Raw genomic sequence first — 96489 nt, 5'->3', positions numbered from 1 at the left:
CTCAAGATGAGATTTCCCAATTCGTAAGACCCCTGGTAGACGACCAGGTTGATAGGTTCGGGGTGGAAGTGCAGCAATGCATGCAGCTGACGAATACTAATCGGTCGAGGGCTTATCCTATTTGGTACAAACTAGCTAAAGGTATTAACTTTGCATAAACTTCGCATCCAGTTTTGAAGGTGTATACAATGATGAGGAAGTGCCTGAGAAGGGCACTTCTTTTGCTGTATTTAGAAAAATTTGCTCGTACATGCCAGAATCGTATATGATACAGAATGGACATGCTATTTTTGGAAGAGAAGGGAGAGGGCGATAATCGAATTGGACAAGCTGTATGCAAGAAGCTTAAAGACCATCGTTTGGGTTATCGTGTTTCTGCTTTCTCTTCATACATATGCACAGTTAATGTTCATTGCCAAGGTGGAAGTGCCAGAGAACTCGCCAAATGTCTCTGAGAAATATGATGTCATGATCAGTTATGCAGCGAAGCAGCGAGACGGGGCGTATTCGTTATTTCTTGGCTCGATCCTGTCTGATAAGTTTCATTCTATATACCATCTCTATTTGCTGATACTTTCGGCTGTGCTTCTATACCCTTGCATTGCCATTCGATTAAAGCATCTGCTGCTTGATCCCATCAAGTATACCTCTAACTTTGTGATTCCCTCCGTCCGTCATCAATCATAGAGATTTGAACGACAATGATATTAGACGATGAAGGAGAAGGATGCATGAATAAGAGAAGAATTACGGCATTTTTTGCAGCAATTATTTTATCATTTACGATTATTGCGATTACAACACCTTCTATACTAGACGGTATTAAGCTTGGCCTTGATCTCAAGGGCGGATTCGAGATTCTGTATGAAGCTGAGCCTGTAATCGAAGGCGGACAGATTACTAATGAAGCTCTGCGGGAAACGGCTAAAAGTTTGGAGAAGAGAGCGAACGCTTATGGTGTGGCAGAGCCTGAAGTAACACCTGAGGGTGACAATCGTATCCGGGCAAGAATTGCTGGTGTAACTGATCAAGAGAAGGTCAGGGACATCATGAAAAAGCCGGCGGAGCTTACGTTCCGGGGGCCGGATGGCACGATTGAGATGCACGGGAGCGACTTTGTTGAAGGGGCCGCGAAGGTTTCCTATGACCAGCTCAATAATCCGATGATTCTGATTGAGGTAAAAGAAAGAGCGAAGCTGGAGGCGGTTTCGAAAAAGCTATACCAACAGCCGCTATCCATCTACCTGGATGAAACCGTGCTGTCGTCACCGATTGTAGAAGCCATTCTGTCGGATGGCAAGGCGACGATTTCTGGCACCTATACGATTGAGCAAGCACAGGAGCTTGCAGATGTTATCAATCTTGGCGCACTTCCGCTGAAGCTCACGGAGAAGTACACGCAGTCAGTAGGAGCTACACTGGGGCAGCAATCACTGGAACAGACTTTGCTGGCTGGTGCGCTGGGATCAGTGTTCATTCTGCTGTTCATGCTGTTCGTATACCGGATTCCTGGGCTCATTGCTTGTATCACCTTAATTGTGTATTCGTGGGCGCTGCTGCTCATCTTCTATTGGATGAATGCCACGTTAACTTTGCCGGGTATTGCTGCGTTTGTTCTCGGGATCGGGATGGCGGTTGATGCCAACATTATAACTGCGGAGCGCATCAGAGAAGAGATGCGCAGCGGCAAGAGCTTGCTGTCCTCGCTCAAGGCAGGCTCCAAAAACTCGTTCCGTACTATAATGGACGCTAACGTTACAACAATTGTGGCTGCTGCGGTGCTTTATTTTATCGGAACAGGCGCGATTCAAGGGTTTGCGCTGACGCTTATTCTGAGCAATCTGCTCAGTATGCTGACTAACGTTGGTTTCTCCAGATTTTTAATGCATCTGCTGATTAGAAGCGGTATGGTCAACAAGCCGGAATATATGGGTGTGAAGGCCGCTGATATCGAATCTTTAGCGGACACGAATAAAGAGAAGAAATCCTATTATCGGATTTATGATTTTGTGAAGCATCGCAAGCTGTTCTTCTCCTTGTCCATCGTTATTACGGTGCTGGGCATTGTAACGATGCTGGTGTTCAACCTTAATTATGGCGTAGATTTCAAGGCGGGGACCAATCTTGACCTCTCCATCGGACAATCGATTACGAAGGAGCGTGCGGAGCAATTGTTTGCCGAAGCCGGCCTGATTCCAGCTTCAGTGACGATTGGCGGAGATAATAATTCGCGAATTTCAGCTCGCTTTGAGAAGGTGTTAAGCTCGGATGAGGGTGATGTCAACCGCATTCTGAAGATTTTCAAGGATCAATATGGCGAGAATGTATCCGAGGAAGAGAATACTGTCGATCCGGGAATTGCACAGGAGCTCGGTGTAAAGGCGATTATTTCGGTCGCTATTGCGAGCTTGGGCATTATTGTGCTCGTTATGCTGCGTTTCGAATGGCGTTTCGCGCTCGCGGCTATTATTGCGCTTTTCCACGATGCATTCATGGTCGTTAGTGTGTTCTCGATCTTCAGGCTGGAGGTCAATCTGCCGTTCGTGGCAGCTGTGCTGACCATCATCGGTTACTCGATTAACGATACGATCGTTATCTTCGACCGTATTCGTGAAAATTTACGTTTTGCCAGAATCAAAACGTTCGAGGAATTGGAGCACCTTGTGAATGTCAGTATCTCGCAAACGCTGTCCCGTTCCATTAATACAGGTCTTACCGTGCTGGTCGCTTCGTTGATCCTGCTGGTACTGGGAAGTGAATCGATCAAGCTGTTCTCGTTAGCGATGACGCTGGGTCTTGTATTCGGTATTTATTCCACGATCTTTATTGCGAGTCAATTGTGGCTGCTGCTGAAGAAGAACTCGATCATCAACAAGAAGGATGCAAAGGAAGAAGAGCAAGAGCAAGAGCAAGAAGACATGCTCATTCAATAAGAAGCAATAAAAGGGCTGTTCAGAAGTTCTTTGTGGAAATCTCAGCTCCCGCTTTAAGAAACTGTACGATGTGGAATGTCTGCTGCGATCATGGGACTGCCCACGTACTCCTCACCAGAGGACGATCCGTCATTCAAACGCCGCCGGGGAGCGAGCGGTATGGAAAAAAGACAAGCGAGATGCGAGCTAGGCGAAAGATGCGAAACGGCATTTATTTGCTCGTTTCTGGCCCGATGAAGGTGAAATGCCTGCCAGAGTGCAGGCATTCACCTTCATTTTCCTTTATCGGCCGATTTGTCCTCAAATTCATGCGCGATCGCAGGCATTCTGCCATTATGGCGTTATATGACCGAAATTCATGCACATTCGCAGGCTTCTTGCTCCGTCACGCTGTCTTCAAACCACACATGGAGAAGGAGGAGGTGAAGGGCAACGCCGGGGAGCCTTCCGGGAACGGTTATTGCCGAAGCAGTTATGGCGGTGAAGAGAATTACTCCTATCTGGAAGAGGATCAGCTGCACTGTTGCCCCACTAAGTCCCCAACAAAGATGCTTCCTGTCCTCAGATGATCAGCAGAATGCAAAGACGATTGTAAAGTCAGGAATAATGCACGGCGCAAGGGCGGGGAAGCAATATCCGATGACAAAACCGAACAGGTTCGTAACCGGCCACATGAGGAACACATCAGAGAACGTGAAGACGAGCGCCCATCGATTGTAGCAGAAGCCCGGCAATACCCGCTCATCATCTTCTCGTTGAGGCATAGTCCCGAACTGTGCGAATTGCACGGCTTGCTGAAGCGTCTGCGGACGCTGCTGGATGAACATTTGCAGCATGGAGGGATTGCTCTTGAGTAAATTGTAGACCATGATCATTTCACCTGGCGGTTGTCCAAAAGGTCGCTGATGCTGACTGAGAATATTCGTTAAGTTGCTTTGCGATAGCTGTGGCGGTATTGCCGTTCCGAACGGAGGAGGAGGAGATCCTCCGGGCTGAAGCGGAGGCATCGGCAAGGGGAAAGCCCCCTGACCTGGAGTCGATAATGGGAATGTGCCTGGTTGAAGAGGAGCCATGGGAATGGTTCCCGGCTGCAGAGGAGACAACGGCAAAGAAGGTATGCCAGGTACGATCTGCGGCAGCTGGAATGAGCGCCCTTGTGCCGGTACGGGATAGGTTCCTTGACAGTTGCAGGACATTCTAGGTTGCACCCTTTCCTGTATGGGATGATCTTTTGACATCATGGAATTATAGTATGCGGCATTCGCCTAAAAGTGCAGCTATGCGATTTCAATAATCATGGCTTTCGGAACGAGTAGAGCATGTTATAATAGATAGATCAACAGATAGAATCGGAGCAGGACAGACATGAAAAAATTCAAAAAATTCTATATAGAGATTACGAGCGTATGCAATCTGGCATGTACATTCTGTCCGCAAACGAAGCGGCAGGCGAAGTTTATCGGAGTGGAGGATTTTACAGCCATTCTGGATCAGGTCAAGCCTCATACCGAGTACATCTATTACCATGTGAAGGGCGAACCGCTGCTTCATCCCAAGATTGATCAGCTGCTGGATATTACGCACGAGAAAGGGTTCAAGGTCAATATAACGACGAATGGAACTCTTCTGGAGAAGAACAGGCATAAGCTGCTCCATAAGCCGGCGCTAAGACAAATGAATTTCTCCCTCCACAGCTTTGATGGACATGAGGGCTCTACAGATAAGGAAGGATACGTTAACAGTGTGCTTACCTTTGCCAAAGAGGCGGCGGCGACCAGCAATATGCTGATCTCCCTGAGGCTATGGAATCTTACGATGGATAATGCGACAAATGCGGAGCGGAGTCGCAATCGTGAGATACTGGCTGCGATCGAGAAGGAGTTCAATCTGGATTACAGAATTGAAGAGAAATTCGTAAGGGGCAGCGGGCTGAAGATTGCGGACGGCATATATTTGAATCAGGATCATGAATTCCAATGGCCGGATTTGAAGGAGAAGGAAGACGAGGGCAGGGGCTTCTGTCATGCGCTTCGCAATCAGGCGGCTATACTGGTAGACGGTACTGTCGTTCCTTGCTGTCTGGATGGCGAGGGTGTTATTAATCTGGGCAATATCAACGATAAACCATTCTCGGAAATTATTGAAGGAGAGCGCGCGAACAAGCTGTATGACGGATTCTCCCGCAGGGAAGTCGTCGAGGAGCTGTGCCGGAAATGCGGGTACAGGCAGCGGTTCAGTATGTAGCGCTAGTAATTAATCGTCAGTTTGATCTAATGGTTCAATAATGGGGGAGCATTCGTGCTCTCTCTTTTTGAGGTTGCGAGAATGGATTTCAGCCTGCAGAAAAAGTGCAAATCGAACAGGCTTGATAATGAAGATAAAAAATGAGAACAAACCGGATTTGAACGTCTTAATAATGAAATTACATTAGCGGGGGTTTTTAATGAACAAGTTGGGAATCATCATGATGGCTATATGTTTAGGTTTGGTATCCAGTTCCTGCGAAACTCAGAAAGCACAGGAGGATCACTCTCCCACTACTGCTGAGCATAATCTCAATACCTCGCAATCAGTGGAAAATGCTGAGGTCAAGACGCTGCCTGAAGCAACAGATGAACTAATGCTGCTGCAAGAGAACACCGATTGGAATAAAGATGGTGACTCCGAGACGCTCAAGGTATCCGTTGTAACGGACAACACTTTGAAAATTTTTGTTGAATAAACAGTTCGCCACATCATTATTATGGTTTACGCAAGCTGATCTCATAAACGATGGTGGAGGAGCGAAGATTAATCTTGTGAAATTGATCCCTGGTTATAGTCGGGGGCATGCTCTAGGTTATTTTCGCTACACCTATCATTGGAATGGCGCTGAATTTGTATTGCGGAAAGAAGGATTTTTTACAGCCAAGGGTGTTATGATGCTGGAGCCCCAATTGTTAAAGGAGGCAAATTTCTGAATCATTCTGCCGTCCCTGTGACTTTCATCATAGTGCGCCCCACTGAACTCCGTTATAGTTAGAGCAAGCCACATAAAGGCGATCTCCTCACCAGTACGAGAGCAATCAGCGAATGTAACGGAGGGATGCATGATGAAGGAAGCCAGGGTACAATATGATGTAAATATCGGTCAACCGCAGCAGGATTGGCTAGTGCCGGTTCAGCATTTGAAGGAAGAGCATGAAGCATTGCTCACTGAGCTGCAAACCTTATACTTGATGGCGAGACGGATTGGGAGCCGGCCAGTCATTGATGCCGTAACGCTGCGCAAGCTTAGAGGCAGGGCCGCTGCTTTTCAACAGGAGTTGGCGCAGCATGCGAAGTGGGAGGAGGAAACGCTGTTTCCTCAAATGACGGCTTATTATGGCGAGGAGTTGAACCAGTTTACGCTGATTGAGCAGGAGCATCTGCTCGCTGAGCAGTTCGTTCAGGCATTCGTGGATGCGGTGGAGCGCGCGCCTGTTCGCAGCTATGAAGCACATGAGATGGCCTCGTACTTGAATCAGGCGCTTGAGGTGCTGCAGGGGCATTTTGGCATGGAAGAGGCACTGGTGGCTGAGCTGGTAGACCGTTCGAATCATTATGGATATTAAGGAAGCAAAAAGCCGCGCAAGGAGGAACCGGGACACCATCCCAACTGCCTGCGCGGCTTTAATGTTCATTTCTACATGCGGCATATTTCTTTGGGGCAATTCTCGCAGTGGCAAATATCGCGCAAGTAATCCAGGTCTTTAATAATAATCGACCCTTCGTACATTTCGATAATATCCTCCTTGCGCATGTCGCTGAGCATCCGGTTCACGCTCTCCCGTGTCGTTCCCACCATGTCAGCCATCTCGGCGTTCGTAAGCCGCATATTGATATGAATCTGCCCGTCCTGCTGGACACCGTACGTATTGCTGAGCCGAATGAGCAGCGAGCATAATGCGCCCGGCTTGCCGTACATCATCAGATCGCGGAACTTGGTCTGTGTCATGCGGTGCATCAGGCCCATCCACTTCATAAACTCTACCGCTAAGTCTCCATGCTGCCACAGAAGCACCTCCAGATCCTTCTGTTGAATAACACCGATCTCGCTATCCTCGGTCACTTCTGCATTAAAGCCATGAACGGAATCACGGAACGGATCGACCTGCCCGAACAAATCTCCTTGCGGATGCAGATACAAGGTCAGAGAACGCCCGTTATCAGCCGATTTGGTAATGCGAACCCCGCCTTGCTTAACAAAATAGAGCTTATCTGCCGAATCGCCCTCCCAGAACAGGTGCGAGCCTGCTTTGGCTGATTTGGCATACATGATGCTCTTTAATCTTTCCATATTCTCCGGTGAAAATATGCCTGCTGTGCCTATATGTTGACGCGCCGCTTGGTCAAGTTCTGTCTGGATGTTCTGTTCAATCTTTGTCATCCTGGATCGCCACCTTCGCTCGAATCGTTCTATATCCATCATATCGAAAGACGGGGACCGCTGTAATCGGGGGAGCACCTGATCTTTGGCAGGGCAGTTCCCCGATCTTGCAGTGAGGAAAGTCACAGCCGGTCAGCAGATGCCCCCATGTTTCATCCATGATTCGTCGATGTGAACGCACCGCTCCCTTAACAGCAAATCAGGGTATTCCCTTACTTACAAACTGCGGGTTCGTCTATAGAATAGATGATGTAGACATACTATCGGGATAAAAGCCAGGGAAAGGAGATGGGGGCCATGGGGGCAGCAGATGAGAGCGGCCGTGATCGGCTCATGCCGATGCTGGAAGGGCTGCTCACGGGGACGGACAGTGATTTTGCCGCGTTGGCACTGCATAATCCTATGAACCGCCATATGAAATGGAGCACAATAGCGGGCAGTCGAAACGGTAAAATTCTGCAAATGAAAATCACCCCCGGTGTCGGACCGGCGGGTATGGCTCTTCGCTTGGGAATCGAATATCGCAGTCGATCAGCGAGGAACGATATAGAGGTATTGGCAGAGGGGGACTCGCATCAGCGAGAAGCTCTGCGGCATGGCTCACTGTCTGGCGGCGGAGTCGATCCGGACTGTCCGGTCATGCTGGCGGAGCGGTTAATAACCGCCGCTGCTTATCCGCTCCCAGGAGCGGGCACAGCTATAATGGGCGGGATCCTGCTGCTGGGCAGAAGATCGGATCGACCATTCAGCAGTGCCGAAAGTGCTGCAGTGAGAGCAGTTCTAAGCACAGCATGGAACGGAATGACTATAGATCACAGCAGCCCGATGATTGAGCCGGACAGAAGCATCGACGGGAAAAGTTTGCTATAATAGCGGAGACAGTATTATTGTGCTTGTAGCTGGAGGTTGCGAATGATCAAGATCATCATTGTAGATGACCACGCTATGGTGCGGTCAGGAATGCGGCTGCTTCTTAGCGGCAAGGCAGATATTGAAGTGATCGGGGAAGCGGCGGATGGTGATGAGGGCATCCGGCTGGTGCGGGAGCTGAATCCGGATGTTGTATTAATGGATTTAAGCATGCCCCATGGCAAGGACGGTCTCACTGCCGCTGCGGAGCTGAATAGCGAGTTTCCGAATACGGCTGTCCTTATTTTGACGATGCATGACGATGATGAATATCTGTTCCGCGCGATTCATGCCGGAGCCTCAGGCTACGTGCTTAAGAGTGCGCCGCATGAGGAGCTTCTATCCGCCATTCGTTCTGTATCGGAGGGCAATGCCTATCTCTACCCGACTGCGACTAAACGGCTCATGAACGAGTATATGGAGCGGATGCGGCGTGGAGAGAGCGGAGATATCTATGAATCTCTCTCGGAGCGGGAGAAGGAAGTGCTGTCCCTGACGGCCAAAGGCTACGCCAACAAGGAGATCGCGGAGCAGCTTATTATTAGCGTGAAGACGGTAGAGACGCATAAGAGCAATGTAATGGAGAAGCTGGGGCTGAAATCAAGGCCCGAATTGATCAAATATGCGGTGAAGAAGGGGCTGCTGCAGTTTGAATAATGAACGGCGTCGAAGTGAATCCGAAGTAATCGGCCAGTATGTCAATTCGCTGCTGCAGAGATTGGATGAGAAGATCGAGGATGAGCGCTTCCGCAGTGAGCTGAAGCAATCTCTCAAGCAGCTCTCCAATGTGAAATTCGCGCTGGATGAATCATCGATTGTCGCGGTTACCGACGGCAAGGGCAAGATTCAATATGTGAATGACAAGTTTTGTGAAATATCGCAGTACGAGCGCATCGAGTTAATCGGACATGATCATCGGATCATCAATTCCGGACTTCATGACAAGGAATTTATGCGTTCATTGTGGGAGACGATCAAATCTGGCGAGGTATGGTTCGGCGAGATTCGCAACCGTGCGAAGGACGGCTCCTATTATTGGGTCAACACGACAATTGTTCCGTTCATCGGCGATGACGGCGTGCCCTATCAGTTCCTTGCGATTCGCAATGAGGTTACCAAGCTCAAGCGGGTTGAGGAAGAGCTGCAGGAAATGATGACACAGGTGATGCAGATTCAAGAGAATGAACGGAGGAAATTTTCCCGCGAGCTGCATGATGGCATTGGGCAAAGCCTCTTCTCGCTGCTTATTGGCATCGACCGATTGATCGCGGGCAAGGAAGATGGCGAATCAGAGCTTGCGCCGCTGCGGCAAAATGTCGCGGATATCATCGAGGATGTCCGCGGGCTGGCCTGGGAGCTGCGCCCGTCTGTGCTGGATGATCTCGGCGTTGTTCCTGCCATACGCACTTATATTGATAATTATTCTTCGCATTACGGTATTAACGTGCAATTCGATTGCAGCCTGCGGGGACGGCTTGATGTGCTGAAGGAAACGGCTATATATCGTGTCATTCAAGAGGCATTGACGAATATAGCCAAGTATGCCGATGTGTCGGAGGCAGCAGTATCCATCCATCAGAACGAAACCGCTATTGCTGTCCGGATTATCGATCATGGTGCGGGCTTTGATCCGGCTGCCAGCTTCAAGGGTGTCGGCCGCTTCAGCATGGAGGAGCGGGCAAGAGCTGTTGGCGGCAAATTCCAGCTTCTATCCCAGCCCAGCCAAGGTACGGAAGTGCGGCTAACGATTCCGATATCGGCAAACAATCTGTAAGCTGGGGGTAGAGAATGACATGAACAGACAGGGCTGTCCCGAAAGTCCGCTTTGGAAATCTCAGCTCCCGCTTTAAGAAGCTGTACGCTGTGCAATGCCCTGCGATCGTCAGGCTTTGACGTACTCCTCGCCAAAGGAAGGATCCGTCATTCAAACGCCGAGACATGCGAGATGCGAGATGTGTGAGATGCGAACTAGGCGAAACATGCAAAATGGCATTTCTTTACTCGTTTCTGACCCCATGAAGGTGAAATGCCTGCCAGCGTGCAGGTATTTCACCTTCTTTTCCCCTTAACGGCCGATTTTTGCCCAAATTCATGCGCGATGGCAGGAATGTTACCATTATGGCGTCTTATAACCAAAAATTCATGCACATTCGCAGGCTTCTTACTCCGTCACGCTGCCTTCAAATCACTTGGAGAAGGAGTTGTCCAGAAAGTGGTTTGATGATTGCAGAGGCCCCACTAAGTCCCCCATATACAATAAAGAGATACAATAAAGAGATACAATAAAGAGATGCTTTCATTACCATTTTTTAGTGGTTTTTGGAGGCATCTTTTCACATCATTTGGGACTGACGCCTTGAATATGGGACTCTTGGACAGCCGCTTTCTTTTCTACGCTTATGCAGCTTACTTTCTGCCATTCGGATGAACGGAAACTTTGCTGACGAGTTGCTTCATCGGGTTGAATGCAGGCTCGATCCAGCCTTTGGCGTATCGCTCCACAAGAGGGTGGGATAAGCAGAGCGTTAACGCCAGCGCGGCTGACAGCAGCAGCGGAACATGCCACAGCTTGCCATCAAGAGAATCGAATAATCCGGCTGCAATGGCGGCCTTGATGATGAATCCATGCAGGAGGAACACGAAGAGTGTCCGTTTGCCCCATGCAGTCAGTATGGATGAGCGCCAGGGCACGCAGAGAAGGAAGCAGGTCAAAGCGGCTGCTTCAAGCGCGTATATGCCCAGCCGGTAAATGCCGGAATACCATGCATGATGGCCAAGCTGCGACAAGGTTTCACTACCATACAGCCAGCCCTGATTGAGTGATAGGCCAAGCCCTAAAGCGGTGATTATGACCGCACCGCATCCGATTGCAGCAGCCCGCCAGTGATTCGCTGCCGACTGCCAATTTCCCCACCTTCTCATTCGATAGCCGGCTATGAAGAACGGGAAGAACACAAAGGTGCGGGAGATGCTGAGCCAGCTCCCGTCCCATGGAATATAGCCGACCGCTATCCCGAGCAGGACGGATGCCGTCAGCGGATGCCGCAGCTTCATGAATAAGGGCAGCAGAAGCTTCCAGCAAAGATGGCTGCATAGAAACCACAGTAGCGAGTAAGGCATGAAGAAGGAGTGGACAATGCCGCTGGCGTGGAAGAAGAAGGCATCCGCTAACGTGTACAGGCTCTGGAAAAGTACATACTGATAGCCGATTACGGCTATCGCTCTGAAGCTGAAGCGGCTTCCGTCGGCAGGCTGAGATTCACGGGCCATATATCCCATAACAAGCACGAACGCCGGAATATGAAACAGATAGATCGCTTTGTACAAGGTGAATGCGGTATCACTGCGGCTGATTACAGGCTCCAGCATATTGGCTGAAACGACGAGCGCGATAAGAATAAATTTTACATTGGTGATGTACGTATGAAGGGCGCCTCTTCGATCATCTAAGATGTGCATGGCATTTCATCTCCTGAGCAGTTGATTATGTTCTTGCTCTATTCTAGTTCTGCCTGTCTCTGGGAATCTGTGATGGTTATCACTGGATGACAAGTGATTTTTCTCACTTCGCAACCTATTCATCTCATGTAAAGTTCTACATAAGCAGTGAAGATCTTGGGTGGAGGTGGCGGGATGTATAATCGGGAAGCCGGAATAGAACTTGAACCGTTTAATTCAGCGAGGCCAAGCGTGTTTATGATGCTCGCAATGAAGCTGAAGGAGGATCATGATCGCCTCAAGGATAAGGTTGCTGTATTATGCCGGATGAATCAAGGAACGAATGCGGCAGCAGGCAGCACACGCTCGATTCATCAGTTCGAAGGTTTGCTTGAGAAGGTAGCTCACTTGAAGCGCGATCTAAAGCGGCATGCCAAGTGGGAGGAGCAGGAGCTGTTCCCTGTTTTTGCGAGATATTTCCGTAAGAAGATTGAACCGACGATGCTGCCGTCCATGTGGGTGCTGGAGAAGGACTATGAGCTGGCATTGCAGTTTCTGGACTCTTTCGAGGAGCAGTGCAGTTCGGTGCTTGGCATGCTGTCGCTCGGCCTAAAGCAATACGATGTCATTACGATTCATGAATTGAAATTCGCTTCGGATCAGCTGACACAGGGCTGCCTTATTCTGAAGGGACATCTTCATATGGAGGAAGAGCTGATCTACCCGCTAGCGGAGGAGATTCTAACGGATATTGATTATTTGTTCTCATAGCTATCTAACAAAGGAAGGATGCGAGGATATGATAACTTGCAACGAATGCGGCAAGACGAACGGTCACAATGAGGTAGGCACAAGCTGGATATGTGGAGACTGCAAGGTAAGCGCTGCGAACGACGAGTCCAAGGAAGGACATGAAGAAGGCTGACGAAGGAAGGGGCGGGGAGCATGCTGACAGGGCTCATACTCGCAGGAGGTCCGCAACGAAGAATGAATGAGGAGTGCAAGCCGCTTCTGTTATTTGGCGGTGAATGTTTGCTGCAAAGGCAAATCCGCGAGATGCGCACCATTTGTTCAGAGGTCATCATAGCGGCTGAAGACCCCAGGCCATTCTTGCGCATTGTAGACAGGGATGTGCGTATTATTACGGATTATTATCCGGGCAAAGGTCCGCTGGGCGGCATGCACGCAGGTCTTAGTCTCGCCAGAAACAATTCCGTCTGGACTGTCGGCTGCGGGATGCCCTTCTTGTCATCCTCTGCCGCAGAACGGCTGCATCAGCTTCAACAGGGCGGCTATGATGCCGCCATTCCGGTTATAGGAGGCGAGCCCTCGCCGCTGCATGGTGTTTATGACAGGGGCTGTGCAGAGGAAGCGCTCGCCTTAATCGAACGCGGTGAGCGCCAGATGACGGGATTATTGAAGGAGCTGGCATGGATCGAAGCGAATGAGCGTGAATTCGGGCTCAGGGGCATAGACCCGCGGTTCGTCCGCAATATCCGCACATGGGAGCAGTATCAGGATTGCCTCAAGCTGGCAGGCATGGAGCTTATCCGCTAGCTGTGATTTTTATCATAGAGGCCAGCAAGGAGAAGTTCTATGATAGAGCCAGGCAACAGGAATGATATTCCAATCCAGGAGGAGAGAGACTATGGCTGTTAAAGAGATAAAAACGAATGATTCATCACCTGCCCAGGAAGAAGTTCATGCATTGGTGGCCAAGGCAATTGCAGCTCAGGAGGAATTTCTGAAGCTTAATCAGGAACAGGTTGACGGAATTGTGCAGGCGATGGCGCTTGCCGGACTTGATCGTCATATGGTTCTGGCTAAGATGGCGCATGAGGAAACAGGCAGAGGCGTGTATGAGGATAAGATTACGAAAAATATTTTCGCTACGGAATATATCTATCACAGCATCAAATATGACAAGACTGTCGGTGTCATCGAGGATAATCCGTATGAAAGCTTTCAGAAAGTAGCAGAGCCGGTCGGTGTTATTGCAGGCGTTACTCCGGTAACGAATCCGACCTCTACGACAATGTTCAAGGCGCTGATAGCGGCGAAGACACGCAACCCTATTATTTTTGCCTTCCATCCTTCCGCACAGAAGAGCAGCTCGGAGGCCGCGCGCACTTTGCTGGAGGCCGCCGTCAAGAACGGTGCTCCCAAGCACTGTATCCAGTGGGTGGAGACACCGTCCCTGGAAGCGACGCAGCTGCTTATGAACCACCCGGATGTGGCGCTGGTGCTCGCTACAGGCGGAGCTTCCATGGTGAAGGCGGCGTACAGCACAGGCAAGCCAGCGCTTGGAGTAGGGCCCGGCAACGTGCCATGCTTCATCGAGCAGAGCGCGGATATCAACCAGGCTGTAACGGATTTGATCTTGTCCAAGACCTTCGACAACGGCATGATATGCGCTTCAGAGCAGGCCGTTATTATTGAGGAGCCGGTCTATGACAGCGTGAAACGGCTGATGAAGGACAACGGCTGCCACTTCTTGACGAAGACCGAGACGGAAGCGGTGTCGAAGCTGGTCATCAATTCGGAGAAATGTGCCGTTAATGCCGTCATTGTAGGACAGCCGGCGACCAAGATCGCCGAGATGGCGGGGATCACAGTCGCAGCAGATACGAAGATTCTGGTCGCCGAGCTGCAAGGTGTAGGCGAAGCGTACCCGCTGTCGGCAGAGAAGCTCAGCCCTGTGCTCGCTTGCTACAAGGTGAAGAATGCCGAGCAAGGCATTGAGCGGGCAGCCGATGTAGTTGCCTTCGGCGGGCTGGGACATTCCTCGGTCATTCATTCCAGCAATGAGGCGGTTATTGCAGCCTTTGCAGCGAAGCTCAAGACGGGCCGCGTGATTGTCAATTCACCTTCCACGCACGGGGCGATTGGCGATTTGTACAATACGAACCTGCCTTCACTTACGCTGGGCTGCGGATCGTACGGACATAACTCGACGACCTCCAATGTGACGGCAGTCAATCTGCTCAACATTAAGCGTGTCGCTCACCGGACAGTGAATATGCAATGGTTCAAAATTCCGAACAAAATCTACTTCGAGAAGGGCTCGACGCAATATTTGGAGAAAATGCCGGATATCTCGCGTGTGCTGATCGTGACAGATGCGATGATGGTGAAGCTCGGCTATGTGGAGAAGCTGGAATATTATTTGCGCAAGCGCAACAAGCCGGTTCATCTGGAAGTGTTCTCGGATATTGAGCCTGACCCGTCGGTGGAAACCGTAGAACGCGGAACGAAGCTGATGGAGAGCTTCCAGCCGGACTGCATTATCGCCCTTGGCGGCGGATCGCCGATGGATGCCGCTAAAGCGATGTGGCTGTTCTATGAATATCCGGATACGAGCTTCCATTCATTGAAGCAGAAGTTTCTGGACATTCGCAAACGGGTGTACAAATATCCCCGTCTCGGCCGCAAGGCCAAATTCGTAGCGATTCCGACGACGTCGGGAACGGGCTCTGAGGTCACTTCGTTCGCTGTCATTACAGATAAGAGAGAAGGGAATACGAAGTATCCGTTGGCTGATTATGAGCTGACACCGGATGTGGCGATTGTTGATCCGGAGTTCGTCTATTCGCTGCCCAAGACAGCCGTAGCAGATACGGGGATGGATGTGCTCACCCATGCTATCGAAGCTTATGTATCGGTCATGGCGAGCGATTATACGGATGGTCTGGCACTGCAAGCGATCCGCCTTGTATTCAAGCATCTGGAGGATTCGTATCATAAGGCTGACCCGCTGGCGAGGGAGAAAATGCACAATGCCTCGACGATTGCGGGAATGGCATTCGCGAATGCTTTCCTCGGCATCAATCATAGCCTGGCTCACAAATGGGGCGGTGAATACCATACGGCACATGGCCGCACGAATGCGATTCTGATGCCGCATGTCATTCGCTATAATGCCGGGAAGCCATCGAAATTCGCTTCTTTCCCGAAATACGATCATTTTGTAGCCGATCAGCGGTATGCAGAGATAGCGAGAATGCTGGGCCTGTCTGCTCGTACGACAGAGGAGGGCGTCAACAGTCTCATTGCAGCGATTCGCAAGCTCAATGAATCACTTGGCATTCCGGAGAAATTCCAGGACCTGGGCTTTGAACCGGCACAATTCGAGGCACGAGTGGACTATCTGGCGGATCGTGCGTTCGAGGATCAATGTACAACCGCTAATCCGCGCATGCCGCTTGTAACGGAGCTGGCAGATGTGTACCGCAATGCATTCTATGGCAGATTCTAAGCATAATTCCAGGGCAGGAGGTGCCAGCGTCATGGCAGTATCGGAATCGGAGTTGAAGGACAGACAGGCGGGCAATGGCTGGAGAGGCTTTCAGAGCGGCAAGTGGCAGCGGCAGATCGATGTCAAGGATTTTATAGATGCCAATTTGACTCCCTATTATGGCGACGAGAGCTTCTTGGAGCCGCCAACGGAGGCGACGAAGGAGCTGTGGGGGCAGCTGCTGGAGTTGATGCGCCTGGAGCGGGGGAATGGCGGCGTGCTGGAGGTCGATGTCCATACGGTCTCCACTATAACGGCACATCCGCCCGGATATATTGACAAGGCTAAGGAACAAGTTGTCGGTCTGCAGACTGACGGTCCGTTGAAGCGGTCCATTCAGCCCTTCGGCGGGATCAAGATGGCGGTTGATGCCTGTGAAGCCTACGGCTTCAAGCTGCCGGAAGAGATGATCAGACTTTTCACCGACATTCGCAAAACGCATAATCAGGGTGTATTCGACGCCTATACGACCGATATGCGCAATGCACGGAGAGCCGGTATTATTACCGGCCTCCCTGATGCCTATGGGCGCGGAAGAATTATTGGCGATTACCGGAGGGTGGCGCTGTACGGCGTTGACCGGCTGATCGCAGAGAAGAAGTCAGATCAGCTGCAGCTTGAAGTGGACACGATGACCGAGAGTGTCATCCGGCTTCGCGAGGAGCTGAGCGAGCAGATCCGGGCGCTGCAAGAGCTGAAGAAGATGGCGGCATCCTATGGCTTCGATATTTCCACTCCAGCTGCCAATGCGAAGGAAGCGGTGCAGTGGCTGTACTTTGCTTATCTGGCCGCGATTAAAGAACAGAACGGAGCGGCGATGAGTCTGGGCCGGGTGTCGAGCTTCCTTGATATTTATATCGCGCGGGATCTTGCAGAAGGGGCCATCACGGAGTCGGCTGCGCAAGAGCTGATTGACCAGTTCGTCATGAAGCTGCGGATTGTCAAGTTTCTGCGGACGCCGGACTATAATGATCTGTTCAGCGGCGATCCGACATGGGTGACGGAATCTATTGGCGGCATGTCATTGTCAGGTGTGACAAGGGTAACGAAAAACTCCTTCCGTTTCTTGCATACGCTCTACAATCTTGGGCCTGCGCCGGAGCCCAATCTGACGGTGCTCTGGTCAGAGAAGCTGCCGGAGCTGTTCAAGCGCTACAGTGCGAAGGTCTCGATCCAGACAAGCTCGATCCAGTATGAGAACGATGACCTGATGCGCCCCCATTATGGTGACGATTACGGTATCGCCTGCTGTGTATCTGCGATGCGGATCGGCAAGCAAATGCAGTTCTTCGGCGCCCGTGCGAATCTGGCCAAAGCGCTGCTGTATGCCATTAATGGGGGAATAGATGAAAAACTGGGCGTTCAAATCGGCCCGGCGGCACAGCCGGTTGCCGGCGATGTGCTCCGTTATGAGGAAGTCATGCAGAAATTTGACCTCATGATGGAATGGCTTGCGGGACTGTACATGAATACGCTCAATGTCATCCACTATATGCATGATAAATACTGCTATGAACGGATTGAGATGGCGCTGCATGACAGAGAAATCGTGCGTACGATGGCATGCGGTATTGCAGGGCTGTCGGTTGTAGCGGATAGCCTTAGCGCAATTCGATATGCCCATGTTCGTCCAATACGCAATGAGCAGGGCTTGATTGTTGACTTTGTTATAGAAGGTGAATATCCGCAGTATGGCAATAATGACGACCGCGTGGACAGTATCGCTGTTGCGCTCACTGAATCTTTCATGAACAAGCTGCGCAAGCATTCGACTTATCGGGAAGCGATCCCGACGATGTCTGTTCTGACGATCACATCCAATGTCGTCTACGGCAAGAAGACAGGCAGTACGCCGGATGGCCGCAAGGCAGGCGAACCCTTCGCGCCAGGCGCGAATCCGATGCACGGACGTGACCGCAAGGGCGCGCTGGCATCGCTAGGCTCGGTTGCCAAAATTCCGTATGAGCATTGTCTCGATGGCATCTCCAACACGTTCTCTATTGTACCTAAGGCGCTCGGCAAGGAAAGAGAGACGCAGATAGGCAATTTGGTCGCCATGCTGGATGGCTATGCGGTCAGCGGCGGACATCATCTCAACGTAAATGTGTTTGAGCGGGAACAGCTGCTGGATGCGATGGAGCATCCCGAGAACTATCCGCAGCTCACAATCCGGGTCTCCGGCTACGCCGTTAATTTCATTAAGCTGACCCGTGAACAGCAGCTCGATGTCATCAATCGAACATTCCACGGTTCGGTATAACTTCAGGCAAGGAGCGTGGCCGTGATGAAGGGTCGTATTCATTCGATAGAAACGTTCGGCACGGTTGACGGTCCCGGCATTCGTTTCGTACTGTTCATGCAGGGCTGCGCCCTGCAATGCGCTTATTGCCATAACCCGGATTCATGGGACACGGGCGGGGGAAGGCTTGTAGAGGTCGAAGATATGATGCGTGAAATCGAGCCTTATCTCGCTTATTACCGCAAGTCGGGCGGGGGGATTACAGTGACCGGCGGCGAGCCGACGCTTCAAGCCCCCTTCGTGGCAAAGCTGTTCAAGGCATGCAAGGAGCGCTGGGGATTGCATACGACGCTTGATTCCTCAGGCTTCTGTGATCCTCAGCATGCGGAAGAGTTGATTAAGCATACGGATCTCGTGCTGCTGGATCTGAAGCATATGGATCGGAACAAGCATCAAGCGCTCACGAGCCAGCCGAATGATCGTATTCTTCGCTTCGCTGATTGGTTATCGGCCAAAGGCAAGTCGGTTTGGGTCCGTCATGTGATCGTGCCGGGAGTAACAGACGGTTACGGGGATCTGACCGCATTAGGGCAATATATTGGAACGCTTGGCAATGTAGAGAAGATCGAGCTGCTTCCGTATCATCGAATGGGAGTCTACAAGTGGCAGCAGCTCGGCAGAGAGTATCCTTTGGATGGTGTGGCGGAACCGACAGCGGAAGAGATGAACCGGGCGCGTGCTCTGGTAGAAATGGGCAGATCGGCTGCGATGGCATGGGAGTGTTGACCTGCTCCTCGCCAGAGGACGATCAGTCATACAAACGCCGAGACAAGCAAGATGCGAGCAGGTGAAACATGCAAGACCGCAGTTTTTTCCTCGTTTCTGACTCCATGAAGTAAAATGCCTGCCAGCGTGCAGGCATTTTGCTTTCACCTCCCCTTAACGGCCAATTTTTTCTCACTTTCATGCACCATCGCAGGAATTTAACCATTTTGGCGTCTTGCAACCGAAATTCATGCACATTCGCAGGCTTCCTACTCCGTCCCTCTGCCTTCAAACCACTTGGAGAAGGGGTTGGCCCCACTAAGACCCCCTAAAAGGAATAAAAAGATGCTTTCAGCCCTTCTTTTAGAGTGGTTTTGGAGGCATCTTTTCACATCTTGAGACTGACTCATTGGATAGTGGACTTGTTTCGGACAAATCCTTTTTGTTCGAGAGCGGAGCAAGGGGAATGATTCTGGAGAAGCGTCAGCGCTGCAACTCTAATTTTTTTCTTAAGATCTCCGAATACAGCAATCCGGGCATTGCGTGAAGGAGCTGTTTAGGTTTAAATTAGACCATATTATGTATGATGCGAAGGTGAGCCAATGGTTAAAGAGATCTCGATCCTGGTCGTGGAAGATGATAATGATATTAATCAGCTGCTCTGCAGCATTGTCAGGAAGAGTGGTTATCAGGCACAGCCGGCCTTCTCGGGAACAGAGGCGCTGCTCTATGTGGAGAAGCAGGAATGGCAAATGATCCTGCTCGATCTGATGCTTCCCGGCTTGACAGGAGAGGAGCTGCTTGCGCGCATAGGCGAGCAGAGGACATTTCCTATCCTCATTATTTCGGCCAAAGGGGAGCAGCAGACCAAGATCGATACGCTGCGGGCCGGAGCGGATGATTATATTACGAAGCCCTTCGACATTGAGGAAGTATCGGCACGCATCGATTCCCATCTGCGCAGATATCAGCGTACCGGGCCGATTGTTGAACAGAAGCTGCTGAGACATAAAGACATCGTCATTGATGTGGATGAACAGGCGGTGACAGTTGGCGGCTCAGATCTTGTATTAACTGCGCGGGAATACAGCATTCTGACGCTGATGATGGCTTCGCCCAGAAAGGTCTTTACGAAAGCGAATCTGTTCGAGAGCATATGGGGAGAAGAATTTATAAGTGATGACAATACGCTTAATGTTCACATCAGCAATTTGCGAAGCAAGCTGGCAAAGGCCAATCCGCAGGAAGAATATATTGAGACGATATGGGGAATGGGTTATCGGCTGAAAGCTTAATACATTATTAAGATTTGCTTTAGCTCATCTTACGATCTCCTTAGTATGCTGAAGCTAACAGATAAGGAGGCTCGATAAGAGATGAATGAACATGTGCTTCAAACCAATGGGCTTACGAAGAAATTCAAGCATAGCTTTGCGCTGGATAAGGTGGACATGTCGATCAGGAAGGGCTCGATTTATGGCTTTATTGGACAGAACGGAGCAGGCAAGTCAACTTTAATCCGCATCGTAACCGGACTTGCTTTTCCTAGTGGCGGCACGGTAGAGCTGTTCGGACAAAGCAGCCAGCGCGAGCTGGTGGCGACCCGTAAACGGATTGGCTCCATAATTGAAGGCCCTGCGCTGTTTCCCAATATGACAGCCGTTGATAACCTGGAGGCGCACCGTCTTATGAGGGGAATACCGGGTAAAGACTGTGTCGCAAGAACGCTTCGGTTTGTCGGCTTGCAGGATACGGGCAAGAAGACAGCGAAGAACTTCTCGCTCGGCATGAAGCAGAGGCTTGGCCTTGCGATTGCACTGCTTGGCGATCCTGAGTTTCTGATCCTCGATGAGCCGACTAACGGACTAGATCCTATGGGGGTTGTCGAGATGAGGGAGCTGCTCAAGAAGCTTAACCGGGAGAGAGGCATAACGATCTTAATCTCCAGCCATATCCTTAGCGAGCTGCATCTGCTTGCTACCCACTATGGCATCATTCATCATGGCCAGCTGCTGGAGCAGCTGACTACGAAGGAATTGAACGACAAATGCCAGCAGTATTTGCATATTAAGGTGAATGACCCCGGCAGAGCGGCTACCGTTATAGAGAACAAGCTTGGAACGACGGAATATGAGGTTGTGTCCAGCGGCATTATGAAGCTGTATAAACATCTTGATCAGCCGGGCAAAGTGTCTACGCTGCTTGCGTCCGAAGGTCTGGTAATCGAAGAGTTCATGCCGATGGGCGAGGACCTGGAGAGCTTCTTCACGAAGCGGATCGGAGGTGTTCGGCATGGATAATCTGATCCAATCCGAGCTGTTCAAGCTGCGCAAGAACAGATCCTTCTGGACCTTGATTTTCATTATTATGGGACTTGCTGCTGCGTTTGTTGTCCTGAGCTATATTGACAGCCGAATGGATCAGGAGGCCGAGGTCAAAGGCATCGATTATTTCATGAACACGATTATCGGCAACAACTATATGATTAAATTCAGTCTCCCTATTCTTGCTGGCTTCTTCATCGCAAGCGAGTATTCGACCGGAGTTATGAAGACGATTGCCTCCTCCGGCAATAGCAGGCTGCGCATCTACATGGCCAAATTATTCGTGCTCTCCTTTGGAGGAATCGTGATCTCGCTAGTACTTCCTTTTACACTGCTAACGATAGGCACCTTGTTGTCGGGCTTTGGTGAACTGCCTGATGGTTCTTCGCTTGCATATGTGCTGAGAGTGACAGGCTTGACTTTTCTGTATGCCATAGCTTTCGCATCGATTGTAGCGGTATTCAGCACGATTTTTGCAGAGAGCGGCAAGACGATCGGGATGGGGCTAGTATTCTTTATGTTTATTGATACCATTCTATTTTTACTTGGCAATTTCGCCCCTTTTGTTCGGACGATAGATGATAACATGGTATTCAAGCTGTCTCAAGAGATTGATGCATTAAACATGGATAATGGGATGCTGTTCAAGCTCATTGCAGTACCTGTTATCACTTATATTGTGCTTGGCAGCCTGGGCGCGTGGATCTACACGAAAAAAGAGATTAAATAAAAGCGAGATGGAGCGGGTGAGCATATGGTCTATATTGTCATGTTGTCTATGATCGCGGTAGTCATTCTGTTCGCCCGCCTTCTACAAATTCGGAGGGAAATGCGCAGAGTTGCAGCTCAGCTCAGAGCATACAATGAGCATCAGACTGAGAAGAAGATTGATCTTGCCTTTTTCGATAAGGGGCTGGAGGAGCTTGCGGTTGAGATCAACCGTCATTCCGAGCTAACCGTTCAGGCGAACGCACGCAGAAGGCGAACGGAGGATGAACTGAAACAAGCGGTTGCAAGTATGTCACATGACATACGCACACCGCTTACTTCTATATTCGGCTATATTCAATTGCTGGAATCAGATGACCTTAGCGCGGAGGACAAGCGTGAATATTTGTCCATCATTAACAATCGGGCGAAGAGGCTGCAGGTGCTGCTGAATGATTTCTTCGAGCTCTCGGTCATAGAGTCCATCGATTATCCGATGAAGCTGGAACGATTGAAGCTGAACCACACGGTTATGGACGTCCTGGTAAACTATTATGATTTGTTCAATGAGCGTAATGTGGAGCCCGTTATCGCCTTGCCGGAGGAGGATATTCTGCTGATTACGGATGACTCCGCTGTGAAGCGGGTGGTCGAGAATCTTATTGTTAATGCCATTAATCATTCGAACGGCAGTATTGCAATCACACTGGAGAAGACCGTATCAGGCAGCATGCTGACGGTCAGCAATGCAGCCGATCAATTGAAGCAGGAGCATGTGGAGCTGCTGTTCAACCGGTTCTACACAGCGGATCTGACGCGCTCGGGCAACAAAGGAACAGGCCTTGGACTGTCGATTGCCCAAAGCCTGATGCTGCGTATGAACGGGAAGCTGACGGCTTCACTTGAGGGCGGTATGCTGCATATGCGATGCCAATGGACGGATACGCAGCAATGAGTTCTTTTTATCCGATAATGATCTTGTCCTCCGGATATTTGATCAGTTCCTTCTCGGGCTTGGAAGTAAGCGCGTAGGCCAGCGTTAGCGGTCCAAGTCTTCCGAGGAACATCATGATTGAAATCATAACCTTGCCAAAGGTTGTCAGATCTTGTGTAAGTCCCATCGACATCCCCGTTGTGCCAAATGCTGACGTAACTTCGAACAAAATTACCAAAAACTGATGATCCTCCGTCGTTGAAAGCACCATGGATACGAAAATAATAAGCATAAGTGCAAGCAATGTCATCGTAATCGCCTTATTGACGCGATCCTTGGACAAGCTGCGGCGGAAGAAGACGATCGTTTCTTTTCCTCTTACCATCGCTACAACTGCTCCGATCAGGATAACGAAGGTTGTAATCTTGATGCCTCCTCCGGCAGAGCCGGGCGCAGCTCCGATGAACATGAGAATAACAATGAAGAACTGTGTGGCCTGCCGCATGTCCGCAACATCAAGGGTGCTTACTCCGCCCGAACGGGGAGAGATGGATTGGAACAGGCTTCCGAGACTTTTGTGGGCCAGATTGAGAGGCTCCAGTGTCAGCGGGTTGCTGTATTCGAATATGAAGATAATGATGGTGCTGATCACTATGAGTACTGCTGAAGCGGACAGGACCACCTTCGTATGTAAAGTAAATTTCTTCTTCTTGGGGTATTCCAGCAGGTCCGCAATAACGATAAAGCCAATGCCGCCGAGCACGATAAGCAGAATGACGATCAGGTTAACAGCCGGATCATGGACGTAGGCCGCCAGGCTGTTGAATGGGGTATGGATGCTCCCGAACAGATCAAATCCTGCATTATTGAACATCGAGATACTATGGAAGAAGCCAAAATAAAGGGCCTTGGCAAAAGGCATATCTACGGACCAGCGAATGGTAAGCAGTATAGCTCCCGTCAGCTCGATGAACAGCGCATAGATCAATACTTTACGAATAAGGCGGACGATGCCGTCCATTGAATTCTGCTTCATCGATTCCTGAAGAATCAATCTTTCTCTAAGCGAGATCCGCTTGCGCATTACGAGTGCGATCAGGGTCGCCATGGTCATAAAGCCAAGGCCGCCGATCTGTACAAGCGTAATCATGACCATCTGACCGAATGTGGAGAAATGGGTGCCCGTATCCATAATAACGAGACCGGTTACACAGGTCGCCGAGGTCGCAGTGAAGAAGGCATCGATGAAGGGCGTCGATTCCCCAGAGATCGTTGAGATCGGAAGCATGAGCAGCAGGGTGCCGATGAGAATGATAAGGACAAAGCCAAGCGTTAATGTCTTTGGCGGGGACATCCTTATTTTACTGGAAAGGGATTGCTTCTTAAGCACTGTCTGATTCTCCTTATGACCAACATGTGTGTGCAGCAGGCAAATGTATCATCTATTACCATAGCTTGTACAATGCGAATCAATTATACAATAGACCTGATGTGTAATCTACATTCTTTCTGATAAAGCTGCTCTTGCTCACGGCGACTCACCGGGAAGAAAATACGGCAGTGGATATGCAAGGGGTATGCGCTACCCCTTACACACGCAGTAGATAATCCAGCACCTTATTCAATTGCGGATACTTGCCTGAGCATTCCAGCCAGCGCTTATCATCCGCGAATTGATCGAATACCGGACTGGGATACTGGATGTCAGTGAAATGGAATAAACCTGTCACGGGAAGCTCGAAGCGTCTGAGATAGCCGACCGCCTCAAGCATTTGGCGCAGAACCGGTATCACTAGACGGGAACGCTGGGGCTCCCTGGCTTTCAGGTCATTAAGCTCTTTAAGCGCATGATTCATTTGATGGACGGCCAGTGGCTTGGGAAGGAAAGTAAGAAGTTGCATTAATTGCTGGATATCTCTGTATTTTTGCTGAAATTTGAAGAAGTTGATCTCCGCCTCCGCTTCGTTCAATTTCGACACCGGATGCTCCTGATGATACGTATACGGGTGGCGAATATGCGCAAACTGGTAGCCGTTCTTGAACAATCGGAACCCCATCTCCAGATCATCCCACCCATAACCCTCATACTCCTCAAATAAGCCGTGACGCATAAACGCTTCCTTCGCAAGTGATACATTGCCCGTGTGAAAGCTGAGCCAGGGCAGCTGGAAGCCTTCAAACCGGTCGCCGTGGCGCTGCAGAATTTCGTTCTCATAAGCCTGCTCGAATGGCTTCTTGAACATCATCCGCCGAAACATGCCAGCATGAATGTCTTCTCGGCTGAAGAGAAGAACGGATTCTCCATACTTGGCATACCTTTCTGTTCTCATAAGCAGCTCGGGATTGGCGATAAGCAGGGTAGCTAGCTCATGCTTCTGGGAATCCGAGAACCCGCTGCTGACCTCTGTATAGACACCTTTCATCGTCAGCACGCCTTCTGCCACAAGCTGATCATTCTGCTGATGCAAGGCGACATGGGACGCAATAAATCCGGGGTCAACGATAACCTCAGCATCCAGAAAAATAATCCATTTGCCCTGTGCATGCTGTATGCCGACGTTGCGGGCTGCGGGACGGCCCTTGTTCTCATCGATCGGCAAGTAACGGAATGCATAGGGGAAAGTGTGCGTCGCTGCAATTGTCGGGGTGGCGTCTGTCGATCCGTCGTCCACTAGAATGACCTCGTACTGATCCTTGGGATAAGTCTGGTTCTCCAAGGAATACAAGGTCATTAAATTTAATGGATATCTATTATAGGAGGGCAGAATAATCGAAACATCGATCCCCATTGCTTCACTCCTCTCATATAGTCAGTAGAAGCTGAGCGGCATCTACCATCGTCTCTTTTATTCTATGAAACATGCTTCAACAGGTGTGGTCGAATGCACGGCTAGCGAGAAATTAGGTGTACATTTGCCGTTGCGAACGCGAGCAGCTTTCATAGAATGGTGAAGAATGCAGTCGCTAGAATGAGCTTGATCGCTGATCGGTGATCGATCATCTTTCGCTGACTGATCGCCGGGAGAAATCGATAATCGAAGATGACAAGAGCCGGAGATGTGAGGGAGGAAGTATCATTGATACAAGAAACGTTTGACCACAGCTTGATCGGCCGTTTGAATGGCAATGTCGCTCACCGGGACAGTCTGCTTGATGTCGGCAGCGGCCCCTGTGTGCTGCTCCGTTATTTGGATTATAAGCTGATCGTTGCGCTTGATATTCACCGCCCCTATCTGATCAGCCGTCAATCCGTTATGGATCACATTATTCCCATTAACGCCGATGCCACTATGATCTCTCAGCTGTTCATTCCCCAATCCTTCTCGACTGTCTCATTTATCGATTCCTTGGAGCATTTTACGAAGGAGCAGGGATTGCAGCTGCTGCGGGATGCCGAGATGATTGCGAAGCATCATGTGGTCGTGTTCACGCCAAGAGGTTACTTCCCCCAACAGAATGTCGATCATTATGGCATGATGGGGGAGAAGTTCCAGGAGCATCATAGCGGCTGGGAGGCGGAGGAATTAGAGGAACTGGGCTATGCGGTGACGATTATGAAGGGGTTTCATGATCATGAGAATGCGGCGTTTGTGAGCGCCTATGGCGTACAGCATGAGCCCATCGACGCTTTATTCGCGATCAAGAGCAAGTCATTCTAGCCGCGGGCATGCAGTGCCTCCGGTTATTATGTTATTGTTGATAACATCGATCCCTGTTAAGGAGGCTCCACGTACATGTCCATCTTGAAGTTTGACCATTTGAGCAAAAGGCTTCAAGGCAGCAGCGAGAACCAGCCTCTGTTCAGCAATGTATCAGCCGTAATTGATGAACCGGAGCGCATTGCTCTTCTGGCGCCATCGGGGCAGGGCAAGAGTACGTTATTGCGAATATTATCGCTGCTTGACTGTGCCGATGAGGGAGATATTCTGCTGAACAATGTATCGTTCAGGGAATGGCAGCCGCTCCATTGGCGAATGAAGGCCATGTATGTTGCACAGCAGGCCGTCATGCTTCCAGGCAGTGTGGAGGACAATTTGCGCATCGCCAGCCGGCTGCACCGCACAGTATTCGACAATGACTATGCGCGGAAGCTAATGGCCGATGTTGGGCTCCATGAGCTTGATTGGTGCAAGCCATCCGCTGATCTGTCTGGCGGCGAGAAGCAGAGAGTAGCGCTCGTCAGATCGCTGCTGCTCTATCCTGATCTTCTGCTGCTTGATGAGATTACAGCATCGCTTGATCCACACAGCAAGGTAGCTGTAGAGGTCATGCTGGCGGAGCTTCATGAGAAGCAAGGGACGACGTACATATGGGTCACGCATGATCTGGAGCAGGCCCGCTCTGTCAGTAATCGCGTATGGTTTATGGGGGAAGGAACGCTGCTTGAGGATGCTCCGACAGGGGAGTTCTTCCGGAGCCCCCAATCAGAAGCCGCGCGACGATTTCTTTCCTTGGCAGATAGGGAGGAGGGAGAGAAATGTCAGGCTTAGCGCTTACCTTTACATTAATCTTCGTCTTTATTACTGTCCTTGTTTCTATGAGGCAGAAGCTTGGGCTTGAGAAGGATATTATGATCGGCACGATTCGGGCAGCGGTTCAATTACTGCTTGTCGGCTACGTGCTGCAGTTTGTTTTTCGGACGGAAAATTTGTTCTTGATCATATTTATTATTGTTATGATGATCGCGGTTGCCGCATGGAATGCCGGGCAGAGAGGGAGCGGGCTGCGCGGCATCCGCTGGAGAATAGCCTTGTCGATCGGGGCGACGGAAGCGCTTATTATGCTTCTGCTGCTGGGGCTTGGCATCATTGAGCCGGCCTCGCAATACATCATACCGATAAGCGGAATGTCAATCGGGAATGCTATGGTAGTAGCGGGTCTGTTCTTGAACGGGATGAAGCAGGATGTTCTGGCCTCCAAAGGCGAGATCGAAGCTCTGCTCGCACTGGGAGCGAATGCCAGGCAAGCTATCCAGCAATGCTTGAAGCGAGCGGTGAAGGCCAGTATGATCCCGACGATTGACGGGATGAAGACGGTAGGCATTGTTCAATTGCCCGGCATGATGACCGGAATGATCATTGCCGGCGCAGATCCGCTTGAAGCGGTGAGGTATCAAATTCTGATCGTGTTCGCTTTCACTTCATCTGCCGCTGTTACAAGTATTATTCTCGGTCTGCTCAGCTATCGGCTCTGGTTCACGAAGGAGCTGCAATTGCGATTGCAGGATAGTCGTTGACGCGAAACCATATGGTGTCATATAATAAGTGAAACCAAATGGTTTCATAATTTTGCGGAAGGGATGAATGCAATGGATCACAACACGAACAATCAACTGCCCGACATACGTCAGACGATACTGCTAAACGCACCGATTCAGAAAGTATGGGAATCAGTAGCAACTTCGGAGGGGATCGCGGCATGGTTCATGCCCAATGATTTTCAGCCTGAGCTGGATTTTGAATTCCATCTGGAAGCGGGGCCTTTCGGCAAATCTCCTTGCAAAGTAACGGTGCTCGACCCGCCGAACCGTCTCTCTTTCGAATGGGGCAAGGACTGGTCGCTTACCTTTGAATTAATCGAGAAGGATAACGGAACGGAATTTACACTTATTCATTCCGGCTGGATTGCTGACAAGGTGACGGAGTTTGGACAAGCCCATAATGAAGTCCGTGACAGAATGTCCGGCGGCTGGGTCGGTATCGTGGCGAAGCTCAAAGCGTATGTCGAGGGCTGATCAAGCTGCCTCATCGCAGAAGCATGATGTGTTCCAGGCCATCGCTGACCCAACTCGGCGCAGCCTGCTGCAATTGCTGGTTGATCAGGAAATTCCGGTCAAGGACATAGCCGGACACTATCCGATGAGCCGCACCGCCGTCTCCAAGCATCTGCGGATCTTATCAGAAGCCGGACTTGTTGTAGAACGGAAGGTCGGTCGTGAGACGCGTTACCGATTAGACCCTGAGCCGCTCCTCGAATTGAAGCGCTGGCTTGCTTATTACGAGCGTTACTGGGAGAACAGGCTGCAGGCTCTTAAACGGCTCGTTGAGGCGGATGAATCCGTTCATCCGCGCGGGGAGTAATGGGGTTGTTAAGGATTGATGGATGTAGCCGCTTACTGCGCTGCCCGGCAACGCGATGAGTGCATCTCCCGGCCACGTCGAGGTGCACTCGCTCATAGCATCAGAGCAGGAAATCCTGCATAAGCGCAGGGATTTTGGTCACAACAAGCCGTATGGGGTAAAATGCCTGCGAAGCTGCAGGAATTGGAGCCAGAATGGGCTCGGTAGAGGAGATTATGGCGAAAGGCCTGCTTTCTGGCAGGTATTTCATCTTCTACAGGCCGTAACGAGAGAAAGCTTGCGTTTACGCAGGCTTCTTTTACTGCCAACCGGATGTGTTGCAGTTAGGCCAGCCAATTGCACCCTTTAAAAGACTGGTTGACGGGAAACCCGCCGGACTATTCAAAAGCCTGCCAATAGGCAGGCTTTTCCGCATTTCAGCCTGCTGAAGACCGAATGCCTGCCAAAGCGCAGGCATTTCGTCGTGTTCGCCCGATAGCAGCCCGATCCGCCATATATTCCTGCATCGTCGCAGGCATTCTGCCCTCAACGGCCCCTTTTGGCCGAAAAGCCTGCAATTATGCAGGCTTCCCGCTCTTTACCAACCGAATAAGTTGAAGTCAGCCACTTGCGAACGTTTGGAAGCCTAGTTGGCAGGAACGCGCCAGACTTTGTTAAGCAGCCTGATTTAGGCATGCATAGGCATGTATGCCGATTCTAGAAGCTTCATCTGCACTGCGCGCTGCTCCTGGCGCAACGGTGTTTCGCTGCTTGACGGCGGTTCGGTCAGCCACAATCGCCCCTACCAACAAGAGGGATTTCATCACAACTTGACACCGCGCATTGCGCGGTTTTTTTTGGCTGCAGAGAAAACAGTGTCAATGAAGGAATATTTAAGACCAATCAGCTTCACATTAATAGGAATAACGATGCGGTTATGATCAGGAGGCTGTATGATCCAGTACGATTGTGCCATTGTGGGCGGGGGGCTTGCGGGGCTTCAGGCTGCGATTCAGCTTGGGCGGTACCGGCATAAGATCGTTGTAGCAGATGCCGGAGGTGGGAGATCGAATCTATGCCGTTGTTATCACAATATACTGGGATGGCCGGATGGAATTAGCGGCAAGCAGCTGCGTCAGCTGGGCAGAGAGCATGCGGAGCGGCTGGGGGTGGAATTTATGGATGCTGTAGTAAAGCATGCTGAACAGAAGGGGGAAGATTTTGTTCTTACCGCATCTGATGGGAGACGAATACGTGCGAGCAGGCTTTTGATCGCTGCGGGGGTTCAGGATCGCATCCCGATGCAGCAGAAGCTGGCGGAATGTCTGGGGCTGACTGTGTTCGTATGTCCGGATTGCGATGGCTATGAGGTGAGGGACAAGCGGGTGCTCGTTCTCGGTTCAGGCAATCCGGGAGCAGCGATGTCGCTGACACTGCGCTACTGGACATCTGACATTATCTATATCAACCATGACGGTGTCAGCATTCATGAGGAGCATGCGCACCAGTTGGAGAAAGCGGGAATTATTACTGTCGCAGACAGCATCGACGAGGTCATTCATTCAGAGGGCAGGCTGCAAGGTGTAACGCTGGGACAGGGCACATATATTGAGGGCGGCTATGGGTTCACTGCTTTCGGCGGCAATCATGTCCATTCGGAGCTGGCGGATCAGCTGGGTGTCGCTTTAACAGACAATAGACATATCGAAGTAGATCCCCGTACGAAAATGACAAATGTAGCCCATGTTTGGGCAGCAGGCGATGTGACCTCTCATTCCGAGCAAGCCGTTATAGCGATAGGCGATGGCTCTCAAGCCGCCATTTGGATCCACAAAAGTCTGCTCGTTCACTCATAAATATGGACGTTCATTAACAATCACGCTATAGTGGTTGACGTTGTCGAATTCACTGCTATAATCAAACTGGAAATGTCGGCATGCACGTACTGTGCTTTGGTTAAGTAGAGGAGGGGAACAAGCATGCAGGTACCAATGGGGGTATGGGTTGCTGCAATTATTATTGTGATCTTGCTTACCTGGATGACCATCTGGGTAACGAATAAAGCGTACTCGAAAAAATGGGAAGATCATGATAATGAGAAGGATGGAGAATTCAGATAAATATGCTTTGCTCATCTGGTTCTTGCTAATCACATCCTTATAGCGGAAGAAATAACGGCTCATCAGGCTAATCCCGTATCGGGACTGGACTGATGGGCTTATTTATGTTGCTTTTAGCGGCTGTTGCATGCCTGTTCCGGGCTGGTGTGGGAGGAGTAGTCAGATTGCATTAGATAGTAATTGACATATTATAGGAAGCGACATTACAATGTCTGGAATAGATGATAGAGAAATAGAGGAGGCACATGGAAAGATGATGAAGAAGGCGCTGCTATTCGCTGTATTCTGCTTTATGTTAGCGGGCTGTAATGCCGAGGCCAACAGGTATAAAGGGGAAGAGCCGGACGATCCCAGGCTGAGAGCAGCGATCATCGCTCATTTTGAACAATTCAACGATGCTGAAAAATGGGGCCAAGTAACTGATGATTTTGTAAGACAGGTGTATGCACTCTGCTCAAGCGATTATTCGGGGGAAAAATCGGTAGCTGAAATGAAAAAAATTTTTAAGGAAATCAATAAGAACAGTCTGAATCTTGTCGATTTCTATGTTGACAGGATCGCCGTCCAGAATAAAAAGGTAGTTCACATTGAGGTTACCCGCAAGTGGGAGGATAGCTCGGAGGATGAGATGGCGTATGAACTGATACTGGTGAACGACGAGTGGAGAATCAATCAACGTCTGTGGTAGCTCAGGGCAACAGTTATGGGGCTCGTGCAGAACGGAATCCACGAGTGCGGCTTAATAGAGGCAGTAATCAAGGGAAAGGGTCTTCGTCTTCGTCCGGGATCAATAACAGTATGAGAGAGAGCAGGTGAGAACAATGTTGGGAATTGAGCATTACACCTTATTCGTGCTGTCGGGCATTATTCTAAACATTACGCCGGGCAGCGATACACTGTTCATTCTGGGCAGAACGCTGTCGCAAGGAAGAAGCGCGGGTATTGTATCCGTGCTTGGAATTATAAATGGGGCCATCATCCACACGCTGCTGGCAGCAATCGGATTGTCGGTAATCCTGGTGAAGTCGGCGGTTGCCTTTACAATTGTAAAATGGGCGGGAGCGACTTATCTCATTTATTTGGGCGTGAGGGCCATTCTATCGAGAGACGGGTGATCATTCCTTTTCAGTGGATGGGACTCGGGCAATGCTGGATAAAATCTATTGGCAGGGACTGCTGACCAACCTGCTGAATCCTAAAGTGGCCATCTTTTACTTAGCTTACTTGCCCCAGTTCATTAAGCCTGAACATGCTTTCGGGCCGCTGCCTTTTCTGGTTCTGGGCTTTACTTTTATCGCTACCGGGACGATATGGTGTATGATGCTGGTAGTCGGCTCAGAGTTGGCAACCAGAGCATTAAGGACGAGCAGATGGGCAGGCTGGCTGGGCAAAATGATGGGGGCCCTCTTTATCTTTCTAGGGTTGAAGCTGCTGGGAGAATCAAGGGCGTAGAAAGCACGGATTGGCAATCAATGAAAGTGAGGCGTGACAGATGGGAATCTACGCTGCGCTGCTGCGCGGGATCAATGTTAGCGGTCAGAAAATCATAAAGATGGATCACCTGCGTGCGATCTTCGAATCGCTGCAGTTTCGGCAGGTTCGGACCTATATTCAGAGCGGCAATGTTATTTTTGAAGCGGTAGAGGATGACAAGGGGCTGCTGCGCACTCTGATCGAGAGCAAGCTGAAGGAAGTGTTCGGCTTTGATGTGACGGTTGTCATTCGGACGCATGACGAGCTTGAAGAAAGTGTGCGGAATAACCCGTACAGCAGCCTGGAGCTGCAGAAGGATGAGAGGGTCTATGTATCTTATTTGGCTGCAGAGCCGAAGGCAGAAGCGGCAGAGGAGCTGCTGAAGTTCAGGAACGATATTGATGATTATGAAGTCATCGGGCGGGAAGTCTATATTTTAAGTCGAAAAGGATACGGCAAATCATTGTTCTCGAACAATTTTCTGGAGAAAAAGCTGGGAGTCGCTGCTACTACGCGCAACTGGGAAACGGTTAACAAGATTGCCGCTCTGTGCAGCGAGCTCAAGAGTAATTAACAGCGTTGCCACGAGATAGGATGCATAGTGAGGACAAACAACTGGAGCATTTGCTGCAATTGTTTCTAATTGGAAGATATTGATTTATATAGTAAACGGTATAGATATCTGTGTCTTTGTAAAGGGTATGGAGGATAACGATTAACGGAGGTTTGTGAAATGAAACATCTAGTCGTCTATGCTCATCCCAGCCCTGAAAGCCTCAACCACGCTATATTAGAAACTACAGTAGAGGCTTTAAAGAACAATGGCCATGAAGTTACTGTGCGTGATTTATATGCGCTTCAATTTCAACCAGTGTTGAAACCGGAAGATACGGAAGCGATGAAAGCGGGACACACACCGATCGATATAAAGACGGAGCAAAATTTTATCTCGGAGGCGGATGCGATTACTTTCATTTATCCGATATGGTGGACGGGACTGCCTGCGATTCTGAAAGGATATATTGACAGAGTTTTTTCCTACGGCTTTGCTTACAGTGTTGGACCGGAAGGCATCATTAAGCTGCTCAAGGGCAAGCAGGGCTTCATTATTAATACGCACGGAACACCAAGCGAGGTTTACGATGAGATCGGCATGACGGCGGGATTGAAGGTGACGTCTGATACGGGCATCCTGGATTTTGTCGGTATCGAGCCTGTAGGACATCTGCTGTTCGGAAGTATTGGTTACGTCGATGATGCAGCCTATAAAGGGATGTTGCAGGAAGTCCGGACCACGATTAGCTCCGTATTTGCGTGACATTCATGGCGGTTGGTCACAGGCTGGCTGCCTCGGGCTGCCTAAGAAAGTCCAGATTGTGTGTGAAGCCGTCGTAAGTGCAGGAATTCCGATAAAAAGTTACTCTAGGTGGTACAATACTTGCGGTATTCAGGCTGTTGAGAACAGTCCAGCGGTCTCACGTCAACTAGGCTCCAAACGTGTGCCGGTGGGTGGCTTCAAGAGATAAAGAGAGAGAAGCCTGCGAAAGTGCAGGCATTTCGGTCAAAAGGAGCCGTTGAGGGCAGAATGCCTGCGAAAGTGCAGGAAAATATGGCGGATCGGGCAGCTATCGGGCGAACACGACGAAATGCCTGCGTTCTGGCAGGCATTCGGCGTTCAGCAGGCTGAAATGGGGAAAAGCCTGCCTATTGGCAGGTTATTGAACAGTCCGGCGGGTTTCCTTTTAACCACTAGGCTGGTCTGGCACAATACAACCTGCTGTAAGAGAGAGAAGCCTGCGAATGTGCAGGCATTTCGGTCAAAAGGAGCCGTTGAGGGCAGAATGCCTGCGAAAGTGCAGGAAAATATGGCGGATCGGGCTGCTATCGGGCGAACACGATGAAATGCCTGCGCCTTGGCAGGTATTTCAGCTTCGGACAGGCCGGAACGAGAGAAAAGCTGCTGTTTCGCAGGCATACTCCGCGTTAATAGAATCGATCCCCACTGCAATAGAGGGGATTTCAACAATCTAAGGCTGCCCCGCAAAGGGCAGCCTGTTTGTGCTGCATACAGCCGGGGCGCTCACAGAAAAATCCATTTGTACGATATTGGAAAAAGTGATATCATAAATATATCACATGAATATCATAATAAGGGGTGCTGATATGAAAGAATTCAAGGCTTGGCATATTAACGGTTTTGTTGCCCTGCTGTTATCTGCGATCTTTGCAATTGCCGGCGGGTTTGCGATTTATTATGGGATTAAGGACGGTGACACCAACATTGCATCGCTCACTGCGGGTATTATCTTATTGATTCTGGCGGCGGTAGCGGCATCATCGCTGACTATTATTCAGCCGAACGAGGCGAGAATAATTACATTTTTCGGCAAATATATCGGTACCGTATCGAAGGACGGCATGTGGATGGTGGTTCCTTTTACCGACAAGAAGAATGTTTCGCTCAAGGTGCGCAATTTCAATAGCCAGACTCTGAAGGTCAATGACGCGGAGGGCAATCCGATTGAGATTGGCGCGGTCGTTGTATTCCGCGTAGTGGACACGGCTAAAGCGACCTTCGATGTTGACAATTATGAGCGGTTTGTAGCGATTCAAAGTGAGACAGCAGTTCGCCATATTGCAGCTCAGCATGCATATGATAATTTCAATGACGAGCAGGGTATATCGCTTCGGGGGAATTCGGATGAGGTAGCGATGGAACTGATGGGAGAACTGCAGGTCCGTCTCGACGTCGCCGGTGTCCAGGTGCTGGAAACGCGTCTTACCCATCTTGCGTATTCACCGGAAATCGCCAGCGCCATGCTGCAGCGCCAGCAGGCGTCCGCGATCGTATCGGCGAGGCAGAAGATCGTCGAAGGTGCAGTCGGCATGGTAGATGCTGCATTGCGCCAGCTGGATGACAACGGAATTGAGCTTGATGCAGAACGGCGTGCAGCCATGGTTAACAATTTAATGGTCGCTATCGTATCAGATCGGTCAGCGACGCCGGTTATTAATACGGGATCGTTGTACTAACAGGAGCCACTCACAATGGCCAAAGAAAAGAAGGCATTCCCGCTTCGTCTCGATCCCGAGCTGCACCGGGCGCTTGAGAATTGGGCCGCTGACGAGTTCCGCAGTGTAAACGGGCATATCGAATTCCTGCTTCGCGAAGCGCTGCGCAAGGCCGGAAGATTAACTTCAAAGAAAGAGGATTAAAGGGTATAATAAGCGGAATGGAAGTATAATATTTCCATTCCCTTACCCAGGAGGTGGAATCGTCATCATGTATAATGAACCACAGAAACAGATCGACGCGAAAGCGTTGAAGGCTTGGCAGTTGAGCGGATGTGTCTCCGCCGCTGTCAATCTTATTATCGTCGTTACACTGCTCGTGCTGTCGCTAAGATTTCACTGGCCGATCTGGATATTCCTCACTGTGCTCTTGCTGGCCGTCTGCGAATCAATCGTCGAAATCGTGATCTGGCCCCGGCTGAAGTATCGTCAGTGGCGGTATGACATTAATGAAGATGGCATTGAATTGAAGCATGGCATCATCTTTCGCAAGCGCACCTCGATTCCCATGGTGCGTATTCAGCATGTAGACAAGAAGCAAGGCCCTATTCTCCGCCGCTATGATCTGGCAACGGTCACTTTCTCAACTGCGGCAGGGAGCCACGAAATACCGGCATTAACCGATGAGGCTGCCGACGATGCAAGAAGACAGATTGCCAGATTGGCGAGGATATCGAATGAAGAGGTCTAATTCGGGGGAGCCGCAGGGCAAGGGGAGCAGACTGCATCCCATTTCACTGGTCTTTTTTATTGCTAAAGCGATTAAGGACTTATTGTACCCGCTTCTTGTCTTCCTGATCTCGACCATCGTTCGCAAGGAAGTGAACTTGCTATGGATCGGCGGAGGAAGTGTGCTGTTTCTGCTGTTATTGATCAGCATCAGTTATTTGACATGGTACCGGTTTACATACTACCTGGAGAATAACGCGCTGCATGTGGAGCAGGGTGTGTTTGTCCGCAAGAAGACGTGGATCACGAGAGATCGGGTTCAATCTGTCGATACGACTGCAGGTGTTGTGCATCGTGTTCTCGGGCTTGTTAAGGTGAGTGTGGAGACAGCTGGCGGCAAAAAGCCGGAAGTCGCGCTGAATGCAATTACCGGAGGGGAAGCGGAAAAGATTCGGACGGCACTGCTGCTGGGCAGCACTCCTGCCAGCAACAGTGCTGCGGCAGAGCCTTCATCGGCTGCTGTTAATGGCCATGACCTGTCAGGGGAGGATGGAATAGCAGCGCCAGTCGCAGAAGAGAGGGCTGCTGTTCCAATCGAGACGATACCTGCAGGGGCGCCGGAGCCGCATGATACCCGTGTTCTCTCCGCGAAGGATCTGCTGCTGTTCAGCGCGACATCAGGAAGGGTAGGCGTCATTATCGCTTTGTTCGGGGCAGCCTATTCCCAATTGGATGATGTGCTTGATAGGTTTATTGATTTCAAAGGGATCATCTCCTCCTGGTTCAGTACGCATGCTTTGAATATTGGATTGATTGCGCTCTTTGCATTTGCTGGTCTTCTAGTCGCATGGCTGTTGGCTATCCTTATTACATTCGTGAAGGAATACGGCTTTACCCTGACGCGGAACGGAGATAAGCTTGTCATTACCCGCGGGCTGCTGGAGAAGAAGCAAATTACAGTTCCGCTGCAGAGTATTCAGGCGATTCACCTGACGCAAAACCTTCTCCGCAGGCCGTTCGGCTGGTTCAGCGTACATGTGGTCGCAACGGGCTATGACGAGAAGAACGGCACGTCCGCCTTAATGTTCCCGCTGCTGCGGAAGACAGAGCTGGCAAGCTTCCTGCAGCGGTTCGCGCCGCAATATGAAATGCCTGACCAATGGCAGAGGCTGGAGAAACGGTCGCTTGCCAGCTTCTTGACGGTTCCGCTTCTATTGTCAATTGCAGTCATCATTCCGGCTATTATCTGGATTCCAGGCTCGTATGGATGGTTGGCCGTCCTGCTGCCAGGTCTGGTTGGGGTCAGCGCATGGTTGAATTACAAGCAAACGGCATGGCATGCGTGGGATGGAAGGCTTTTCATTCAATATGGCGGTTTTACAAAGCATCAAGCGCTTATTCATAGAAGGCGTGTGCAGTGGAACAGAATGTCGGAGACACCGTTTCAGCTGCGGAAGAATCTGGCGACGATCTCTGTCGCACTTGCTTCTGGCCGCAACCGGGCGATGTTCTCCATTCGGCATATGTCCGCTGTGTCAGCCCGGGAGCTGAAGGGCTGGTTCGCTGGCCATAAGAAGCCGTCCCATTAGCAAGCATTACTGAGGGCAAGTGAAGAGGCCTGCAGGTTTCCGGTTACGGGAGACTTGCTGGTCTGTTTTCATTCTATAGGCAAGGAAGGAGGAGCAGCGATGTCAAAGGCGGATCATATGCTGTCTATTTTATGGCTGTTGAAGACCCGCAAGCAAATGTCGGCCAAGGAGTTGGCGGAAGAGTTGGAGATTCATATTCGAACCGTGTATAGATGCATAGATGCCCTATGCATAACAGGGGTTCCGATTATTGCCGAATCCGGCCGCAATGGCGGCTACAGGCTGCACCATCATTTTCAGGACGCGCCGCTGCTGTTTGATCCTGATGAACAGAAGGCGCTTGTTCAGGCGGCTGTATTCGCACATGAAGCAGGCTATCCGCATGGGGACGCATTGAATCGCGCAATTATGAAGCTCAAGCGATATACGAACCCGCAGCAGCTTCAAGCTATTGAGAAGCATGAGGGAGGACTGGAGGTCATTCATCCTCCGCTAGATTCGGCACTTGTTGCAAATTTGCAGCTGCTGGAAACCTCGATTGCAGAAGGAACAACGATAGGGATGAAATACAAGTCAGGGTATGAAGGCGCAGTCCGCTTCCGACAAGTTGATCCATACGGACTCGTACACTGGAAGAGCAAATGGTACGTTATCGGCCATTGTCATTTCAGACAGGAGATCCGGAGCTTTCGTCTGGAGCGCATTCTGGAGCTGGCAGAAACGGCTGGCACATTCATCCGGCCGGACAATTTCTCTGCCCGTCAATACCTGCTTCAGCATCTGCTTCCGGACAAAGAGCGCGGGGGAGAAGAGGTCGATCTTGTTCTGGCAGGTAATCCGCAGGCGATCGATGATATCTGTCAGCATTGGCTGATGGGCCATGCATTAGCGGAGCGAACGGCTGGCGAAGCGCGATTCAAGCTCGATGAGCTTACTTTATATACACAGGTTCCCTATTATCTTCTGTCATTCGGCGGCAAGATCCGTGTTCTGGAACCGGACGGGGTGAAACAATGCTTGTCTGAGATTGCAGCGGAATTGTTGGCTTATTACAACTAGCGGGAATGTGAATCTACTTGATTCCGCTAGGGTATTGCCACGCGCCGTTCTCTCTACCATTTCATAACATATGGAATGGAAGGGTAGAGGAGGCGGACAGAATTATGCCGGTATTGGATACAGGCCTGCAGATGAACCGGGACACTTCACGAACGGTCAGACTCTCAATAACCGCTATGAATACAGGAAGGCAGAAGGCGCTAGCCGGCATACAGATCTATACGCTGACAGGGAAGAGCGAAGGATTCGGCAATACATGTACCACGGCCGCCAAGCTGATCCATCTGCAGCCAGCAGGACAGCAGGGATCCATCTATACGGAAGGATATGATATTGATGGGCTGGATGTCTTTGGCGTGCGGGTCGTGACGAACGGCTTGGGGGCCGGAGATGTTATTGCGACTGTGGCAGAATTTAGCGATGCGGAGGAAGTTGTCAGACAGTATCTCCTTCCCGTCATGCCGGCCAGATTGGAAGAGCTGCTGCTAGCTTATGTGGTCAATCATACCCAGCATACAATCACCGTTATTCAGACCTCGACGAATACGAAGGTCGCTACGGTCAAGCTGCCGTCCGGCAGCAGTCCCCGTCTTCTGGATGCTGCGCCTGACGGCTCCAACATCTATGTTACCTGCCACGGCGATCACACGATTAGAGTGATCGATACGATTGCACATGGGATTGCAGCGGAGATCACTCTTCCGGCTAACCGGATCCCTTTTGCAATCAAGTGCATTCCGTTAATTGATAAGGTCTATGTTACAACCTTGGTAGAGGATACGGTTACTGTTATCGATACGATCAGCAATACCATCATTCGTTCGATCCCTCTGCCTGATAATAGCGATCCCTCTGTGCTGGCGGTATCGCCATGCGGCCAGAAGGTCTATTGCAGCTGTATGAACACAGGGACTATTGTTGTACTGGATACAGTCTCGGATGAGATAACGGCTTCCATTCGTCTGCCCAAAGGGAGCAAGCCTTCTTGCCTGGCGGCAGCCCCCGACGGACAATTCCTCTACGCAGGTGATGTGCAATCCGATTGCGTTCATATTATTGCGGCCAAAACCTGCAAGATCTGCGGGACGATTAAGCTGGATCGCGGCAGCGATCCGCAAAATATCGTCATCACGCCAGATGGGGCGCTCGCTTATATGGCGAACAGAGGCAGCGATGAGATTATGGTGCTGAATCTGGCGCGCAATGAGATTCTGACGACGATCGATCTGCCGGAGGGGAGCAATGCAGCTGGTCTGGCCGTCACCACGGACGGAACGAAGGTGTATGTCACGATGCTGACGTTCGGCTATGTGGCTGTAATTGATGTGCAGAGCCAGCTGCCGATCGCCATTTTGCCCACAGGCAGCTTTCCATCCGGCATTGCAATTACCCCTATTCTGCTTCATTAACTACTGGAAAATGAGGGTAGCTATAATGCCCCATTTTATACAGAGATAAGGAGATTTCAGGTGTATTGAACGGATGTGTTGGGACCTCCTTCAGCTGTACTTGGTGACTGTAAACAGGGTGCAAATCAGTCATCATAAATATAATACTGAGAAAAAGCGAAGTTATTGTCGATGATCGACTGTAATTTAGCTTTTTTTGCATGAAAATTTGTAAAAATGACCACCTGGAAGGAGGGTTTTGTGAAATTCTGTTGAAGAATACTTGGTGGCCCATGTAAGGTCACAACAGTTGTATAAGGGGATTAATGGAGCAGTCAAAACGGGCGGATTCCTAATCTGGGACAATATAACAACTGTCTAAAGAGAGATGTACAGGGGAAGGTCCAGCATTGTCCGGCTGCAGTCAAATATAGAAATCACATATGTGAAATAGAGGAGACTGACCATACAGCAGGCATGCGGGCTTCCACGTAAAACCGATGCAGGTTCACGCTGCACTTCGAGTTAAAATACGAGGGAGGAAAAATAATGAACAGGGATGCAATAGCTCCCGCAGGCTGGGAACAATCAACAACCGAGGAGTTTCGTCAAGCCGAATTATACTGGCTCGATAAATTAAGAGATTTGCCCACAGCACCTTCATTCCAAGGTGACTCTGTGAAGCATGCCGATAAATCTGAGGGCATTCACCGCTGCTCTATGCCCCCGGCGCTATCAGAAGCGCTGTTGCAGCGCTGCAAAGGAAATGACGGGCTGATCAGTGTGTTTCTGGTATCCGTCCTGCAAACGCTGGTCTGCAAGGTCACGGCTCAGAGGGATATCATCATCGGCTCGCCTATTCATACTGCATACGCACAGGACGAGGACGACAATTCGTTTGTCCTGCTAAGGTCGCTTATGAGCGGCGAGATGACCTGCAAGGAAGTTCTTCAATCGGTCAAGCTGAATGTCGCTGACGCTTACAATTATCAGTACTATCCCATCGGAAAATTGCTCGATAAGCTGGGTTTGGCGAATGAGCCGGTATTCAGGATCGTGTTCGCTTATGATGCTATTCATGGACAAGCGCTGAAGCCCAGAGAGCTCCCCCATAATGATCTCGTATTCCGGTTCAGCCGGAATGATGCTGCGACGCAGATATTGGAATTTGAAATTCAATACGATGCGCTGCGCTTTAAGCAGACGACGATAGAAACGATTGCATCCGCATTGTGCCGGCTGCTGGATCAGTTCCTTCATCATCCGGATTTGAGCGTGAATCAGCTTGAGCTGGTTGCAGAAGAAGAGAAGCATCAGATTACGAATCAATTCAATCAGACGGACACCCCTTATGCATCTCACCTGTCTGCTTCCCGGCTGTTCGAGCGGATCGCAAGCGAGCATCCCGGCAGGACGGCGGTGGTTAGCGGGGAGTTCCGTCTGACGTATGCGGAATTGAACGAAAGAGCGAACCGTCTTGCCCATGTGCTTGCTGACAAGGGGGTCGGCCCAGACGTCATCGTCGCCCTCATCGCCGACCGGACTGCAGAGCGGATTATTGCTATGCTGGCCATATTGAAGGCTGGCGGCGCATTCCTGCCCGTCGATCCGTCCTATCCTGCAGAGCGCATCGCCTATATGCTGCAGGACAGCGGTGCGGGACTTGCAATTGCAGATATGAAGTACACATCTCTGCTGCCTGAGGAGCTGCATGTGCTGGACCTGCAGGATGCAGCTGATGAGGAGAAGGGATCATCCGAGAATTTGCAAGCAGATCCGTCACCGGAGCATTTGGCTTATATGATCTATACATCCGGTTCGACCGGCTTGCCGAAAGGAGTTATGCTCCAGCATAGAGGCTTGGCTGCTCTCAAGGAGACATTCAGCCAAGAGCTGGCCATTACTCCCGAGGATGCCATTGTGCAGTTCGCTAGCCCTTCCTTTGACGCATCGGTCTGGGAGATGTTCATGGCGCTTCATACGGGAGCGGAGCTGCATATGGTGCCGGAGGATACGGTCAACAGCTTTGAAGCATTCGCAAGCTACCTGCATGCTAACGGGATTACAGTCGTAACACTGCCTCCGAATTACTTGGCCTATCTGAACCCCGAAGATACAGGCAGTCTGCGGATGGTTATAACAGCCGGTTCTGCGGTCTCCTCCGAGCTGGTGCGCAAGTGGAGTGCAGAGATCGAATTTATTAATGCTTACGGACCAACGGAAGCGACTATATGTGCGACAATGTGGAGCAGCAAAGGAACGAGAAGCCGCTTTGAGAACGGGAGGGAATTCGAGAATGGCACGGTCCCGATCGGGACACCAATCCTCAACAATCGCATCTACATTCTGAATCATGAGCATCAGCATATGCCCCTCGGATTAGCTGGCGAGTTATATATATCCAGTCCCGGCATTGCGCGGGGCTACCGGAATCGTGAAGAGCTGAGCAGGGAGAAGTTCGTAGCTGATCCTTATCGTACGGGGAGCAGAATGTATGGAACCGGCGATATGGCGCGCTGGCTTCCCGACGGCAATATTGAATATTTGGGCCGGCTGGATGATCAGTTGAAGATCAGAGGCTTTAGAATCGAGCTGGGCGAGATTGAGAACCGCTTGTCCGCTTATTCCGGATTGACGCAGGGTGTAGTCATTGCCAGACAGGAAGAGGGCGGAGCCGTACTGTACGCCTACTACGTGTCGGAGGATGCAATCTCCACCCCGGAACTGCGGGCCTTCATGAGCGAACAGCTGCCGGATTACATGATTCCGTCCTTCTTCTACAGAATGGACCAGCTGCCCCTGACTCCCAATGGCAAAGTCGATCGCAAGGCTCTGCCGGATCCGGAGCAATTCACTGCAAACAGCTCTGCTGCTGAAGGGGACGATGCTCCTTCAACGCGGTTTGAGGAGGAGCTTCTTCAAATATGGAAAAAAACATTAAGGCGTGACGGGATCGGCGTTCGGGAGAATTTCTTCGAGATCGGCGGCCATTCCTTGAAGGCCATGACGATGATATCGGATATATACGCTGCCTTTGGACGGCAAGTAACGATTAGCCAGTTTATGGAGGCGCCGACGATTGAAGCGCTTGCCCGGATCATTGAAAGCGGGGAGGAAGTAGAGCGGATTGTTATCGAGCCTGCGCCGCCAAGCGACCGTTACCCGCTGTCTCCAGCCCAGACACGAATGTTCATCCTTAGCGGGCATGAAGGGACTGGAGTTGCATACAACATACCGATCTTCATGGAGATCCGCGGCACAATCGATCCGGGTCGGCTTGAGAATGCGGCCCGCCAGTTGATTCAGAGACATGAATCGCTGCGGACATCGTTTCATTGGCAGGATGGCGAGCCTGTACAAATCATCCACGAACAGCCGACGTTCAAGCTATCGGTTGTGCAAGCGTCAGAATCTGAGGTGGAGGACAGAACGAAAGCATTCCTGCAGCCATTTGACCTCGGACATGCTCCGCTGCTGCGCATGGAGCTGCTGCTGATTCAATCTGATAGAGCTATTCTGCTTGTCGATATGCATCATATTATTTCCGACGGTGTCTCTGTGGCGAATCTGCTGCGAGATTATATGGCTTTGTATGAAGGCAAGGAATTGGCGCCGCTCGCTATTCAATATAAGGATTATGCCGTCTGGCAGCAAAAGCAGGTGGAAATCGGTTCAGTGGCTGTGCATGAGAGCTATTGGAAGTCCGTGTTTGCCGAGGCTGCGCCCCCGGTTCTGCTGCCGCTTGATTATGAGCGGCCTGAATTGTCGTCTTATGCCGGAGAACGGCTGCGGGCACGGCTGGATGCCAGCCAGAGGGAGCAGTTGAATCAATTAACGAGCCTTACAGGTACTACGGTGTATATGGCGCTGCTGGCGATCTACAGCATTACGCTGTCCAAGCTGGCACTTCAAAACGATATTGTAGTAGGGACGCCAGTAGCCGGACGTCCTGTGGCAGAGGTTAATGATATTGTCGGCATGTTCGTCAACATGCTGCCGATGCGCAGCGCACCTCTCTCCTCGAAGCCATTCCTGGCCTATTTGGCTGAAGTGAAGGAGACGGTCCTCAGTGCGTTCCAGCATCAGCAATATCCATTCGATGAGATGGTGCATGCTTTGAAGATCAGAAGAGAGCCGGGAATCAATCCGCTCTTCAACGTTTCCTTTGCACTGCAGAATATGGACATGCCCCGCTTCGATCTGGAAGATATATCGGTTCGTACCTATGGCGATACGGTATCGGCAGCCAAATTTGACTTGACGCTGTGGGCCACAGAGGATGAGGACGGGATCGGGTTTGAACTGGAATATGCCAGCAGTCTGTTCAAAAGAGAGAGTGCAGAATTGTTCATGGAGGCATTGCTGCAGGTAGCCGGCAAAGTCATGGAGCAGCCAGAGTCTCTGCTGGGTCAAATCGACATCGTAGATGAGGGATTGAAAAGTCAATTGCTCGGTTCAATAGCGCAAACAGAGGATGCGCTTGACATAGATTTTGATTTGTAATCTACTCTAAAGGAGGAATTGAGGGTCATGGAAAAAGGGTTGTTAAGCCTGGAAACGTTCGAAACTGCAAGAAATTACTGGTTGGAACGATTGCAAGGCGAATGGGAGGAGAATCGTTTCTTCCCCCGTTACGGAACAGCTCCCAGCTATCTGGAGAAGAGCGAACGGATCGCATTGTCTGCTCCATTAACTGAACGGTTGATCGCGATGGGCAAAGGAAAGGATTTGTCCTTGTATGTTCTGCTTTTGACAGGCTTTAATTTGTTTCTCTCCAAGCTGCTGAACAAGGAGGAGGTTACTGTTGCCTCGCCGGTGTTTATCGCTGGAGGCGGAACAGAAGCACCGCTCACCGGCAATGCTTTCGTGCTGTTCCGCAATGCGATGGAGGACGGGACAAGCTACAAGCAGCTTCTCGCGCTTGTACAGCAGACTGTCGTAGAAGGCTATAAGAACCAGCATTATCCTTTCAGCAAATTGGCGGGGGATTTGCAGGTGGAGCCCGATAAGCTGTTCGGACATTTTCTATTCGCGATGGATGCCATACACAGCGCTGAGGTCTACCGGTCACTCAAGCAGGAGTACAGCCCGGATTGCTCTTTCCTGATCGAGCGGACGGGCGACATCCTGGGCATCAGATGCGACTATAACAGCAACCGGCTGCAAGCCCATGTTGTTCGTCAATTGCTGGCCTGCTTCGTAACGGTAATGGAGCAAGCAGTGGAGGATGTAACGGTCAGCAGAGCGGGCCTGCGGCTGTTCCGCGAGCAGGCGGCGCTGGCATGGATGAACGAACTGAATGAAACGCAGCAGCCTTACGCAAGGCATGAGCTGATCCATCAGAGCTTCGAAGAGCAGGCACGGCTTCAGCCGGACGGAATCGCGGTTGTGGGCGGAGCTGCATCCTTAACATATCGGCAGCTCAATGAAGAGGCGAACCGGCTCGCGGCGCTTCTCCAGAAGCGCGGGATACAGCAGGGGCTTGATGTTGCGGTAATTATGGACCGGACACCGGATATGATTGTGGCTGTTCTGGCTGTTCTGAAGGCAGGAGGCGCCTATGTGCCGCTGGAGCCTAACACGCCTAAAGCGAGAATAGAGACGATTCTGAACGGACTGGATGTTCGTGTCCTGTTAACGAAGCATACAATCGCGGTGCCCTTCCAGGAGCTGTTGTGGAAGGTGCCGTCCCTGCAGGATATCGTCTATATGGATGTCAACGAGAAGGTACCCGGACCGGAATGGATCAATCATTCCGAGGTCGAGGCGCTGTGGGATCATGTGGCGGAATCTGCTACGGATGAAGTGACAGTGGGCGGATTCAGAAGCAGCTATACAGGAGAGTCCTTCTCCGAGAAGGATGTCAATCAATATGTTCAGTACGTGACAGACCTCGTGAAGCCGCATGTGAACGAGAGCTCCAAAGTGCTTGAGATCGGCTGCGGTCCGGGACATATTCTGTCAGAGCTTGCGCCGCTTATTCATAAGGGAGTCGGGATGGATCCATCCTCAGGAATGATCGGACATAACATCAGGAGAAGTGCGGAGCTGGGAGTGTCTAACCTGGAATGGGTGAAGGGGTATGCCCATGAAGTATCCGACCTGCTTACAGAAACCTATGATGCCATCATCATGGCAAGTACGGTGCAGTTTTTCCCGGGTTACTTCTATCTGGAGGATGTTATCCGCAGCGCAATGAGCCTGTTGAAGCCGGGCGGGGCATTCATTGTTGCGGATATTATGGATATCGGCCGCAAGGATGCTTTTATCGCATCCATTGAGCAGTTCAAGCAAGCTCATCCCGAGTCTGCGCGAAGCAAGAGCAATTTTGACGGGGAACTGTACTGCGATGCCCGGTTGTTCCAGCAGCTTAACAATCGGTTGGAGGCAATCGGAAGTGTCGAGATTATCCGGCGTGACGGCCTATTCGACAACGAGCTTCAATACCGCTTCGATGTCGTTATTCGCAAGACGGATTCATCGAACGCAGGGATGAATGCGGCTGCCGGGGAAGGGGCGGGTTCGCTCCAATATTGGACGCGTCATCATATCTCCTCCTATAGCGGAGATAATGTCGCCGCAAGGACGGATGCCGGCACGAAGGCGTATACGATATTCACATCCGGCTCCACTGGTGTTCCTAAGGGGGTCGTTGTCACCCATCGTCCGGTGATCAATCTGATGCAGTGGGTGAATGGCACATTCGGGGTGTGTTCAACGGATCGCTTGCTGTTCCTGACCTCCCTATGCTTCGATCTCTCTGTATATGATATATTCGGCACGCTGTCTGCGGGCGGCTCCATTCGAATCGCATCGGAGGAGGAGGTTCGCAATCCGGAGCGGCTGCTGGCTATTGTGGCGAACGAAGGCATTACGTTCTGGGATTCGGCTCCTGCGGCATTGCAGCAGCTGGCCATTCTTATGGAGCAAGGGAATGTGGACTGCTCCACAAGCGCGCTGCGCCTCGTCTTCCTGAGCGGGGACTGGATACCGCTCACGCTGCCGGACACGTTGAAGCGGAATTTCCCCGGGGTGCAGGTCATTGGCTTGGGCGGCGCGACAGAAGCTGCGGTGTGGTCCAACTTCTTCCCGATCGGGCAAGTTGATCCGGATTGGGCAAGTATACCGTATGGACGGCCAATCGCTAATGCGCGTTACTATATTTTGAATGAGTCGCTGGAGCCGTGCCCTTACCATGTGAATGGGGACTTGTATATCGGGGGCGAATGCTTGGCCAGCGGCTATACCGATCCTGTTATTACGAAGGAGCGTTTCATTCCTGATCCGTTCGGGCTGGAGCCGGGAGCGGTGATGTACAAGACGGGAGATCTGGCAAGATGGATGGCGGACGGCAACATGGAATTTATGGGCAGGTCTGATCATCAGGTGAAGATTCGCGGCTACCGCGTAGAGCTTGGAGAAATTCAGGCGCAGCTGATCAAGCATCCGCTTGTCAAGGAAGCTATTGTCATTGATCGTGCGAGAGAGGATGGCGAGAAGACGCTGTGCGCATACATTGTAGCCGAATCCCAGTGTGCTGTCAGTGTATGGCGTGATTATTTGGCTCAGACGCTTCCGGCTTATATGATACCAGGGCATTTCGTTCATTTGGACCGGATGCCCGTTACATCCAACGGCAAGCTGGATCGCAAGGCACTGCCTGCTCCGGGCGATTCTGTTATAACGGATACCGAGTATGAGGCTCCACGGAATGAGATTGAAGCAATTGTATGCGACGTATGGACGAAGATCCTGAATATTGAGCGGGTAGGCATTAAGGATCATTTCTTCGATCTGGGCGGAAGCTCCATGCAGATCATCCAGGTCAATACCGCCTTGTCACAGCGGGGCTTGAAAGTTTCGGTGCAGGATTTGTTCGTCTATTTGACCATCGACAGCTTGTCGCCGCATTTATCCTTCAGCAACCGCTCGGAGGAGGATGTAGAGGATGAGACGGGAGAGATACCGATTCACCCGAACATTGCCTATAGCTTGTCGTTCCCTAACAATCCGGATTTGAATCTGTGGGGGGACAAGCTGCTCTTCCAATTCCCGATTCAGTTGAATCCGGAATGGGTCCACAATGCAGTCAAGCTGATGATAGAGCGTCATGACGCGCTGCGGGGCCGGTTTATCAAGACGGAGCAGGGATGGATTGAACGGATTGTACCGTTTGACGGTGAGGTTCCTTTTAAGAGAATTGATATGACGGTAATCCCGGAAGAGGAGCAATTCGATTACAAGCTTAAGAGATTCAGGGAATTGGAAGAAGAGACCAATCTGGAGCATGGTCCGTTGTTTGGTCTGCGGCTGTTTGATTATGGCGCAGGCAAGCCAAGCGAGCTGTGTTACTTCATCCATCATTATTGCATGGATAAATATTCATTGGACATTCTAAGGTCAGAGATGATCATCAGCCTGCAGGCACAGATGGAGGGCAAAGAAATCGTGCTGCCGCCGCGAACCTCCTCCTACGCCAAATTTGCCAGGGCAATGATGCATTATGCAGAGAGCGAGGCATGCGAGAAGCAGCTGGATTACTGGCTTGAGATCACAAAGTATGATCATAATATACCAGTCGATAATCCGGATGGGGAATGTATAAGCTGGTCCTTCAAGCCGCTGAAAATGAAGTATCCCATCAAAGGAACGCTGGGCATATTGAAGAAAGCCTTGAAGCAGGATGGTATCCAGCTTAACGATATTATGGTCGCCGCGTATCTATCCAGTTACAGCCGATGGTCGGGCAAGGATCATTTGCTCATGAATATTTTTGATACGGGCCGTTACCCGTATTCGTCCGAGTTGGAGCTGGCCAATACAATGGGCTGGATGAACAGCATGTTTCCGGTGCAATACCGTTATCAGTCCGATGCCAACACCTTTGATTTCCTTATGGACATCCGGAGGCAGAATCGTCTCATTCCCAAGGATAACAGCTATGGCCTGCTCAAATATTGCCACCCTTCGCAGGAAATTCGCGAGAAGATGATGCAGATTCCTGATCCGCAAGTCAATTTCAATTTCAAGGGCATTCAAAGTATCGATGAGGAGACCGTCCAGCTGGATGGCATTACCACAGTCGATTTTCCGCTCCGCGACGCAAGTGGCGATATGGTGCGCTCCAATTGGATTCTGATCAGCTGCGGTGTTGAGAATGAGGATATTGTTATCGATTGGGAGTATAGTACAGAGCTTCATCACCCGTCTACAATTGAGAGCTGGAATAAGAACTTTCTTCTGGAGATTGAGCTTATAACACTTATGCTTCAGCAGCGGTATGAAGGGATAGAGGGATAGAGGGATAGGATCGTTCTGCTCTTTGTCACAGATTGTTGGCATTTGGTGTGATTATAATCACACGCGCTCGCTGTCGTCTTGTTTATACTTAGCTCATACAAAACCAATAATAAGGCGAGGCGAGCCAAATGCTTAATGAAGCAACGATACAGACAATCAAATCCACCGTGCCTGTACTGGAAGTCCACGGTACGGCCATAACGACGAGATTCTATCAGCTGCTGTTCACGAACCATCCCGAACTATTAAACATCTTCAATCATGCGAATCAAAAGCAGGGCCGTCAGCAGACCGCGCTGGCTAATGTGGTCTACGCGGCCGCCCTGCATATTGACAAATTGGAGAGCATTCTCCCTGTTGTGAAAGGGATTGCCCATAAGCACCGCAGTCTGGGTGTGCGGGCGGAGCACTATCCTATTGTGGGGGAGAATTTATTAGCCGCTATTAAGGATGTGCTTGGAGATGCTGCCACGGACGAGATTATGGGAGCATGGGCTGAGGCTTACGGAGTCATCGCAGATGTATTTATTAATGTCGAGGCGGAGATGTACCGCGAGTCGGAGGAGCAGGCAGGGGGCTGGGCTGACTATAGAGCGTTCCGTGTGGTGAGAAAAGTACGGGAGAGCGATGTCATTACGTCGTTCTATCTGGTTCCCCAGGATGGAAGGGCGCTGGCCCTCTATCAACCGGGGCAGTATGTCAGCATCAAGGTCAATATACCAGGGGATTCCTATACGCATATTCGTCAATACAGCTTATCTGATGCTCCCGGTCAAAGCTATTACCGGATCTCTGTCAAACGCGAGGATGCGATTGGGGATCATCCGGCTGGCAAGGTATCTGTCTTCCTGCACGAGCATATCGAAGAAGGCGGGGAGCTGCTGCTGACTGCTCCTGCTGGAGACTTTGTATTGGATACTGATGATGCCCGGCCGCTTGTACTTATGAGCGGGGGGGTTGGTTTAACCCCAATGATCAGTATGCTGAATACGGTGACAGCTTCAAATCCGCAGCGGCAGGTGACGTTCATTCATGCTGCACGCAATGGGCAGGTTCACGCGCTGCGCGATCATGTAGAGGAGCTTGCCCGGCTGCATCCGCAGCTGAAAGTCTATTGGTGCTATGAGCAGCCGTCCCAGGCTGATGAGGCAGCAGCTGCGCATCACCATACCGGCTTTATTGACCGCCACTGGCTGAGCGAGGTGCTGCCAGGTGTAGATGCAGGCTTCTACTATTGCGGGCCGACTCCGTTCATGAAGGCGATTCATGGTGCGCTGCTCGATTGCGGCGTGCAGGAGAAAGATATCCATTTTGAGTTTTTTGGACCTAGTCAAAGTCTGGCTTAGCTTGCACAGCAATGACACAGCCGTTTGTCCGCTGCGCGGTTTACTTAACTGGCGCAGCAGGTGCGGACTGGGCCCGCAGCAGTCGGTTGACGGTCTCCCGGCGCAGGCCGATGAATTGTCCGATCTCATCTTGCGTCAAAATATCGGTCAGCATATCCGGGGCGATGTAGGACTGGAACCAGAGCTGTAGCTTGCGCAGCTTCTCGGCTGGCGTTACTTGGGTAAGCTGATCAATCCGCTGCTGCATCATCCGCAATTTATCCTGAAGCTGCAGGGCTACATGATGGGATTTCTCAGGATTAGCCTTCAATTCCTGATACCAATCATTCGCAGCCAGCACTTGAATTTCACAAGTCGTAAGCGCGATTGCCGTTCCGTAGTAAGGCTTGGGGCTTATTAAAGAATGATGCGGGATGGTTTCGTTCGGAACGATAATATTGACCAGGACGGAATGCCCGTCTTCATGATGGCGTACAATTTTCAACAATCCGCTGGCCAGATGGTAAAGCGGCCCGGACTCTCCTTGACGAAATAATGTTTCACCCTTGTGCAGAATCAATTGCATCACCTCATATTGAATAGCGATAGCCGATTCTCTGGGCTTATCGCTATTTTTTCTTTTCATCATCATTCGGTTCGGTTGATTTCATGTAATCACATTATAGCCGGAATAGCAACATCCGGTGGCCCGAAGAGAGTGGGAAGGTGTATGATAATGGATAGGCTGCGGCGTCTGGACGTCAGGAGTAATATTGCTAAAGGCGTGAGCGTGTGGTTGCAGGAATGAACTAAAGGGGTGAGAATGCTGTCTGGCGTCATATCGAAAGCGATTCAGATTCTGGATGTCCTTCTTCCGCAAGGCAGCGAGAAGGAAATGAGCGTGACAGAGATTAGCAGGGAGCTGGATATGCCGGTGCAGAGCGTGCATCGGATTATTGGATCACTGGTCAGCCACGGGTTCGTAGCCCAGAATGCGGGGACAAAGAAGTATAAGCTGGGGCTGTCCATTATGAAGTACGGCTTCCTCATGTGGGATAGTCTGATGCTCCGTTCCGTAGCGAGACCGTTCATGGAGGAATTATGCCAGCGAACGAAGGAGACGGTATATCTGGCTACCCGTGAAAATGCCGAAGGTGTCTATATCGACAGCATCGATTCCCCCCAGCTGCTAAAAATATCGGAGCCGATCGGATTGCGCTTGCCGCTGTTTATTGGCGCATCCAACCGGGTCATTCTGGCCTATTTGCCTAAGCGAACAAGAGATCAATTGCTGTCAGACGTCGATTGGTCTGCAGTTCCTTCACTAAAGCCGCTCACTAGAGCTTATATTGAGAGCGAGCTTGACTTGATCAGAAGTCAAGGCTTTGCAATTACGACTGGTGAAGCAACTGCGGATACGACCGGGATCGGGGCGCCGATCTTCTCGTATGACCAGACGGTCATCGGGTCGCTCAATTGCGCCGGACCGTCTGTTCGATTCACTGGGCAGCATCTCGAGAAGTTCAGTGCGGCCACCAAGAAGTATGCGGATCTGATATCCGCCGAGCTCGGATTCCGCAATCGGGCACGCCAGCAGCGACAGGAATAACCGTCGGGCATATAGGATGGGGTGTGGGCAGCGATCTTACGCATATCGAGGGTACGCCGATACCCGATACCCCATACCAAATACCAAATACCAAATACCAAATACCAAATACCAAATACCAAATACCAAATACCCGATGGTAGCCGAGCCGTTGCATACCTGTTGAAGATCCGTCGATGTCCATCGAATGCTCATCGCAAATCCATCATAGGCGTGTCCAAATACCCGTCGAATAGCTAACTACTATGTCACTCTCATGCTTAAAGACAAAGCCTGCTATAGTGCATCAATTTACCGCAGAATGAGCCGAAATAGCGAAAAGCCTGCGATTGAGCATGAATTCCAGCGATTATCGCATCAATTTGAGCTTCAGTCGATAAAAGGATGCGCTGTCGCAGGAATTGTTGAATTTCGAAGTAAATAGGTCGCTAAAGGATGCACAATAGCAGGAATGTTAGTAGTAGAACGCCTGCAGCTCCCAGTGCGCGGTGCTTGGCGTCACATGCAGGTGGTCAACCTATCGAGCAGAGCAGCATTAGAGTCCGTAAAGTTTGTTGAAATGGAGTAGACCGCTGCTGATCAGTTGGGTGGAGAAAATGAGCATAATGATGAGAGGACACATTGCGATATATGCTGCTCTCTCATATGGTGGCGTCCCCTGCAAAATAAACATGCAAATGTGCATCAATTATCCGCAGATTACGCTGGAATAGCGAAAAGCCTGCGATAGGGCATGAATTCCAGTGATTATCGCTTCAAATTGAGCTTCAGTCGATAAAAGGATGCGCTGTCGCAGGAATTGTTGAATTTCGGAGTAAATAGGCCACCAAAGGATGCACAATAGCAGGAATGCTGGAGGAATCGAGTGCTGCAGTTAGAGTAAGGGTCAGGAATGCTGGAGGAATCGAGTATATCAGTTCGGACAGAGCGACAGAGGTTTGCTAGAGATACCGGGAACATTAGCAGGAATGCTGGAGGAATCGTTTATAGCAGTCCGACAGAGCGACAGAGGTTTGCTAGAGATACCGAGTACAATTGCAGGAATGTCAGACATTGCGTACACAGCAGCCATCAGCAGCGGAGCCGTCAAGGCTGCTTTTTTTTATTCCATCATCCCACATAGTGGGATAATCATCTACCGGGATCACAATTAATCCACTACTATGGTGACAGGAAATATAACATAACCATGATTTTGACGAGGAAGGTGATCCGTTTGAACATACTTGCTTTGAAACATTTTGCTTTTGATGATATTCACGCGCTGTCGATGTGGTCCAACAGGCACGGACATGTGCTGAATGTTCATGATCCTTCGCTGGGCTTGAGAATGGAATGGCTTAACAGTATCGATTTATTGATCATTCTGGGCGGGCCGATGAGTGTCTATCAGGAAAGTCTGTATCCTTGGTTAGCGGAGGAGAAGCGGTTCGTCGAGCAGGCGATTCTGCGCGGGAAGAAAGTGCTCGGCATCTGTCTGGGAGCGCAGATGCTGGCTGAGCTGCTGGGAGGCCGGGTATATCGGCATACCTGCAAAGAAATTGGCTGGCACCGCATCCTTCGTACCGGTGAGGAGCATCCTTGGTTCAAGGAAATTCCGGCCAACTTTCACAGTTTTCAGTGGCACGGGGATACGTTTGATCTGCCTCAAGGAGCCAGACGGCTGGCTTGGTCGGATGGCTGCGCCAATCAAGCTTTCGCATATGATGCGCGTATAGTGGGCCTGCAGTTTCACCTGGAGACTACGCCCGCTTGCATAGAGGAGATGCTGGCTCAATGGGCTGGAGAGCTGGGTGCCGGTCCCTATATCCAAACTGCGGACGAGATCAGACGGGGAATGGGAAGGAGCAGCGAGTCATTCCGATTGCTGCACAGCATAATGGAACAAACGTTGTGAATGCACAACACGGGAAAGCAGGGGCTGCAGAGTTAGCAGGGATCGCTGATTGCGGGCAGGTTCTGCAACCAGCGCATAAATTACTGCAGGATGGTAAAAAATAGCTCCATCATCTTACAAGGAGCGACAAGCAAATGAGATTACTAATGAGACTGCTCCACAAGTGGTCCCAAGCTAATCAGAAAAATAATAGTCGCCCTGAGAATGACAAGCCTTCACAAGAAAAGCTCACGGAAAGTTATACAGCGAACATAAGAATGATCCAGGCTGTTTATAAGCAATGCTCGGATGTAGTCTTCCGTCCGTTCCAGATAAGCGGTCATATTAATGCGACCATTATCTATATTAGTGGACTTACAGACCATGAAGGGATCGGCCAGTATGTGCTCATTCCGCTCATGCAGGGCAGCACAGCATTGGATGAAGGAATCGGCAATCTTGTAGAAAAGTCGCTGCCAGTTTCGGAAGTGAAGCCGGTCAATACAATCCAGGACTGTGTGAACCATCTGTCCATCGGACATGCTGTCCTGATTATTGATGGCCACCGGCAAGGCATCGCAATTGCGATTACGAAGACGGAGAAGAGGTCCGTAGAGGAGCCCCAGGCCGAGTCGGTCATTAGAGGGCCGCGCGAAGGCTTCACGGAAACATTAACGGTCAACTTGTCGCTCGTTCGCCGGAAAATCCGTACACCACTCTTGAAGACAGAGAGCATGACGATCGGCAGATATACAGGGACCGAGGTTGTGCTCACTTATATTGAGGGACTTGTGCTGGATGAGCTGCTCAAAGAGGTTAGAACCCGCGTCAAGAGCATTGATATCGACGGCATCCTTGAGACCTCCTACATCGAGGAGATGATTGAGGATAAGTCGTTGACACCCTTCCCGCGATCGCTCGTGACCGAGCGTCCGGATGTCGTAGCCGCCAATCTGCTGGAAGGCAGAATTGCGATATTCGTCAATGGAACCCCGTTCGTGCTCATCGTTCCGATCTCTTTCTTTTCCCTGCTGCAATCGCCTGAAGATTATTACGATCGCTATATTTTCAGTACGGCAACACGCTGGCTGCGGTATGTATTCCTGGCCATGTCCATGCTGCTGCCTTCCCTATATGTTGCGATTCTTAGCTATCACCAGGAGATGCTGCCGGCTTCTCTGTACTTCAGCATCGCTTCATCAAGAGAGACGGTTCCTTTCCCCGCCATCGTAGAGGCACTGATTATGGAGATTGCATTTGAGGCGCTGCGGGAAGCCGGGGTCAGGCTTCCCAAGCAGGTCGGCTCGGCGGTCAGTATCGTGGGGGCGCTAGTTATCGGTCAAGCTGCAGTAGCCGCCGGGATCGTATCGGCACCCATGGTCATGGTCGTGGCGATTACCGGAATTTCTTCCTTTATGGTGCCTCACTACGCTATCGGCTTTACGCTGCGCATCATAAGATTTCCGATTATGCTGCTGGCGGGAATGCTGGGATTGCTTGGCGTTATTATGGGGATTCTCGCCGTTCTCATTCACGTATGCACATTGCGCTCATTCGGAGTTCCTTATATGTCGCCCTTGGCCACAGTGGAGCAGAAGGATCTCAAGGACATCCTGATCCGAGCGCCATGGTGGAAGATGAATACTCGTCCCTCACTTACAATCGACAGGAACATTCACAGACAGCCTGCTGCCAGGAGAGATAAACGCATCCAAGACGAACAATGAAATCGAAGGTGAATCGGTATGATGGAACAAGGAAAAATCGGCGGCGTCCAGTTGTGCATGGTCATGTATCCTACTATTATTGCCACTGCCATTCTTTCGCTTCCGTCCATGGCTGCCGAATACGCAGGGCGCGATATGTGGATCACGCCGATCTGGGCTTTTATCGCTGGCGCCGCCAGTTTATTAATAGCGATTCAATTGAATAAAATGTATCCTAAAGCGACCGTGATTGAATACTGTGAGAGCATTCTCGGGAAAGTCATGGGCAAGGCGCTCGGGTTCCTCTATTTGTTCTTCTATATCCACGTTTCAAGCCTGATCCTGAAGGAGTACGGCAACTTTATTATCGGCAATTTCTTCATCAAAACGCCGATGATCGTCATTGTCGCCAGCTTTGCGCTGCTGTGTGCATATACCGCGCGCGGGGGCATTGAAGTCGTTGCCAGAACGGCCTCGCTAGTTACACCTTTTGCCTTCATCCTGCTTATGTCGGTGCTTATCCTCGTTACTCCTGAGCTTACACCGACCAACATGCTGCCTATGTTCGAGCATGGATTGATGCCGTCTATTAGAGGATCCCTCTCCATTCATAGCTGGTACAGCGAGTTTTTTATCATCGCTTTTCTTCTCCCTTATATGCATAATCGCGATGAAGGCATGAAAGCGGGCTTCTTCACACTTCTCGCCGTCATGATCACGCTGATTCTTGTTAATTTGGGCGCACTGCTGCTCATGGGGGAGGAAACGGCTCATTATATCTACCCGCTAATAGGCGTCGCAAGAACGATTAGTGTCGCGGGCTTTTTCCAGCACCTTGAATCCTTAATTATGGTGCTTTGGGTGGCAGGCACCTTTGTCAAGCTATCGATGTTTCTATATGCCTGCACACTTGGGGCCTCACAGTGGTGCGGACTGCCCCGTTACCGGATTATGGCGCTTCCGGTCGGGCTGCTTGTGGTGATTCTAAGCCAGTGGGGGCAGCCGCGCCTGCAGGAGCTTGATCATTTTTTTAATACCGCTGTCCCTTATTATTTATTGACTATGCAGGTGGTAGTCCCGTTCCTGCTGCTTCTGGCGGCATTGATGAGGAGGGCGGCAAAATGAGGGTACGGCCAATGCTGTTGAAGGCTGGAGGAGTATTCGTACTGCTCGTCCTGGCCTCCTGTACGCTGAGCGGCTGCTGGGACCGTATAGAGGTCAATGATCTGGCGACAATTACAGCGGTAGGGATTGATCAGTACTCCGATAACCTGATTGAGCTTTCCTTGCAAATTTATACTCCGCCTCAAGGCAGCAGCATTTCAATGCAAGGCGGCGGATCCAAGGGCAGTTCCAGTCAGAATCAATCAACGGTTATATCGGCTACTGGCATCAATTTCGCCGACGCAGTGTCGAAAGTGCAGGAAAAGGTGCCGCGCCTGCTGTTCTGGGGGCAGAATGAGGTCTTTGTCTTCAGTCATAGTGCAGCAAAGCAGGATATAGCCGGACATATGGATTATATTCTGCGTGTCCCGCAAATCCGCGGCAGCGCACTGGTCTTTGTCAGCCGGACGAAGGCAAAGGATGTTCTGGCTTTGACACCACAGCTGAGAAGCAGCTCCGCAGATGTGCTTGAGGAAGTCAGTAATCTGAAGATCGGGCTTGCCATGTCCGCCGGAAATTTCAATATTATGCTGAGCAGCAGCAAAGGAACAGCGATTATGCCCAGTATCGAAATTATGCCAGCGCCTGAAGGACAGCCGCAGAAGCGCTACCCTGCCATTACAGGCTGTGCGGTGTTCAAGGATTCGAAGCTTGCCGGATATATTGATGACAATATTACCCGTGGGGTGATGTGGTTCCGTAATGAAATCGATATGGCCACAGCGACTATTGTAACAGAGGATCAGGGAGGAATCATCTCCGCAAGGCTTAACCGTGGGAGAACCAGACTTAAACCGCGAATCAGCAATGGGATATGGGAGATGACAGTCGGAATTGATACGAGAGAGATTCTGGTTCAGAATACGTCCAACACTGATGTTGCGGAGTTAAAAGGAACCCGGATAGTGGAAGAGGGGCTCAAGCAGGAAATTGAGAAGCGAATGAATCGAACGCTGCAAATTGTGCAAAAAAAATTTGAAGCGGATGTATTCGGTTTTGCAGAAGCTTTTCATCGGAAGTATCCAAAAATTTGGAATAAGGAAAAGGGCAATTGGGAGGAAATCTTTCCCCATGTTCAGGTGAAGTACGATATTAAGACCGTCATTGTGAACCCAGGAAAACGTACAGTGCCTACGAACAGGATGGAAGGGGAGAAGGGATGAATGGATGAAGGCCAGCTATTTTCTTTGTATCACGTTGATTGTTGCGTTTATCTATCTGCTGGAATGGAGAGGCATTCCCCAGAACAGTCTAAAGGAAAGAGCAGCTTTCCTGATGCTGACTAGCATAGGGTGGCTGCTCGCTGTCTTGCTTCTGTTCTTCCCCGCGATAAGCGGTCCATCCCGCTGGATAGATGCGCTGTTCTCTCCGATTGTGCATATGTTCAGCTAACGCTCCAAACAGGGGCGTTAACAAGCGAGATCAATTATTGCGCTCTTTCTCTGATTGTTCGCCAATCGGCAAGGTGGTTCTCAAGTTGTTCAATCAGCTTGTCCATATCGGCAAGCAAGCTCGACCGCTCTTCTCCGAGGACAGATTCCAATGAGGAGATTGCCTCCGTTGTCAGAGGAGTATGAGTTGGCAGGGAGGTAATGAGCCGCTGCAGCTTTTCCTTCACCAGCGGTTCCTTTACCCGTTCGACACGTTCTTTCTTGGCTGTCGCTGCGCCTTGTTCAGAGTCTGCTTCAGCAGCGCGCTTCGCCCGCTCCTTCCGGTTATGCTCATAGACGGACCAGGTTTCCAGCAGATCGCGCCCTGACTTGTACAGCAGCTTGTCCTTCGTTCCGGTCGAGATGTCCGCGTCCATGAATAACCGGGCGATTTTTTTGACATCGGATACGGGCAGTTCGTCTCTGGCAATAATGAGCGCTAACGGATCACGATGCTCAAGCTGCAAATTTTTGAGCGGCAGCAGCTGATCCTCCGTCAGCTTGTCCTTCCGGATCTCTGTACCGCTTACTATCAGCTTCTTAACCGCTTTGCCGAACTTCAGCAATTCGCATTTGTTCTTAATATAGGACTCGGGTTTGCCGAGCTTGCTGGAGAGAAATTTGGTGGAGCTGCTGAACCTGGTATCCGTCAACAGCTTGTTGAACGCCTCCGCCTCCTCAATGGGCGAGAAGCCCTCCCTCGTTAAATTTTCCGCGATTTGCTCCAAATAAATTTCCAGATCATCCGTTACATCGGATACGATGCAGGGAATCGTCTTGCGGTCCAGCGTCTGGCAAGCTTTGTAGCGGCGGTTGCCATATATAATTTTGTACCTGCCGTTGTCTGTTGTTCTTACTTTGATGGGTGACAGCAAACCGAGCTCCTCGATGCTTCTCATCAATTCCTGCAGCGCTTCTTCATCGAACTGATATCTCGGTTGATCACTGTCCTCGTCTATGAGATGTGTAGCAATTTCAACAATATCCATCTGTTTTCTCCTATCGTTTCAGCGGGCGCGGGTGCAATGAGCTGCCCTGATATATTTGTATTATATATGAGTGTTCCTGTTGTGAAAATGTTTTTGCGGTGCAACTGTTCATAATCTTCCAGGGTGGTGTTATATTAATAGTGAAGGTGTTTGGCGTCGGCATGAAGGGAGATGGAGACGATGAGATTGTTGGTTGAAGGAGCGGCTGCAGATTGGTACAAGAGAGAGATGCTCTTGCAAGAAGGGGATCATGTGCGGATTTTCGTGCGATTGGGAGGCTGCGGCAGTGTACAGCCAGGCTTCTCATTGGGCGTCATGAAGGACGTCCCGCGCAATGCGGCGCTTCATCATATTGCGGCAGGCATCGATTTCTATATGGAAGAGGATAATCTCTGGTACTTGGACAATAAGAAGCTGATTATTACACTGGATGAGCAAGAGAACGAGATTGTGATGGAAGTCAAGGAGTAAATTTTCACATGTCAATATATGCTGTTTGCTTTGACTTTTGAAACGATTATATTCTACAATGGATATACGCTTAATTCTCGGCAAGCCTTTTGCCGGGAAGCGGGGGAACCAGTCAATTGGGGCGAATCATTGCACATGTAGGGTACCATCTACCCGAGCCCGTCAGCTAACCTCGTCAGCAGTAGATGGGTCTTGAAATCTATTGTATGTTAACGAGACCCTATTCCCATAGGGTCTTTTTGTGCTTTTTTCGAGACCCGGCCGGCTCAAAGACAACACCGCCCGGATGAATCCGGGACTGTTGGAAGAAGGTCGTTACGGCTACAGCCATTATACGAAGAAGGTGAGGTACGCTTATGATTGACGAAATTATGGCCTTCAATGAGAAATTCGTTCAGGAAAAGCAATACGAGTCGTATGTAACGGACAAATATCCGGATAAGAGAATTGCAATTCTCACCTGCATGGACACTCGGCTTGTCGAGCTGCTGCCCAAGGCGCTGAATCTTAAGAATGGCGATGCCAAAATTATTAAGAACGCGGGAGCCATCCTCACTCAGCCATTCGGAAGCGCGATGCGCAGCATTCTGATCGCAATCTACGAGATGGATGTCCAGGAGATTCTCGTAATCGGCCATCATGGCTGTGGAATGACGAACCATAGTCCTGACAATCTGGTGCAGAAATTTATGCAGAAGGGGATCTCCGAGGAAGTGCTGATGACGCTGGAAAACTCAGGAATTCGGATGAACCGGTTTCTGAAGGGCTTCGAAACAGCTGAAGAAGGGGTTATGCACAGTGTGAGCATGATCCGCAGACATCCGCTCATGCCAACCGATATCCCTGTTCATGGCTTCGTCATGGATCCAACGACGGGCCGATTGGAATTAATCCATCAAGGCTATAATGAGAATGACATGCGCCATGAACGGATCAAGCATTATAAATCGATTCCGTTTGATTGAACAGAGTTTACTTCAAGATTTGTTTTAAAAAAAAGCGCGAGTGACAGGGGCATCTCACCTGTCACTCGCGCTTCTTATGTTCATAGCGTCCTTCGTACAGTCGTGACGGAGTAAGAAGCCTGCGAATGTGCATGAATTTCGGTTACACGACACCTAAATGGTCAAATTCCTGCGATCATGCATGAATTATAGGATAAATTGACCGATAAGGGCAAACTAAGGTGAAATACCTGCACGCTGGCAGGCATTTCACCTTCAAGGGGTCAGAACCAGGGACAAAACTGCCGTTTCGCATGTTTTGCTTGGCTCGCATCTCGCAATCGTGAGGTGAAATTTCCAAAAAACTTGCGGGGCAGCCCCTTTACTTCGTGTAATGCCTAGCGAAGCGGAGCTGTTACGGCACGGCCAATATCGCGAATGAGAATTCCGATATCTTCAGTAAAGTTGCGGACTGGATGACCGTCCAGTGGAACCATTTGGCGCTGCATCCCTCTAATGCGGGAATGCATATTTTTGTCTGCTGTGACATGCACGTTGTACTTGGGCTCAAGCTTCTTGGCTTCAGCCTTGACTTTACGGGCAACATCAGCGGTATTGGCGCCTGCTTTCACATCAATCCCAATGATGGCATCTCGATTATTGATAACAACAGTAGCCTTGTCTACTCCATTAATCGCGGAAACATGCTTCAACAATCGTCCGGATGCATTTTCATACGGATTATTCGCGTTTCTTGCAGGACGAGTTCCGACACCATTCATGGTGTTATCGCGATTCATGCCATTCATGGTGTTGTCGCGGTTAATTCCATCCATCGCTGTGCCGCGATCAAGGGAACGTAACCCATTTCCATCCGTTAAAGCGCGGTTGTCGAGCGAACGATTCATATACCTGTTATTCGTGGTGCGATGATCGATGGATCGGGCCTTGTACTGGTTTGTCTTCAGTCCGTCATCGCGCATACACCCCGTCGCTGTCACGACAAGAGCAATGGACAACAGTAGTACACCTGCAGATTTTTTCACCTTGTAGTGTCACCTCCATCATATAGAATGCTTCAACAGCGAGATGTTCATGCTGGTAATCAATTCAACGGCATCTAGTTCGTGGCGCCATGGGTCTCGGCAATGGATGATTTGACCAGTTCGGATACAGTGACAAGTCGAAATCCGCGCGCAAGCAGCTGGGGCAAAATTTGCTTCAATGCTTCAATGGTTTGCGATTTGCCCTGAACATGATCGTGGAACAGCACGATATCTCCGTTCCTGGCGTTATCCAGCACTTTATTTCTTATAAAATAAACGCCGGGCCTTCGCCAGTCCTGAGTATCCTGATGCCAGGACCACATAACCGGAACCAGCCCCATGGCATTGGATACTTGTACAATGGTTTCGTCGAACATGCCGCCGGGGGGCCGGAACAGGGCGGATTTACGTCCAATGGCTTTGAAAATTTCGGCTTCCGTTCGTTCGATTTCTTTTCTTACGTCATATTCTGAAGCCGGCATTTTGAAGTACGAATGGCTGTAGGTATGGTTCGCAACTTCATGCTCCTCTGCTGCTATCCGCCTCACAATATCGGGATATTGCGCCACACGTTTGCCTACAACAAAAAAGGTTGCCTTCGCATTGTAAAGCTTGAGCAAATCAAGAATTTCATTCGTCTGGACGGCATCCGGGCCATCATCGAATGTTAACGCAATCAGCTTCTGCCGGGTCTGTACCTCCCAGATCATTGCACCTTTCCGCTCGTAATAGAACCGGTCCTTCTTCAGTGGCCTTGCATCGGCTTCAGTTGCTGTCAACAGTGCCAGAATGCATAAGGCGCCTAACAGACATTTGCGTGCGAGCATATATCCCCATCCTTTGCTGATAGCTAATGCTTCATGTGGACTGACAGATCATCATGGATTAGCGTTTCTTATTAACTGATTTCGCATACCAGCCATTTCATTTGATTCGTGCTGCTTGTGATATAGGTTACGGGGGTATGCTAAAAAAATGCTTGACTTAATATAGGGAGGGGGGGTATATTAGGAGTAACAAAACATTAGCAACGAATTCCAGTACCCGATGGAAAGCCGTTGAAGGAGTGAAGACAGAATGAGCACAATCGTTTCGAGCGATAATGATAACAATAATAAGCAGTCCACGATTCAAATTACAGGGATGACGTGCGCAGCTTGCGCGAGCAGAATTGAGAAGGGTCTGAGCAAGCTGGAGGGCGTATCTTCGGCCAATGTGAATTTTGCACTGGAACGGGCAAGCGTCATCTATAATCCGTCACAAGTGAACATGGAACAATTAGAAACACGCATCAAGAAATTGGGTTATGACACAGCTAAGGAATCCGTTGATCTGCAATTGGAGGGCATGACGTGCGCGGCTTGTGCGAACCGGATTGAGAAAGGCTTGAACAAGCTGCCGGGCGTCTCGAAAGCCACAGTCAATTTTGCGCTGGAGACCGCTCATGTCGAGTTTGCTCCAGGTGAAGTTTCACTAGCTGACATGGAGAAGAAGGTTGCTAAGCTGGGGTATAAAGCCTATCCGAAGCAAAGCGGCGGCGAGAAAGAGAACCACCGGGAGAGAGAAATCCGCAATCATAAGCGCAAGCTGCTGTTCTCGGCGATATTATCGTCGCCGCTCTTGTGGGCAATGGCAGGGCATTTCTCCTTCACCTCCTGGCTCTATACGCCGGAGCTGTTCATGAACCCGTGGTTTCAGTTCATACTGGCAGCACCGGTCCAATTTATTGTCGGCTGGCAATTCTACACAGGCGCCTATAAGGCGCTGCGCAATGGCAGTGCGAATATGGATGTCCTTGTTTCTCTAGGAACTTCAGCCGCGTTTTTCTACAGCTTGTACCAGACGATTGACTGGTCGCTCGGTACAAGTGGTCATCATGGCCCGGCGTTATATTATGAGACGAGTGCGGTGTTAATTACGCTCGTTATTATGGGCAAGCTGTTCGAGGCATTGGCGAAAGGGCGTACCTCCGAGGCGATCAAGTCGCTGATGGGACTGCAAGCCAAGACTGCCCTCATCGTCAGGGACGGACAGGAGCTTACAGTTCCGGTAGAGGAGGTGTTGACAGGGGATATCGTACTTGTAAGACCTGGCGACAAGGTGCCTGTTGACGGCGAGGTTATCGAGGGCAGCTCTGCTGTTGATGAGTCGATGCTTACAGGCGAGAGCATTCCGGTTGAGAAGAAGGCTGGCGATGCTGTCATCGGAGCGACGATCAACAAGAACGGCATGCTCAAGGTGAGAGCAACGAAGGTTGGCAGAGATACTGCGCTTGCTCAAATTATTAAAGTGGTAGAGGAAGCACAAGGCTCCAAGGCGCCTATTCAACGTGTTGCCGATGTGATCTCAGGCATATTTGTTCCGATCGTTGTAGGTATTGCTGTTGCAGCCGCGCTAGTCTGGTACTTCTTCGTTAGTCCAGGGGACTTTGCCAAGGCGCTTGAGATTGCGATTACAATACTCGTCATTGCCTGCCCATGCGCACTCGGCTTGGCTACACCGACTTCCATTATGGCGGGCTCGGGCCGTGCCGCAGAGCTGGGGATCCTTTTCAAGGGCGGCGAGCATCTGGAACAGACACATAAGATAGATGCGATCATATTGGACAAGACTGGCACAGTAACGAAAGGAAAGCCTGAGCTGACAGATGTCTATACGTATGGGGAACAATGGAAGGAAGAAAGCTTTCTGAGGCTCGTCGGGGCAGCAGAGCGCAGCTCCGAGCATCCGCTTGCGGAAGCAATCGTTCAGGGTATTATGGAGCGCGGTATTGAGCTGCCTGAGGCGGCTGGATTTGAGGCCATTCCAGGGTATGGCATCTCGGCAATTGTAGAAGGCAAGGAATTGCTTATCGGAACCCGCCGCTTGCTGGAGCAGCATGGCATCGATGCCACTCATGTCTATGAAGCGATGTCCTCTCTTGAAGAAGCAGGGAAAACAGCCATGCTCGTTGCAATTGACCGCTCTTATGCGGGCATGGTTGCCGTTGCCGACACAATCAAAGATTCCTCTAAGGCTGCGGTGGCAAGACTGAAGGATATGGGAATTCAAGTCATCATGATTACCGGTGACAATGAGCGTACTGCGAAGGCTATTGCCGCGCAGGTGGGAATTGATCATGTGCTTGCAGAAGTTCTTCCGGAAGGCAAGGCCGCCGAGGTGAGAAAGCTGCAGGAGCAGGGGAAGAAGGTCGCCATGGTCGGCGACGGCATTAATGATGCGCCAGCACTTGCGACCGCGGATATCGGCATGGCAATCGGCACCGGAACAGATGTCGCTATGGAAGCGGCGGATGTGACGCTTATGCGCGGCGAGCTTACCAGCATACCGGATGCGATCTACATGAGCCGCAGAACGATGAGCAATATTAAACAAAATTTGTTCTGGGCGCTTGGCTATAACACGCTCGGTATTCCGATTGCGGCCATTGGTCTGCTTGCTCCATGGGTTGCTGGTGCCGCAATGGCATTAAGCTCCGTATCCGTTGTCTTGAATGCGCTGCGTCTGCAGCGTATCCGTATCCGAAATTAACATTAAACAAAGAAAGCGTGGAATGTACAAATGATAGTGAAGAAGAACAAATGGATGCTGGCAGCTGCTGCTTTACTCCTGATCACCGTTATGGCAAGCGCATGCAGCAAGGATACAAGCCATAACAATCATGCGGCGAGCGGCCATACGGACAACAGCACAGACGACAAGCCTGCGAATGCTTCTGCGGAAGAGGGAGAGGAGAGCGGCGGCCATGGCAATCATGGGGGAGCGCATAATACGGGTGCCGCTGTTGATGAAATGGAAGGTATGAAGGCAGAATTCTCTTTTGCAGGCGGGAAGCCTGAAGCGAATGAAGAGAGTGAATTGACCATTATGATCTCGAATGAAGACGGAACGCCTGTCAAGTCATTTACAGAGAACCATGAGAAGCTTCTTCATTTGATTGTGGTAGACCATAGCCTCGGTTACTTCAACCATATTCATCCGGCCTACCAAGGGGAGGGCAAGTTCACGATTAAGACTGCTTTTCCTGAAGGGGGAGAATACAAAGTGTTTGCCGACTTCATTCCAGCGGGAGGCTCCAATATTACGAAGAGCGAATGGATTGAAGTAAGCGGCAAGGAAAGCGGCCACACGGAGATCAAGCCTGATTCTTCGCTGGTCAAGGAGGATGCCGGCAAGGAGGTGGAGCTGAATCTTAGCAGCAGCAAGGCTGGCGAAGAGGCCGTCCTTTCCTTCCACATACGTGATGCCAGCTCGAAGGATGACATTACGAATCTTGAGCAATACTTGGGTGCAGTCGGCCATGTTGTCATTCTTTCCGAGGATGCCGAGCAATACATCCATGTCCATCCCATCGACGAGAAGACTTCCGGACCGGAAGCAAGGTTCGCCACGACATTCCCCAAGGGCGGCACGTATAAAATCTGGGGGCAGTTCCAGCATGGCGGAGAAGTTTTCACCGTTCCGTATGTGGTGAATATTACGGATTAAGCGCTGCTTGATTTCGGCTTGGCCGGTAATCCATAGATACGTTAATCGTTAAGAATCGGTCCGAATAGCTCCATATCCAATGAGTCAGTCCCAAATGAAAGATGCCTCCAAACCGCTAAAAAGTGGAACTGGAAGCATCTTTTTAGTATACAGAGCTCAGCTATGAATTATGAGAAATTCCTAAGTTGATTTATCAATAAAGTCATGCTAAATTTAGGGCATGAAACCGGTTTCATGCCATCATTTTCATTTAAATTCGTATTTCCTATGAATTGGGTGTGAATTAATGTTAATAATACCGGTTTTTGTAAGCGCTTTATAATAGAGGGGGGACAATTTTTGCATTGCCGATTGTGTTGGAATTGCAGGGTGGGGCTGCAATGAAGCTCATCGGAGGTATTGCAGCAATGCTGCGAAAACGTTTGCATGTCATTAAAATGAAGAAGGTGCTTAATGAAAAAACTATCGTTATTTAGAAGAGTAATGCTTGCAACCGTGCTAATTAGCTCGCTAATTGCGCCTAGCTTCGCATTCGCCGAAATTGCGGCATCTCACGTGTACCACAATCATATGCCGAACTTCTGGCCTTATTATGATCTCTCCAAGTATTCAGCTACGCCTGTTGGCGGAGAAATTCGCTACATGTATGACGGACAAGTTATTGATCTTAAGAAAAGCCCTCCGGCGGGTTATCCTTACTACCTGCCTAATGGCACTCCAATGCCGCATGATGATCTCGTCAGCTACTATTCCCATCATGCGAAAGTAGGCGCTTACTTATACTGGCCTTGGAGTGTAGCCCAGACGCTGAGGACCAATCATCCGTCTGCGCAAATGCAGGTCACAATGTCAGGATCTGCTGTTAACAATGTAAACAGCTTTATGTACACCAACAACATTGGTGCATACAACAATGTCAATTGGGGCGCTCCTTGGAAGAATGCGTACAATACGCTGAAAACGCCAAGCGGCAAAAGAACGATGGATCTTGTTCACTTTACAGGCCATCACTCCATGGGACCACTGACTGGTAATGAGTATATGCTCAAAGACCTCATCTACCAGAACGTAACGCTTGCACAGCCATCCTTCCTGGGTGCTGACTTCAAGTCCTCCCAAGGGTTTTTCCCGACGGAGCTTGGATTCTCCGAGCGGATCATTCCTGTATTGGAGAAGCTTGGCATCAAGTGGTCGGTAATCGGCAATAACCACTTCTCCAGAACGTTGAAGGATTACCCGCTGCTGAATGATCCGGGCAAGGATACAATGGTATCCCCGCCTAACCGCGCTGATCTCCAGAACGAGAGCAATGTCGGCTCATGGATTTCTCAGCCAATGTTCAATGAACAGCAAGTCACGCACAACAAATTCCCATTTGCTTCAACACCGCACTGGGTTAAATATGTGAATCCGACTACGGGTCAAGAATCCAAGATCGTCGGTGTTCCTGTTGCACAGGCCGAATCTTGGGAAGAGGGCTACCAAGGCTCTGTAACGGCTAAAGCTTTGAAGCCGTTCGAAGGCTTGGTTCCGCAGAAGCAGTTCTTCGTCATCGCGCATGACGGCGATAACTCACAAGGACGCGCAGGAGACGAAGGCACATGGCGGAATGCCGGCAATGTGACATACAGCGACGCTGGCGTCAAAGGTATCGGTATTGATGAGTACCTGGTCAATAATACGCCTGCTGCAAGCGATGTTGTTCACGTGCAGGACGGTTCGTGGATCGATACGCGCGACTCCTCTTCTGATCCGCAATGGCATCACTGGAAGCTTCCTTTCGGTATCTGGAAAGGACAATTTGCAGATTTCAACCGTGTTAATGGAACAGATTATGAGCCTAAGAAGAATCTGTCCGGACAACAAGACGGCATGACCGTTTCCTTCGAGTACGGATATCACTATCTGGAGCGGAATTTTGCATTGCTGCAGGCTGCGCTTAACTATGCGAAGACAGCAGAGCAAATCTGGCTGGATGATAATCCGAACTACTGGTCACCTAAGACTGAGCTTGACCGTCAAGTGACTTACCAAGGCAACCAATTGAACCCGTGGATGATGTCGTATCCGGTTAAGGGAGATCCTGCAAACAATTACGCAGGCGGAGCGAATCCGGCTGAATTGTCATGGTACTTCCTGATCCCGGCGCTTGATTCGGGCTTCGGTTACTACGATGAGAATGTCGATGATGGTGTTAAACCGACGCTGTCATTCAATCAATCCTTGCACTTCTCTAAACCTTATGTTGCGAGCAACGCAAGCAAAGACAAGACGGGTCCATCTGTCTGGTGGCCGCAGAGATGGCCGTACAATCCAGGCAGCGCAAATGTGGATAAATCCGAAGGATGGACTCTGCATTACTTCGACAATACGTTCGGTATCTATACGTACGCGTATGATATGAACGGCATCACAGACATTAAGCTGAAGGTCCGTACGCATCGCGATAAATCCGCAAATGCATCGGATAACACTTTCCGCGTTTACGATCCAGCGGCTCTGAAAGCTCAGAATGTTCCGGGAATCGATCCAGCCAAGGTTGGAGCTTGGGTTGAATATCCAATGAACAAGCGCGATCTGAAACCGGATATTAACGGTGTTGAGTGGCAAGCAAGCTCGACGCAAATGTTCAAGAAAGTGCCAGCTCAAGAGATTGGCGATCTGTATTTCACGTACCTGAACCAATATCGTGATCAACTGCTCGATTACTACATTGAAGCGGTTGACTCCAAGGGCAATGTGACGAAGAGCGATATTCAACAGGTATACGTCGGCACAGGCAAATACAAGCGTGAGGGCGGCAAGATTGTAGAAGACATCAATGGCGATATCGAAGGTACGTATCCGTTCATTACGGATAAAGCGCCAGTTGATGACGTAACAGCTCCATCTGTTCCAACAGCGATCACCTCTTCTGCAAGCTCCAAAACGACGATCAGCTTGTCGTGGACGCCTTCAACGGATGATGTGAAAGTTACTGGCTATGAGATTTATCGCAACGGCACGAAGGTGGGAACTTCCGCATCTGCAAGTTACACGGATAGCGGCCTGACCCAGCTAACGAGCTACACATACACAATTAAGGCTTATGACAAAAAAGGCAACATCTCTGCTCTGAGCGCTCCATTCTCCGTATCTACAACAGATAAGGGCAATAGTGCGACGATCTACTACAAGCAGGGCTACACCGCGCCTTACATTCATTACCGTCCTAATGGCGGTGCATGGACAGTTGCGCCGGGAGTCAAGATGCCTGTTGCAGAAGTGAGCGGCTACAACAAGATTACGATTGACCTTGCTGATGCTTCAGGCGTTGAGGCTGTATTCAACAACGGCAGCGGCACATGGGACAATAACGGCGGACAGAACTACAAGTTCAATGCCGGAACTTCAACATTTGCTGCAGGAACGATTACGATTGGCGCACCGCAAGGTGTAGATACCGAAGCGCCAACCGTTCCTACAGCATTGAAAGCAAACAGCAAGACAACAAACAGTGTAACGCTGGGCTGGACAGCATCTTCGGACAACGTGAGTGTGACTGGCTACGAGATCTGGCGCGGCAATACGAAGGTAGGAACGACAGCAACGACTTCCTACACGGACACCGGCCTTACCGCAAATACAGCTTACAGCTATACGGTCAAAGCATATGATGCGGCTAACAATGTATCCGGGGCGAGCAGCAGCATCTCCGTCACCACGGAAGCGGTAGTCTCGCAGCCGCCTTCAGCGCCTGGGAACCCGACAGTAACCGGCAAGACCCAAACGAGTGTAACGCTGGGCTGGACTGCCTCTACAGGTACTGTCACTGGTTACGAGATCTGGCGCGGAGCTACGAAAGTAGGAACAAGCGCGACAACGTCTTACACAGACACAGGACTGACAGCAGGTACAGCTTACAGCTACACAATCAAAGCTTATAACGCGAACCAAGTATCGGAAGCGAGCATCAGCGTTTCTGTTACGACTGATACTGGAACGGATACACAGCCGCCTACAGCGCCAACCAATCTGGTGGAAAGCGCAAAAACGGCAAACAGTGCAACACTGGGCTGGACAGCATCCACAGATAACATTGGTGTAACAGGCTACAACATCTATAATGGCAGCACGCTTGCTGGAAGCGTAGCAGGAACTGTTACCAGCTATACGGTTACAGGTCTGACGCCTAATACGGCGTACAGCTTCACAGTGAAAGCGAAGGATGCGGCAGGCAATGAATCCAATGCAAGTCAAGCGCTTAGCGTGACGACATCTAACGTTGGAAGCAGCAGCAACCTTATCGTCAACCCAGGCTTCGAAACCTACACGGGTACGACCGGTGTAGCAAACAACTGGACCAAATCCGTAACATCAGGTGTAACCTCCACCTTCGAATTGGTAACAACACCAGTCGCAGCTGGAAGCAAAGCACAGCAAGTTACGGGTTCCAACCTGGCAAATGGAAACGCAGTCATGATTTATCAATATGTACCAGTAACAGAAAACACGCCTTATAACGCGAGCGGTCAATTCAAAGTCAACAGTCTGACCAACGCAAGAGTTCAGCTGTACATTGACTTCTACAATGCAAGCAACAGCTTGCTCGGCTACAAGAAGCTGGATTACACGCAAGTGTCCAGCAGCTTCATCCCGCTGCAACTAAGCGGCACAGTGCCAGCAGGTGCTACAAGAGCTAAAGTTTACGCGATTCTTCGCGGCTCGGCAGCTGGCGGTGCAGGCAGCTTCATCGTGGATGATATGAAATTCCTTGCTGAAGAAGAGACACCAGTAGATACACAAGCGCCAAGCGCACCTGCCAGCCTTGCGGCTACTGGCAAAACCGACACAACGGCAAGCCTGTCCTGGACAGCTTCAACCGATAATGTCGGCGTTGCAGGCTACGAGATTTTCCGCAACGGCGCGAAAATCGGCACTGCCGCAGCAGCAAACTTCACAGATACAGGCTTGACGGCAGAAACTTCGTACAAGTACACCGTTAAAGCTTACGACGCTGCAGGCAATCTGTCGGCAGCGAGCAATGAAGTAACAGTAGTTACATCGGCTGGCCCGGATACGCAAGCGCCAAGCGTGCCGGCAGGTCTTGCATCGAACGGCAAAACCGAAACATCGGTCAGCCTGATCTGGACAGCATCAACAGATAATAAAGGTATTGCCGGTTATGAGATTTGGCGCGACAATGCGAAGATCGGCACATCAACGGCGACATCCTTCACGGATTCGGGACTTACCGCTAGCACAGCTTACAACTACAAAGTGAGCGCATTCGACGTAGCGGGCAATTTGTCAGCGCTAAGCGCAGGCATTACGGTCACGACCAATGATGCTCCTTCTACTGGAAAAGTAACGATTTACTACAAGAAAGGCTATGCGAACCCGTACATCCATTATCGTCCGATTGGCGGAGCATGGACGACAGCTCCGGGAGTTGCGATACAGCCATCCGAGATTTCTGGCTACAACAAGATTACCGTAGATGTTGGAACAGCTACCGGCCTGGAAGCGGTATTCAACAACGGCAGCGGCACATGGGATAACAACGGCGGCAAGAATTATATCTTCCCGCTTGGCGTATCGAACTTCGGTGGCGGTACTATACAGCCTGGCGTTCCGGTACCATCTGCTGAGAATACGGTAACGATCTATTACAAGCAAGGCTATGCTGCTCCTTATATTCACTGGCGTCCAGAAGGCGGTACATGGACATCGGCTCCAGGACAGCTTATGCAGAGCTCGGAAATTGCCGGCTACAGCAAAGTAACACTGTCGATCGGCACCGCAACCAGAGCTGAAGTATGCTTCAACAACGGCTCCGGTACATGGGACAGCAACGGCGGTAAAAACTACTTCTTTAACGCCGGAACGTCCACATTCAATAGCGGCAATATTGTCAACGGCAGTCCGCAATAATAGAGAGAGATGAATAAATGTTGGATCTGGCCCGCAGCGCTCATGCTGCGGGCTTTTTTTTTCTTCCCGCATATCGTAGCAACTGAAGGAAGAAGTTGGTACACTTCTCATAGCAGAGCATTTTGAGGGGCCGTGCTGCGCCCTCCGAAGGAGTTGTGTGTAAGAGATGGGCGAACACATTCATCAGGCTGCAGCTGTCAGATTGGCGGTCTATTCCGACAGAAGCGAATTGGCATTCGTTCATGCGGAATCGTACCGCAGCGCATATAGGGGCATTATGCCGCAACACTTTCTGGATCAAATTACAGCAGACAAGCAGGAGATTTATTATGAACAGGCTTTACGCGCAGGGAAAGAGCAAATTGGACTGCTGCTGCTGTCTGGGCGTATCATCGGTTATATCACTGTAGACGGTGGCAAGGAAGAGGATATGGATGCCAGCGGCTATGGCGAGATCCGGGGACTGTATTTGCTGGAAGACAGCCGGGGGAAGGGCTTGGGCAAGCTGCTGCTGGACTGGGGCATTAACAGGCTGAGAGAATCGGGCTATTCCGATGCCTTCCTCTGGGTGCTGGCGAAGAATACGAGCGCCAGAAGCTTCTACGAGCGTGCGGGATTCCAGTTCGACGGGAAGGAAAGGGCAATCATAAGAGGCAAGGAGCTGACCCAGCTAAGATGCCGGAAAGCAATCCTGTAGACAACCAGTGTCAAACCGTGATCCGGCAGGCAAATACGGGGCAGGTTTATAGATGTGAACCTAGATAATGGATAGCAACGTATGTTATCATGGTTTATGACAAGCTAACGATACGTGAGTAGCTATGCTGCTTTTTTGGAGGGAATTCTCATTACGAACGTCATCCTGAATGATGCTATGACCATGTTAGAGAAAACGAGCCGGACTTTCTATATTCCGATTAGTCGGTTGGATGCGGGGCTGCGGGAAGCGGTGACCTCTGCCTATCTATGTATGCGTGCGATTGATGAAATCGAGGATCATGAAGAGATCAACGATGAATTGAAGAAGAATCTGCTGTACGGAATCCGGGATGCGATCAAGTCACCCAATGCGATTGAAGCGACACAGGATCAGCTGTCTCCCCACAAGGAGATTCTGCCTGAGGTATCGATGCGGTTGAATGAATGGATGCTTCTCTGTCCGGCTTCAATAGCCCAGACTGTATTTCATTACATCGCGATGATGTCAGAACAGATGGCTGATTGGGTACAGACGCAGTGGAGGATATCGACAGAAGAGGATCTGGATCGCTACACCTACAGTGTTGCTGGCATGGTAGGCGAGATGCTCTCTGAGCTGTGGCAATGGAATGATGGAACCAAGTCTGACATGACGAAGGCGGTTGCTTTCGGAAGAGGGCTTCAGGCTGTTAATATTTTGCGCAATCGGGATGAGGATCTCAAGCGCGGAGTGGACTTCTTCCCGGACGGCTGGGAGTTCAAGGATATGCTGAAGTATACACGCCGCAATCTGAAGCTTGCGGATGATTATATCGCTGAGCTGAGGAAGGGACCTGCTGTACAGTTCTGCAAAATTCCGTTGGCGCTTGCCCATGCAACCGTCAATCTTCTTGCTGCGGGCGGGAATAAACTAACGAGAGCTGCGGTTCTCAAGATTGTAAACAAAATCAACGTTTAGTGGACGATACTGTCTGCCAAGTGAACGGAAGTACGCGCCAGGCTCGCGCTTGGCGTTATGGATATGAACATAGCCCTCCGGCTCCTGAACGGGAAGCTGGAGGGCTATTCATGTTGACCGTCTAGGGCGGACTGGCGGCAGCTCGGGCTTGCTATTCGTCGTCGAGCATGCTCGCTTCTTTAAAGTAAGCATACACCTGATCCAACAGATGAACCAGCGTATCGGTCTGTTCCTTGCCGAGCGACTCCTTGAGGCCCGTGAAGACTGTCCGATAGCGCGCCATCGCTTTCCCGGTAATTTCCTCGCCCCGCGCCGTCAGCTTGATCGTTGTCATTCGTTTATCCCGGGCGTCAGTAGAACGCTCGATTAGACCGTGAGCAGTCAAGCTCTTCATAATTTGCGTAATGGTAGGAGAGGTCACGTGCAGCTTCTTGCTGATGTCGGATACGTTGGCTCCATGCTCATTATAGCGGCATATATCTTGTATAGCCAGCAGTGCTCGTATTTCACTGGCTTTAATACCCCACCTGGTTTCTCTGCGCCAATCCGCTTTGGCGAAACGCTGGAAGGTCTCCATTAATTTTTTGACGTCGGCATATTGCTCTTCATTCATCGGATTCACCTTTTTCATGATATGGGGGGATGCTCAGTTAATATAAGTCTACCTTATATGTGAACATGCAGCAATCTTAATGTAACCCAATCAAACCTATTCCATTGGCATAAAATATAAGGCAGGTTGAGAGATGCTCAAGGGGTGAGGGTAGTCATGAAGATTTTGTTCAGTTATTTCGTACCAAGCGGCGGAGTGGAAACGATGAATCGGCTCAGATGCCATGCGCTTAGACGAGCTGGAATTGAATGCCATCTTCTCTACTCAAGAGATGGGGCTGGCCGGCAAAATATCAAGGATATCCCGCTATTCATTACGGACCGGGACGATGAGCTGAGTACCATTATTCATGCCAATCAATATGACATAATTGTCACGATATGTGACCATTTGATGCTTCGCAGACTGCGCGGGCTCGGCTATCAGGGGAAGCTGATCTATGAAGCGCAAGGCCTCGGCAGCATGGAGCAGGCCGGAATTACACTGTCGAATGCGGTGCCGTACATCAGACAATATGCGAGCGGTGCGATAACGCATGAAACACCGCATTTGATGGGGTTGTTCAATTCTTATCTCTCTGATTTTCCGCGATTCTATGTGCAGAATATCGTCGATACAGAGCTGTTTCGCTATCGGCCAACGGGCATGGCGCAATTCATAGAGCAGCCGATTGTTGCCTGGATCGGCAGAATTGAACGGAATAAGAACTGGCGGCTGTTTCTGCAGATTGGCAGTGTGCTGCTGTACCGGTACCCCAAGCTGCAGCTTTGGATGTTCGAGGACGCCAATATTTACGAGGAAGAGGAGAGAGGGCAGTTCGAGGGTGTGGTACGCAGGCTTGCTCTTGTCAATCACCTCATTGTCCGTTCGAACGTTCCCCATGCGGAGATGCCGCATTATTTATCATCGATTAGCGATTCCGGCGGAATGCTGATCTCGACATCTAATGTCGAAAGCTTCGGATATGCGGCTGCAGAGGCGATCAGCTGCCGATGCCCGGTCTTATCCACCGATTCAGAAGGGATCAGAAGCTCGATTATCCATAATGTGACGGGCAAGTTCTTTCACGCCGGAACACCGAATGACGCCGCTTATGAAGCGATAGAATTGATTGAGAACAAGACATTGAGAGAAAGGATTCAGGCGCAAGGCGAGCAGTATATCCGTACAACTTATTCTGCGGATAGATATATTGCTGATTTTCATAACATTATGCGGACGCTCTGTGCAATCTAGCAATTTATGCTAGAATACCCAATCGGTCATGCCTGTCCTCTCATAAACTATCATAGTACTGATAGGGAGGTGAGAAGATGAGCATACAATTTGTTGATATGCGGATATCGCAGCAAGCGAATTCAGACGCCTCTCCAACTGCAATTCCCGTTGCTGCAACGCCATTGGTGTTTGGAGATATCGGCTTGCAAACCGCAGGTGTTTCCGTTGCCAATCAGGGTCTTGTTCGTGTGCAATTGAATGGTTTTGCCAAAATCGTTGTTGGACCACAGTTCGGCACGGTCACCATTCATGTTTACCGTAACGCCGTTTTGATTTTTGAAACGGTTTATGGTGCTGCTGACTCGTTGGATAATCAGGCTTTTGGCTTCAGCACGGTTGATTTTCCTCCTGCGGCGGTAGTTGCGACAGGACAGATTCAGTACACAGCAGAGATCTTTACTGCTGCTGCCAATCCTGGCACGACGATTGGCGCAAGAAACTTTAGCGGAACCGCGGTTGCAGGCAACTTTACAGGCTAATCGGGTCAACAGACAAGCAGGTCGCATAAGGTGATCTGCTTGTTTGGCTTCAACCGCACGGTTATATTGGTCCAGGCTGTGGAATAGGATGGTGTATAAGTCTTACACTTGTCCGAGGAGATGATAGCGGCAATGGAACACGCTGATCCTACAGTTGCAATTCTGGGAATAGGCACTGCGGTGCCCGATTGCCGGATCGATCAAGAGGATGCATCACAACGATTATGTGAAGCGCTGGAAGGGGATCCGCACTCCATACGCTGGGCGAAGCGGATATTCAGGCAGAGCGGGGTCAATACCCGCTATACTTGCGAGCCTGATCTGCTTGCAGCGATTACCGGCTGCCGCTATTTACCACAGGAAACGATGGAGCATATTCCTGCCACCAGTGAGCGAATGAGTATCTATAAGCGGGAATCTGTTCCACTGGCTTTCAAGGCAGCGAGCAGCGCGCTGTATAACAGCAACATCACGGCGAGCGATATCACGCATCTGATCACGGTGAGCTGTACGGGACAATTTCTGCCGGGACTGGATGCCGTATTGGTTCATCAACTGGGACTTGCCCCTCACGTGAATCGGATTCCGCTCAACTTTCTTGGTTGTGCTGCAGGGCTGAAGGCCATCTGTCTGGGCAAGGGAATTGTATCCAGGCAGCATGAAGCCAATGTGCTTATCGTATGCGTCGAATTATGCACACTGCACATCCAGCCCTCTATAGAGAAGGAGGCATTATTAGCGGCTTCCTTCTTCGGAGACGGCGCTTCTGCTTGTGTTATCGGAACCGCTGATGACTGCCATAGCGGGCTTCTCCAGCTGGGAGACGAGCATTCGGTACTTCTTCCGGACAGCGCGGAGGAGATGGTCTGGGAGGTGGGCGATTACGGCTTCCATCTTTACCTCTCTCCGAAAATTCCCAAGCTGCTAGGCGAGCTGATTCCGAAAGAGGTCAGCCGATTGCTGCATGACGGAGAGAAGCCCGACCTATGGGCCATTCATCCCGGGGGACGCGGAATCATTGACACAATGCAAGGCATTTTCGGGCTGACCGATGAACAAGCGCGCTACAGCCGTCATGTGCTGCTGCATTATGGCAATCTGTCGTCGGCTACGCTGCTGTTCGTTCTGAATGAGATGCTGCAGGAACTTAGCCAGACAGCTTCCGGAGGGAGCAGTGGAATTGCGATCGCATTCGGTCCCGGTCTAACAGCCGAGATGATCCGATTCCATTATGTTCCTTCAACCAGGCAGCAGGAGCAGTACTCCGACAGAGCTTATGTTTAGAGCACTGAAGGAACGGGCCGTGCAGCCGGAGCTGATGGATGACTTCAGCTCCGGAGGGAATGAGCTGCATGAAGCGCTTCGCCATTTGCGGGTGCTCAATCATATTTTCGGTGCCGCCTCGCCGACAAGATACGGCATACATAGGTTATGGATATTGGCTGGCAGGCCCCGTTCTCTCACCATTATGGACATCGGTGCAGGCTCAGGGGATGTGAACGCTGCTCTCTTGAGATGGGCTGCTGCCAATGGGATCGATCTTACAATTACACTTGTCGATATTACGGAGGAGGCTTGCAGGGAAGCAAGCCGCTTCTATCGCAATGAGCCGCGAGTCCGGGTGACAAGAGGAGATTTATTTGCCCTCCCGCCTGACCGTGCGGATATCGTTACGGGGACGCAGTTTGTACACCATTTTACAGATGCGGAGCTGCCGAATGTCATCAGATGCATGCTGAACGTGTCGCGGCTGGGCGTCGTCATTAACGATATTCATCGGCATTGGCTGCCATGGGCTGTCGTACGCTTGACCACGCGAATCATTTCGAACAATCGTTATATCCTACATGACGGACCGTTATCAGTAGCGAAAGGGTTCCGCAAGAAGGATTGGAGCCGCATCAGGGACGCGCTGCAGGGGGCAGCGGATATGGCTTATTCATGGCGGCCCTTGTTCCGCTATGCGGTCATTCTGCAGAAGACGGTGAGAAGGCGAATTCAGTGATGGAGTTGAACGTGATGGATACCAGCTATGATGTAGCCGTGCTCGGTGCCGGCATCGCAGGCGGCAGCATGGCCAAAGCTTTGGCCGATAAGGGGTGGAGAACCATTCTGATCGATCGGCAGCGGTTCCCGCGGCATAAGGTGTGCGGTGAATTTCTCTCGCCGGAATCACTGCGCAGCTTGCGCTCGCTAGGCCTGCTGGATGCCGTAACATCGCTTGGGCCCTGCGGGATCCAGCGGGCGCGCTTGATCCTAAGCCACGGGGCAGTGCTGGATATTCCTCTACCCGGCACAACGTTTGGCGTAAGCCGGTATGCGCTGGATTCCGCGCTTCATGATGCTGCGCGGGGGGCGGGTGCGGATATTAGGACAGCCGCCTCGGTTAGCTCCCTGTATCCCCGTGAGGGGGGATATTCGATAGAGACGAAGCAGGAGAGCGGGGATGTGACCTATTATGCCAGAGCAGTCATTGCAGCTTGGGGCGCTCAGCGACGGGCTGGCATCGTGCATCCGGCGGCAGGAACAGGGGGCCCTGTGAAGAAGAAGGCATATGTAGGGATCAAATCGCATTACACAGGAATCGAAATGGAGCCGGTTGTGGAGCTCTATTTTTTTTCGGGCGGGTATTTGGGCATATGCCCTGTGGAAGGAGAGCGGATCAATGTTGCCGCACTGCTGACAAGAGAAGCGATTCGGCATGCAGACAAATCCGTAGCCGGAATCATTGACTATGCCGCAAGTCGAAACCGCAGGCTGTACGAGAGGTTGAAGCACGCATTCCCGGTGCCGGGAACGCAATGCTCGGTTGCTCCGGTAGATACCGGACGCAAGCTGATGACGTGGGATTCCATCCCGGTGGCGGGCGATGCTTCGGTTATGATTCCGCCGCTATGCGGTGATGGCATGTCTATGGCGCTGCGTTCAGCGCAGCTGTGCGCCAATCTGGGTCACTGCTATCTGCGCGGCGAGCTGACGATGGACGGCTGGAAGGAGGAGTATTCGGCGGTGATGGAGCGGGAATTTACCGGACCGATTGGCTGGGGACGTGTGCTGCAAGGGCTGCTTGGCGTCCCGCTGCTGCCTCGTCTGTTCGCTGGTGTCCATTTCGCTGCACCTGGGCTGGCACGCAAACTCGTTCAATTAACGAGGTTAAATATCTGATCGCGAGGCACGGAGCATGCCTGATACCCGGCGAGTAGCGGAGAAGGAGCGAACATATGGGCATACAATTTCTTGCAGTTGTCGCACAGCGATTCCCCAGAATTGTTATTATGCTGTGGGCCGTGCTTCTGCTCCTGATCGGAATGCATGCATCCAAGCTGCCTGCAGTGCTGGAGGATCACGGATTGCTTGCCGATGGCGATTATAGTGAGGTTCAGCGGATATTAGCTGTTGATTATCAAATTCCGGATGATCCCGTAATTCTGTTATTCGAACGGGAAGCGCAGCTATCCACAGCGGAATTCCATGGGTTCATTGCGCTAACACTGCAGAGGCTGGAGGGAGTAAGGGGCATTGAGGCGATCCGGTCTCCTCTGGAGCATCCAGGCATGTTCAAAGGCAATTACGCCTACGCACTGCTCGCATCCTCCTATAAAAGCTATGAAATAACACCTTTGCTTAATGAAGCAGCTGCGAGATTGCCTGCCCATGAATTCGCATCGGTAACGATGACAGGCAAATCAGTCATTCAGCGCGATGTAAATGAGACCAGTGAAAGGGATCTGCGACAAGCCGAAATGATCGGCCTTCCGATTGCTTTCCTCATTCTGCTGTTCGCATTCCGTGGAATTGTACCCGCGATCCTGCCGGTCGTCATCGGCATGGTCGCTGTGTCCATTACGATGGGACTCATGTATGGACTGGGTACAATTGTGTCCCTATCGAATTTTGTCCTCAATGTGATCCCGATGGTGGGCTTGGCGCTCAGTATAGATTTTGCTCTGCTTATTGTAGGACGGTATCGCGAGGAACTGGCATGTTCGGCGGCAGAGCAAGCGCTGGCAACGGCAATGGGAACTGCAGGGAGAGCGGTGCTGCTCTCGGCAGCCTGTGCCGGGTTCGGCCTTGCCGGGATATGTTTGATCCCGCTGCCGCTCTTCAGATCAGTCGCCCTGGGCGCGGCTGCTGTTCTAGCCGTATCGGTGCTGCTGGCATTGACGCTGCTGCCCGCCCTGCTGACGCTCCTGACGCCTTGCCTTAGATCGGCATCAAATCCGCGCTCCCAATTGCAAACTTCCAATCTATGGCCTCTATGGGCTGCCTTTGTCATGCGCAGGCCAGTTGTTCTGAGCATTCTGGCTTCATTGCTGCTCATTATTTTATTTATGCCATTAACTAAATTGAAGATTGCCATACCTGATGCCTCTTCCTTGCCACAGCAATATGCCTCTCGCAGCGCTTACCAGACCTTCGAATTTCATTTCGGATTACCAGGAGCCTCTCAAATTTATATGCTGGCTAATGTAAGCGGAGCGGAATGGTCTGGCCTTGGCGAAAAGGAGAGAGAAGTCCACTCTGTGATGCAAAGGTTAACAGGCGATCCCTTCGTAGCGGAGGTTAATGCCGTCCCTTCCCCCGTCGTACCAAGATTGCGCGAACAGCAGGGAAGTTCCACTCGTCCGCAGGATATAGGGGAGCAGCGGATGCTTCTGCACGCTATTCTTAAAGACAGCGCGTCCTCAGAGGCGGCCAGGAGCTGGGTCAGGGAGTTGGCGCGGGAGGTGCAAGCAGGCAAGGTGCAATGGCTGATTGGTGGAGAGCCTAAGTATCAGCAGGAAGTGTTTGATGCCATATTTAACAACATTAAATATGCCGGGATGTTTATATTTGCCGCCAATTTTATGCTGCTCGCAATCGCTTTTCACTCTATCGTTATACCGATTAAGACAATCGTGATGAATATGCTCAGTCTAGGCGCATCCTTTGGCATTCTGGCGTGGATATTCGAAGAGGGGATAGGAGGATTCGAGAGGAGTCCTGTCGCCATTATGATCCCTGTTTTTATATTCGGGCTTGTGTTTGGCATCAGTATGGATTACGGGGTGTTTCTGCTGTCGCGAATCTATGAGGCGCATCGGAAGACGGGCGATAATGAATATGCGGTAATGGCCGGATTATCGTCAACAAGCCGGATTATCACGTCTGCTGCAGCGATCCTGATTGCAGTTACGGCGCCATTCGCGCTTGGCGAGGTGGCAGGAGTCAAGCAGCTAGGGATCGGGATCGCTGCAGCGATCTTGATTGATGCGACGATTATTAGACTCGTGCTGGTACCGTCGTTCATGAAATGGCTCGGCCGTTGGAACTGGTGGGTGCCATGGGAGAGAACGAAATAATTGCGGCATAAGGAGATCAGATTGTCCTAATGACTGACAACAGTTCTTCGCATCATTTCTCTTCTCTCAAAGCCGAATTGCTCATATAAGCCGTGCGCATCCCGGGTACCCAGAAGCATATTGGTATGGCGAACATCGGGATGCTCCAGCAGGTACTGCATGAGCCACTTGCCGAGCCCTTTGCCCCGGTGGTCCGGATGAATAATGACATCACATATCCATGAGATTGTCGCGCGGTCTGTAACGACCCGCATAAATCCAATTTGCCCCGATTCGTCAAAAATGCCGTAGCATAGCGAGCCCGCTATGCTCTCTTTGGTGCGCTCTATACTTCTCTCTGAAGCCCAGTAGCTGCTTTGCAGCAGCGTGTGAATCATGTTCAAATCCAGCAGCTGTTTGTCATCGCTGATCCGGTAAGGCAAGCTGTCATGCTTCCATTCCATCTGTATCCCTCCTGATATAGACTGTTCATTATGATTGCAAGTATAATAGTTACAGATACTTGAGGTAAATGTGAATTTAACTCTTCTGTACCTGTACAGAAGAGGGGGAGGGGGCGGCTAAAATGAACAAATACGAGCATGTGAAGCGTTATATTAAAGACCAGCTGCAGTCGAATGCCATTAAGCCCGGAGCGAAGCTGATGTCGATACGGGAGATATCTAGCCAGTTTGCTTGCAGCAAAAATACTGTCATTCGGGCTTATGATGATTTGGAGAAGGAGCATCTCATTTATTCGGTTCCCAAGAGCGGCTACTATGCGGTGCAGGGTGCTGCCTCCGATGTGCAAGCCACTGCCGGACTCATTGATTTCTCGTCCGCTGCCCCGGATCCAGAGGTGATGCCTTACGAGGATTTCCAGCATTGTCTTAACCGTGCCATTGCACTCTATCAAGATCAATTATTCTCTTATACAGATCCGCAAGGCTTCTTGACTCTCCGGCAATCGCTGGCAAAGCATCTGGCCGACTCGCAAATATTCGCCCGTCCGGAGCATATCTGCGTCGTTTCAGGCTCGCAGCAAGCGCTGCATCTGGCGAATGTGATGCCATTCCCTAATGGCAAATCTACTGTTCTTGTCGAACAGCCGGCTTATTCCGGCATGCTTCGATCTCTGGAGCTGCTGCATATTAAAGCAGTCGGAATTGCCCGCACGAAGGATGGCGTTGACCTGGAAGAGCTGGAGAGACATTTTCGCAACAATAACATCAAGTTTTTCTATACTGTATCGCGCTATCATAATCCAACAGGATGGAGCTATACCCAGGAGCAGAAGAAGCAAATCGCCAGACTGGCAAGCAAATATGATGTTTATATTGTGGAAGATGACTACCTGGGAGATTTGGAAATCGACCGGAAGGCCGATCCCATCTATAGTTATGACACAACAGGCCATGTGATCTATACGAGAAGCTTCTCTAAAGTGATGCTGCCCGGCCTGCGGCTTGCACTGGCTGTCCTGCCCAAGCGGCTGATCGAGACATTTACGTTGTTCAAATCATCCAATGACCTCAGCACAGCGGCATTATCACAAGCGGCACTGGAAATCTATTTGAACAGCGGCATGTTTGACCGGCATGTCACTCATATGCGCAGCCGGTATCGGGAACGGATGAAAGTGCTGCAGGACGCAAGCCTGCGTTACCTTGCTCCGCGTATTCAAGTTGATGCTCCGCAAGGTGGCATATTCTGCTCCATCACGCTTCCTGACGGAATTGACGCATGGGAGATAGCGGCAGCTCTAAGGCAGCAGGAGGTGCTCGTTACACCCTCGGACAGATTCTACTTGCCAGCCTTCCCTAGCGAAAATGCGTTAAGAGTCAGTGTCATCCGAACAGATGATCAGCAGATCCACAACGGTATCCGCCGGATTGCCGAAGCAGCAGACCGGTTAGCGGAAGTGGCGGCTTCCGGCCAAATGCGTTCTGCAAGGGAATGGCACTCAAGCAGAAATGCGATGATGTAAGAGGTGTTGCAATTTGTATAAAACTATCTTTTCAAGTAATATATTCATAATTGAGCTGCGAGTTCTGCATGCGCGGCTAGCGAAGCGATGGAGCACGGTTTTATTACCGCGTTGCCGCAAGCTGGCAGTGACATAGGAGGAGAGGTGAGAGATGGACAGATGGGCTTACAAGACTGTGAAGTATAAGACAGGCGGGTTTCTCGGCGGTAAGATTAAAGAGGATGAATTCGAAGAGTTGCTAAATAGCTACGGTTTTGAAGGCTGGGAATTGATCTCTTGTTTCGACACAAGCGTTTATCAAGGCCAATCCAGGGATATCGTAGCGGTTTTCAAACGTAAAGTTTAATCATGAAGATGGGGGACACTGCAATGGAGATTACATACCGTGAAACAACGGCTATACTGCCTGAGGATCTTGCGCGAGTATTTGCAAAGTCCGGCATCAGCAGACCGTATGAGGATCTGGAAAGACTGAAGCGGATGATTGCGAATGCGGATATTATTATATCGGCCTGGGATGGGGACAAGCTGGTTGGTATTGCCCGGGCATTGACGGATTACTCGTACTGCTGCTACTTATCCGACCTGGCTGTCGACGGGGATTACCAGAGGTCAGGAATCGGCAATGAGCTCGTCAAGCGTGTCCAGGCACGAATCGGGGAGGAATGCTCGCTTATTCTATTGTCAGCGCCCCAGGCATTGGATTATTACCCGAAGATTGGATTCACCAGAACGGATGCAGGCTTTGTCATTCGTAGAAGCCGGTAATCTGCATCTATAAGCCAGCGATTGAGCGAATGGCATTACTTCTTGGAAGGCCGGAAGAAAGCCTGCGAAAGGGCAGGGATTTCGGGCAATAGTGGCAGTAAGAGACGAAGTGCCTGCGAAAGTGCAGGAATATATGGCGGAATTAGCCGACAGGGGCCAATACGGTGAAAATACCTGCGCATTAGCAGGCATTTCGTTCCCAGCAGTCTCAGAACGAGAGAAAACCTGCGCGTTGGCAGGCATTCGGCTTTTTGACGGCTTCGATAGCAGTGGTCAGGCAGGGACGAGTGAATGCCTGCGAAAGGGCAGAGATTTCGGGCAATAGTGGCAGTAAGAGACGAAGTGCCTGCGAAAGTGCAGGAATATATGGCGGAATTGGCCGACAGGGGCCAATACGGCGAAAATGCCTGCGCGTTGGCAGGCATTTCGTTCCCAGCAGTCTCAGAACGAGAGAAAGCCTGCGCGTTGGCAGGCTTTCGGCTTTTTGACGGCTTCGATAGCAGTGATCAGGCAGGGACGAGTGAATGCTTGCGAAAGGGCAGGGATTTCGGGCAATAGTGGCAGTAGGAGACGAAGTGCCTGCGAAAGTGCAGGATTATATGGCGGAATTGGCCGACAGGGGCCAATTCGGCGAAAATGCCTGCGCGTTGGCAGGCATTTCGTTCCCAGCAGTCTCAGAACGAGAGAAAGCCTGCGCATTGGCAGGCATTCGGCTTTTGGACGGCTCCGAAAACAGTGGTCAGGCAGGGACGAGTGAATGCCTGCGAAAGGGCAGGGATTTCGGGCAATAGTGGCAGTAAGAGACGAAGTACCTGCGAAAGTGCAGGAATATATGGCGGAATTGGCCGACAGGGGCAATACGGCGAAAATGCCTGCGCGTTGGCAGGCATTTTGTTCCCAGCAGTCTCAGAACGAGAGAAAGCCTGCGCATTGGCAGGCTTTCGGCTTTCGACGGCTTCGATAGCAGTGATCAGGCTGGGGAACGAGAGAAAACCTGCGGCGTAGGTGCATTGGCAGGAATTCGGTCATCGACAGCTCAAGCCTGCATTGTCGCAGGCAGGCATTCGGTCATCGACGGCTCAGCCTGCATCTTTGCATTTGCGCATTGTCGCATTGTTGCATTGTCGCATCTTCGCAACAATGCTCATCTGCTCGTCGGCTCGTTTCTTCAAGAGCTTTGGCTGCTGCTCTTGTTGCTGGGCCCTCTGATCCACATGATGATCATAAGAATCGTCGGTATAAAGAGAATATAGATCGGATTAAGCATGTATTTCTTCGCAATCGTTTCGCCGATCTCAACATGTGTCTGCCAGTTGGGCGGGATGAACGTCAAAGAGTAGATGATCGCTCCAACGGGAAGGGCAAACTTCCGGTATTCGGTTTGGAACAGCTGGGAGAGTCCGAGAACTGCGGCCAGAAACCACAAGGTGGACTTGATGAATATGCCCGCATAGAAGAGCAGTATGACGAACGCATCGAACCGCTCCAGAATGTTGGCGATCTGGATCAGCTGCACAGATTGGAGCAGGGGGATCGAGGAGATGTCCGGCAATGCCGGGCCAAGCACCATCAGATTGATCATATTCGTAATAAGGATGACGATTCCGGATACAACAAAGGACAGAACCGTCGTCTTGACGAGCAGCGTCTTCTCGCTCAGATAGTTCCAGAACATGAGGAATATGATCATTTGACCGTAGGGGAACCAGACATAACCCGACAGGCTCTCCTTAATGACGGGCTGAATGCCATTCTCAAGAACAGGCAGAATATGGTCAAATACGATAATGCCTGAAATCAAATACATAGCGAACAGGACAAAATAAAAGAACAATACGCCCCAAACAATAAATTCAGCAACACGGAAGAAGACCTCCATTCCTTTGTAGATCGAATAGATGGTCAGGGAAAGAATGATGATCATAATCAGGGAGATCGGCGTCCGGGGGAGTATCGTCATTATGGTAAGATCTCCGAAGTCACGCAAATTCCGCATCGACTCATAAGCAAATACAGAGACATAGAACAGCAGCAGAAAACGCCCGATCCACGGACCGAAATAATGCATGAACAGTCCGCTAAGATTCATCTCCGGTTCTCTTCGCTGGATGTACAGGAACATGGTCAGCAGAATCGATCCCAGCAGCATGCTGACTACGACGACCAGCCAGGCGTCCTGCTTGGCCTTGCTCCCGATCTCGAATAGCGGAGTGCTTCCAATCTGGAATAAAATGATCATCGCGCCCAATTGAAATTTGCTGATCCGCTCCATTTTACAGCCTCCTTCGTCATTTTTCCGTTAGCATATTGAAGGTGTCGTTAATCATTCCGGCTCGACGGATTTTGACTGCGACGGTTACATCCATCGTGATATTTGCAAACTCCTGATCCCAGTTCCTCGAGAGCTTCTTCCACTCCTTGGGATAGGCCTTGTGAAAGGCATCCCCGAACCCCAGCGCATCTGCCTTCAACTCCTTCAGTTTGAGGAAGGTATGCACCACATCCTCTTTGATCGCATTCTCAATCGGCTTCTTCAGAAGATTAAGAGCTTTCGATTTTTTCAGCTCCAGCTTGCATGCGGTTTCTTTCAAATTGCCCTTCACTTTAATGTGGATGGACATGAACAAACGGCCATCCTTAATCCGCGGCTTCAATTGGGAATGCGTCTTCTCGACATAGAAGCCGGACAGTTGATCCTTGCGTGCTTCACCATTGCAGTAAAAGGGGATGTCAGTGCTTCGGAGCACATTCGTAATCCAGGGTATGCCCAAGCTGTCTGCCCGGCTTATCCAGCCCTTGAACTTGTCTCCCTTGAATACAGCGACCCTGTCCAATTTCAGTTTGCCTTCGACCTTGGTTGTTTTCAGAGCGTCCAATGATTGCTGCTTTGAACTATCCCCGATAATTTTGAGCTCGCGCATAGTCGCGCTTGCAGTAGGGTTCGCTAGCGTAAGCATGACTTGATACATCTTGGACAACGCCATTTTGGGCTGATCATCCAGCCGGTCGTTAATCAAATTCGAAATCGCATTTCCGGGAATGGTCTCAAGCGGCACAAGCACCTGCAGGTAAGGCTTGGCTTCCCCGTCCGTAATGAGAATATTGACATTCTCCCTCGCTTGATTGTTGCGCAAGTAATAGTCCATGAGCAGATTGATGCCATGCTGGGCTACCCGCTTGCTAATAATCAACACACGATTGTGGGAGTAGAACAGATGCCTGGGCGTTTCCAGATCGCACTTCTGGAGTGCCTCCAGAATCGTGCTGCCCTTCATGGAGACGACGGTCACAGGGGAATGCGAGCCGTTCTTGCCGGCACCGCCCTGACTTGAATTTGCAATAATAATTTGAAAGGACACGACCCATTGATTATCCTCGGACAGGTCCAGGGAAGATGCGCTGATAATGCCCAGCCTGTTAAGCTCCACCCGGCTCCAGCAGCCAGTTTGCAAGCATACAAGAAGGATGATGGAGGCCAGAGTCAGCGATCGCCTCATATCATCATCTCCTTTTTTGACGTCTGTAATTATTTTTGGCGAATAGACGAGGACGCGTATTCATCAGCTTCCAGGGCACCCTTACAATCGTATCTTTAATGTTGCTGGGTATGAATGGAGATATTGGCGTCAGATAAGGAATACCGAAGGAGCGAATAGATGACAGATGGATCAGGAGGAAGAAAATTCCTGACATGATCCCGAATAAGCCCAGCGTTGCAGCAAGCATCATGAGCATGAAGCGGATTAAGCGTGCGGCAACCGCAACATTAGATGCCGGTATGACAAAGCTGGATATAGCGGTGAAGGATACGACGATTACCATAGCCGCAGATACAAGACCAGCATCTACTGCAGCTTGTCCCAATACGAGCGCTCCTACAATCGATATAGCAGAGCCGATAGCACGCGGCATGCGGACCCCGGCTTCCCGCAATATTTCGAAAGTGACCTCCATCAGCAGCGCTTCATAGAATGCCGGCAGAGGAACGCCCTCACGCTGTGCCGCCAGGCCGATAAGAAGAGTTGTGGGCACCATCTCCTGATGAAAGGTCGTAATCGCCAAATAAAGCGATGGCAGAAGCATGGATACCGCAAATGAGCCTAAGCGCAGAATGCGGAGAAAGGTCGATATATCAAACCGTTGATAATAGTCCTCGCTTGCACTAAAGAACTTGAAGAAGGTAACGGGGAGGATGAGAGCAAATGGTGTGCCGTCTACAAGAAGAGCCACCTGGCCTTCAAGGATCGAGGCCGCGACACTATCAGGGCGTTCTGTATTGATAATGGTCGGAAACGGCGTGAAGGTCTTGTCCTGAATGAACTCTTCCAAATAGCAGCTGTCCAGTATGCTATCTGTCTTGATGCGGTCAAGTCTCTCAAGCACTTCGGTTACAACATCGTCATTGGCTGTCCCTTTCAGATACATGATACAGACATCCGTTTGTGTTTCCGTTCCGATTCGCCGGTCGATTTTCCACAAATTTTTGCTTTTGATCTTGCGGCGCAGCAGGGCAACATTGATGCCGATATTCTCGGTAAAGCCTTCCTTGGGTCCCCGAATAACAGTTTGTGAGGAGGGCTCTTCGACACTTCTTTGCTCCCATTTGGCCGTGCTTGCAGAAATCCCCTGATTCCAGCCATCTCCGAGAATAACAGTGTTGCCGTTATGAATAGTCAGTATGAAAGCATCCCATCGCAGTATTTCGCTGGCTGCGCATATGGAAACAACCTGATCCCTGACCGTGCGGAAATGATCGACGCTTGCCTTGGCTGTATTCTCGTTCGTGCGTCCGGACAACATAATCGGCTTCATAATATTATCGTTAATCATCGCTGAGTCAGTCAGCCCATTAATATAGATAACCGCCATGGGCAAACCGCCCGCGCCTTGAAAGGTGCGGATAATGATATCGGAGCTGTTTCCCGTTAATGATTTGAGCGTCTCGATATTATGCTGAAGACTTCGCGAGAGCAGTTCGGATTGGCTCATTCGTCTCATCCACCCTGAATGTATGATCTATTACGCTTCATGTTCCCCCGCGAAGAGCCGTATTATGCACATTGTTCCTTTTATTGCCGTGCATACTTCTATAGGCATGGAACACAATGAAGGCAATACATATAAAAAGGTGTGAGTACAAATGGCGGCTCCCGGACGAATTGGATGTGCTGTATGGCTGTTGGCCCTTTTACTTCTATCGGGATGTAGTGGCGGCAATAAGGAAGAGAAGGAAAGGGATCTCCTTCATATTCAGTCCGAGGAAGGAACTCATGCGAAGAAGGTCATTCTGATTCTCGTGGATTCCCTCATGTATGAGGCGATAGACAGGGGCATAGCGCAGCAGAAGCTGCCTACATTAAAGTATCTCATTGACAATGGCCAGTACTACAAGGATATCGTCAGCTCATTTCCAACAATGTCCGTTACGATCGACAGCTCCTTAATGACCGGAACCTATCCGGACCAGCATCACATTCCCGGACTGGCCTGGTATAATGCCGACACGGAGAAAGACATTAATTACGGCACAGGTCCGATGGAAATTATGAGAAAGGGAGTGAAGGATGTAGTATGGGACGGGCTGCTTCATTTGAACAGCCGGGATCTAAGTCCCGCCGTCTCTACGATCTATGAGGAGCTGAGCAGGAAGGGGCTCAAGAGTGGTTCTATTAATGGACTAATTTATCGCGGGCCGGTGGAGCATACGATAGAGATCCCGGCATGGCTCGGCAAAACGGTATCATTGCCGGAATCGCTCACCGTCAAGGGGCCGGATTATCTGTCCTTCGGGTCGTTATCGAATCCGCTTGACGGGTTGAAGCAGCTGCCTGACTCGCTTGCCAATCGAATGGGATTTAACAATGAGTTCGCTGTTGAAACAGCGGCCTACTTAATCCGCAACAATAAGCTGCCTGATTTTCTGTATGTTTATCTGCCTGATCTCGACCAGGAGCTTCATAAGAAGGGACCCTCATCGATGAAAGGTCTGGTGAAGCTGGATAAGCAGCTGCACGATCTGCTGCAAGCGTTCGGTTCTCCAGACAAAGCGAGGAGCCAGGCGACAGTTATGATTGTTGGCGATAGCGGCATGAGCCAGCTGCGGCCTGCAAGGGAACACTCCGTTATTGAGTTGACCACCCTGTATAGCGGCTATAGCAGCCTCCGGCCTGGTGACCGGGTGACAAAGGATACGGAGCTTGTGTTCGCCGTCAATGAAACGATGGCTTATGTGTATAAGCTTCATACAAAGGCGTCCATGCGCCAGCTGGCAGATGTGGTTGAAGCGGATCAACGTGTCGATCTCATTGCATGGAAGGAGGACGGATGGATCCATGTGACGAAAGGAGGAGCTCAGACGGCATTTCAATACAAGCCGGGAGGGAAAATCGTTGACCAGTACGGTCAAGCATGGACTGTCAGTGGAGATGCAGCGCTGCTGGATATGCATATGAAACGTGAGAATAACGGGCTGCGCTACGGTCAATACCCTGATGCGCTAAGACGGATATACGGCGCTTTAACATCGCATAAAGGACAGTTTCTCGTTGTCACCGCCAAAGAGGGCTATGAGCTTAAAGGGCACAGCTCGCCAACGCATGAGGGAGGAGGCGGACATGGTTCCCTCCATGAGACCGAATCATTAATCCCATTCATTGTTTGGGGAGCTGAGGAGAAGCTTGCTTCCAGGCGTGTCGTTGATATTAAAGCCTATATAGAGCGTATTCTGATGCATCCGTAGTCACGGAGTGCCTCCTGCTCCTGCTTTTGGTATGATAGGTTTAGCGGCAGTTGGAAGGAGTTGCATAATTGAAGCCTATGAGAAAAATTATGTTCACCGGAGGCGGATCAGCGGGTCATGTTACGGTCAATATCGCCCTGATTCCCCGGTTTCTTGAAGAGGGCTGGTCAGTCGATTATATCGGCTCCGAGCATGGCATAGAGCGCGAGCTTGTCTCCTCTATTGCCAATGTAGCCTATCATCCGATTGCAACAGGCAAATTGAGAAGATATATGGACTGGCAGAACGTGAAGGACCCGTTCAAAGTAATGAAGGGTGTGCTGCAGGCTTATCGACTGATTCGCAGAGGAAAGCCGAGCGTTATTTTCTCCAAAGGAGGCTTTGTTTCTGTACCTGTTGTATTGGCAGCTTGGCTAAACAAGGTTCCTGTTATAATTCATGAATCTGATCTTACGCCGGGGCTTGCGAATGTCATCTCGATTCCGTTTGCTGCGGGTGTCTGCACGACTTTTCCGGAGACAGCGGAACACTTGAAGCGAGACAAATGCCATTATGTGGGCGCAATTATTCGCGAGGAAATCAGCCGCGGAGATGCAGAGAGGGGAAGGGCGTTCTGTGGCTTCTCGGAGAGGAAGCCTGTTGTGCTTATTATGGGCGGCAGTCTCGGAGCACGCTCGATTAATGAGTCGGTCAGGCAAGCGCTGCCTGCTCTTGCCCGGCAGTTCCAGATTGTCCATCTATGCGGCAAAGGGGGAATCGATGCTTCAATCTCTCATCCTGGCTATATGCAATTTGAATATATTCATGAAGGGCTGCAGGATGTACTGGCTATGAGTGATCTCGTTATATCGCGGGCCGGGTCCAATTCGATCTTTGAATTTCTATCGCTGAGCAAGCCGATGCTCTTAATTCCATTATCGAAGGAGCAGAGCCGGGGAGATCAGCTGCTGAATGCCCGATCCTTCGAAAAATCCGGTTTCTGTGAAGTGCTGTACGAGGAACAGTTAACAGGGGAAGCATTGGTTTCTGCTCTCAAGCAGCTTTATGACAGCCGCCATTATTATATTGACAACATGAGAAAGAGAGAAGCCCGAGATGCGCTTCCGGCCGTGTATGAATTGATATCGAAAGCGGCAAAGAAGAGCAAATAGTGTCTATTGTGATGGATGGGTTGACTCTCTTATCGAAATAGGCAAAATTAATGCTTTACTTTTCGGTTTTCTGTTATATAATGATGGACGAAAGAACTATAATACCTAAACCTGCCAGAGGCGCTGGATCACTTTCATGTGATCCGCGCCTCTTTTTGCATGGAATAAGGGCCATTAAAGGAGAGAGCTGTATGCTAGAGAATCCGGGATTACGTTCCCAAGACCGTTATATTATTATTCAGGCCGATGATTATGGTATCTCACCGCATGCGAATGAGGGGATTCAGGACATGTTTCTCAGCCGTTCCATCACTTCGGCATCTATTATGATGCCCTGTTCCTGGGCAGCGGAGGCGGCTGCTTTCTGTAAGCGCAACGCGCATGTCAATGCTGGAATTCACCTTACCCTCTGCAGTTCCGGCGACGCGGGATACAGACCTGTGTTCCAAGGGCATCGGGCGGGAAGTGTGATGAATAGGAATGGATTTCTGCCCCGTGAGATGTATACGATTGAGCGGTATGCTGATGCAATGGAAGTGAAGGCTGAATTAGATGCGCAAATTCAATCTGCCATTGCACTGGGGGTTGACCCGACACATCTGGATACCCATGCCGGCTGTTTGATGGGCTTCGCGGTCGGGAGAGATTTTCTGGAGCTTGCTTTTGAATTGTGCGAGCAGTACGGCCTGCCGTTTAATCTTCCGAGGAGAATCGTATCGCAGCCGTTCTTCAGCAAGGAACAGAGGCATCTATTCCAACAGCGGATCGCTGAAGCCGATCGTCGCGGCATTATGCTGATTGATCATATCATCGCACTCCCGTATGAGCTGGAAGACGGAGAGGAGTACGGTCGTTTCAAAGTGAGAATGGAGCAGGAGATCAGGGCGACAGAGCCGGGCATTACGCAAATTTTGCTTCATCCGGCGCTATTCTCGGCTCATGCAAGAGCTGCGACCCCGCACGCGGAAAAGAGGGAATGGGAACATAGACTTTTCAGCGATCCGCAGATCAAGGAACTGTTCGATCAGGAGAACATCCGGCTCCTATCATGGAGAGAGCTAAGGGATGCGCAAAGATCAATGAAAGGGATATAAGGATGTTCGGAGAGGAACAATTGACAACATTCATTAATATAGATATTATAGACATATAAAGTCTTTAATTAGTGAATGAGGATCAGCCAAAAGCGTGAATGCAGTGGAAACAATAGATACCCAAATAAAGGAGTGAGTGGCATGGTTTACGATTGTGTAATTATTGGCGGAGGGCCTGCCGGTCTGAATGCAGCTTTAGTACTTGGAAGAGCGAGGAGAAGCACTCTATTGATCGACAGCAGCAAGCCCCGCAATGCCGTCACGCATGCTTCGCATGGCTTTATTACAAGGGATGGTGTCAAGCCGGCTGAATTTCGGGCTATTGCGCATGAAGAGCTGTCCCAATATCCGACCGTACGACGTCTTGAAGGGGAGGTTGCGGGACTCTCCAGCACAGAATCCGGCTTCCAGGTCGAAACGGCAGAAGGAGAGAAGTTTGCTGCTGGCAAGCTCATTCTGGCCACAGGCTTGAAGGAAACGTTTCCCGCAATTGAAGGCTTTCATGACTTTTATGGCAAAAGCTTGTTTAACTGCCCCTATTGTGACGGGTGGGAGCTGAAGGACAAGCCGCTTGTTCTGGTTACGGAGAGCAACCGCGCCTTGCATATGGTCAAGACCGTATATAACTGGAGCCGGGATCTCGTTTTATGCACGAATGGGCATTCTATTATTACGGATGAGCAGCAGAGGGTGCTGTCAGGCAAGGGGATCAGAGTCATAACTGAGCCTATCGCAGCTTTTCTTGGAGAAGAAGGACGATTGGCGGAAGTGCGCTTTGCAGGCGGAAGCTCGATTGCAAGAGAGGGCGGCTTCGTCACTCCGCAATTCTCGCAGACAACCTCCTTTGGTGAGCAACTGGGCTGTGAAAGGAATGAGATGGGCGGTATAGTGACAGATTCCTTTGGCAGAACGAGCGTGAAAGGAGTCTACGCAGCGGGAGATACAGCTGTCATCACGCCATCCCAATTGATTATTGCGGCAGCCGAGGGCAGTCGTTCTGCAATCGGCGTCAATACGGATCTAACGGAGGAAGCATGGGAGGATCTGGCTCTATAGCCGATGCCTTGCAGTACGGTTGTCTTGACTATAATTGGAACTCCGTTATAATCGCAGATGAGGGAGTGATTATAACGTTGTTGGCAGTAATGAAACGAAATGAGTTTGACACGATGGATGACCGTGGGCTTTGTTCGGCTTGCTTCGCGCCCTTGATCGGCGAGTTCAAGAACATCCGGGTCGGCGGGGGAGACGAGAGGGCGTTCTATGACAGTCTTACAGACGGTCAACAGGCATTATTTATGTTCCGGATCTACTACGATCATGTCATTCATTCGCCGGAGGACTTGTATTGGCGCAGTGCCTATTACCATGCACAGCCTGTCATCTGGTCTTCGTTGAAGAACACGCTGCCCCTTATTGGGGAACAGGGGATTCTGCAGCTTGCAGAGGAGATAGAAGGATTTCTCGCCGAGAGGAATTATGCAAGAAGCCTGGACAGCTTCGCTGCCACGATTCAGGATCTTGGGCGTGATGCGGAATTGCTGGCGTCCTTCAACGCTTTCTATGTCCAGCTTCAGCAGGCTACTTCCGATTCGTTCAATCGTCTTGCCGAATATATTCGCAGACATGCCGATGATTTTATACAACTGACTAATGAATCCTATTAAATGCAGAACAGCCCGCGAGAGCGGGTTTTTTGTATTCGCCTTCTGCCGTTTCGCATGTTTCGCCTAATGGGAACCGAAATTTCCAAAGAGACTTTCGGGACAGCCCTCATTCCTATTCTTATAAGGCAGGTACTGGTCATGCTCAATATTTTACGTGTCAATGGATTTCATAATAAGAGCATTTTCTTTTTAGGGGAATGTGAGGAAAAAGCGTTGGATTTCTCTGGACTGCTTTACAATGGGGCATTCTATTGTGCCTGGTTTTCGCATGAAAAAGCTTTAATGCACATTCATAGGGTAGAATTCGGTCATGTGCAGTCATCTCAAATTACTGTATCACTAACAGATGTTCTGGGGAATTCAACCGTGTATCGAACAGAAATGCGAGGGATCGATGATCGTTATTGCCTGGTTGGCTGTTCGACTTCGAACACGTATGAGACAACAGATGTGCTGCTTATTGATTTTGAAGACAACACATATACCAAGGTTGCACCTGATTTTGGCATCGACACCTTACTGAGAATCGAAAGAATAATGACGATAAAAAGTACTCCACTTACTCCAAGAAAAGAAGAAATTGTACTCCTAACAGGTGGATTTCACTTGAGAGAAAAATACGGGTTTTGGGAAAACAGGGAACGCAGGCGGGGCCTAGAGGACAAGTTAATGGAATATGTGGTGATTTTCGAGAGAGACAGCTTTTTTCACAGGTTAAAATCAGGACTGCCCCTTGAAGTGATGGACAAGCAAATTATAGAGAGATGTCCTTTGCATAAGTCGATTATTTTACACGACGGCAATGGAACAACAATAAACTACACGGTAATAGACTTTGGGTAGCGTCAAGAAGTTTGTGTAAGCTTGTAGATATACCCATCGGGTAAGTGTTGGTGGGGGGCGGAGGACTCCGCCCCCCACCACATTGTTTTAACTTTCGATCCGAGGATCCGACTGAACAGAATCCGAGGAATAGCGCTTTTCAAACATCTCATTAAGTTTTTGTTTGACAACGGGATCGCCAAAACCTGGGATGACACGGTTCTCAAAACGTTCGTTGTAGGCGATGGTGTCCAAGTATACAATTTTTTCT

The 96489-nt window shown here is 50.5% G+C and carries 82 protein-coding genes, 1 rRNA gene and 1 riboswitch; of the genes, 69 read left to right on the top strand and 14 right to left on the bottom strand.

All coding sequences use genetic code 11. The annotated features are described in order from the left end of the window. From K0T92_RS20795 to secD, 3 genes are all read left to right on the top strand, one after another. A 23S ribosomal RNA gene (locus tag K0T92_RS20795) occupies window positions 1-120 on the top strand; the annotation flags it as partial. A 201-nt stretch (window positions 121-321) separates the two neighbouring features. Further along, on the top strand, window positions 322-687 hold the full coding sequence (locus tag K0T92_RS20790) for a hypothetical protein (RefSeq protein ID WP_219874401.1): 366 nt from the start codon (window positions 322-324) through the stop codon (window positions 685-687). Between the two features lie 44 nt (window positions 688-731). Then, entirely contained in the window at window positions 732-2933 is a 2202-nt protein-coding gene (gene secD / locus K0T92_RS20785; RefSeq protein WP_219874400.1) for a protein translocase subunit SecD, read from the top strand. A gap of 569 nt (window positions 2934-3502) precedes the next feature. Here secD and K0T92_RS20780 read toward each other — a convergent pair. Next, a complete protein-coding gene (locus K0T92_RS20780; RefSeq protein ID WP_219874399.1) occupies window positions 3503-3802 on the bottom strand; it encodes a hypothetical protein in 300 nt (99 codons plus the stop codon). A gap of 496 nt (window positions 3803-4298) precedes the next feature. Here K0T92_RS20780 and K0T92_RS20775 point away from each other — a divergent pair, with 496 nt between their 5' ends. The 3 genes from K0T92_RS20775 (at window position 4299) to K0T92_RS20765 (ending at window position 6526) form a co-directional block, all read left to right on the top strand. Beyond that, the gene (locus K0T92_RS20775) at window positions 4299-5177 is read left to right on the top strand and encodes a radical SAM/SPASM domain-containing protein (RefSeq protein WP_219874398.1); all 879 of its coding nucleotides are present in this window, start codon (window positions 4299-4301) and stop codon (window positions 5175-5177) included. A gap of 199 nt (window positions 5178-5376) precedes the next feature. Next, entirely contained in the window at window positions 5377-5655 is a 279-nt protein-coding gene (locus K0T92_RS20770; protein ID WP_219874397.1) for a hypothetical protein, read from the top strand. A 367-nt stretch (window positions 5656-6022) separates the two neighbouring features. Beyond that, window positions 6023-6526, top strand: a complete 504-nt coding sequence (locus K0T92_RS20765) for a hemerythrin domain-containing protein (protein WP_219874396.1) — start codon at window positions 6023-6025, stop codon at window positions 6524-6526. A 71-nt stretch (window positions 6527-6597) separates the two neighbouring features. On the opposite strand, the gene K0T92_RS20760 is transcribed toward K0T92_RS20765, so the two are convergent. Continuing rightward, window positions 6598-7341, bottom strand: a complete 744-nt coding sequence (locus K0T92_RS20760; protein ID WP_219874395.1) for a Crp/Fnr family transcriptional regulator — start codon at window positions 7339-7341, stop codon at window positions 6598-6600. Window positions 7342-7638: 297 nt separating this feature from the next. On the opposite strand from K0T92_RS20760, the gene K0T92_RS20755 reads away from it, so the two are divergent. The 3 genes from K0T92_RS20755 to K0T92_RS20745 are packed head-to-tail and all read left to right on the top strand — an operon-like array spanning window position 7639 to window position 10024. Further along, a complete protein-coding gene (locus tag K0T92_RS20755) occupies window positions 7639-8211 on the top strand; it encodes a hypothetical protein (RefSeq protein ID WP_219874394.1) in 573 nt (190 codons plus the stop codon). Window positions 8212-8253: 42 nt separating this feature from the next. Next, window positions 8254-8907 (top strand): response regulator transcription factor, encoded by a 654-nt coding sequence (locus K0T92_RS20750; protein WP_246628318.1) that lies wholly within the window; start codon window positions 8254-8256, stop codon window positions 8905-8907. Further along, entirely contained in the window at window positions 8900-10024 is a 1125-nt protein-coding gene (locus K0T92_RS20745) for a PAS domain-containing sensor histidine kinase (RefSeq protein ID WP_219874393.1), read from the top strand. The genes K0T92_RS20750 and K0T92_RS20745 overlap by 8 nt, the downstream gene beginning before the upstream one ends. Before the next feature lie 632 nt (window positions 10025-10656). Here the strand turns inward: K0T92_RS20745 and K0T92_RS20740 are convergent. Continuing rightward, window positions 10657-11709, bottom strand: coding sequence for an acyltransferase family protein (locus K0T92_RS20740; protein ID WP_219874392.1), 1053 nt, complete (start codon window positions 11707-11709; stop codon window positions 10657-10659). 174 nt (window positions 11710-11883) lie between these two features. On the opposite strand from K0T92_RS20740, the gene K0T92_RS20735 reads away from it, so the two are divergent. From K0T92_RS20735 to K0T92_RS20695, 10 genes are all read left to right on the top strand, one after another. Further along, a complete protein-coding gene (locus K0T92_RS20735; protein ID WP_246628317.1) occupies window positions 11884-12459 on the top strand; it encodes a hemerythrin domain-containing protein in 576 nt (191 codons plus the stop codon). A 28-nt stretch (window positions 12460-12487) separates the two neighbouring features. Next, the gene (locus K0T92_RS25370; protein WP_281423179.1) at window positions 12488-12613 is read left to right on the top strand and encodes a hypothetical protein; all 126 of its coding nucleotides are present in this window, start codon (window positions 12488-12490) and stop codon (window positions 12611-12613) included. A gap of 20 nt (window positions 12614-12633) precedes the next feature. After that, window positions 12634-13245, top strand: a complete 612-nt coding sequence (mobA, locus tag K0T92_RS20730; protein ID WP_219874391.1) for a molybdenum cofactor guanylyltransferase — start codon at window positions 12634-12636, stop codon at window positions 13243-13245. A 91-nt stretch (window positions 13246-13336) separates the two neighbouring features. After that, on the top strand, window positions 13337-15943 hold the full coding sequence (gene adhE, locus K0T92_RS20725; RefSeq protein WP_219874390.1) for a bifunctional acetaldehyde-CoA/alcohol dehydrogenase: 2607 nt from the start codon (window positions 13337-13339) through the stop codon (window positions 15941-15943). A gap of 31 nt (window positions 15944-15974) precedes the next feature. Next, a complete protein-coding gene (gene pflB / locus K0T92_RS20720; RefSeq protein ID WP_219874389.1) occupies window positions 15975-18242 on the top strand; it encodes a formate C-acetyltransferase in 2268 nt (755 codons plus the stop codon). Between the two features lie 24 nt (window positions 18243-18266). Continuing rightward, window positions 18267-19007: a pyruvate formate-lyase-activating protein gene (pflA, locus tag K0T92_RS20715; protein WP_219874388.1), complete on the top strand. Its 741-nt coding sequence runs from the start codon at window positions 18267-18269 to the stop codon at window positions 19005-19007. Window positions 19008-19588: 581 nt separating this feature from the next. After that, window positions 19589-20281: a response regulator transcription factor gene (locus K0T92_RS20710; RefSeq protein WP_219874387.1), complete on the top strand. Its 693-nt coding sequence runs from the start codon at window positions 19589-19591 to the stop codon at window positions 20279-20281. Window positions 20282-20362: 81 nt separating this feature from the next. Continuing rightward, the gene (locus K0T92_RS20705) at window positions 20363-21286 is read left to right on the top strand and encodes an ABC transporter ATP-binding protein (RefSeq protein WP_219874386.1); all 924 of its coding nucleotides are present in this window, start codon (window positions 20363-20365) and stop codon (window positions 21284-21286) included. Further along, a complete protein-coding gene (locus K0T92_RS20700; RefSeq protein ID WP_219874385.1) occupies window positions 21279-22040 on the top strand; it encodes an ABC transporter permease in 762 nt (253 codons plus the stop codon). The genes K0T92_RS20705 and K0T92_RS20700 overlap by 8 nt, the downstream gene beginning before the upstream one ends. 24 nt (window positions 22041-22064) lie before the next feature. Beyond that, the gene (locus tag K0T92_RS20695; protein WP_219874384.1) at window positions 22065-22973 is read left to right on the top strand and encodes a sensor histidine kinase; all 909 of its coding nucleotides are present in this window, start codon (window positions 22065-22067) and stop codon (window positions 22971-22973) included. Window positions 22974-22980: 7 nt separating this feature from the next. Here the strand turns inward: K0T92_RS20695 and K0T92_RS20690 are convergent, their stop codons facing one another. Further along, window positions 22981-24306: a TrkH family potassium uptake protein gene (locus K0T92_RS20690; protein WP_219874409.1), complete on the bottom strand. Its 1326-nt coding sequence runs from the start codon at window positions 24304-24306 to the stop codon at window positions 22981-22983. 235 nt (window positions 24307-24541) lie between these two features. Next, window positions 24542-25741: a glycosyltransferase family 2 protein gene (locus K0T92_RS20685; protein WP_219874383.1), complete on the bottom strand. Its 1200-nt coding sequence runs from the start codon at window positions 25739-25741 to the stop codon at window positions 24542-24544. 288 nt (window positions 25742-26029) lie between these two features. Between K0T92_RS20685 and K0T92_RS20680 the strand changes: the two genes are divergently transcribed. The 21 genes from K0T92_RS20680 to hmpA all read left to right on the top strand — a co-directional run bounded on the left by K0T92_RS20680 (window position 26030) and on the right by hmpA (window position 51027). Further along, a complete protein-coding gene (locus K0T92_RS20680) occupies window positions 26030-26611 on the top strand; it encodes a class I SAM-dependent methyltransferase (protein ID WP_219874382.1) in 582 nt (193 codons plus the stop codon). Window positions 26612-26686: 75 nt separating this feature from the next. After that, on the top strand, window positions 26687-27442 hold the full coding sequence (locus K0T92_RS20675; RefSeq protein ID WP_219874381.1) for an ABC transporter ATP-binding protein: 756 nt from the start codon (window positions 26687-26689) through the stop codon (window positions 27440-27442). After that, entirely contained in the window at window positions 27430-28188 is a 759-nt protein-coding gene (locus tag K0T92_RS20670; protein WP_219874380.1) for an ABC transporter permease, read from the top strand. The genes K0T92_RS20675 and K0T92_RS20670 overlap by 13 nt, the downstream gene beginning before the upstream one ends. A gap of 72 nt (window positions 28189-28260) precedes the next feature. Then, window positions 28261-28686, top strand: a complete 426-nt coding sequence (locus K0T92_RS20665) for an SRPBCC family protein (protein WP_219874379.1) — start codon at window positions 28261-28263, stop codon at window positions 28684-28686. Beyond that, a complete protein-coding gene (locus K0T92_RS20660) occupies window positions 28673-29032 on the top strand; it encodes an ArsR/SmtB family transcription factor (RefSeq protein ID WP_219874378.1) in 360 nt (119 codons plus the stop codon). The genes K0T92_RS20665 and K0T92_RS20660 overlap by 14 nt, the downstream gene beginning before the upstream one ends. 932 nt (window positions 29033-29964) lie before the next feature. Beyond that, window positions 29965-30867 (top strand): NAD(P)/FAD-dependent oxidoreductase, encoded by a 903-nt coding sequence (locus K0T92_RS20655; protein WP_219874377.1) that lies wholly within the window; start codon window positions 29965-29967, stop codon window positions 30865-30867. 123 nt (window positions 30868-30990) lie between these two features. After that, window positions 30991-31131: a hypothetical protein gene (locus tag K0T92_RS20650; RefSeq protein ID WP_219874376.1), complete on the top strand. Its 141-nt coding sequence runs from the start codon at window positions 30991-30993 to the stop codon at window positions 31129-31131. A 253-nt stretch (window positions 31132-31384) separates the two neighbouring features. Next, window positions 31385-31819 (top strand): hypothetical protein, encoded by a 435-nt coding sequence (locus K0T92_RS20645; protein WP_219874375.1) that lies wholly within the window; start codon window positions 31385-31387, stop codon window positions 31817-31819. 133 nt (window positions 31820-31952) lie between these two features. Beyond that, complete coding sequence (locus tag K0T92_RS25365; RefSeq protein ID WP_281423178.1) at window positions 31953-32246, top strand: LysE family translocator; 294 nt, start codon at window positions 31953-31955, stop codon at window positions 32244-32246. Window positions 32247-32277: 31 nt separating this feature from the next. Continuing rightward, entirely contained in the window at window positions 32278-32583 is a 306-nt protein-coding gene (locus tag K0T92_RS25360; RefSeq protein ID WP_281423177.1) for a LysE family translocator, read from the top strand. 40 nt (window positions 32584-32623) lie between these two features. After that, window positions 32624-33178: a DUF1697 domain-containing protein gene (locus K0T92_RS20635; RefSeq protein ID WP_219874374.1), complete on the top strand. Its 555-nt coding sequence runs from the start codon at window positions 32624-32626 to the stop codon at window positions 33176-33178. Between the two features lie 159 nt (window positions 33179-33337). Next, window positions 33338-33922 (top strand): NAD(P)H-dependent oxidoreductase, encoded by a 585-nt coding sequence (locus K0T92_RS20630; protein ID WP_219874373.1) that lies wholly within the window; start codon window positions 33338-33340, stop codon window positions 33920-33922. An 845-nt stretch (window positions 33923-34767) separates the two neighbouring features. Continuing rightward, on the top strand, window positions 34768-35637 hold the full coding sequence (locus tag K0T92_RS20625; protein ID WP_219874372.1) for an SPFH domain-containing protein: 870 nt from the start codon (window positions 34768-34770) through the stop codon (window positions 35635-35637). 15 nt (window positions 35638-35652) lie between these two features. Next, window positions 35653-35820: a type II toxin-antitoxin system antitoxin gene (locus tag K0T92_RS20620; protein ID WP_219874371.1), complete on the top strand. Its 168-nt coding sequence runs from the start codon at window positions 35653-35655 to the stop codon at window positions 35818-35820. Window positions 35821-35887: 67 nt separating this feature from the next. Then, entirely contained in the window at window positions 35888-36367 is a 480-nt protein-coding gene (locus K0T92_RS20615) for a PH domain-containing protein (RefSeq protein ID WP_219874370.1), read from the top strand. Continuing rightward, window positions 36354-37934: a PH domain-containing protein gene (locus K0T92_RS20610; protein WP_219874369.1), complete on the top strand. Its 1581-nt coding sequence runs from the start codon at window positions 36354-36356 to the stop codon at window positions 37932-37934. The genes K0T92_RS20615 and K0T92_RS20610 overlap by 14 nt, the downstream gene beginning before the upstream one ends. Before the next feature lie 99 nt (window positions 37935-38033). Continuing rightward, on the top strand, window positions 38034-38993 hold the full coding sequence (locus tag K0T92_RS20605; RefSeq protein WP_219874368.1) for a helix-turn-helix transcriptional regulator: 960 nt from the start codon (window positions 38034-38036) through the stop codon (window positions 38991-38993). A 104-nt stretch (window positions 38994-39097) separates the two neighbouring features. After that, window positions 39098-40402, top strand: a complete 1305-nt coding sequence (locus K0T92_RS20600; protein ID WP_219874367.1) for a YVTN family beta-propeller repeat protein — start codon at window positions 39098-39100, stop codon at window positions 40400-40402. 528 nt (window positions 40403-40930) lie between these two features. Beyond that, window positions 40931-44884 (top strand): non-ribosomal peptide synthetase, encoded by a 3954-nt coding sequence (locus K0T92_RS20595; protein ID WP_219874366.1) that lies wholly within the window; start codon window positions 40931-40933, stop codon window positions 44882-44884. Window positions 44885-44911: 27 nt separating this feature from the next. Continuing rightward, on the top strand, window positions 44912-49681 hold the full coding sequence (locus K0T92_RS20590; protein WP_219874365.1) for an AMP-binding protein: 4770 nt from the start codon (window positions 44912-44914) through the stop codon (window positions 49679-49681). A 128-nt stretch (window positions 49682-49809) separates the two neighbouring features. Next, window positions 49810-51027, top strand: a complete 1218-nt coding sequence (gene hmpA / locus K0T92_RS20585) for an NO-inducible flavohemoprotein (RefSeq protein WP_219874364.1) — start codon at window positions 49810-49812, stop codon at window positions 51025-51027. 40 nt (window positions 51028-51067) lie between these two features. On the opposite strand, the gene K0T92_RS20580 is transcribed toward hmpA, so the two are convergent. Beyond that, window positions 51068-51586 carry a Crp/Fnr family transcriptional regulator gene (locus tag K0T92_RS20580; protein ID WP_219874408.1) on the bottom strand — a complete coding sequence of 173 codons (519 nt, stop codon included), beginning with the start codon at window positions 51584-51586 and terminating at the stop codon, window positions 51068-51070. 243 nt (window positions 51587-51829) lie between these two features. Here K0T92_RS20580 and K0T92_RS20575 point away from each other — a divergent pair, with 243 nt between their 5' ends. From K0T92_RS20575 to K0T92_RS20550, 6 genes are all read left to right on the top strand, one after another. Then, the gene (locus tag K0T92_RS20575; protein WP_246628322.1) at window positions 51830-52615 is read left to right on the top strand and encodes an IclR family transcriptional regulator; all 786 of its coding nucleotides are present in this window, start codon (window positions 51830-51832) and stop codon (window positions 52613-52615) included. 1207 nt (window positions 52616-53822) lie between these two features. Further along, on the top strand, window positions 53823-54512 hold the full coding sequence (locus tag K0T92_RS20570; RefSeq protein WP_343223756.1) for a type 1 glutamine amidotransferase: 690 nt from the start codon (window positions 53823-53825) through the stop codon (window positions 54510-54512). 134 nt (window positions 54513-54646) lie between these two features. Then, window positions 54647-56218, top strand: a complete 1572-nt coding sequence (locus tag K0T92_RS20565) for a spore germination protein (protein WP_246628315.1) — start codon at window positions 54647-54649, stop codon at window positions 56216-56218. Window positions 56219-56236: 18 nt separating this feature from the next. Next, window positions 56237-57322, top strand: a complete 1086-nt coding sequence (locus K0T92_RS20560; protein WP_219874362.1) for a GerAB/ArcD/ProY family transporter — start codon at window positions 56237-56239, stop codon at window positions 57320-57322. Beyond that, window positions 57319-58524: a Ger(x)C family spore germination protein gene (locus tag K0T92_RS20555; protein WP_219874361.1), complete on the top strand. Its 1206-nt coding sequence runs from the start codon at window positions 57319-57321 to the stop codon at window positions 58522-58524. The genes K0T92_RS20560 and K0T92_RS20555 overlap by 4 nt, the downstream gene beginning before the upstream one ends. Before the next feature lie 4 nt (window positions 58525-58528). Then, window positions 58529-58753 (top strand): hypothetical protein, encoded by a 225-nt coding sequence (locus tag K0T92_RS20550; protein ID WP_219874360.1) that lies wholly within the window; start codon window positions 58529-58531, stop codon window positions 58751-58753. 34 nt (window positions 58754-58787) lie between these two features. Here the strand turns inward: K0T92_RS20550 and K0T92_RS20545 are convergent, their stop codons facing one another. Further along, a complete protein-coding gene (locus K0T92_RS20545) occupies window positions 58788-59780 on the bottom strand; it encodes a ParB/RepB/Spo0J family partition protein (RefSeq protein ID WP_219874359.1) in 993 nt (330 codons plus the stop codon). 180 nt (window positions 59781-59960) lie between these two features. Between K0T92_RS20545 and K0T92_RS20540 the strand changes: the two genes are divergently transcribed. Together K0T92_RS20540 and K0T92_RS20535 are read left to right on the top strand one after the other, a co-directional pair. Further along, a complete protein-coding gene (locus K0T92_RS20540) occupies window positions 59961-60251 on the top strand; it encodes a HesB/YadR/YfhF family protein (RefSeq protein WP_219874358.1) in 291 nt (96 codons plus the stop codon). 57 nt (window positions 60252-60308) lie between these two features. After that, a riboswitch (cyclic di-AMP (ydaO/yuaA leader) is annotated at window positions 60309-60447 on the top strand. A 160-nt stretch (window positions 60448-60607) separates the two neighbouring features. After that, window positions 60608-61216, top strand: coding sequence for a beta-class carbonic anhydrase (locus K0T92_RS20535; RefSeq protein ID WP_219874357.1), 609 nt, complete (start codon window positions 60608-60610; stop codon window positions 61214-61216). A 377-nt stretch (window positions 61217-61593) separates the two neighbouring features. On the opposite strand, the gene K0T92_RS20530 is transcribed toward K0T92_RS20535, so the two are convergent. Together K0T92_RS20530 and K0T92_RS20525 are read right to left on the bottom strand one after the other, a co-directional pair. Continuing rightward, the gene (locus K0T92_RS20530) at window positions 61594-62241 is read right to left on the bottom strand and encodes a YhcN/YlaJ family sporulation lipoprotein (RefSeq protein ID WP_219874356.1); all 648 of its coding nucleotides are present in this window, start codon (window positions 62239-62241) and stop codon (window positions 61594-61596) included. Between the two features lie 74 nt (window positions 62242-62315). Then, entirely contained in the window at window positions 62316-63068 is a 753-nt protein-coding gene (locus K0T92_RS20525; RefSeq protein ID WP_219874355.1) for a polysaccharide deacetylase family protein, read from the bottom strand. 250 nt (window positions 63069-63318) lie between these two features. On the opposite strand from K0T92_RS20525, the gene K0T92_RS20520 reads away from it, so the two are divergent. The 6 genes from K0T92_RS20520 to K0T92_RS20490 all read left to right on the top strand — a co-directional run bounded on the left by K0T92_RS20520 (window position 63319) and on the right by K0T92_RS20490 (window position 74299). After that, on the top strand, window positions 63319-65772 hold the full coding sequence (locus K0T92_RS20520; protein WP_219874354.1) for a heavy metal translocating P-type ATPase: 2454 nt from the start codon (window positions 63319-63321) through the stop codon (window positions 65770-65772). A 30-nt stretch (window positions 65773-65802) separates the two neighbouring features. Then, on the top strand, window positions 65803-66729 hold the full coding sequence (locus K0T92_RS20515) for a hypothetical protein (RefSeq protein WP_246628314.1): 927 nt from the start codon (window positions 65803-65805) through the stop codon (window positions 66727-66729). Window positions 66730-67073: 344 nt separating this feature from the next. Continuing rightward, a complete protein-coding gene (locus K0T92_RS25355; RefSeq protein ID WP_281423176.1) occupies window positions 67074-67205 on the top strand; it encodes a hypothetical protein in 132 nt (43 codons plus the stop codon). Next, window positions 67183-72642 (top strand): fibronectin type III domain-containing protein, encoded by a 5460-nt coding sequence (locus K0T92_RS25350; RefSeq protein ID WP_281423175.1) that lies wholly within the window; start codon window positions 67183-67185, stop codon window positions 72640-72642. The genes K0T92_RS25355 and K0T92_RS25350 overlap by 23 nt, the downstream gene beginning before the upstream one ends. A 166-nt stretch (window positions 72643-72808) precedes the next feature. Then, window positions 72809-73339, top strand: a complete 531-nt coding sequence (locus K0T92_RS20495; protein ID WP_219874353.1) for a GNAT family N-acetyltransferase — start codon at window positions 72809-72811, stop codon at window positions 73337-73339. Between the two features lie 177 nt (window positions 73340-73516). After that, window positions 73517-74299 carry a squalene/phytoene synthase family protein gene (locus K0T92_RS20490; protein WP_219874404.1) on the top strand — a complete coding sequence of 261 codons (783 nt, stop codon included), beginning with the start codon at window positions 73517-73519 and terminating at the stop codon, window positions 74297-74299. A 151-nt stretch (window positions 74300-74450) separates the two neighbouring features. Here K0T92_RS20490 and K0T92_RS20485 read toward each other — a convergent pair whose 3' ends face one another. Beyond that, the gene (locus K0T92_RS20485; RefSeq protein WP_219874352.1) at window positions 74451-74912 is read right to left on the bottom strand and encodes a MarR family winged helix-turn-helix transcriptional regulator; all 462 of its coding nucleotides are present in this window, start codon (window positions 74910-74912) and stop codon (window positions 74451-74453) included. A gap of 156 nt (window positions 74913-75068) precedes the next feature. On the opposite strand from K0T92_RS20485, the gene K0T92_RS20480 reads away from it, so the two are divergent. From K0T92_RS20480 to K0T92_RS20455, 6 genes are all read left to right on the top strand, one after another. After that, window positions 75069-76148 carry a glycosyltransferase family 4 protein gene (locus K0T92_RS20480; protein WP_219874351.1) on the top strand — a complete coding sequence of 360 codons (1080 nt, stop codon included), beginning with the start codon at window positions 75069-75071 and terminating at the stop codon, window positions 76146-76148. Between the two features lie 77 nt (window positions 76149-76225). Continuing rightward, the gene (locus K0T92_RS20475; RefSeq protein WP_219874350.1) at window positions 76226-76669 is read left to right on the top strand and encodes a hypothetical protein; all 444 of its coding nucleotides are present in this window, start codon (window positions 76226-76228) and stop codon (window positions 76667-76669) included. A gap of 132 nt (window positions 76670-76801) precedes the next feature. Further along, complete coding sequence (locus K0T92_RS20470; protein WP_219874349.1) at window positions 76802-77953, top strand: type III polyketide synthase; 1152 nt, start codon at window positions 76802-76804, stop codon at window positions 77951-77953. Next, entirely contained in the window at window positions 77946-78674 is a 729-nt protein-coding gene (locus K0T92_RS20465; protein ID WP_219874348.1) for a methyltransferase domain-containing protein, read from the top strand. Before K0T92_RS20470 ends, K0T92_RS20465 begins: the two co-directional genes overlap by 8 nt. Then, complete coding sequence (locus K0T92_RS20460; protein WP_246628319.1) at window positions 78674-79834, top strand: NAD(P)/FAD-dependent oxidoreductase; 1161 nt, start codon at window positions 78674-78676, stop codon at window positions 79832-79834. The genes K0T92_RS20465 and K0T92_RS20460 overlap by 1 nt, the downstream gene beginning before the upstream one ends. 56 nt (window positions 79835-79890) lie before the next feature. Beyond that, window positions 79891-82011: an MMPL family transporter gene (locus K0T92_RS20455; RefSeq protein ID WP_219874347.1), complete on the top strand. Its 2121-nt coding sequence runs from the start codon at window positions 79891-79893 to the stop codon at window positions 82009-82011. A 26-nt stretch (window positions 82012-82037) separates the two neighbouring features. Here the strand turns inward: K0T92_RS20455 and K0T92_RS20450 are convergent, their stop codons facing one another. Beyond that, the gene (locus tag K0T92_RS20450; protein WP_219874346.1) at window positions 82038-82454 is read right to left on the bottom strand and encodes a GNAT family N-acetyltransferase; all 417 of its coding nucleotides are present in this window, start codon (window positions 82452-82454) and stop codon (window positions 82038-82040) included. Window positions 82455-82576: 122 nt separating this feature from the next. Here K0T92_RS20450 and K0T92_RS20445 point away from each other — a divergent pair, with 122 nt between their 5' ends. From K0T92_RS20445 to K0T92_RS20435, 3 genes are all read left to right on the top strand, one after another. Next, window positions 82577-83977, top strand: coding sequence for an aminotransferase-like domain-containing protein (locus K0T92_RS20445; RefSeq protein ID WP_219874345.1), 1401 nt, complete (start codon window positions 82577-82579; stop codon window positions 83975-83977). A 151-nt stretch (window positions 83978-84128) separates the two neighbouring features. Then, the gene (locus K0T92_RS20440; protein ID WP_219874344.1) at window positions 84129-84323 is read left to right on the top strand and encodes a DUF4177 domain-containing protein; all 195 of its coding nucleotides are present in this window, start codon (window positions 84129-84131) and stop codon (window positions 84321-84323) included. Between the two features lie 23 nt (window positions 84324-84346). After that, window positions 84347-84745: a GNAT family N-acetyltransferase gene (locus K0T92_RS20435; protein ID WP_219874343.1), complete on the top strand. Its 399-nt coding sequence runs from the start codon at window positions 84347-84349 to the stop codon at window positions 84743-84745. A gap of 1168 nt (window positions 84746-85913) precedes the next feature. Here K0T92_RS20435 and K0T92_RS20430 read toward each other — a convergent pair. The 3 genes from K0T92_RS20430 to K0T92_RS20420 are packed head-to-tail and all read right to left on the bottom strand — an operon-like array spanning window position 85914 to window position 89734. Then, window positions 85914-87017 carry a GerAB/ArcD/ProY family transporter gene (locus K0T92_RS20430; protein WP_219874342.1) on the bottom strand — a complete coding sequence of 368 codons (1104 nt, stop codon included), beginning with the start codon at window positions 87015-87017 and terminating at the stop codon, window positions 85914-85916. Window positions 87018-87033: 16 nt separating this feature from the next. Beyond that, complete coding sequence (locus K0T92_RS20425) at window positions 87034-88242, bottom strand: Ger(x)C family spore germination protein (RefSeq protein WP_219874341.1); 1209 nt, start codon at window positions 88240-88242, stop codon at window positions 87034-87036. Window positions 88243-88246: 4 nt separating this feature from the next. Next, complete coding sequence (locus K0T92_RS20420; RefSeq protein WP_246628313.1) at window positions 88247-89734, bottom strand: spore germination protein; 1488 nt, start codon at window positions 89732-89734, stop codon at window positions 88247-88249. Between the two features lie 151 nt (window positions 89735-89885). On the opposite strand from K0T92_RS20420, the gene K0T92_RS20415 reads away from it, so the two are divergent. The 6 genes from K0T92_RS20415 (at window position 89886) to K0T92_RS20390 (ending at window position 96239) form a co-directional block, all read left to right on the top strand. Next, window positions 89886-91484: an alkaline phosphatase family protein gene (locus K0T92_RS20415; protein WP_219874339.1), complete on the top strand. Its 1599-nt coding sequence runs from the start codon at window positions 89886-89888 to the stop codon at window positions 91482-91484. Window positions 91485-91561: 77 nt separating this feature from the next. Beyond that, window positions 91562-92635, top strand: a complete 1074-nt coding sequence (locus K0T92_RS20410) for an undecaprenyldiphospho-muramoylpentapeptide beta-N-acetylglucosaminyltransferase (RefSeq protein ID WP_219874402.1) — start codon at window positions 91562-91564, stop codon at window positions 92633-92635. A 191-nt stretch (window positions 92636-92826) separates the two neighbouring features. Beyond that, a complete protein-coding gene (locus tag K0T92_RS20405) occupies window positions 92827-93729 on the top strand; it encodes a polysaccharide deacetylase family protein (protein WP_219874338.1) in 903 nt (300 codons plus the stop codon). 141 nt (window positions 93730-93870) lie between these two features. Next, window positions 93871-94785 (top strand): NAD(P)/FAD-dependent oxidoreductase, encoded by a 915-nt coding sequence (locus K0T92_RS20400; protein WP_219874337.1) that lies wholly within the window; start codon window positions 93871-93873, stop codon window positions 94783-94785. Window positions 94786-94862: 77 nt separating this feature from the next. Beyond that, window positions 94863-95396 (top strand): hypothetical protein, encoded by a 534-nt coding sequence (locus K0T92_RS20395; RefSeq protein WP_219874336.1) that lies wholly within the window; start codon window positions 94863-94865, stop codon window positions 95394-95396. A gap of 66 nt (window positions 95397-95462) precedes the next feature. Next, window positions 95463-96239 (top strand): hypothetical protein, encoded by a 777-nt coding sequence (locus K0T92_RS20390; protein WP_219874335.1) that lies wholly within the window; start codon window positions 95463-95465, stop codon window positions 96237-96239. Window positions 96240-96489 lie beyond the last annotated feature (250 nt).

This window comes from Paenibacillus oenotherae (assembly GCF_019443105.1).
Classification (GTDB): domain Bacteria; phylum Bacillota; class Bacilli; order Paenibacillales; family Paenibacillaceae; genus Paenibacillus_Z; species Paenibacillus_Z oenotherae.
The sequence above is the reverse complement of the archived record's forward strand: the minus strand, read 5'-3'. Positions and strand labels throughout refer to the sequence as shown.

Coding starts and splice junctions, on each gene's coding strand:
- secD (WP_219874400.1), top strand. CDS start 732: ATGAATAAGAGAAGAATTACGGCATTTTTTGCAGCAATTATTTTATCA.
- K0T92_RS20780 (WP_219874399.1), bottom strand. CDS start 3,802: ATGGTCTACAATTTACTCAAGAGCAATCCCTCCATGCTGCAAATGTTC.
- K0T92_RS20775 (WP_219874398.1), top strand. CDS start 4,299: ATGAAAAAATTCAAAAAATTCTATATAGAGATTACGAGCGTATGCAAT.
- K0T92_RS20770 (WP_219874397.1), top strand. CDS start 5,377: ATGAACAAGTTGGGAATCATCATGATGGCTATATGTTTAGGTTTGGTA.
- K0T92_RS20765 (WP_219874396.1), top strand. CDS start 6,023: ATGATGAAGGAAGCCAGGGTACAATATGATGTAAATATCGGTCAACCG.
- K0T92_RS20760 (WP_219874395.1), bottom strand. CDS start 7,341: ATGACAAAGATTGAACAGAACATCCAGACAGAACTTGACCAAGCGGCG.
- K0T92_RS20755 (WP_219874394.1), top strand. CDS start 7,639: ATGGGGGCAGCAGATGAGAGCGGCCGTGATCGGCTCATGCCGATGCTG.
- K0T92_RS20750 (WP_246628318.1), top strand. CDS start 8,254: ATGATCAAGATCATCATTGTAGATGACCACGCTATGGTGCGGTCAGGA.
- K0T92_RS20740 (WP_219874392.1), bottom strand. CDS start 11,709: ATGCACATCTTAGATGATCGAAGAGGCGCCCTTCATACGTACATCACC.
- K0T92_RS20735 (WP_246628317.1), top strand. CDS start 11,884: ATGTATAATCGGGAAGCCGGAATAGAACTTGAACCGTTTAATTCAGCG.
- K0T92_RS25370 (WP_281423179.1), top strand. CDS start 12,488: ATGATAACTTGCAACGAATGCGGCAAGACGAACGGTCACAATGAGGTA.
- mobA (WP_219874391.1), top strand. CDS start 12,634: ATGCTGACAGGGCTCATACTCGCAGGAGGTCCGCAACGAAGAATGAAT.
- adhE (WP_219874390.1), top strand. CDS start 13,337: ATGGCTGTTAAAGAGATAAAAACGAATGATTCATCACCTGCCCAGGAA.
- pflB (WP_219874389.1), top strand. CDS start 15,975: ATGGCAGTATCGGAATCGGAGTTGAAGGACAGACAGGCGGGCAATGGC.
- pflA (WP_219874388.1), top strand. CDS start 18,267: ATGAAGGGTCGTATTCATTCGATAGAAACGTTCGGCACGGTTGACGGT.
- K0T92_RS20710 (WP_219874387.1), top strand. CDS start 19,589: ATGGTTAAAGAGATCTCGATCCTGGTCGTGGAAGATGATAATGATATT.
- K0T92_RS20705 (WP_219874386.1), top strand. CDS start 20,363: ATGAATGAACATGTGCTTCAAACCAATGGGCTTACGAAGAAATTCAAG.
- K0T92_RS20700 (WP_219874385.1), top strand. CDS start 21,279: ATGGATAATCTGATCCAATCCGAGCTGTTCAAGCTGCGCAAGAACAGA.
- K0T92_RS20695 (WP_219874384.1), top strand. CDS start 22,065: ATGGTCTATATTGTCATGTTGTCTATGATCGCGGTAGTCATTCTGTTC.
- K0T92_RS20690 (WP_219874409.1), bottom strand. CDS start 24,306: ATGTCCCCGCCAAAGACATTAACGCTTGGCTTTGTCCTTATCATTCTC.
- K0T92_RS20685 (WP_219874383.1), bottom strand. CDS start 25,741: ATGGGGATCGATGTTTCGATTATTCTGCCCTCCTATAATAGATATCCA.
- K0T92_RS20675 (WP_219874381.1), top strand. CDS start 26,687: ATGTCCATCTTGAAGTTTGACCATTTGAGCAAAAGGCTTCAAGGCAGC.
- K0T92_RS20670 (WP_219874380.1), top strand. CDS start 27,430: ATGTCAGGCTTAGCGCTTACCTTTACATTAATCTTCGTCTTTATTACT.
- K0T92_RS20665 (WP_219874379.1), top strand. CDS start 28,261: ATGGATCACAACACGAACAATCAACTGCCCGACATACGTCAGACGATA.
- K0T92_RS20660 (WP_219874378.1), top strand. CDS start 28,673: ATGTCGAGGGCTGATCAAGCTGCCTCATCGCAGAAGCATGATGTGTTC.
- K0T92_RS20655 (WP_219874377.1), top strand. CDS start 29,965: ATGATCCAGTACGATTGTGCCATTGTGGGCGGGGGGCTTGCGGGGCTT.
- K0T92_RS20650 (WP_219874376.1), top strand. CDS start 30,991: ATGCAGGTACCAATGGGGGTATGGGTTGCTGCAATTATTATTGTGATC.
- K0T92_RS20645 (WP_219874375.1), top strand. CDS start 31,385: ATGATGAAGAAGGCGCTGCTATTCGCTGTATTCTGCTTTATGTTAGCG.
- K0T92_RS25365 (WP_281423178.1), top strand. CDS start 31,953: ATGTTGGGAATTGAGCATTACACCTTATTCGTGCTGTCGGGCATTATT.
- K0T92_RS25360 (WP_281423177.1), top strand. CDS start 32,278: ATGCTGGATAAAATCTATTGGCAGGGACTGCTGACCAACCTGCTGAAT.
- K0T92_RS20635 (WP_219874374.1), top strand. CDS start 32,624: ATGGGAATCTACGCTGCGCTGCTGCGCGGGATCAATGTTAGCGGTCAG.
- K0T92_RS20630 (WP_219874373.1), top strand. CDS start 33,338: ATGAAACATCTAGTCGTCTATGCTCATCCCAGCCCTGAAAGCCTCAAC.
- K0T92_RS20625 (WP_219874372.1), top strand. CDS start 34,768: ATGAAAGAATTCAAGGCTTGGCATATTAACGGTTTTGTTGCCCTGCTG.
- K0T92_RS20620 (WP_219874371.1), top strand. CDS start 35,653: ATGGCCAAAGAAAAGAAGGCATTCCCGCTTCGTCTCGATCCCGAGCTG.
- K0T92_RS20615 (WP_219874370.1), top strand. CDS start 35,888: ATGTATAATGAACCACAGAAACAGATCGACGCGAAAGCGTTGAAGGCT.
- K0T92_RS20610 (WP_219874369.1), top strand. CDS start 36,354: ATGAAGAGGTCTAATTCGGGGGAGCCGCAGGGCAAGGGGAGCAGACTG.
- K0T92_RS20605 (WP_219874368.1), top strand. CDS start 38,034: ATGTCAAAGGCGGATCATATGCTGTCTATTTTATGGCTGTTGAAGACC.
- K0T92_RS20600 (WP_219874367.1), top strand. CDS start 39,098: ATGCCGGTATTGGATACAGGCCTGCAGATGAACCGGGACACTTCACGA.
- K0T92_RS20595 (WP_219874366.1), top strand. CDS start 40,931: ATGAACAGGGATGCAATAGCTCCCGCAGGCTGGGAACAATCAACAACC.
- K0T92_RS20590 (WP_219874365.1), top strand. CDS start 44,912: ATGGAAAAAGGGTTGTTAAGCCTGGAAACGTTCGAAACTGCAAGAAAT.
- hmpA (WP_219874364.1), top strand. CDS start 49,810: ATGCTTAATGAAGCAACGATACAGACAATCAAATCCACCGTGCCTGTA.
- K0T92_RS20575 (WP_246628322.1), top strand. CDS start 51,830: ATGCTGTCTGGCGTCATATCGAAAGCGATTCAGATTCTGGATGTCCTT.
- K0T92_RS20565 (WP_246628315.1), top strand. CDS start 54,647: ATGAGATTACTAATGAGACTGCTCCACAAGTGGTCCCAAGCTAATCAG.
- K0T92_RS20560 (WP_219874362.1), top strand. CDS start 56,237: ATGATGGAACAAGGAAAAATCGGCGGCGTCCAGTTGTGCATGGTCATG.
- K0T92_RS20555 (WP_219874361.1), top strand. CDS start 57,319: ATGAGGGTACGGCCAATGCTGTTGAAGGCTGGAGGAGTATTCGTACTG.
- K0T92_RS20550 (WP_219874360.1), top strand. CDS start 58,529: ATGAAGGCCAGCTATTTTCTTTGTATCACGTTGATTGTTGCGTTTATC.
- K0T92_RS20545 (WP_219874359.1), bottom strand. CDS start 59,780: ATGGATATTGTTGAAATTGCTACACATCTCATAGACGAGGACAGTGAT.
- K0T92_RS20540 (WP_219874358.1), top strand. CDS start 59,961: ATGAGATTGTTGGTTGAAGGAGCGGCTGCAGATTGGTACAAGAGAGAG.
- K0T92_RS20535 (WP_219874357.1), top strand. CDS start 60,608: ATGATTGACGAAATTATGGCCTTCAATGAGAAATTCGTTCAGGAAAAG.
- K0T92_RS20525 (WP_219874355.1), bottom strand. CDS start 63,068: ATGCTCGCACGCAAATGTCTGTTAGGCGCCTTATGCATTCTGGCACTG.
- K0T92_RS20520 (WP_219874354.1), top strand. CDS start 63,319: ATGAGCACAATCGTTTCGAGCGATAATGATAACAATAATAAGCAGTCC.
- K0T92_RS20515 (WP_246628314.1), top strand. CDS start 65,803: ATGATAGTGAAGAAGAACAAATGGATGCTGGCAGCTGCTGCTTTACTC.
- K0T92_RS25350 (WP_281423175.1), top strand. CDS start 67,183: ATGAAAAAACTATCGTTATTTAGAAGAGTAATGCTTGCAACCGTGCTA.
- K0T92_RS20495 (WP_219874353.1), top strand. CDS start 72,809: ATGGGCGAACACATTCATCAGGCTGCAGCTGTCAGATTGGCGGTCTAT.
- K0T92_RS20490 (WP_219874404.1), top strand. CDS start 73,517: ATGACCATGTTAGAGAAAACGAGCCGGACTTTCTATATTCCGATTAGT.
- K0T92_RS20485 (WP_219874352.1), bottom strand. CDS start 74,912: ATGAATGAAGAGCAATATGCCGACGTCAAAAAATTAATGGAGACCTTC.
- K0T92_RS20480 (WP_219874351.1), top strand. CDS start 75,069: ATGAAGATTTTGTTCAGTTATTTCGTACCAAGCGGCGGAGTGGAAACG.
- K0T92_RS20475 (WP_219874350.1), top strand. CDS start 76,226: ATGAGCATACAATTTGTTGATATGCGGATATCGCAGCAAGCGAATTCA.
- K0T92_RS20470 (WP_219874349.1), top strand. CDS start 76,802: ATGGAACACGCTGATCCTACAGTTGCAATTCTGGGAATAGGCACTGCG.
- K0T92_RS20465 (WP_219874348.1), top strand. CDS start 77,946: ATGTTTAGAGCACTGAAGGAACGGGCCGTGCAGCCGGAGCTGATGGAT.
- K0T92_RS20460 (WP_246628319.1), top strand. CDS start 78,674: ATGGAGTTGAACGTGATGGATACCAGCTATGATGTAGCCGTGCTCGGT.
- K0T92_RS20455 (WP_219874347.1), top strand. CDS start 79,891: ATGGGCATACAATTTCTTGCAGTTGTCGCACAGCGATTCCCCAGAATT.
- K0T92_RS20450 (WP_219874346.1), bottom strand. CDS start 82,454: ATGGAATGGAAGCATGACAGCTTGCCTTACCGGATCAGCGATGACAAA.
- K0T92_RS20445 (WP_219874345.1), top strand. CDS start 82,577: ATGAACAAATACGAGCATGTGAAGCGTTATATTAAAGACCAGCTGCAG.
- K0T92_RS20440 (WP_219874344.1), top strand. CDS start 84,129: ATGGACAGATGGGCTTACAAGACTGTGAAGTATAAGACAGGCGGGTTT.
- K0T92_RS20435 (WP_219874343.1), top strand. CDS start 84,347: ATGGAGATTACATACCGTGAAACAACGGCTATACTGCCTGAGGATCTT.
- K0T92_RS20430 (WP_219874342.1), bottom strand. CDS start 87,017: ATGGAGCGGATCAGCAAATTTCAATTGGGCGCGATGATCATTTTATTC.
- K0T92_RS20425 (WP_219874341.1), bottom strand. CDS start 88,242: ATGAGGCGATCGCTGACTCTGGCCTCCATCATCCTTCTTGTATGCTTG.
- K0T92_RS20420 (WP_246628313.1), bottom strand. CDS start 89,734: ATGAGCCAATCCGAACTGCTCTCGCGAAGTCTTCAGCATAATATCGAG.
- K0T92_RS20415 (WP_219874339.1), top strand. CDS start 89,886: ATGGCGGCTCCCGGACGAATTGGATGTGCTGTATGGCTGTTGGCCCTT.
- K0T92_RS20410 (WP_219874402.1), top strand. CDS start 91,562: ATGAGAAAAATTATGTTCACCGGAGGCGGATCAGCGGGTCATGTTACG.
- K0T92_RS20405 (WP_219874338.1), top strand. CDS start 92,827: ATGCTAGAGAATCCGGGATTACGTTCCCAAGACCGTTATATTATTATT.
- K0T92_RS20400 (WP_219874337.1), top strand. CDS start 93,871: ATGGTTTACGATTGTGTAATTATTGGCGGAGGGCCTGCCGGTCTGAAT.
- K0T92_RS20390 (WP_219874335.1), top strand. CDS start 95,463: ATGGGAACCGAAATTTCCAAAGAGACTTTCGGGACAGCCCTCATTCCT.